The organism is Tardibacter chloracetimidivorans (assembly GCF_001890385.1).
In the GTDB taxonomy this organism is placed as follows: domain Bacteria; phylum Pseudomonadota; class Alphaproteobacteria; order Sphingomonadales; family Sphingomonadaceae; genus Tardibacter; species Tardibacter chloracetimidivorans.
Genome location: NZ_CP018221.1, coordinates 2616790 through 2731397, shown reverse-complemented (window position 1 = coordinate 2731397; position 114608 = coordinate 2616790). Strand labels below are relative to the sequence as shown.

104 protein-coding genes, 1 tRNA gene and 9 pseudogenes (2 of these 114 only partly in view) are annotated in these 114608 nt (G+C 63.1%); 71 read left to right on the top strand and 43 right to left on the bottom strand.

The features are described from left to right. Together BSL82_RS14115 and BSL82_RS14110 are read right to left on the bottom strand one after the other, a co-directional pair. Positions 1 to 313 carry the 5' end (the start) of an LON peptidase substrate-binding domain-containing protein gene (locus BSL82_RS14115; protein WP_072597974.1) on the bottom strand. 341 nt of this gene lie to the left of the window's left edge, so only the first 313 of its 654 coding nucleotides appear in the window; its start codon is at positions 311 to 313; its stop codon lies off the left edge, out of view. 16 nt (positions 314 to 329) lie between these two features. Beyond that, positions 330 to 1250, bottom strand: a complete 921-nt coding sequence (locus BSL82_RS14110; RefSeq protein WP_072597973.1) for a tetratricopeptide repeat protein — start codon at positions 1248 to 1250, stop codon at positions 330 to 332. Positions 1251 to 1393: 143 nt separating this feature from the next. Here BSL82_RS14110 and BSL82_RS14105 point away from each other — a divergent pair. The 3 genes from BSL82_RS14105 to BSL82_RS20590 all read left to right on the top strand — a co-directional run bounded on the left by BSL82_RS14105 (position 1394) and on the right by BSL82_RS20590 (position 4975). After that, positions 1394 to 1468 (top strand) — tRNA-Gly (locus tag BSL82_RS14105). 513 nt (positions 1469 to 1981) lie between these two features. Then, positions 1982 to 3991: a ParB/RepB/Spo0J family partition protein gene (locus BSL82_RS14100; protein ID WP_072597972.1), complete on the top strand. Its 2010-nt coding sequence runs from the start codon at positions 1982 to 1984 to the stop codon at positions 3989 to 3991. A gap of 267 nt (positions 3992 to 4258) precedes the next feature. Further along, positions 4259 to 4975: a hypothetical protein gene (locus tag BSL82_RS20590; protein ID WP_158010909.1), complete on the top strand. Its 717-nt coding sequence runs from the start codon at positions 4259 to 4261 to the stop codon at positions 4973 to 4975. Here the strand turns inward: BSL82_RS20590 and BSL82_RS20090 are convergent. The 3 genes from BSL82_RS20090 to BSL82_RS20585 form a co-directional block, all read right to left on the bottom strand. Next, positions 4906 to 5663 (bottom strand): IS5 family transposase gene (locus BSL82_RS20090; protein WP_193408578.1). Its coding sequence is split into 2 segments (ribosomal slippage): positions 4906 to 5330 and positions 5330 to 5663, totalling 759 coding nucleotides; the frame shifts between segments, so codons are not numbered across the junction. The two genes, BSL82_RS20590 and BSL82_RS20090, sit on opposite strands and share 70 nt — an antisense overlap. 79 nt (positions 5664 to 5742) lie before the next feature. Continuing rightward, on the bottom strand, positions 5743 to 6870 hold the full coding sequence (locus tag BSL82_RS14075) for an LLM class flavin-dependent oxidoreductase (protein WP_072597969.1): 1128 nt from the start codon (positions 6868 to 6870) through the stop codon (positions 5743 to 5745). A gap of 93 nt (positions 6871 to 6963) precedes the next feature. Beyond that, a complete protein-coding gene (locus BSL82_RS20585; RefSeq protein ID WP_158010907.1) occupies positions 6964 to 7113 on the bottom strand; it encodes a hypothetical protein in 150 nt (49 codons plus the stop codon). Positions 7114 to 7744: 631 nt separating this feature from the next. On the opposite strand from BSL82_RS20585, the gene BSL82_RS14070 reads away from it, so the two are divergent. Beyond that, positions 7745 to 7936 carry an SRPBCC family protein gene (locus BSL82_RS14070; RefSeq protein WP_072597968.1) on the top strand — a complete coding sequence of 64 codons (192 nt, stop codon included), beginning with the start codon at positions 7745 to 7747 and terminating at the stop codon, positions 7934 to 7936. Positions 7937 to 8155: 219 nt separating this feature from the next. Here the strand turns inward: BSL82_RS14070 and BSL82_RS14065 are convergent, their stop codons facing one another. Further along, a complete protein-coding gene (locus BSL82_RS14065) occupies positions 8156 to 9856 on the bottom strand; it encodes an FAD-dependent oxidoreductase (RefSeq protein ID WP_072597967.1) in 1701 nt (566 codons plus the stop codon). Between the two features lie 206 nt (positions 9857 to 10062). On the opposite strand from BSL82_RS14065, the gene BSL82_RS14060 reads away from it, so the two are divergent. After that, a complete protein-coding gene (locus tag BSL82_RS14060) occupies positions 10063 to 11016 on the top strand; it encodes a helix-turn-helix domain-containing protein (RefSeq protein ID WP_072597966.1) in 954 nt (317 codons plus the stop codon). A 204-nt stretch (positions 11017 to 11220) separates the two neighbouring features. Here the strand turns inward: BSL82_RS14060 and BSL82_RS21835 are convergent, their stop codons facing one another. Together BSL82_RS21835 and BSL82_RS14055 are read right to left on the bottom strand one after the other, a co-directional pair. Continuing rightward, on the bottom strand, positions 11221 to 11454 hold the full coding sequence (locus tag BSL82_RS21835; protein WP_418361282.1) for a VOC family protein: 234 nt from the start codon (positions 11452 to 11454) through the stop codon (positions 11221 to 11223). Positions 11455 to 11540: 86 nt separating this feature from the next. Further along, on the bottom strand, positions 11541 to 12095 hold the full coding sequence (locus tag BSL82_RS14055; RefSeq protein ID WP_072597965.1) for a TetR/AcrR family transcriptional regulator: 555 nt from the start codon (positions 12093 to 12095) through the stop codon (positions 11541 to 11543). Between the two features lie 191 nt (positions 12096 to 12286). Here BSL82_RS14055 and BSL82_RS14050 point away from each other — a divergent pair, with 191 nt between their 5' ends. Both BSL82_RS14050 and BSL82_RS14045 read left to right on the top strand, forming a co-directional pair. Beyond that, on the top strand, positions 12287 to 13111 hold the full coding sequence (locus BSL82_RS14050) for an SDR family NAD(P)-dependent oxidoreductase (RefSeq protein WP_418361281.1): 825 nt from the start codon (positions 12287 to 12289) through the stop codon (positions 13109 to 13111). Between the two features lie 68 nt (positions 13112 to 13179). Continuing rightward, positions 13180 to 14409, top strand: coding sequence for a dienelactone hydrolase family protein (locus BSL82_RS14045; RefSeq protein ID WP_226998475.1), 1230 nt, complete (start codon positions 13180 to 13182; stop codon positions 14407 to 14409). Between the two features lie 9 nt (positions 14410 to 14418). Here the strand turns inward: BSL82_RS14045 and BSL82_RS20580 are convergent. From BSL82_RS20580 to BSL82_RS14020, 6 genes and pseudogenes are all read right to left on the bottom strand, one after another. Next, positions 14419 to 14709 (bottom strand): annotated as a pseudogene (locus tag BSL82_RS20580) (integrase core domain-containing protein); the annotation flags it as partial. Between the two features lie 128 nt (positions 14710 to 14837). Then, positions 14838 to 15053 (bottom strand): annotated as a pseudogene (locus tag BSL82_RS14035) (transposase); the annotation flags it as partial. A gap of 418 nt (positions 15054 to 15471) precedes the next feature. Further along, positions 15472 to 15684: a hypothetical protein gene (locus BSL82_RS20575; RefSeq protein WP_158010906.1), complete on the bottom strand. Its 213-nt coding sequence runs from the start codon at positions 15682 to 15684 to the stop codon at positions 15472 to 15474. Between the two features lie 23 nt (positions 15685 to 15707). Beyond that, positions 15708 to 15947, bottom strand: coding sequence for a hypothetical protein (locus tag BSL82_RS14030; RefSeq protein WP_072597961.1), 240 nt, complete (start codon positions 15945 to 15947; stop codon positions 15708 to 15710). A 58-nt stretch (positions 15948 to 16005) separates the two neighbouring features. Then, complete coding sequence (locus BSL82_RS14025) at positions 16006 to 17463, bottom strand: aldehyde dehydrogenase family protein (protein ID WP_083579222.1); 1458 nt, start codon at positions 17461 to 17463, stop codon at positions 16006 to 16008. A 119-nt stretch (positions 17464 to 17582) separates the two neighbouring features. Further along, positions 17583 to 19040 (bottom strand): MFS transporter, encoded by a 1458-nt coding sequence (locus BSL82_RS14020; RefSeq protein WP_072597960.1) that lies wholly within the window; start codon positions 19038 to 19040, stop codon positions 17583 to 17585. A 230-nt stretch (positions 19041 to 19270) separates the two neighbouring features. On the opposite strand from BSL82_RS14020, the gene BSL82_RS14015 reads away from it, so the two are divergent. From BSL82_RS14015 to BSL82_RS13975, 9 genes are all read left to right on the top strand, one after another. Further along, positions 19271 to 20629, top strand: coding sequence for an aromatic ring-hydroxylating oxygenase subunit alpha (locus BSL82_RS14015; protein ID WP_072597959.1), 1359 nt, complete (start codon positions 19271 to 19273; stop codon positions 20627 to 20629). Then, complete coding sequence (locus BSL82_RS14010; protein WP_083579220.1) at positions 20622 to 21176, top strand: aromatic-ring-hydroxylating dioxygenase subunit beta; 555 nt, start codon at positions 20622 to 20624, stop codon at positions 21174 to 21176. The genes BSL82_RS14015 and BSL82_RS14010 overlap by 8 nt, the downstream gene beginning before the upstream one ends. 8 nt (positions 21177 to 21184) lie before the next feature. After that, on the top strand, positions 21185 to 22174 hold the full coding sequence (locus BSL82_RS14005; RefSeq protein ID WP_072597958.1) for an ABC transporter substrate-binding protein: 990 nt from the start codon (positions 21185 to 21187) through the stop codon (positions 22172 to 22174). Beyond that, a complete protein-coding gene (locus tag BSL82_RS14000; protein ID WP_083579219.1) occupies positions 22171 to 23376 on the top strand; it encodes a Gfo/Idh/MocA family protein in 1206 nt (401 codons plus the stop codon). Before BSL82_RS14005 ends, BSL82_RS14000 begins: the two co-directional genes overlap by 4 nt. A 14-nt stretch (positions 23377 to 23390) precedes the next feature. Beyond that, a complete protein-coding gene (locus BSL82_RS13995) occupies positions 23391 to 24386 on the top strand; it encodes a dihydrodipicolinate synthase family protein (RefSeq protein WP_072597957.1) in 996 nt (331 codons plus the stop codon). Then, the gene (locus tag BSL82_RS13990) at positions 24383 to 24829 is read left to right on the top strand and encodes a nuclear transport factor 2 family protein (RefSeq protein ID WP_072597956.1); all 447 of its coding nucleotides are present in this window, start codon (positions 24383 to 24385) and stop codon (positions 24827 to 24829) included. Before BSL82_RS13995 ends, BSL82_RS13990 begins: the two co-directional genes overlap by 4 nt. An 85-nt stretch (positions 24830 to 24914) precedes the next feature. After that, positions 24915 to 25553 (top strand): TetR/AcrR family transcriptional regulator, encoded by a 639-nt coding sequence (locus BSL82_RS13985; RefSeq protein WP_072597955.1) that lies wholly within the window; start codon positions 24915 to 24917, stop codon positions 25551 to 25553. Positions 25554 to 25846: 293 nt separating this feature from the next. Beyond that, entirely contained in the window at positions 25847 to 26725 is an 879-nt protein-coding gene (locus BSL82_RS13980) for a VOC family protein (RefSeq protein ID WP_072597954.1), read from the top strand. A gap of 334 nt (positions 26726 to 27059) precedes the next feature. Continuing rightward, a complete protein-coding gene (locus BSL82_RS13975) occupies positions 27060 to 27425 on the top strand; it encodes a TonB-dependent receptor plug domain-containing protein (RefSeq protein ID WP_072597953.1) in 366 nt (121 codons plus the stop codon). 61 nt (positions 27426 to 27486) lie between these two features. On the opposite strand, the gene BSL82_RS13970 is transcribed toward BSL82_RS13975, so the two are convergent. Further along, positions 27487 to 28416: a LysR substrate-binding domain-containing protein gene (locus BSL82_RS13970; protein ID WP_072597952.1), complete on the bottom strand. Its 930-nt coding sequence runs from the start codon at positions 28414 to 28416 to the stop codon at positions 27487 to 27489. 99 nt (positions 28417 to 28515) lie between these two features. Here BSL82_RS13970 and BSL82_RS13965 point away from each other — a divergent pair, with 99 nt between their 5' ends. The 7 genes from BSL82_RS13965 (at position 28516) to BSL82_RS13935 (ending at position 34781) form a co-directional block, all read left to right on the top strand. Next, positions 28516 to 29073, top strand: coding sequence for a carboxymuconolactone decarboxylase family protein (locus BSL82_RS13965; protein WP_072597951.1), 558 nt, complete (start codon positions 28516 to 28518; stop codon positions 29071 to 29073). Further along, positions 29070 to 30065 (top strand): ornithine cyclodeaminase family protein, encoded by a 996-nt coding sequence (locus tag BSL82_RS13960; protein WP_072597950.1) that lies wholly within the window; start codon positions 29070 to 29072, stop codon positions 30063 to 30065. Before BSL82_RS13965 ends, BSL82_RS13960 begins: the two co-directional genes overlap by 4 nt. Positions 30066 to 30079: 14 nt before the next feature. Continuing rightward, on the top strand, positions 30080 to 31180 hold the full coding sequence (locus BSL82_RS13955) for a cupin domain-containing protein (protein WP_072597949.1): 1101 nt from the start codon (positions 30080 to 30082) through the stop codon (positions 31178 to 31180). After that, positions 31180 to 32022 carry a 2-oxo-hept-4-ene-1,7-dioate hydratase gene (hpaH, locus tag BSL82_RS13950; protein WP_083579216.1) on the top strand — a complete coding sequence of 281 codons (843 nt, stop codon included), beginning with the start codon at positions 31180 to 31182 and terminating at the stop codon, positions 32020 to 32022. Before BSL82_RS13955 ends, hpaH begins: the two co-directional genes overlap by 1 nt. A 23-nt stretch (positions 32023 to 32045) precedes the next feature. Beyond that, positions 32046 to 32840 carry a 4-hydroxy-2-oxoheptanedioate aldolase gene (gene hpaI, locus BSL82_RS13945; RefSeq protein ID WP_072597948.1) on the top strand — a complete coding sequence of 265 codons (795 nt, stop codon included), beginning with the start codon at positions 32046 to 32048 and terminating at the stop codon, positions 32838 to 32840. A gap of 23 nt (positions 32841 to 32863) precedes the next feature. Continuing rightward, on the top strand, positions 32864 to 34240 hold the full coding sequence (locus BSL82_RS13940) for an NAD-dependent succinate-semialdehyde dehydrogenase (protein WP_072597947.1): 1377 nt from the start codon (positions 32864 to 32866) through the stop codon (positions 34238 to 34240). Between the two features lie 346 nt (positions 34241 to 34586). Beyond that, on the top strand, positions 34587 to 34781 hold the full coding sequence (locus BSL82_RS13935) for a response regulator (RefSeq protein WP_072597946.1): 195 nt from the start codon (positions 34587 to 34589) through the stop codon (positions 34779 to 34781). Between the two features lie 456 nt (positions 34782 to 35237). Here the strand turns inward: BSL82_RS13935 and BSL82_RS13930 are convergent, their stop codons facing one another. The 3 genes from BSL82_RS13930 to BSL82_RS13925 are packed head-to-tail and all read right to left on the bottom strand — an operon-like array spanning position 35238 to position 38604. Then, complete coding sequence (locus BSL82_RS13930) at positions 35238 to 35975, bottom strand: sugar phosphate isomerase/epimerase family protein (RefSeq protein WP_237267707.1); 738 nt, start codon at positions 35973 to 35975, stop codon at positions 35238 to 35240. Next, positions 35965 to 36144: a hypothetical protein gene (locus tag BSL82_RS21135; protein ID WP_226998722.1), complete on the bottom strand. Its 180-nt coding sequence runs from the start codon at positions 36142 to 36144 to the stop codon at positions 35965 to 35967. The genes BSL82_RS13930 and BSL82_RS21135 overlap by 11 nt, the downstream gene beginning before the upstream one ends. A 24-nt stretch (positions 36145 to 36168) precedes the next feature. Beyond that, complete coding sequence (locus tag BSL82_RS13925; RefSeq protein ID WP_083579215.1) at positions 36169 to 38604, bottom strand: TonB-dependent receptor; 2436 nt, start codon at positions 38602 to 38604, stop codon at positions 36169 to 36171. A 306-nt stretch (positions 38605 to 38910) separates the two neighbouring features. Here BSL82_RS13925 and BSL82_RS13920 point away from each other — a divergent pair, with 306 nt between their 5' ends. Beyond that, on the top strand, positions 38911 to 39429 hold the full coding sequence (locus BSL82_RS13920) for a VOC family protein (protein WP_072597943.1): 519 nt from the start codon (positions 38911 to 38913) through the stop codon (positions 39427 to 39429). Between the two features lie 117 nt (positions 39430 to 39546). Here BSL82_RS13920 and BSL82_RS20080 read toward each other — a convergent pair. Further along, a protein-coding gene (locus BSL82_RS20080; protein ID WP_193408578.1) for an IS5 family transposase occupies positions 39547 to 40304 on the bottom strand; the annotation gives its coding sequence in 2 pieces (ribosomal slippage) (positions 39547 to 39971 and positions 39971 to 40304; 759 coding nt in all). 35 nt (positions 40305 to 40339) lie between these two features. After that, on the bottom strand, positions 40340 to 40996 hold the full coding sequence (locus BSL82_RS13905) for a plasmid partitioning protein RepB C-terminal domain-containing protein (protein WP_083579214.1): 657 nt from the start codon (positions 40994 to 40996) through the stop codon (positions 40340 to 40342). Positions 40997 to 41052: 56 nt separating this feature from the next. Between BSL82_RS13905 and BSL82_RS13900 the strand changes: the two genes are divergently transcribed. Genes BSL82_RS13900 through BSL82_RS13890 form a run of 3 tightly spaced genes read left to right on the top strand, consistent with a single transcriptional unit; the run spans position 41053 to position 44382 of the window. Beyond that, positions 41053 to 41430, top strand: coding sequence for a helix-turn-helix domain-containing protein (locus BSL82_RS13900; RefSeq protein ID WP_072597942.1), 378 nt, complete (start codon positions 41053 to 41055; stop codon positions 41428 to 41430). Beyond that, positions 41430 to 42662 (top strand): type II toxin-antitoxin system HipA family toxin, encoded by a 1233-nt coding sequence (locus BSL82_RS13895; RefSeq protein WP_072597941.1) that lies wholly within the window; start codon positions 41430 to 41432, stop codon positions 42660 to 42662. The genes BSL82_RS13900 and BSL82_RS13895 overlap by 1 nt, the downstream gene beginning before the upstream one ends. Positions 42663 to 42714: 52 nt before the next feature. After that, positions 42715 to 44382 carry a VRR-NUC domain-containing protein gene (locus BSL82_RS13890; RefSeq protein WP_083579213.1) on the top strand — a complete coding sequence of 556 codons (1668 nt, stop codon included), beginning with the start codon at positions 42715 to 42717 and terminating at the stop codon, positions 44380 to 44382. A gap of 87 nt (positions 44383 to 44469) precedes the next feature. Here the strand turns inward: BSL82_RS13890 and BSL82_RS13885 are convergent, their stop codons facing one another. The 3 genes from BSL82_RS13885 to BSL82_RS13875 are packed head-to-tail and all read right to left on the bottom strand — an operon-like array spanning position 44470 to position 46266. Beyond that, positions 44470 to 44793 carry a helix-turn-helix domain-containing transcriptional regulator gene (locus tag BSL82_RS13885; protein ID WP_072597939.1) on the bottom strand — a complete coding sequence of 108 codons (324 nt, stop codon included), beginning with the start codon at positions 44791 to 44793 and terminating at the stop codon, positions 44470 to 44472. Then, the gene (locus tag BSL82_RS13880) at positions 44784 to 44942 is read right to left on the bottom strand and encodes a hypothetical protein (RefSeq protein WP_226998474.1); all 159 of its coding nucleotides are present in this window, start codon (positions 44940 to 44942) and stop codon (positions 44784 to 44786) included. The genes BSL82_RS13885 and BSL82_RS13880 overlap by 10 nt, the downstream gene beginning before the upstream one ends. Before the next feature lie 55 nt (positions 44943 to 44997). Further along, positions 44998 to 46266 carry a tyrosine-type recombinase/integrase gene (locus BSL82_RS13875; RefSeq protein ID WP_072598796.1) on the bottom strand — a complete coding sequence of 423 codons (1269 nt, stop codon included), beginning with the start codon at positions 46264 to 46266 and terminating at the stop codon, positions 44998 to 45000. Positions 46267 to 46640: 374 nt separating this feature from the next. On the opposite strand from BSL82_RS13875, the gene BSL82_RS13870 reads away from it, so the two are divergent. Next, positions 46641 to 47687, top strand: a complete 1047-nt coding sequence (locus BSL82_RS13870; RefSeq protein ID WP_226998473.1) for an MBL fold metallo-hydrolase — start codon at positions 46641 to 46643, stop codon at positions 47685 to 47687. Between the two features lie 19 nt (positions 47688 to 47706). On the opposite strand, the gene BSL82_RS13865 is transcribed toward BSL82_RS13870, so the two are convergent. Continuing rightward, positions 47707 to 48618, bottom strand: coding sequence for a LysR family transcriptional regulator (locus BSL82_RS13865; RefSeq protein ID WP_072597937.1), 912 nt, complete (start codon positions 48616 to 48618; stop codon positions 47707 to 47709). A gap of 87 nt (positions 48619 to 48705) precedes the next feature. Between BSL82_RS13865 and BSL82_RS13860 the strand changes: the two genes are divergently transcribed. After that, complete coding sequence (locus BSL82_RS13860; RefSeq protein ID WP_072597936.1) at positions 48706 to 49587, top strand: MBL fold metallo-hydrolase; 882 nt, start codon at positions 48706 to 48708, stop codon at positions 49585 to 49587. A 199-nt stretch (positions 49588 to 49786) separates the two neighbouring features. Beyond that, complete coding sequence (locus BSL82_RS13855) at positions 49787 to 51922, top strand: TonB-dependent receptor domain-containing protein (protein ID WP_226998472.1); 2136 nt, start codon at positions 49787 to 49789, stop codon at positions 51920 to 51922. Positions 51923 to 52047: 125 nt separating this feature from the next. Here the strand turns inward: BSL82_RS13855 and yczR are convergent, their stop codons facing one another. After that, positions 52048 to 53508 carry a MocR-like transcription factor YczR gene (gene yczR / locus BSL82_RS13850; protein ID WP_072597935.1) on the bottom strand — a complete coding sequence of 487 codons (1461 nt, stop codon included), beginning with the start codon at positions 53506 to 53508 and terminating at the stop codon, positions 52048 to 52050. 63 nt (positions 53509 to 53571) lie between these two features. Here yczR and yczE point away from each other — a divergent pair, with 63 nt between their 5' ends. After that, the gene (gene yczE, locus BSL82_RS13845) at positions 53572 to 54195 is read left to right on the top strand and encodes a membrane protein YczE (RefSeq protein ID WP_072597934.1); all 624 of its coding nucleotides are present in this window, start codon (positions 53572 to 53574) and stop codon (positions 54193 to 54195) included. 81 nt (positions 54196 to 54276) lie between these two features. On the opposite strand, the gene BSL82_RS13840 is transcribed toward yczE, so the two are convergent. The 11 genes and pseudogenes from BSL82_RS13840 to BSL82_RS13785 form a co-directional block, all read right to left on the bottom strand. Continuing rightward, entirely contained in the window at positions 54277 to 54705 is a 429-nt protein-coding gene (locus BSL82_RS13840) for a GlcG/HbpS family heme-binding protein (protein ID WP_072597933.1), read from the bottom strand. Continuing rightward, a complete protein-coding gene (gene glcF, locus BSL82_RS13835; RefSeq protein ID WP_072597932.1) occupies positions 54687 to 56015 on the bottom strand; it encodes a glycolate oxidase subunit GlcF in 1329 nt (442 codons plus the stop codon). The genes BSL82_RS13840 and glcF overlap by 19 nt, the downstream gene beginning before the upstream one ends. Then, positions 56012 to 57193 (bottom strand): FAD-binding protein, encoded by a 1182-nt coding sequence (locus BSL82_RS13830; RefSeq protein WP_072597931.1) that lies wholly within the window; start codon positions 57191 to 57193, stop codon positions 56012 to 56014. The genes glcF and BSL82_RS13830 overlap by 4 nt, the downstream gene beginning before the upstream one ends. Then, the gene (locus tag BSL82_RS13825; RefSeq protein WP_072597930.1) at positions 57193 to 58686 is read right to left on the bottom strand and encodes an FAD-linked oxidase C-terminal domain-containing protein; all 1494 of its coding nucleotides are present in this window, start codon (positions 58684 to 58686) and stop codon (positions 57193 to 57195) included. Before BSL82_RS13825 ends, BSL82_RS13830 begins: the two co-directional genes overlap by 1 nt. A gap of 76 nt (positions 58687 to 58762) precedes the next feature. Continuing rightward, positions 58763 to 59527, bottom strand: a complete 765-nt coding sequence (locus BSL82_RS13815) for an IS6-like element IS6100 family transposase (protein WP_013054031.1) — start codon at positions 59525 to 59527, stop codon at positions 58763 to 58765. Next, positions 59493 to 59912, bottom strand: coding sequence for a hypothetical protein (locus BSL82_RS21130; RefSeq protein ID WP_158010902.1), 420 nt, complete (start codon positions 59910 to 59912; stop codon positions 59493 to 59495). Before BSL82_RS21130 ends, BSL82_RS13815 begins: the two co-directional genes overlap by 35 nt. A 201-nt stretch (positions 59913 to 60113) precedes the next feature. Further along, a complete protein-coding gene (gene lipP1, locus BSL82_RS13805; protein WP_072597929.1) occupies positions 60114 to 61055 on the bottom strand; it encodes a LipP1 family hormone-sensitive lipase in 942 nt (313 codons plus the stop codon). Positions 61056 to 61269: 214 nt separating this feature from the next. Beyond that, positions 61270 to 61734, bottom strand: a pseudogene (locus BSL82_RS13800) (ATP-binding protein); the annotation flags it as partial. A gap of 56 nt (positions 61735 to 61790) precedes the next feature. After that, positions 61791 to 62555, bottom strand: coding sequence for an IS6-like element IS6100 family transposase (locus tag BSL82_RS13795; RefSeq protein ID WP_001389365.1), 765 nt, complete (start codon positions 62553 to 62555; stop codon positions 61791 to 61793). Between the two features lie 57 nt (positions 62556 to 62612). Then, a pseudogene (locus tag BSL82_RS13790) lies at positions 62613 to 62903 on the bottom strand (DUF4158 domain-containing protein); the annotation flags it as partial. A gap of 604 nt (positions 62904 to 63507) precedes the next feature. Continuing rightward, positions 63508 to 64347: pseudogene (locus tag BSL82_RS13785) on the bottom strand (transposase); the annotation flags it as partial. Positions 64348 to 64405: 58 nt separating this feature from the next. Here BSL82_RS13785 and BSL82_RS13775 point away from each other — a divergent pair. The 4 genes and pseudogenes from BSL82_RS13775 to BSL82_RS21120 all read left to right on the top strand — a co-directional run bounded on the left by BSL82_RS13775 (position 64406) and on the right by BSL82_RS21120 (position 67406). Next, positions 64406 to 65170 carry an IS6-like element IS6100 family transposase gene (locus BSL82_RS13775; protein WP_001389365.1) on the top strand — a complete coding sequence of 255 codons (765 nt, stop codon included), beginning with the start codon at positions 64406 to 64408 and terminating at the stop codon, positions 65168 to 65170. A 188-nt stretch (positions 65171 to 65358) separates the two neighbouring features. Then, a complete protein-coding gene (locus tag BSL82_RS13770; RefSeq protein WP_048575057.1) occupies positions 65359 to 66282 on the top strand; it encodes a TniB family NTP-binding protein in 924 nt (307 codons plus the stop codon). Next, a pseudogene (locus BSL82_RS21830) lies at positions 66279 to 66701 on the top strand (TniQ family protein); the annotation flags it as partial. The gene BSL82_RS13770 and the pseudogene BSL82_RS21830, both read left to right, overlap by 4 nt. Positions 66702 to 66872: 171 nt before the next feature. Next, positions 66873 to 67406 (top strand): hypothetical protein, encoded by a 534-nt coding sequence (locus BSL82_RS21120; protein ID WP_226998721.1) that lies wholly within the window; start codon positions 66873 to 66875, stop codon positions 67404 to 67406. A 24-nt stretch (positions 67407 to 67430) separates the two neighbouring features. Here BSL82_RS21120 and BSL82_RS13760 read toward each other — a convergent pair whose 3' ends face one another. Further along, entirely contained in the window at positions 67431 to 68321 is an 891-nt protein-coding gene (locus BSL82_RS13760; protein ID WP_048575059.1) for a recombinase family protein, read from the bottom strand. A 474-nt stretch (positions 68322 to 68795) separates the two neighbouring features. Here BSL82_RS13760 and BSL82_RS13755 point away from each other — a divergent pair, with 474 nt between their 5' ends. Next, the gene (locus BSL82_RS13755; protein WP_007406383.1) at positions 68796 to 69722 is read left to right on the top strand and encodes a hypothetical protein; all 927 of its coding nucleotides are present in this window, start codon (positions 68796 to 68798) and stop codon (positions 69720 to 69722) included. Positions 69723 to 69734: 12 nt separating this feature from the next. After that, entirely contained in the window at positions 69735 to 70619 is an 885-nt protein-coding gene (locus tag BSL82_RS13750; protein WP_066521739.1) for a DUF4238 domain-containing protein, read from the top strand. Positions 70620 to 70654: 35 nt separating this feature from the next. Here the strand turns inward: BSL82_RS13750 and BSL82_RS13745 are convergent, their stop codons facing one another. Further along, complete coding sequence (locus tag BSL82_RS13745) at positions 70655 to 71632, bottom strand: ParB/RepB/Spo0J family partition protein (protein WP_007406427.1); 978 nt, start codon at positions 71630 to 71632, stop codon at positions 70655 to 70657. A gap of 267 nt (positions 71633 to 71899) precedes the next feature. Continuing rightward, positions 71900 to 73102 (bottom strand): AAA family ATPase, encoded by a 1203-nt coding sequence (locus BSL82_RS13740; RefSeq protein ID WP_037456192.1) that lies wholly within the window; start codon positions 73100 to 73102, stop codon positions 71900 to 71902. 548 nt (positions 73103 to 73650) lie between these two features. Between BSL82_RS13740 and BSL82_RS13735 the strand changes: the two genes are divergently transcribed. From BSL82_RS13735 to BSL82_RS13705, 7 genes are all read left to right on the top strand, one after another. Next, positions 73651 to 74955, top strand: a complete 1305-nt coding sequence (locus BSL82_RS13735) for a replication protein RepA (RefSeq protein ID WP_037456189.1) — start codon at positions 73651 to 73653, stop codon at positions 74953 to 74955. A gap of 116 nt (positions 74956 to 75071) precedes the next feature. Then, positions 75072 to 75926, top strand: a complete 855-nt coding sequence (locus BSL82_RS13730) for a DUF7146 domain-containing protein (protein ID WP_066521740.1) — start codon at positions 75072 to 75074, stop codon at positions 75924 to 75926. A gap of 81 nt (positions 75927 to 76007) precedes the next feature. Continuing rightward, positions 76008 to 78191 carry a strawberry notch-like NTP hydrolase domain-containing protein gene (locus tag BSL82_RS13725; protein ID WP_083579211.1) on the top strand — a complete coding sequence of 728 codons (2184 nt, stop codon included), beginning with the start codon at positions 76008 to 76010 and terminating at the stop codon, positions 78189 to 78191. Between the two features lie 106 nt (positions 78192 to 78297). Then, positions 78298 to 79530 (top strand): site-specific integrase, encoded by a 1233-nt coding sequence (locus BSL82_RS13720; RefSeq protein WP_072597926.1) that lies wholly within the window; start codon positions 78298 to 78300, stop codon positions 79528 to 79530. Then, complete coding sequence (locus BSL82_RS13715) at positions 79527 to 80882, top strand: tyrosine-type recombinase/integrase (protein ID WP_072597925.1); 1356 nt, start codon at positions 79527 to 79529, stop codon at positions 80880 to 80882. Before BSL82_RS13720 ends, BSL82_RS13715 begins: the two co-directional genes overlap by 4 nt. Next, the gene (locus BSL82_RS13710; RefSeq protein ID WP_072597924.1) at positions 80879 to 81883 is read left to right on the top strand and encodes a tyrosine-type recombinase/integrase; all 1005 of its coding nucleotides are present in this window, start codon (positions 80879 to 80881) and stop codon (positions 81881 to 81883) included. The genes BSL82_RS13715 and BSL82_RS13710 overlap by 4 nt, the downstream gene beginning before the upstream one ends. A gap of 156 nt (positions 81884 to 82039) precedes the next feature. Further along, on the top strand, positions 82040 to 82294 hold the full coding sequence (locus BSL82_RS13705) for a methylase (RefSeq protein WP_418361280.1): 255 nt from the start codon (positions 82040 to 82042) through the stop codon (positions 82292 to 82294). Positions 82295 to 82432: 138 nt separating this feature from the next. Here BSL82_RS13705 and BSL82_RS13700 read toward each other — a convergent pair whose 3' ends face one another. From BSL82_RS13700 to BSL82_RS13690, 3 genes are read right to left on the bottom strand one after another with little or no spacing between them, the layout of a single operon-like run. Continuing rightward, positions 82433 to 83437 carry a tyrosine-type recombinase/integrase gene (locus BSL82_RS13700; protein WP_072597922.1) on the bottom strand — a complete coding sequence of 335 codons (1005 nt, stop codon included), beginning with the start codon at positions 83435 to 83437 and terminating at the stop codon, positions 82433 to 82435. Further along, positions 83434 to 84348 carry a tyrosine-type recombinase/integrase gene (locus BSL82_RS13695; RefSeq protein WP_072597921.1) on the bottom strand — a complete coding sequence of 305 codons (915 nt, stop codon included), beginning with the start codon at positions 84346 to 84348 and terminating at the stop codon, positions 83434 to 83436. The genes BSL82_RS13700 and BSL82_RS13695 overlap by 4 nt, the downstream gene beginning before the upstream one ends. After that, positions 84342 to 85871 carry a tyrosine-type recombinase/integrase gene (locus BSL82_RS13690; RefSeq protein ID WP_503660806.1) on the bottom strand — a complete coding sequence of 510 codons (1530 nt, stop codon included), beginning with the start codon at positions 85869 to 85871 and terminating at the stop codon, positions 84342 to 84344. The genes BSL82_RS13695 and BSL82_RS13690 overlap by 7 nt, the downstream gene beginning before the upstream one ends. Positions 85872 to 85945: 74 nt before the next feature. Here BSL82_RS13690 and BSL82_RS13685 point away from each other — a divergent pair, with 74 nt between their 5' ends. The 16 genes and pseudogenes from BSL82_RS13685 to BSL82_RS13610 all read left to right on the top strand — a co-directional run bounded on the left by BSL82_RS13685 (position 85946) and on the right by BSL82_RS13610 (position 105633). Continuing rightward, positions 85946 to 87790 (top strand): strawberry notch C-terminal domain-containing protein, encoded by a 1845-nt coding sequence (locus BSL82_RS13685; protein WP_072597919.1) that lies wholly within the window; start codon positions 85946 to 85948, stop codon positions 87788 to 87790. 141 nt (positions 87791 to 87931) lie between these two features. Next, the gene (locus BSL82_RS13680; RefSeq protein WP_066521745.1) at positions 87932 to 90031 is read left to right on the top strand and encodes a ParB/RepB/Spo0J family partition protein; all 2100 of its coding nucleotides are present in this window, start codon (positions 87932 to 87934) and stop codon (positions 90029 to 90031) included. Positions 90032 to 90117: 86 nt separating this feature from the next. Beyond that, positions 90118 to 90501: pseudogene (locus tag BSL82_RS13675) on the top strand (ArdC-like ssDNA-binding domain-containing protein); the annotation flags it as partial. 726 nt (positions 90502 to 91227) lie between these two features. Then, on the top strand, positions 91228 to 93057 hold the full coding sequence (locus BSL82_RS13670; RefSeq protein ID WP_072598793.1) for a reverse transcriptase/maturase family protein: 1830 nt from the start codon (positions 91228 to 91230) through the stop codon (positions 93055 to 93057). Positions 93058 to 93080: 23 nt separating this feature from the next. After that, positions 93081 to 93437 (top strand): annotated as a pseudogene (locus tag BSL82_RS13665) (zincin-like metallopeptidase domain-containing protein); the annotation flags it as partial. Between the two features lie 162 nt (positions 93438 to 93599). Then, positions 93600 to 94949: a tyrosine-type recombinase/integrase gene (locus BSL82_RS13660; protein WP_062061010.1), complete on the top strand. Its 1350-nt coding sequence runs from the start codon at positions 93600 to 93602 to the stop codon at positions 94947 to 94949. Beyond that, on the top strand, positions 94946 to 96733 hold the full coding sequence (locus tag BSL82_RS13655; RefSeq protein WP_072597918.1) for a hypothetical protein: 1788 nt from the start codon (positions 94946 to 94948) through the stop codon (positions 96731 to 96733). The genes BSL82_RS13660 and BSL82_RS13655 overlap by 4 nt, the downstream gene beginning before the upstream one ends. Next, positions 96730 to 98892, top strand: a complete 2163-nt coding sequence (locus tag BSL82_RS13650) for an integrase (protein WP_072597917.1) — start codon at positions 96730 to 96732, stop codon at positions 98890 to 98892. The genes BSL82_RS13655 and BSL82_RS13650 overlap by 4 nt, the downstream gene beginning before the upstream one ends. Positions 98893 to 99061: 169 nt before the next feature. Next, entirely contained in the window at positions 99062 to 99928 is an 867-nt protein-coding gene (locus BSL82_RS13645) for an ArdC family protein (protein WP_072595456.1), read from the top strand. A 329-nt stretch (positions 99929 to 100257) separates the two neighbouring features. Further along, the gene (locus BSL82_RS13640; RefSeq protein WP_418361257.1) at positions 100258 to 100524 is read left to right on the top strand and encodes a zincin-like metallopeptidase domain-containing protein; all 267 of its coding nucleotides are present in this window, start codon (positions 100258 to 100260) and stop codon (positions 100522 to 100524) included. A gap of 31 nt (positions 100525 to 100555) precedes the next feature. Further along, positions 100556 to 100822: pseudogene (locus tag BSL82_RS13635) on the top strand (DUF6927 domain-containing protein); the annotation flags it as partial. 329 nt (positions 100823 to 101151) lie between these two features. Then, positions 101152 to 102174: an IS1595 family transposase gene (locus tag BSL82_RS13630; protein ID WP_048575010.1), complete on the top strand. Its 1023-nt coding sequence runs from the start codon at positions 101152 to 101154 to the stop codon at positions 102172 to 102174. Positions 102175 to 102592: 418 nt separating this feature from the next. Continuing rightward, positions 102593 to 104515, top strand: a complete 1923-nt coding sequence (locus BSL82_RS13625; protein ID WP_024018999.1) for a reverse transcriptase domain-containing protein — start codon at positions 102593 to 102595, stop codon at positions 104513 to 104515. Then, positions 104512 to 104877, top strand: a complete 366-nt coding sequence (locus tag BSL82_RS13620; protein WP_407695341.1) for a DUF6927 domain-containing protein — start codon at positions 104512 to 104514, stop codon at positions 104875 to 104877. Before BSL82_RS13625 ends, BSL82_RS13620 begins: the two co-directional genes overlap by 4 nt. 40 nt (positions 104878 to 104917) lie before the next feature. Continuing rightward, entirely contained in the window at positions 104918 to 105118 is a 201-nt protein-coding gene (locus BSL82_RS13615; RefSeq protein ID WP_042469284.1) for a hypothetical protein, read from the top strand. Then, the gene (locus BSL82_RS13610; protein ID WP_053003299.1) at positions 105118 to 105633 is read left to right on the top strand and encodes a thermonuclease family protein; all 516 of its coding nucleotides are present in this window, start codon (positions 105118 to 105120) and stop codon (positions 105631 to 105633) included. Before BSL82_RS13615 ends, BSL82_RS13610 begins: the two co-directional genes overlap by 1 nt. Positions 105634 to 105636: 3 nt before the next feature. Here BSL82_RS13610 and BSL82_RS13605 read toward each other — a convergent pair whose 3' ends face one another. Further along, positions 105637 to 106125, bottom strand: a complete 489-nt coding sequence (locus BSL82_RS13605; protein ID WP_042469282.1) for a hypothetical protein — start codon at positions 106123 to 106125, stop codon at positions 105637 to 105639. Positions 106126 to 106211: 86 nt separating this feature from the next. On the opposite strand from BSL82_RS13605, the gene BSL82_RS13600 reads away from it, so the two are divergent. The 11 genes from BSL82_RS13600 to BSL82_RS13550 form a co-directional block, all read left to right on the top strand. Continuing rightward, a complete protein-coding gene (locus tag BSL82_RS13600) occupies positions 106212 to 107225 on the top strand; it encodes a deazapurine DNA modification protein DpdA family protein (RefSeq protein WP_042469281.1) in 1014 nt (337 codons plus the stop codon). A 150-nt stretch (positions 107226 to 107375) separates the two neighbouring features. Continuing rightward, the gene (locus BSL82_RS13595) at positions 107376 to 108965 is read left to right on the top strand and encodes a PRTRC system ParB family protein (RefSeq protein ID WP_174521970.1); all 1590 of its coding nucleotides are present in this window, start codon (positions 107376 to 107378) and stop codon (positions 108963 to 108965) included. 36 nt (positions 108966 to 109001) lie between these two features. Further along, positions 109002 to 109433 carry a PRTRC system protein E gene (locus BSL82_RS13590; RefSeq protein ID WP_042469277.1) on the top strand — a complete coding sequence of 144 codons (432 nt, stop codon included), beginning with the start codon at positions 109002 to 109004 and terminating at the stop codon, positions 109431 to 109433. Positions 109434 to 109473: 40 nt separating this feature from the next. Then, the gene (locus BSL82_RS13585) at positions 109474 to 109680 is read left to right on the top strand and encodes a PRTRC system protein C (protein ID WP_042469276.1); all 207 of its coding nucleotides are present in this window, start codon (positions 109474 to 109476) and stop codon (positions 109678 to 109680) included. A 132-nt stretch (positions 109681 to 109812) separates the two neighbouring features. Next, positions 109813 to 110844 carry a hypothetical protein gene (locus BSL82_RS13580; protein WP_226998470.1) on the top strand — a complete coding sequence of 344 codons (1032 nt, stop codon included), beginning with the start codon at positions 109813 to 109815 and terminating at the stop codon, positions 110842 to 110844. A gap of 7 nt (positions 110845 to 110851) precedes the next feature. Next, complete coding sequence (locus BSL82_RS13575) at positions 110852 to 111679, top strand: PRTRC system protein B (protein ID WP_042469275.1); 828 nt, start codon at positions 110852 to 110854, stop codon at positions 111677 to 111679. Further along, complete coding sequence (locus tag BSL82_RS13570) at positions 111676 to 112335, top strand: PRTRC system protein A (protein WP_066518908.1); 660 nt, start codon at positions 111676 to 111678, stop codon at positions 112333 to 112335. The genes BSL82_RS13575 and BSL82_RS13570 overlap by 4 nt, the downstream gene beginning before the upstream one ends. Next, positions 112325 to 113128, top strand: a complete 804-nt coding sequence (locus tag BSL82_RS13565; protein WP_066518906.1) for a PRTRC system ThiF family protein — start codon at positions 112325 to 112327, stop codon at positions 113126 to 113128. The genes BSL82_RS13570 and BSL82_RS13565 overlap by 11 nt, the downstream gene beginning before the upstream one ends. After that, complete coding sequence (locus BSL82_RS13560; RefSeq protein WP_226998469.1) at positions 113128 to 113445, top strand: hypothetical protein; 318 nt, start codon at positions 113128 to 113130, stop codon at positions 113443 to 113445. Before BSL82_RS13565 ends, BSL82_RS13560 begins: the two co-directional genes overlap by 1 nt. A 16-nt stretch (positions 113446 to 113461) precedes the next feature. Beyond that, on the top strand, positions 113462 to 114106 hold the full coding sequence (locus tag BSL82_RS13555) for a hypothetical protein (RefSeq protein WP_066518937.1): 645 nt from the start codon (positions 113462 to 113464) through the stop codon (positions 114104 to 114106). A 41-nt stretch (positions 114107 to 114147) separates the two neighbouring features. Next, on the top strand, positions 114148 to 114608 hold the 5' end (the start) of the coding sequence (locus BSL82_RS13550; RefSeq protein ID WP_042469268.1) for a phosphoadenosine phosphosulfate reductase domain-containing protein. The gene runs 700 nt beyond the window's last position; the window shows 461 of its 1161 coding nt (coding positions 1–461); it begins with the start codon at positions 114148 to 114150; the stop codon falls past the right edge of the window.

Below are 114608 nucleotides of genomic sequence, written 5' to 3'. Positions count from 1 at the left end.
CCAGCTCGCGGGCGATGCGGAAGCGCGAAACGCCTTCAAGCGAAATGAGAAAGCGCCCGTCGTTCGTCTCGGTGCACTGGCTGATCCGTCCCAGCCCGCCGATCTCGAACAATGGCGGCCCCTTCACCGGATGCGACTCGCCATGCTCGCGCGGCTGGACCATGCCGATCACCCGATCGCCCGCCATCGCATCGCGAATCATCGTCCGATAGCGCGGCTCGAATATGTGCAGCGGCAGGCGCCCGCGCGGATAGACCAGGGCTCCCGAGAGCGGGAACACGGGGATCCGGGAGGGAAGGTCCAGGCCCTTCATTGAAGCTGCTCCTTTGTCAGGAGAACAGGATAGCAGACAGCTTGCGCCTTTGTCCCAGCGTCCATGGATCATCGAGCCCGACCGCCTCGAACAGCTTCAGCAGCCGGTCGCGCGCCGCCCCCTCGTTCCATGCGCGGTCGCGCCGGATGATCTCGAGCAGCGCATCGGCCGCGGCGTCGCGGTCGCCGCGCGCCACATGTCCGGCGGCAAGGGCAAAACGCTTTTCATGGTCGTCCGGGCTGGCGGCGACTTCGGCCAGCAGCGCGTCGAAATCGTCGACGGGTGCTGCGTCCTTTGCAAGCGCGATCCCCGCTTTTGCCTTGGCGATCGCCGGGTCGCCGGCCTTGTCTTCGGGAAGGCCTGCAAGCGCCGCCTCGGCCTCGTCCGTCCGCCCAAGCGCGAGCAGCGCCTGGGCCAGCCCGGCAACGGCGGCGGGATTGTCGGGCGCGATTTCGACGATCTGCCTGAAAATGCCTTCGGCCCGCGCCGCGTCGCCCGAGCCGAGCACTTCATTGCCCATCTGGATCAGCGGCTCGATATCGGCCGCCTGATCGCCGGCAGCCTCGGGCACCGGAAGCTGCTTCAATAGCTGCTCCAGATAATGCCGCAGCTCGCGTTCGGTGCGCGCCGGGGTCAGGTCATAGACCGGCTGACCCTGAAAAATAGCATAGACGGTGGGGATGGACTGCACGCGAAACTGCGCAGCGATGGTGCGGTTTTCATCGACGTTGATCTTGGCGAGCTTCACCCTGGGCGCAAATTCGGCCGTCACCTTTTCAAGCACGGGGGCCAGGGCCTTGCACGGGCCGCACCATTCCGCCCAGAAATCGAGGATGACGAGCGCATCCATCGACGGATCGATCACGTCGCGCTTGAACGCCTCGATCGCCTCGCGTTCTCCGCCGCCCAATGCAGCGCCCGGCCCAAGTGATGCCACTGATCGTCCCCTTAGCTAGATGACGTGCCTTATGTGGTTTTCCGACGCCGCCTGCCAAGGGGTGATTGCCGCTTGCAACCGGGGCGGACCCATGATAGCTGCGCCCACCTTACCTGCCGGGGCAACCCCCGGCCAGCGCCAGAGCGGGCGTAGCTCAGGGGTAGAGCACAACCTTGCCAAGGTTGGGGTCGAGGGTTCGAATCCCTTCGCCCGCTCCAGTTTTCCTAGGAAAATCAGCGAATTAGCGCCACGGCGCACCCTCTTTCGCTGGGGACAAAGCCCGCTGCGAAGGCTGTTGTCTCCACATTGTCTCCAGAAAATCGGCAAAGATTGAGTGGTTCTGGCGTCGCGTGGCGAATATCGCGATGGACCTCGCCTTCCCTGACTGAGTCATCCGGTGCTTCCCTTCGGGACCGGCGCTCTATCTCCGCTGCGCTCCGACCGAACCCCTGACGGGTTTCGGCGCATCCGCGTGACGATCGCCTAGCGGACGGCGTGAACACGCCAAATAATGGCCGGTGCCTACCTGGTGGCGCCGTGAACGGCACGGTGCTTGGGGCGCTGCCCCCGGCGCCCTTCGGATCGGCTTCCGCCCAGCTTCCTCCGCGCTGCGCGCTCCGTGCAGCCGGTTCCCCGCGAAGCCGCCCCTCCGGTTGCACCCCCGGTCTCGCCGACGGGCAGGGTTTCAGCGCGGCGCTTCCCGCTGCGCGGAAACCCAAGGAGTAGGGATAATGACCGATACCATCGAAACCGGGATGACCGAACAGCCCGAACAGGACAGCCGCATCATCCATGTGCCGCTGAACAAGCTCAAGAAGTCGCCCAGCAACGCCCGCAAGGTGCCGCACAGCGAGGCCACAATCGAAGCGCTGGCTGCATCCATCACGCACAAGGGACTGATACAGAACCTCGTCGTGGAGCCCGAGGTGAAGGGCGACAAGCCCACCGGCGCCTATCTCGTCACCGCTGGCGAGGGCCGCAGGCTGGCCTATCTGCTGCGCGCCAAGCGCAAGGAGATCAGGAAGAACCATCTTATCCGCTGCTGGCTCGACACCGAGAACGACCCGTCCGAAGTCTCGCTGGACGAGAACGTCACCCGCGAGAACATGCACCCCGCCGACCAGTTCGAGCGGTTCCATGAGCTTTCCCGCGACAAGGGATGGGGCGCGGAGGAAATCGGCGCGCGGTTCGGCGTCTCCCCCGAAATCGTCAAGCGGCGGCTGCGGCTCGGTGCGGTCAGCCCGAAGCTGATGGATATCTACCGGCAGGACGGGATCACGCTCGACCAGTTGGCGGCGTTCGCCATCACCGACGATCATGCCCGGCAGGAGCAGGTGTTCGACAATCTGTCGTGGAACAAGGAGCCGTGGATCATCCGGCGTGACCTCACCGCCAGCAATGTTCCGGCCGACGACCGGCGGGCGGTGTTCATCGGCACAGACGCCTATGTCGAGGCGGGCGGCACGATCATCCGCGACCTGTTCACCGAGGATGACGGCGGTTTCTTCGAGGATGCGGGCTTGCTCGACATGCTCGTCACCGAGAAGCTGCGCGAGATCGCCAGTGGCATTCTGGCCGAGGGCTGGAAATGGGCCGAGGCGAGCATCGACTTTCCCCATGGCCATGGGATGCGGCGTCATTATCCGCGGCCCGTCGCCTTGACGGATGAGGACGAGGCGTGGTTTTCGGAAGCAGCAGAGGCGCATGACGCCCTCATCGAAGGCTATGACTCCTACGAAGACATGCCCGACGAGGTGGCCGCAAAGGCGCAGGCCTTGAGCGACGAGATCGACGCGATCAGCGCCAAGCGTTTGGCCTACGACCCTGCGATCATCGCGCGTGGCGGCGTGTTCGTCTCGCTCGGTTCCGATGGCAATGCGAAGATCGAGCGCGGTTATGTGCGGGCCGAGGATGAACCGCAGCCGGAAGCGGAGGATGAGAGCGACGGTATCGAGCCCGAAGACGGCGAAGCCGTTGGGAACGAGGATGCGGACGAGGAAGACGTGGAGGATGCCGATGCGGCCAAGCCCATTTCCGATACGCTCATTCGTGACCTCACCGCCCAACGGACAATGGCCCTGCGTCTGGCCCTTGGCGAGCAGCCCGGCGTGGCGATGATCGCGCTCACCCATGCGCTGGTGCTGGACCTGTTCTATCATGGGTTCGGCAAGTCCTGCCTCGAAATCACTGCCAAGAGCGAGGAACTTGGCAGCCACGCCGAGGGCATCGCGGACGGCAAGGCGGGCGAGGCGCTGGCCGCACGGCACGACCAATGGGGCGCGCAGCTTCCAAGCGAAGCGGCGGACCTGTGGCCCTTCCTCGCCGGACTGGACGCCGACAGCCGCACCGAGCTTCTGGCGCATTGCGTGTCGCTCACCGTCAACGCGGTGAAGGTGCCGTGGGAGCGCTCCACCGGACGCATTGAGGCGGCAGACAAGTTGGGGCGGGCCGTGAGCCTCGACATGACCGCTACTTGGGAGCCGACCGCCCGCAGCTATTTCGGGCGCGTGACCAAGGCGCACATCGCGCAGGCCGTGAGCGAGGCGGTGTCCCCGGAAGCCGCCGAGCGCATCGCAGCGATGAAGAAGGCGGACATGGCCGACGCGGCGGAGCAGCTTGTCGCTGGAACCGAATGGTTGCCTGCCGTGCTGCGGACCATTGAGCCGGAGCCGGAAGGTGATGAGGCGGAGCAGCCCGAAGTCGTGGAAGTGGAGGATGCCTATTCGATTGCAGCCGAATAGGTGATGGGCCGGGGCCGCATCAGCGGTCCCGGCCTTTTCATTCAGACCGAGCCGGATAATTCGCGGCCGCTTGCTTTACATGCTTTGAAGTAACGGGCGATATTGCATCATAGCAAAACCGCAAGACGATTGGATGATCCAGTGAACCACATGGAGAATGGAAAGGAAATCGCCTGCAATGGGGACGCAGACAACAGTCCCCGCACTGTCCGAACGACGAAGCTTGGCGCCCCAATCAACGGTGGTGTCAATTCGCAAACTGGCGACATGATCTTGCTGTTCGATGGCCAACCCGGCGAGAGACATCGACTCGAATTGCCGTTCGACCAAAGTGGGCCAGCTCTTGAAATTCTCGAACGCGCGGCAGGCGCCGCCGCCAAATGGGCGGCTGCACGCGAGGAAGGAGTCGAACAAGGCGGCATCGTGCCGATGGATTTGCGGCCGCGTGATACGGAATTTGTTATGCTCGGCGAGGATGCCGAATCCGGGCGCCCGCTTCTTGTCGTGCGCCTAGCGGGCGGGCATCAATTTTCCTTCTTGCTCGATCAGAAGATCGTTGAGCAGCTTCGCGTTAGAGAGCGGCCCGTCGCTGGCGCATCGGACCATGCCGATCCCTGGGCCACGGTTGCCGAAGACATCGAATGGCTCAGCAAAGAATGGTGCACGCTTTACCAACCTCCGTCGAACGCGGAACTTCGGCGCGGAAGCGCCGCGTTGCGCCGGTTGCTGGTTGAAAATGCGCTCGGCCATGCCTGGCGCAAATTTGGATTCGAAAAGCAGCCCCATGTCTCTGGCCCTGATGTCATGGCGCTATTATCGCACCACGGCACCGAACCTCGCCATGTCGTATCGCTGATAGCAGGTGGCGCCACCCTTGATGGCATCCAGACGTCGATGTTAGGGTTGAGACTCAATCAGAGCCAGAAAGCCACAGCGGCAGCGAGGCTTACGGCTGAGAGGAAGTTTCGTGCAAGCTTGTCGTAGCGAGTAGCGATCCGGCGGAAATCCTTGAGGCGGCAGAACATAGCCTCGACCCGCCAGCGATCTTTGTAGCGGCGTTTGTCATATTGGATCGGGCGCTTGCGGTTGCGGCGGCCGGGGATCACCGGGGTCGTGCCCTGTTCGCGCAGGATGGTCCTAATGCGATTGGCGTCGTAGCCGCGGTCGGCGATCACCCGCTTCATTCCCGCTGTTTCGTTGATGAGCAGGTCGGCGCCCTTCACGTCCGATGTGTTGCCGGGCGTCAGGACGAGACGAAGCGGCCGTCCGAGGACGTCGACAAGGGCGTGGATCTTTGTTGTCCGGCCGCCACGCGAGATCCCAATGGCATTGGCTCGCGCCCCCCCTTTGCCCCACCGGCGCTACGGTGAGCCTTGATGTAGCTGCTATCGATCTGCCCGGTCTCGGCGATCCAGCCTTCTTCGGTCAGTGCAGCCAGGATGCGTGTCCAGATGCCCCGCCGGCTCCACCTGTTCCATCGGTTGTAGACCGTCGTCGCCGGCCCGTATTCGGCGGGGCAATCTGCCCAGCGACCGCCGCACTTGAGCATGTGAACGATGCCGGAGATCACCCGCCGGTCATCAACACGTCGTGCTCCTGGCTGGTTCTTGGGCAAGTGGAGCTCGATTGCTGTCCACGCTTCATCCGATAGCCAGAACAACGAACGCGACATCCCCAAGGCCTCCTCTTCAGCGAAAACGCCTTGAATCAATGAGACCAACGATTTTCAAGAGGCTGATTGAGTTTGGACCCTAGGCCCGCAATCCTTTGGCTTGCAGGCGCGGCAATACCTCATCGCGAAAATAGGGTAGTTCGTCCAAATAGTTAACGAAAGATATGGTGGTGCCGGCATAGCCTGCCTGGCTGACCTTTTCCAGTTGATCGGCAACATGATCGGGATCGCCGACAATCGGATATGCGCCATGCCCGGCTGCAAACCGGGACCGATACATGGTATAAAATTCCGGCGGAAAAGATTTGCTGGTCATGCCCAGGCTGGCCATCAGTTGTTCTGCTGCTGGCCAGTCCGCCTGTTCCTCGACGTAATAATGATGATAATCCTGCGCTTGCGCCACTGTCGGCCGACAAACCACATAGCAATTGGTAAAGACCTCGACATCGCGATCATAATGCCCTTTGGCATGCGCCTTGATCGCGGCGACATCCTTCTGCCCTGTGTCCAGATCACTCATCACGACGAAGCAGACGTCGGCGTTGCGGGCACCGAAATCCCGCCCCAGCGAGGACGCACCAGCGTTAATCGTTGGCGGCAGCGTTCCACCATTAAGCTTGGGTTCGCTAATCACCTGCTTCAATTGGAAATACTTACCATCCCAGTCAAATGGCGTGTCACTGGACCATATACGCCGCAGGATATCGTACCATTCCTGGCCATAGGCGTAGCGATCGGCGGAATCCAAAGGCAAGTGGAGGCCAAGCATGCCATACTCAACGTCGTTCCAGCCACATACGATGTTCAGACCAGCCCGCCCGCCGCCAATCTGATCCATCGTTGCAATCTGTTTGGCGGCGACCAACGGGTGAAAAAATGCGGTGTGGACGGTCGCAAACACTGTGATTTTCCGGGTCGATGCCAGCAGGCCCGTCGCCCATGTGGCCGTTTCCAGAATTTTGTTCTGAAAGCCCGTATCACCGTCGTACCCGCGCCAGCGTGCAATCGGCAGCAGGAACTCGAGCCCCGCTTCATCGGCCATCCGTGCGAGCGCAAGATTGCTTTCCCAGCTTCCGTCCCATCGTTCCGGCACGTTCGTCGCGGCCATGCCGCCAGAGCAGTTGGCGCCGAACAGCCCCAGCTTCAGCCGGCTCTCACTAGACATGCTGTTAGCGGCGCTTCTTGCCGGTGCTGGCGCTTGTGACATGCGGCAATCTCCTCATCTTTGGTTAGGGGTTTACGAAGCCCGACGATCATGTCGTCTGTGCCAGTCCATCATCGACATGGATTGTCTGTCCGGTCACGAAAGCCGCGTCGTCTTTGGCCAGGAATGGAAGGCCTCGACCAGATCGAACGGCTCGGCGGTTCGCTTGATCGTCTGTACGGACCGTATCCCCGCTGCAGCGCCCGACACGACCGCCATCTTTCCTACCGAGCCACTGCCCGACATGAAAATCTCTCCTCTGCCGGCAAGGCACTCCGGTATTAACACTCACGAACAAAGCGGCTTCCGTCCGTCCCAGGCCAAGTCGCTTTCCAGCGCTAGAGCGCCCAATCAGGCGCTATCCGACCCAAGGGAGACGGTCAAGACAATAATGGACACGTTCATTTAAAAATGGTCACCGGACGACCTGAATGGCGGTGACAGCTTTCATTTAGGGTTCTGGTTCGGAACCGCGCCTAAGGCATGGAGAGGAATAGGAGCTATCCACTGAACGCGGGTGTCAGGCAGCTTGTCGCAATGAACTGACTGAAGCGGAGGCTTGCCAGAACCCTGCTCGATAAGGCGTTTTGTTGTTGCGGAATGATCACGACCAGGCGTCCGCCATTCTTGATCGGCGCTCGCATCGTTTCCTAGCGATGTCGCTTGGTCGAAGTCGGGCAAGTGCAGGTCTGGCCAGTTCGGCACCAAAGCCAGATCCATACCGGGTCCTATTTCTCGAGCAGGGAATAAATCGAAACCAGCGCATGTGGCGATTTCGGGCCGGGTGGATTGTGGACGCACTCTCCGGCGCCATCAAAGAGAGATAGCCGCAGATCAGCGTCATGCCGTCAACCGACCGCCCGACAGGGGCGCAGCCATGTCGCGATCCCATCATCATTTGCCGGTGGCGCCCAACTGGCCGCTTGTGATCGACAACCGGCTCGACCTCAGCCACGCCGACTATATCCACCCAGCGCTCGGCGGGTTCGTTACCGAGGCCAGGGGTAAGCTGGAGAACGACCAAAGGGCGTCAGTGTCCGCTGGATGGCGCAAAGCGCCGATCCGATAGAAATGCGTCGATGCAGATGTGGCTAACCGCGAACCGGCTGCTGGTGAATAGGGGGACTGCGACCGGAAAAACGCGGGCGGCATTGCATGGCGCGCCGACGCATATTTACGCGGGAATGCGGCAAATGCGTCACCCTCCGACAGAGGGCCGGCAGTGCATCGGACATGTGCGACAAGCCTGTATCCCTTGCCGAGCAATGCCTGGTCGGGACATCCCGCGCTACCCCACCGCCCCGGAACGCTGGCTGATCATATGGCCTGCCGCTATATAGCCGAACGTCATTGCCGGGCCGAGCGTGCAACCGCCCGCGATATAATCGCCGCCAGTAATGCTCGCCATGTCGTTTCCGACGACATAAAGTCCCGCGATGGCCTGTCCGGCGGCATCAATCACTTGGGCATGTGCGTTCGCTTTGATCCCTGCAAAGGTCCCGATGCACCCGGTGGTCACGCGAATGGCATAGAAAGGGCCGGTGTCGAGCGGACCGACGCACGGATTTGGCCGGTGTTCCGGATCGCCATTGACCATTTCATAGACGGTCGATCCGCGATGGAAAGCCGGGTCTTCGCCCCTGCGCGCAGGCTCGTTGAACGCCGTCACCGTCCGCTCCAGTGCGTCGGCATCGATCCCGGCGTTGTCCGCCAGTTCGCGCACTGTAGCCCCAGTCTTGAGGTACCCGCTCTTTATATAGCCGCGAAGCGGGAAGGGCGCAGGCTTGATTACACCCAGACCATAGCGGCGGATGGCGCGGTGATCGCATATCATCCAGGCCACCGCTTCCGGCTCGCCCGCTGTTGCGGCCAGCAGCCCTATGCCCCAGTCATGATAGGAACGCGCCTCGTTCACAAACCGTTTACCCCGGCGCGTGACGGAAATGACGCCCGGCGCGCCACGGAAGAAGAAGATCGGGCTGGTTTCCAGCACGCCCTCGCCCGCGTTCAGTCGCGTTACCGGTGTCAGCGCAACAGAACAGGCCATGTTCGCGTCGAATACGGCACCGACGTCCTCACCCATGCGGATACCATCCCCCGCATTCCCATCGGGATACGTGCTCCACGTCTCCGCGGCATCTGCTCTGGCAGGAAAGAATGCGGCGCGACGGCGGGAATCATGGGGAAATCCCCCGGTGGCCAGAATGACGCCAGCAGATGCTTCGACCCGTACCGGACCCTGTGGCCGGTCGATGATTGCCCCGATGACACGATCGCCATCACGGATCAGGCTGCGCGCCGGGGCCGATGTCCATAATTCAGTGCCATTGCGAAAGGCGGCCGCCGCCAACCCCGCAACCAGCGCATTTCCGCCGACGAGGCGCAACGTGCGGCCCGCGCGAACCTGGTCGCGGGCGCGTCTTATCAGGTTCTTGAGGACGTAGAGGATCGATCCAGGCTTGCGCGCGGCGGTCATGTATAGGCCGACCTCCAATATGCCGATCTGCATGCCCATGAAGCGGCCCCGGCGCAGCACCGGCCGCAGGCGTTCAATGTCTTTGCCGAGTTCTGCACCATCCCAAATTTCGGGAAATAACACTCGGCTGGTTTCTCCACCCGGAGCCTCACAATGATAGTCGCCATAGCCCATAGCGACCTGAAAGCGCAGGCTGCTGGTGTCCTCGATGAAGTTCAGCATTTCGGGACCATTGGCGATGAAAGCGCCGACGTTGGCCTCGTTGAAGCGATCGCCGGTCTGGTCGCGGAAATAGGTCATTGCCTTGTCCACGCTGTCCTGCCCGCCGTGCCGCGCGGCATGGTAGCTGTTGGGAATCCAGATGCCGCCACCCGACCGCGCCGATGCGCCGCCGAACATGTCTTCCTTTTCGACCATCAGCACTTTGAGACCCGCTTTCGACGCACGCAGTGCGGCGGTCATGGCGCCAGCGCCCGTGCCGACGATCAACAGGTCGCACCTTGTCACCTCCATGAATACCGGCTCCTCTCGTCGCGCTGTGCCGCGCATCGTTCCTGTAGTGGCTTGGCTATATGACGAGTCGCGGCCTTCTTCTTCCAGACAGGCGAACCGGACTTTCACGGACGCGAAATGGCGGGTCATTCTTGACCTTGGGCGAAATCGGAGCAGGGTGACGGCTGTAAAACCAAGGCGCCGTCCCGACGCGGCAGGAGAGGATGATGATCCCGACGATCTGGGAAGGCGATGCCGTTTCGATCAGCGCCAGGATAGGGCTCCTTGGCAGCCGATCGCAATCGCAAATATGTTCGGACTGGAGCGCGATCGCCGCCGGGCCGGCACAAGGCGGCGCACAACTGCGCTGGGCGCATGCGCAACATAGCGCCTTTATCACGTCACGCATGCCCGCGCTGGAACTATGCAATCATGGACGCGGCAGCCGGTCCGCACCATCGCGTTATTATATCTATTCCGGCTCGGAACCATCGCTGCTCCACACGCTGGGCAGCAAAGCCATACGACTGGCAGCCAACGATATGATTTTGCTGCGATCGACCGATCCGATGCGGATGCAGTTCGACCGTGATTATCAAACGCGTATCCTGTTGGTGGATGAAGAGCTGCTTGCTGTCGCCTGTCCTGACTACCCCGCCATCGTCGGTCGCAAACTGGCCTTCCCCTTCGATCTGGAGCAAAATCTGCGGCAGATGTTGCAGTCGGCGGAGCAGGCGTTCCAACAAGGCAAGTTCGACGACAGCGGCGACCTTCTGTCCGCATCGGCGCTGCATCTGCTGCGCTTTGCCAAGCCGACCGATTGCGATGGGCAGACCCGCAGCCCTCAAGGCGACCTGACTTCGCGAGTGCAACGTCTCATAGAGATGAACTACGATGACCCGGATCTCTCCACCGGGACGATTGCCAGGTATTTCGGCGTCAGCAGTCGCTATATCCAGCTTGCGCTAACCGCCGTCGACACAACCCCATCGGACTATATCCAAAAAGTCCGGTTGAAAGCCGCCGCCGGGATGCTGCGGAACGCGTCGCACCTCTCGGTTACCGACATCGCCTTTGCCTGCGGCTTCAACGCATCAGGCTATTTCGCGACCCAGTTTCGCAAAGCCTATGGCATGCCCCCCCGCGCTTACCGATCTGAATCCCGCAAGGGCAGTTATTGATATTGAGCGCGGCTGTCCCGGCATAGAATGGGCAATTGCCACCGGAATATCAGCGGCGGCACCATCCCCTACTTCGAATTTCAATTCCAAATGGATGTCTTTGGGGTCACGAACGAACATTTGGCACCGGGTGCTGTTGGGGACGAGGTTGACGGAGAAAGGCACGCGCTGTTCGCCCAAACGCCGTTTCATCGCCGCAAAGCCCTAGCTCGGAAAGGCGATATGATCTACCGCCCCTGCCCCGCGCCTTGCTCCATCGCAGTTCCAGCAATGCCGATGACATGGACGACGGGATGATCGCCGCGATACAGCAACGCTCCCGGCCGTCAAAGGGGGGCGCGGGCCGGATCGCATGCCCAACGCCCGTTCGTAGAAGCGCACGGTTTCATCGAGCTTGCGCGTCAAGATATTACAATGATCGAGCAGTCCGACATCCATTTCCATCGCTGAAACCTCGTCATACCCCTAACGCCGCATGGCGATGTCGTAGATTTTCTGCCCGTGGAACTAATCCGGCCTAGGCGCTACTGGAGTATCGCTCGCATCAGGTGGCGGAAAGCAAGCCTCAAGCGCGCCTTGTCACCTTCGGGATTGGCCACGGTTCGCATCATCAAGCCTTCGAGCACAAGAACGAGCATTTCGACCCTGCACTCCAGTTCTTCAGGCCGTTCGGGCGGGAAGTAAGGTTCCAGCAGGACACGGGCATTGTGCCGCAGACGATAGTCCTGATCGGCCACGATGCTGTTAATCCGTTCGCTACGCCCCGATTCGGCGAACACATCCATGACATATCGCGCCTGAACTGGATCGACCAGCCAATCGAAATCATCGAGCGCCGTATTGACGACCGCATCCGCATCCATCTTCGTATGAACAGCCAGGCCGGGCGTATGATTGATATAGTCTGCGAACTTACGCTCGCACAGGGTGAGGATGATGTCCTCCTTATTATCGAAATGACGATAGACATGCCCAACGCTCATGCCCGCCTCCGCGGCGATCCGATTAACGCTGGCAGCATGAAATCCCTCGCGCCGGAAACATTGCTCGGCAGCCGCTAGGACCTGCTCGCGTCGCATTTGCGCGCGTTCCTGCTGCCTGGCGAGAGCGTCTGGATTTTTAGTCATGCCTGATCTTCACTCTCCCGTCAGCTAGCGTCATCGCTGCTATCTTGACACGAATATAGCATGCAAACTAAACCAAAAAAATAAGGAGTGAGCGATCACTCCGTATTGTGACGAGGATCGGCATAAAGCCGGCCGCAAAAGTCATGCAAGGAGAGTGGAACATGAGCAGCAGCATAAATGGAAAGGTCTGCATCGTGACCGGCGCTGCCCAAGGCATTGGCCGCGGCTGTGCCATCGAACTGGCCAAGGTGGGTGGCCGAATCGTCGTTAGTGATCGCAACTCCGATGGTGGGCAGAAAACCGTTTCAGAAATTCGGGATATGGGCGGCGATGCCACTTTCATCGCCTGCGACGTGCGCAACAAGGCCGAGATCGAGGCATTGATGCAGCGTGCGGCAGATCATTTCGGTGGCATAGACGTGCTGCACAACAATGCCGGTACGCACGAAACCGATCTGGCCCAGAAAACCGCTGTGCATGAAATGGACGACGACATCTGGGACCTCGTCTACGAAGTCAATCTGCGGTCCATCTGGTATGCTGTGCGCGCCGCTCTGCCCTGGCTGCGCGATTCCAAGGGCGCGTCGATCATCAACACCGCATCAATGGCCTCTTTCACGGCCATGCCGGTATCGCCCGCCTATTGCGCGACCAAGGGCGGCGTATTGATGCTGACCAAGGCGATGGCGGTCGATCTGGCGCAGTTCGGCATCCGGGTCAATTGCATCAATCCCGGCACGATCAAGACGCCTCTGCTCGACAAATATTTCGACATCATCGAAGATCCGCAAGTCCGCGCCGCCGCGCTCAAGGGCTTTACCGGAGGTAACCTGATCCCGCGCATGGGAACGCCCGAAGAGATTGGCAAGCTCGTCTGCTACCTCGCGTCCGATGACTCCTCCTTCACCACCGGCGCATCACACATGATCGATGGGGGCATGACCATCTGGCGTGGCTCGGTCGACTGAACGGGCGGAGATGAGGGGCTGGGTGGCCTTTATGTTGATCCACCGCGAACGCCAAGGGAGTATGAGTGATGGGTAAGCTGGTTGAAATCACTGCGGCCGATGGCGGGCAATTCAACGCTTATGTCGCGATCCCGGAAAGCGGCTGCGGGCCCGGCCTTGTCCTGTTGCAGGAAGCTTTCGGCGTGACGCAGTTCATGCGCGACATCGCTGATCGTTTCGCAAGCGACGGCTATGTCGTCACTGTGCCAGATCTTTACTGGCGGATCGAAGCCGGGGTCGAACTGACCGACGCGGAGTTCGACCGTGCGATGGACATATACCGGCAGTTCGACCTGAATCTGGCCATCGACGATATAAAGGCGACGATCGGCGCTCTGCGCGCGATGCCGGAACAGCGTGGCGGCGTGGGCGTCGCGGGTTTTTGCCTGGGCGGTCGACTGGCCGCGATGGCGGCCGCCCGGACTGACATCGACTGCGCTGTGGCTTATTATGGGGTCGGCATCACCGATCACCTGGACGAACTGGAGCAGGTCAGAATCCCGCTGGGCTTCCACTTCGGCACGGACGACCAGCATTGCGCGGCCGACATCGCACCGATCGCGGCGCTGGTGGAACGGCATGAGCATATGTCACTGTGGATGTATAACGGAGCCGACCATGGCTTTGCCAACCCGCATCGCGGCTTCTTCTCCCCGACGGCGGCGGAACTGGCCTATATCCGCACCCTTGCGATCATCCGCGCCGCGATCGGCCCGAAATTCGATCTGGAAGGCATGTGGGAACAGCATATGTACCATGAGTTCGTGACCAAGGATGCACATGCCGTTTTGGATACGATGGTCGAGGAGCCCTATGTCAACATCACCTCGACGGTGATGGGCGGCGTGGGCCATGATATGCTGCTGCGGTTCTACAAATATCATTTCTGCGATGTGCACCCCGACGACACGCGGATCATTCCGATTTCGCGCACCGTCGGCGTCAACCGCGTGGTGGACGAAATGATCATGTGCTTCACCCACGACAAGGAAATATCCTGGTTGCTGCCGGACATCGAGCCGACCGGGCGCTATATCGAAGTGCCGATGATCGTCGTCGTATCGTTCCGGGGCGGCAAGATCTATAACGAACATATCTATTTCGATCAGGCGTCGGTCCTGGTGCAGGCAGGACTGCTCGACCCGGCGAACCTGCCTGTCGGAGGCGCGGACGTGTCCCGCAAATTGCAGGACAAGACCTTGATGCCCAACCGATTGATGAAAAAATGGTCCACCAGCGAAGGGCTTCCGCTCGATTAATATCCATCCGTATGACATCGCCGCAATGAAGAGCTGGAGGTGCTGTCGGGGCTCGTCGTGGCTGTCGTAATGATGGCGTTTGACGGTGGCGTCCTTAATGGCGCGGTTCATCCGCTCGACCTGACCGTTGGTCCAGGGATGATTGGGTTTTGTGAGCCTATGCTCGATGCCGTTTGCGAACCAGACACGATCGAACAGGTGGACGCGCTGCCTGGCGACAGGGGCCGTGGCGGTTTTTGGGCAGGTCGCAGAACTGGATGCCGTTGCGGTCAACACGGTGTGGATCTGGTAGGGCACGGCCTCGGTCATCTCGCCCGGGATTCTTGGGGCGTGACGATTCAGGGCGAGCCGAGGCGCCTGGACGAGATCGGCGCCGCTGTATCGGTCGAGCCATTGTCGGGAAATACAGCGTTGCTACGGTATGTAGATCACAGAGTTCTATGTTTCCGAATAGACGATAGACAGAATGCCAATGGGCTCATCGGACCGCAGGCCGATCCGTCGGAGGTGGTCCGTGAGTTTGGGAATGCCATCTCGATCGGGCTGAGGTCGGGGCTGGAGGCCGGCAGGAACAGGAGTTCCTTGGCGACGGCTTTGGCTTTTTCGCTTTTGTGAGCGGCGAGGTCGTCGAGGATCACGACATCGCCTCGTTGAAGCGTGGGGCGAGTTGGTCTCGACCCAAGTCTCTAAGATGCGGCCTTGATCTGCCGGTCGACGAGTCAAGGCATGGTCAGGCCTTGGTGCCACCGGTTAGGAATTGAATTCACGACCTCATCGACCATGTCGATCGGTAACAGGCAGCAGGCGTCCTAATTGCTTAGATTTAGCATCCCGCGGCTGCTCGGCGTCGCGGCAAGTGAAAAGTCGAATGACAGGTTCATGGCTGGCCGCATCAGTTTGCCGCAATCCGAGCTTCAAACCCGGACGTAAACCCGGACCGGCTAAGCTCCATTGTAAAAGACCGAGCAAATTCAATCAGAAATGGCGGAGACGGAGGGATTCGATCCCTCGGCTCCGAATACGCGATAAGGGCAGGACCAAGTTTGTAATCTCAGTGGACCTTCACGTTGAACGGATTCTCGTCTGTGAGACCTTCGGTTTCTCGGCTTCTCCGAAATGGGTGAGCGGGATCAGGTAGCGCCAGTCCGGATTCACTGCGAGCTCTTCCACGTTGGCTTGCTTAGGGTCGTCAATATTGTTGACCGGCTTCGGCTTGGCAGTGGGCAACATGCCATCCAGTCGGGGCCATCTGCTGCTGGTCCAGATGTACGTCACGCATGACGCCGCTGTGCGGGCGCTCAGTCAAATTGGATCGGCTGAGTGGATGCCGCAGGCTGCGGCAGGAACCGACTTCGGCGCGGCTGACCAGGTCGCGCCTCGAAGGTGAGGCCTTCCAGCCAGTCGATCACCGCCGGGAATCCGGCGTCGGCTTGATGAAAAACTGTCTCGAAATTCTGATCCCAGGGAGTCGGTTCACCGGGCTTGTTGCCCAGCTTCCCCCAGGTTCGCGGTGCCAGGCGAAGCCGCGTGTCGGACACGCGGAAACAAACTCACGCACGCGGATGAACGGGCTTTGCCGCTTCAATCCGCCGGTCCCTATTTCCGCATGGCAAGATTATAGGCCTTCTGCTCGGTGTAGCTCAGCATCTCCTCGATGCCTTCTTCACGCCCCGTGCCGCTGTTCTTCATTCCGCCATAGGGCATGGCGGGGTAATGCGGTCCGACGCTGTTGATCCACACATAGCCGGAGCGCACGCGGCGCGCGGCGGCGAAGGCGTCGTCGATGTTGTTGGCATAGATCGACGCGGTCAGGCCGAGGTCGGTCGCGTTGGCGATCGTGATCGCCTGGTCGAGCGTCGACCATTTCATTACCGAAAGAACCGGGCCGAACACCTCCTGCTGCGCGATACGCATCGATTGCTCGACGTCACCAAACAGCGTCGGCTGGACCCAAAAGCCCTTGCGGAACTCCTCTCCCTCGGGCCGGCCGCCGCCGGCGAGCAGCCGGGCGCCGTCCTCGCGCGCGTTGGCGATATGGCGCAGAACCTTGTCGTACTGACCCTTCGAATTGATCGCGCCCATCTGACTGGCCGGATCCATCGGATCGCCCACCCGGATCGCGCGGATGCGCTCGACCAGCCCAGCGACGACATCGTCATGGATCGATTCGTGCAGCAGGAGCCTGCTGGTCGATCCGCACGACTGGCCCTGCCACGAGAAGTTCATCCCGGCGATCGCGGCGTCGATCACGGTCGCCGGATCGACGTCGGGGAAGGCGATCAGTGGGTTCTTTCCGCCCAGCTCCAGCGTGACGTGCTTGACCGCGCTCTCCGCCGCCATCCGCTGAATCGCCATGCCGGTCTCGACTGAACCGATAAACGCGATCCGCTTGACACCGGGATGGCGCACCAGCGGCGCGCCCGCGCCCGCTCCGGTGCCGGTGACGATATTGAACACGCCCGGCGGCAGCGCATCGCGCGCGATCTCAGACAGGATCAGCGCGGAGAGCGAGCTCGTCTCGGGCGGCTTTACCACCACCGAATTGCCGGCCATCAGCGCGGCCGCGGTGCGGGCGGTGGCGAACATCACCGGATGGTTGAACGGCACGATCCGAGCGACCACGCCGTAAGGCTCGCGCGTGGTGAAGTGCAGGTTGCCGGGCGTCGCCGGGATCGTATCGCCCTTCAGTTCATAGGCGAGGCCAGCATAATAGTTCATCCCCTCCACACCGGTGCGCACGTCGCCGCGCATCGGCGCGATCGTATTGCCGGTGTCGCGGACCTCGACCTCCAGCAGCTCTTCGGCGCGTTCCAGCATCTTGCGGCCGAACGCGCGGAGTGCCTCGGCGCGGGCGGCGACGCCGATCCCGTTCCACGCCGCCCACGCACGATCCGCCGCCTCCACCGCTCGGGCCACGTCGCGCGCGTCGCCATTGGGAATGCGCCCGATCACCTCCTCCGTCGCGGGATCGACCGAATCTATCCATTCGCCGCTCTCGCTGGCCACCAGTTCGCCGCCGATCAACATGTGCAACGCGCTCGTCACCCGGCTCATCTTCCGTCTCTCCCGCTTTCCTGGGGTGTGCCAAGCGCCCGCAGATAATGGACGTGTTCATTTCTAGTGCGTTAGTCGGCCGCGTCAACCTGTCCGAATGACGCCTGCGGCTTCAGCCGTCAGCCGCCGCGGTTCGCGCAGCGGCGAAAGAGCGGGATTGCGCCACTCGACAGTCCGATCGCCACGGCCAGCGTCGCCAAGCCCGCCGCTACCGCGAACGTTGTTTTCAGCCCGTGTGCTGCGTCGAGCACGATCGGGAGTTCTCCATTCGTGCCGTGAGCGGTGGCCGAAAAGATCGACGCCATCACCGATGCGCCGGTGACCAGTCCGATATTGCGCGACAGGTTCATCAGTCCGGCGAAGGTGCCGCGCGTTGCAGAAGAGGATTTCGCCATCACCGCGGCGTTGTTGGAGATCTGAAACACGCCATAGCCGCCCATCACCACGATCAGCGAGCCGATGAAGCGCGGCAGGCCGACGATCCCCTCGCTGAAAGCCAGCCCCGCCGCTCCCGCCGCCATGATCGCCAGCCCGGCAAGGCTCATCGCGACGATGCCGAGCCGGTCGACCAGCCGCCCGATCGGCACGCCCCCGACAGCCGAGATGACCGGCCCGACCGAAAGCGCCAGCCCCGCTTGGGCGGGTGTCATCTGCAGCCCGTCGATCAGGTAGAAAGGGCCGACAACCAGCGTAGCCATGATGACTGTCGATCCGATCACGCTCATCCCCAGATTGCCGCATAGGGAAGGATCGCGGAACATCTCCAGCCGCAGCAACGGATTGGCAGCGCGCCGCTCGACCAGCACGAACACCGCCGCGCCCGCAACCGCAAGCGCCAGCGCGACCAGATTGCCGGCGGCGAAGCGGCCGCTTTCGGGCGTGGCTGCGTAGCAATAGGCACACAGCGCCCCGACGAGCAGGAAGGTGCCGGTCCAGTCCGGCCGCCACGGCCCCGCCGTGGCATGGCGGGTTCGCGGCACCGTTCGGTGGACCATCCAGGCAATCGCGATGCAGATCGGCACGTTGACGAAAAACAACGCGCGCCAGCCGAAGCCCGCGATCAGGAACCCGCCCAGCGAGGGACCCGCCGCTGTCCCCAAGCCCGACATCGCGGCCAGCAGGCCAAGCACGCTGCCGAGCCGCCGAGTCGGCACGATGTCGCAGACCAGCGCAGTGGCCAGCACCAACATGATCGCGCCTCCCACGCCCTGCAGCCCCCGCGCCACGATAAGCAACCAGAAGCTCCACGCCGCGCCCGCGCCGATCGAGCCCAGGCCGAACAGCAGCAGCCCGCCGAGCAGCAGCCGCTGGCGGCCCAGGCTGTCTGCGAGTCCGCCGGCATTGACGATCAGGCTGATGACCGCGAGGAAATAGGCAAGCACGATCCACTGCGCCTGGGAAAAACCGATCGCAAACGCGCGCGACAGCGTTGGCAGGCCGACGTTCGACACGCTGCCGCCCAGCGACGACAGGAAGATTGTGGCGGCCAGGCTGGCGACCGCGCAGCGCGAAGATTTCGCCAGCCCATCGCGGGTGCCGATGCAGTCACCGTTGTTCAAATCCGTTCCTCGTCCCATGCGGCCGTCCTCCTCTTTCGCGCCCCCGATTTCATGTCCGCGAGCGCCGCAGATGCCCCGGAAACGGTTCGAAAGCGGGGGAATGGCCCCGCATATCCGCCTTGACATCGGCTAATCTAATGGACATGTCCATTTAAGAGTGAGGCGGCTCGGTTGTCGGCTGAGGTCGGATCTGTGACGTGTTCGTTTATGACAAGCCGGCCCGCGGGTCGCCGATAGAGAGGACTAGTATGGCCGAGGAAGCCTTTGCCGTTCCCGCTTCGATCGAAGGCATGGTGGACGATCTGCGCCAAGGGCTGTTGCCGGCGGCGATCTTCCACGATCGCGAAATCTACGAACTCGAGTTGCGGCGCATCTTCGCGAAATGCTGGGTGTATGTCGGGCATGAAACCGAGATCCCGAACCGCGGCGATTTCGTCACCCGAAACATTGGCGAAGACCCATTCGTCCTGATTCGCGACGAGGAAGGCGAGTTGCGGGTCCTGCTCAATGCCTGTCGCCACCGTGGCGCGCAGATATGTCGGGTACAGGCCGGCAATGCCAAGGGGTTCGTCTGCCCGTTCCATGGCTGGGCGTATCGTAACAGCGGAGAACTGATCGGCGTGCCGGCGCGCAACCAGGGTTATGCGGCGCTGAACCTCGAGGACTGGAGCCTTTTCGCGGCGCCCCATGTGGTTAATTATATGGGGCTCATATTTGCCAATCTCGATCGGGAGGCGGTGTCGTTCGAAGAATATCTCGGCGACTATAAATGGTATTTCGATATCCAGTTCGCGCTGTCCGAGGGCGGGATGGAAGTGCTGGGCGAGCCGCACCGCTGGCTGGTCGCTGCCAACTGGAAGCAGGGCGCGGAGAATTTCTGCGGCGACAGCTCGCACACCCAGATGACGCACCGTTCCGTGCTGGACGCGGGCATCATCGAAACCGCCGCCGCCGGAGCACCGAAGGAGGGAACCGGTCTCCACATCCACGATTGCAGCGGCCACGCGATCAGCATCCGCCAGTTGCCAGGCGAGGCGCCGTTCATCTCCTATCCGGAAGAAGTGACCCGCCATTTGCATCCCGGGGTGCTCAACCAGGATCAATTCGACCTGGCCAAGCGCTCGCTGCTCCAGAACGGCACTCTGTTCCCCAACTTCTCGTTCCTTCACATTGGCCTGAGCGACAGCCCGCAAAAGCCGCAGGCGGGCTTTCTGACGCTGCGCGTCTGGCAGCCCAAGGGTCCGGGCCAAATGGAGATCTGGAACTGGGTGCTGGCGCCGAAGGAAGCGTCTCTGGAGTATAAGCAACGCGCCTATCAGGTCGGGATGAGCAGCTTCAGCCCCTCGGGCAGCTTCGAGCAGGACGACGTGGCGGTGTGGCCCGGCGTCACCCGCTCGGCCGGCACCGTTTTCGCCGAGTTGAACAAGGTGCGCTTTAATTATCAGATGGGAATGGGGGACATGAGCAGCAGCAAACCGCTGGCCGACTGGGTCGGACCCGGCGTCGTTAACTCCACCAACGCGGGTGAAGGTGGCCTGAGGACGTTCCACAAGACCTGGTACGAGCGCATGACCAACACCAAGGTAGAGATTTGCGATCATGACTGATGCGGCAACGCTTCACGCCGGTGCCGCGCCGGCTGGCCGGCTGATCGATATGGACATGCAGCGCGCCTGCGAGGAATTTCTGAAGCAGGAAGCGGAGTATCTCGACGATCGCCTCTTCGCCGAATGGTTCGAACTGCTCGATCCGGCAATCATTTATGAGGCGCCGGTGCGCACCGCGCGCGAAAATTGGGATGGCACCGGTATTAGCACGACCGCCTTCTATCTGAAGGAAGATTATGCCTCGATCGAGATGCGTGTGAAGCGGCTCCGCTCGCGCTATGCCTGGTCCGAAAGCCCGGCGACCCGGACGCGGCGAATAGTCTCCAACGTCCGCGTGACGCTCCATGATGGGGACCCGTCGCTGGTGGCGGCGCGCAGCAACCTGGCGGTATTCTGCCATCGTGGTGACGGAGCCCATCCCCAGATCCTCACGGCCGAGCGGTTCGACGCGATCCGCATCGGCACGGGCGTATCCCGGCTCGTCAAGCGCACCGCCATTCTCGATGCCACGGTGCTCGGCCTCGAATCGCTCTCGATCTTTATCTGAGACGGGACGTGGGAAGACTCTCGCTCAGCTATGCGGGCCACCTCTCGGATCGGGTCCGCGATCTCTATCATGGCACGGTCGTGCCCGAGGGAATCGACCTGCACTTTCTCCCGATGTCGCCGGTGCAGGCATTCAACCGGGTATTGCGCGGCGAGTTCGCGTGCGGCGAGATGTCGTTCTCGACCTATATATTGCGCGTCGCGCAGGGCAACGCCCCGTTCGTCGCAATCCCGGTGTTTCCGTCACGCACGTTCCGCCATGGCGCGATCTACGTCAACACCGCCGCCGGCATCGCCGCGCCCACCGATCTGAAAGGGCGCCGCGTGGGTGTCCCCGAATATTCGATGACCGCCGCCGTCTGGGCGCGCGGCGTGCTGATGCACGAATATGGCGTCCAGCCGGACGACATCCATTGGGTGACCGGCGGCCTCACGGCCGCGGGCCGCCGCCCGCTGACTGACGTACGGATCGACGGCGTGACGATCGAGCATGAGGAGCAGCGCGCGCTGAACGACATGCTCGCGGACGGCGCCATCGACGCCCTGATCGCGCCGCAGACGCCGCCGGCGCTTCTCGCTGGCGATGCGCGGATCGGCTATCTCTTTCCCGACGTGCCGAGCGTCGAGCGTGCCTATTTCGCGAAGACCCGCATTTTTCCGATCATGCATACCGTCGTTATCCGCCGCGACGTGTGGGAACGCGATCCCTGGATTGCGATTAGTCTCCAGCAGGCGTTCGAACGGAGCAAGGCGAACTGCTTGGCCGAACTGGCTATCGACGAGCCGCTTCCCATATCGCTGCCTTGGATCGGGCAATATGTTCGCTCGATCCGCGATACGTTCGGCGACGACTTCTGGCCCTATGGCATCGAGCCCAACCGGCCTACCATCGAGGCGCTGTGCGGTTTCCTTCACGAGCAAGGGCTGGCTCCGCGCCGCGTCGAAGTGAACGAGCTGTTCGCGCCCAACGTCCAGGCCAGCGCCGGAATCCGCCTGTGACCGATCGGGTGATGCCGGCGATGCGGCTGGGGATCATCGGCCTGGGGGGCGCGGCCAAGCAGATGATGCCGAGCTTTCTCAGCCACCCGCACGTCAGGATCAGCGCGGCCGCCGATCCCCGCGAGGAGGCGCGCCTTGCCTTCGGGACCGAATTCGGCGCGCGCACCCATGCCACGGCTGAAGCGCTGTGCGCCGACACGACGGTGGACGTGGTTTATATCGCCACGCCCCACCAGATGCATCGCGACCATGCCGCGCTGGCTGCCCGCGCGGGAAAGCACATCATCATCGAAAAGCCGATGGCGCTGACGCTGGAGGAATGCAGCGACATCATCGCGACAGCCGAGGCGAACGGCGTCCACCTGCTGGTCGGCCATACGCACAGCTTCGACACGCCGATCCTCAAGATGCGCGCGCTGATCCGCGAGGGCGCGATCGGGCCGGTTTCGATGATTAATTCGTGGAATTACGGCAATTTCCTCTACCGGCCCCGTCGGGCCGAGGAACTGCGCACCGATATGGGCGGCGGCATCATCTACAACCAGGTGCCGCATCAGATCGACGTCGTGCGCCTGCTCGGCGGCGGCATGGTGCGCAGCGTGCGCTCGATGGCCTGGACGCTCGATCCCACCCGGCCGACCGAGGGGGCGCACGTTACGTTCCTGCAGTTCGAAAACGGCAGCGCAGCATCGCTGGTCTATAGTGGATACGACTATTTCGACACCGACGAGTTCCACTATTGGATCGGCGAACTGGGGGAGCCCAAGCAGCCCGATTGTCATGCAGCTTCGCGCAGAGCGCTGGAGGCGATCGCAGGCACCGGCTCGGAAGTCGCGGCCAAGGCGGCGGGCGGCTTCGGCGGCAGCCGCCGGCTGACGATTCCGCCCCAGAACGAATGGAACCACCCGCATTTCGGCGTGACGATCGTCAGCGGGCCGGATGGCGATCTGCGCCAGTCGGCACGCGGCGTCACCCATTATGGCAGGAAAGGCGCGGTGGAGCTCCCGCTCGAGCCGCCGCGCGTATTTCCCGACAAGAGCGGTGTCATCGACGAGATGTACGACGCCTTCTCCGGCCTGCGCCCCATCCTGCACGACGGTGCCTGGGGTCGCGCGACCATGGAAGTCAGCGAAGCGATTCTGCGATCGGCGCGGGAAGGCCGCGAGATCGGCTTGTCGCATCAGGTACCAGTTAGGGATTGAGGAGAGCAGCCTTGATGCAGGCACAGGATTTCAAGGGACTTTACGCGATCATTCCGACGCCGTCGCGTGCAGGCGCGCAGGCGATCGACGCCACCGACACCGTGGCGCTCGACGAGACCGAGCGACTTATTCACGCGCTGATCGACGATGGGGCCAACGGCCTGATTGTCCTGGGTACCACCGGCGAATGTGCGACCATCTCGAACGAGGATTATCGCAGCTTCGTCGCGACGGTCGCCGAGACCGTAGGCAAGCGCATTCCGCTTTTCGTCGGCGCGACCGCGATGGGCGGCCACGAAGCCTACAAGCGGCTCGCCTTCGCGCGCGACCGGGGCGCCGACGGAACGCTGCTCGGCCTGCCGATGTGGCAACCCTGCACCGTCGATATGGCCGTGCGCTTCTATGCCGAGGTCGGACAGGCATTCCCCGATCTGGCAGTGATGGTCTACGCAAATGCGCGCGCCTTCCGCTTCTCCTTTCCCACCGATTTCTGGGCGCGGATCGCGAAGGAGGCGCCGACGGTGACGTCGGCCAAATCATCCCAGCCCACTAATCTCGCGGAGAATATCGCCGCGACCGGGGGGCGGATTCATTTCATGCCGAGCGACATGGTCGTGGCCAAGTTCCATGCGATCTCGCCGGCAACAACCACGTCCTGCTGGGCGACCGCGGCAGGTATGGGGCCGGAGCCGTCGCGCGCACTGATCGACGCGATAATGGCCGGCGATACCGATCGGGCCAGGCATATCGACGAACGAATCGCATGGAGCATCGCCCCACTCGCCCCAATGCTCGGCAATCCCGAGCTGTTCGCCAGCTACAATACCCAGATGGAAAAGACGCGCATGGCTGAAGCCAACTATTGCGATCCGGGTCCTGTCCGCCCGCCTTACGATGTGTTCCCCGGCGACTATGCCGAGGCCGCGCGCGAGGCCGGGCGGCGCTGGCGCCTGCTTCGGGAAGAATTCGCCGGAGAACGGGCCGCGGCGGCGACGAAGGCCGTGTCGTGACGATCGGCGTTCCCATCAAGGATGCGGCGCTGCGGGCTGAGCTTGAAGCGCTGATCGCCGAGCATGCCTATCGGCTTGACATGAACTGCTCGGAGAATTTGGCCGAACTCTACACCGAGGACGGCAGCTTAATCGCTCCCAATTTCGCGTGCGAAGGCCCCGAGGCAATCAATGGCTACGGCCGCGACCGCGCTGCGGCGAAGACTCGCCGTGTCCGCCATGTCTGCACCAACTTCCGCTTCTGGGAAGACGGGCCGGAGCAGGCGCGCGGGCTCTGCTTCATCCTGCTGTTCCGCTCGAACGGATCGGACCTCTCGCCCGCCGAGCCGATCGCGCTGGCTGACGCGCACGACATCTATCGGCGGTGCCCGGATGGGGTGTGGCGGATAAAGGAGCGCCGCGTAGTGCTCTCTTTCGAGTCTGCCGCCCATAAGGCCCGCTGACAGGAAAGCAGCAAACCAAATTATCAATGGTCAAAACGGCAAAAAAGGTGTGATACTCGTGCTTTCCCGGGATAAGGAGTGAGGCTTGCAGGTTCGGGAGCGCAACAAGGCAGAGAAGCGCGAGCGTATCAGGCGTGCGGCCCTCAAGCTCTTCTCCGGGCAGGGGTACGATGCGACCACGCTTCGCGACGTGGCGCGCGAGGCGCGTGTCGCCTTGGGCACTCTGTCACTCTACGCAGCGGACAAGCGCGATCTCACGCTGCTCGTATTTAACGAGATCACAGTCAACACGATGGAGACTGCGATCGATCTGACGCGATCGCGCGATGTGCCGCTCGAGGAGCGGATGCTGGCCTTCTTCGCCCCATTCTTCCAGGATTGGGCCAGCAACCCGCGGCTTGCCCGCATCTTCCTCCAGATAAACTATTATAGCGGCGGGATGCATGGCGAGGAATATACGCGCAGCCGCCGCGCCATCGCCCGACAGCTCGAATTCATCGTCGAAGATGCAATCAATCGCGGGGAAATCCGGCCTCCGGAGACCACCGATATCGTCGCCCAGCATTTTTTTCTGATCTTCTCTGCGACAGCGCGCTGGTGGATCGGCGGCGACGATCCCGTCGCCGAAGAGGGCATCGAATATCTGCGCCGCTTGATCCGGCTCCAGATCACCGGCCTCTCGCCGCGCACCGCGCGCGCCGCCGGGACTCGCAGCGCGCGATGAAGCGTACAGAAGCGAGGGCCGGCCCGGCACTATCGCCGCGAAAGCGCACGCCGGTGGGCGCGCGGCAAAACGAACGCCGTTCAGCACCGGCGTCATCGGAGAAATATGCCCCTCAAAGGATGAACATATCCGTTTTTGGGCAGAAAAAAACTGGACACGTACTTGTAATCTGATTAAGGCGAAGCACGCGCCGGGCTGTCGGAAAGCACAGCATGATCGCGGCGCGGCCTGTCTCGTCGCGTGCCGGTCCGCCGAAATGCGGCGGGTATCGAGAGCATCCGGGGAGAGGCAGCATGGCGGCGCAGGGACGTGAATGGCGCGTTCAGGGAATCCACCGGTTGGCGCTCCGGGTGCCGGATTTGTCCGCCGCGCAACGCTTCTATCGCGACGTTTGGCTGCTGAGCGATCAAGGGCGCGACGGCGACTTCGAGGCCTTTCGCAGTCCGGCGGAAGACCATGACGAACTGCTGCTCTGCGAGGGCGCTACGCAGATCGCCCACCTCGCTTTTACCGTGGGATCGCGCGAGGATCTTGGCGCGATCACCGCGCGGCTCGAAGCGGAGGGATTTCCGACTAGGCGAATCGCGGACGAATTGCTGTTCCGTGCCGACGCAGCGGCGGCGGCTGTCGAAGATCCGGACGGTCGCGAGATCTGGCTTGTTGTGCCGCAGCCAGGAACTGCCGCCACCGACGGTGCCCACCCGCTCGCTCCGCGTCGCATTGGCCACGTCGTGCTGTGGACGCCTGCGCAGGAAGCGGCTGAGCGTTTTTATGGGCTGCTCGGCTTCGACATCACCGATCGCACCAATGCCGGAATGTCGTTCTTGCGCTGCAACGCCGATCACCATTCACTCGCGCTGATGAAGAGCGTAAGAGGAAAAACCGGGCTTCAGCACATCGCCTTCGACGTCGGGTCGCTCGACAACGTCATGCGCAATTTCGCCCGCCTGCGCGGGCTGGAGGTCGAATGCGCATGGGGCGTGGGACGCCATGGCCCCGGGAACAATGTGTTCAGTTATTATACCGATCCCGCCGGCAACTATATAGAATATTACGGCGAGATGGAGCTGTTCGCCGCCGACGCACCGGTCGAAACACGAATCTGGGGGCCGGAGCACAAGGGCGACGTTTGGGGGCTCGCCGGCGTTCCGCCGCTCGGCTTCCGGGAATAAGCGCGGCCCGGTTCGCAAACCCCGCCCGCTGATAGCCTTTCAATAACGGTTCAGCGTCGGTTGGCTGGCACGACCGGTGTAGGGGCACGTCTGTCGCATCTGGTCAGGGCATCACGAACAAGGTCCAGCTCCGCTCCTCCGGGGCGACGAGCGGCCCCCGGTACAGGGCCAGATCCAGCGGCATCCCAAGAAGTCATCTCCTTATATGGACGCGCCCGCTTTCCATAAATCTGGGCATGTTCATAATAGTGCGAATATTTGAAGGCGTTAATGTCCGTCGCGGTGCGGTGCGGGTCGATCAGCATGCCCGCGATGGCGCAAACCGTGCCGCGCGTTGCCGATCCATCGGCAAGCCACCTCCCCGACCGCCGAAACCGGGGATGCGCCGGCGCCCGCCACTTCCGCTCAGGCGAGTGAGAGCGGCATCGCCGACATCGTGGTAACTGCGACGCGCTGCGAAGAACGTCTCCAAAAGATTCCGGTCACGGTCACCGCCGTTTCGGGCGAGGGGCTCCAGGCGAGGGGCGTGCTCGATACCCACCAGCTGACCCAGGTCGTCCCAAGCCTGGTCGGAAGCCGCAACGCCGGCGTGAACCAACCGGTCATTCGCCGAGTGGGCAGCGGCGGCGTGGTCGGTGATGAATCGAGTATCGCGACCTATATCGACGGCGTGAAGGGAACGATCCGCCTCAACTTCTGACGGAGGCCCAGTCACATCGTCGGGCAGCGCCGTGCCGTTCCGAAGGTACTCGGAGAGCCTCTCAGGCACCTCGACCGCCGCGCTCCTCGGTCACGGGAAGCGCGGCGGTAACCGTTTCGACGAACTGCATCGTCGTCGCGTTCGCCTGGTTCCGCCGCCACGCAAGGCCGAAACGAACGTCGGCGAGGTCCGGCGCCTGCGGCGGCGGCTGCAGCGAACGAAAGGCCACGCCCCGCATCCGCAGCCGCTCGGCCGAGGCCGGGACTATCGCGACGCCCTCGCCGCACGCGACGATGCCGATCACGGCCTCGGTTGTGGGAGCCTCGTGCGCGATCATCGGGTCGAATCCCGCCAGCCGGCAAAGTGCGTGCAGGTCCGCATGGACGTTAAAGCCGCGCGTCGGCTGATAGGCGACGAACGGGCTCGCACGCAGAGCATCGATTCCGATGGCGCCACTATCCGAAAGCAGGGGATGGCCGACCGGCAGTGCCACGATCAGGGGCTCGCTGTGCACGAAGCGCGTCTCGATCAATTCGTCAAAAATCGGCAGCCGTACGATGCCGACATCGATCTCACCCAAGCGCAGCGCCTCGATCTGATGAAGCACTGACATGGCGTGGAAAACGATCTCGACTTCCGGAGTTGTTTCGCGGAAGCGTCGCACCAGCGCGGGGACCAGCGCATAGACCGTCGATCCGCCGAAGCCGATATCGAGCGTCCCGCTCAGCCCCTCGGCGAAGCGGTGCGCGCGTGCCGATCCGTCGTCCAATATCTCCAGCGCCTTGCGCGCGTCGGCGATGAACACCTTGCCCGCAGGCGTGAGCGCAACGTGGTGCTTGTCGCGATCAAACAGACGCGCGCCGATCTCGTTCTCCAGCTCGCGAATCGCCCGACTGAGAGGCGGCTGGGAGATGTTGCACCGGCGCGCGGCACGCGTGAAGTTTAGTTCCTCCGCGACCGCGATGACGTACCGCATCTGCCGAAGGTCCATCGCTATATCTCCTTGGTATCACCATCGGTCGTATAATGTATTTCAGTCGAATCGCCATCCGTCCGACAGTCAGTTCAACGACAAGGAGCCTTCGGCGATATGAGCGACCGCATTGCACGGTTGGAATTCGATGCGTTGGCGCCGCGCGTCCAGGATGTGCTTCGTGCTCGCGTCGAGCGGCTCGGCTATCTGGGTGAGTTCTTCAAATGCGCTGGCGCACAGCCCGATGTGCTGGCTCCCTTCATGGAGATGACCGAGGCGCTGAAGAAGGCGCTGCCAGACCGCCTGACCGAAACCGGCGCGCTGACCATCGCGACACTGCTCGACAACCGCTACGAGCTTCATCAGCATGAGCGACTGGCGAAGAAGCTGGGCTTCGGCGAGGAATGGGTGGCGGCGGTCGAGCAGCTCTCGCCGCAGAGCGCCCCTCATCTTTCAGATGCGGAGCGTGCCGTTCAGCGTCTCGTCGTTGCGATGGTCGAGCGCGGCGGCAGGGGCGTTTCGGAGGAGCGGGAAGCGTTGATAGATGCGATCGGCCCTGAACAGACGATCGCCGTCATGTTCCTGGTCGGCCGCTACATTACCCATGCGATGATCGTGAACGGGCTGGAACTGGCGCCGCCAGTGCCGTCGATTTTCGAGGTGGCTGGCGCTTGACCCAGGGGATCTGGATTTCCGAGGCCGAGGTCGTCTCGCTAATGGCGTTGCCCGAGGCGATCGACGCCTTGCGCGCCGGGCTTCGCGAGGAGGCCGCAAGCCGCGCGACCAATATGGTGAAGACGCATGCGACCTGGGCGAATGGCTCGACCCTGCACGCAATCGGCGCAGTATTCCAGGGCTGGAACATCGTCGGCACGAAAACCTGGGCACACACGGCAGGCGGTGCGATGCCGCTCTTGGTGTTGCTGGACGCCGGCACCGGTGCGATCGTCGCATTGATCGAGGCGTTCGCGCTCGGCCAGATGCGCACCGGCGGAATCAGCGGCGTCGGCACCGACGTGATGGCCCGCTCCGATGCGTCGCGCCTCGCGATGGTCGGCGCGGGCAAGCAGAGCATCACCCAGATTGCTGCGGTGGCGGCGGTTCGGCGGCTCGATCGCGTCACCATTTGGAGTCCGACCGCGGCCCACCGGGAGGCGCTTGCCGCCAAGGTCGAGCAGAAGCTGGGCATCGAGGCGATCGCCACCCAAACGCTCGACGAGGCGCTGGACGCCGCAGACGTCGTCACTCTGGTCACGCGGGCGCGCGAGCCGGTCATCACGCGCGACATGCTTGCACGCGGCGTGCACTTGAACGCTGTCGGTGCGATCACGCCCGAGCGTGTGGAGTTCGAGCCCTCCCTGCTCGAACGCGCCACCGTCACCGGCGCGGACTCCGTTCCCCAAGTGCGCAAGCTCAGCCAGGAATTCATCACAGCGTTCGGTGACGACGCAGCGCAATGGGCGCGGCTCCGGCCGCTGTCCGCGCTGGTCGCTAGCAACAGCGTAAGGCCGGCCGATGCCGATCTGACCGTCTTCAAGGCGATGGGAATGGGCATTTCCGATCTGTCGCTCGGCATCGAGATTTTCCGGCGGGCCCGCGAGGCCGGGCTCGGCCGCCCCATTCCCCCGATCATTCGCCACGCGCCGCGCCTGACGCTGGACCAATAGAAGGACCTTTCGCTATGAGCAGCAGCGTATTCGTCGATGCCACCGGCCCGATCCCGGAAAAGGAAGCTCCCTGGGAGCCTATCGTCATCTCCAAGGAGGTGATCGATGCCGAGATTTCGCGCCTCGCCGCGCTTCCGCAGCCGGCCAATGGCCGGCGCCGCTCCTATTTCCGCCATCCGATGAACCGCCGCTCAAATGGCCTCGCCCCCGGCATCGAAGTCGCGCTCGACGTCCTGCTGCCGGGCGAGGAGACGGCGACCTTCCGGCAGAATTCGACGCAGGTGAATTTCGTCATCCGCGGTGAGGGCGAGACCGAGATCAGCGGTCAGCGCCGTGTTACCGCGCTCCACGACGTATGGAACACGCCGTCGATGCGGATCTATCGTCACAAGAATAACAGCGAACAAGTTTATGCGCGGCTCACTTATTCCAACGGCGCGCTGCTCGACATGCTCAACATTCATGTCGTCGAGGAAAACCCCCTGCCGATGTTGAAGTCCATCGACCGCGAGGAAGGTGGCGAGGGCGAGGCCGAGGACAATCGCCGCACCAGCCCATATGGCACTTTCCAGCTCACCGAGGAAGGCGCCTGGCTGATGCCCTATGAGCGGTTGATCAATCCGCCCTCGGTCACGAGCCCGGCGCTCTATTGGCCTTGGGAACAGGTGAAGGAGCACCTCGACAAGCTCGAGGCGCTGGGGAAGGACTATATCGGCCGCCGCCTGTACCTACTCTACAACCCGATGACCGGCCGCACCAACGGCACGACGCCGAACTTCTTCGCGACGATGACGGTGCGCCCTCCCAAGATCGTCGATCGCCCGCACCGCCATTCGTCCGCGGCGGTGAACTATTATTTTTCGGGCTCAGGCCGCTCTACCGTCGAAGGGAAGACCTATGAATGGAAGGCCGGAGACCTGATGCTGTCGGCACCCGGCTGGGCCATCCACAACCATGCCAGCTACGACGAGCCGGTATATGAGCTGACCATTCAGGATCAGCCGCTCAACATCGCGATGGAATCGCTGCTGTGGCAGGAAAGTCTGAAGGAGCCGCCGGCGCTGCTGGGGGCTGAGGAGGGCTTTGCCACCAATCGCGCCACGGTGGCGGGCTGATGGCGCAGACGCGCCGCATCGACGACTTCGGCGGCGTCACGCTCGACGATGCGGCGATCGCCGATGCGGCCAACGCTCTGGCGGCGGCCGAGCGCGACCGCAGCCAGATCCGCCTGCTCAGCGAGACCTATCCGGGCATGACGATGGACGACGCCTATGCCGTCCAGGCGGCATGGGTGCGGATGAAGCGGGCGGCCGGCGATCCGGCGATCGGCTGGAAGATTGGCCTCACCTCAAAGGCGATGCAGGCCGCGCTTTCGATCGACATTCCCGATTCGGGCGTGCTGCTGGGCAGCATGGCTTTCGCGAACGGCGCCGACATTCCGGCCGGGCGTTTCATCCAACCGCGGGTCGAGGCCGAGATCGCCTTTGTCATGAAGGAGACGATCGACCCAGCCCGCGCGTCGGCCGAGGCGATCCTCGCCGCGACCGATTATGTCGCACCCGCGCTGGAGATCCTGGATACGCGCATTACGCGACTGGATCCGCACAATGGCCGGCCGCGCACCGTATGCGACACGATCGCAGACAACGCGGCCAACGGCGGCATCGTCATGGGTGAGCCGGTGCGCGACCTCGCCGGGCTCGATCTGCGCTTCGTTGGCGCAGTGGTGTCGCGTAACAACGAGGTGGAGGAAACCGGCCTTGGCGCCGGCGTGCTCGGCGATCCGCTGCAATCGCTCGTCTGGCTCGTAGAACGGCTGGCGGCCTATGGCGATCGCATTGAGGCAGGCCAGATCGTCCTGTCCGGTTCGTTCATCCGCCCCGTCGAGGCTCCCCCGGGGAGCCGCTTCATAGGGGATTTCGGCGGCTTCGGCCGCGTTTCCTGCTGCTTCCTTTGAGACCGGGCTAGGATCGGGACGTCATGCACAATCCCTTCAAACAGGCGATCGGCGAAGGTCGCGCGCAAATCGGCCTCTGGCAGGCTCTGGCTTCCCCTTATTGCTGTGAGATCTGCGCCGGCGCCGGCTTCGACTGGTTGCTGATCGACGGCGAGCACGCACCGAACGACCTCCGATCGGTACTGGCGCAGTTGCAGGCTGCCGCTGCCTATTCAGTCGAGCCGATCGTGCGGCTGCCGGTCGGCGACCCCGTCTTGGTGAAGCAATATCTCGACCTGGGCGCGCGGACGCTGCTGGTACCGATGATCGAGAATGCTGAAGCCGCGGCGACAATGGTTCGCGCCACCCGCTACCCGCCTGATGGCGTGCGCGGCGTGGGCTCCGCGATCGGCCGGGCCAGCCGCTGGAATCGGACCTCCGGCTATCTGCAACGCGCGGCCGATGAAATCTGCTTGCTCGTCCAGGTCGAAAGCCGCGCGGCGCTCACCGCCATCGATGTGATCGCGCGCGTCGACGGTGTCGATGGGGTGTTCATCGGGCCGTCCGACCTCGCCGCCGATCTGGGCCATCTTGGCGATCCAATGCACCCCGAGGTGCAGGCGATGATAGAAAACGGTATCGCCGTCGTGCGTGGCGCCGGGAAGCCAGTGGGCATGCTGATCGCTCACCAACAGGCGGCGCGTCGCTATCTCGCGCTCGGCGCCAGCTTCGTCGCGGTCGGCACTGATGTGACCCTGCTCGCGCGTGGGGCAGAGGCGCTGGCCGCGAGCTTCCGCGACGCGCCCGCCAGCACCGCCGCCGCCCCCAGCGTCTATTGAGCAAGGTTGGAAGGCCGATCACCATGCGGACCGAGGCCATCTCGATCAATCCCGCCACCGGCGAGGAAATCGCGCGCCACCCCGCGCTCGACGGGGCCTCGCTCGAGCGGGTCCTGGCGGCGGCCAGCACCGCATTCGCCGATTGGCGGACGAGCAGCGTCGGGCGGCGCGCAGAGGCCTTTCTCCGCCTGGCTGATACGCTCGAGGCGCGCCGCGAAACGCTCGCCCGGCTCATCACACTCGAAATGGGCAAGCCGATCACCGCAGCAGGCGCGGAGGTCGACAAATGCGCGCGACTGGCGCGCTGGTATGCCGAGAATCTTCCCGATCTGCTGGCCGACGAGACGCCCGATGTCGGCGGCGACGGCACGGCGGTGATCAGTTACCTCCCGCTAGGCGTGGTGCTGGGCGTGATGCCGTGGAACTTCCCGCTCTGGCAGGTGCTGCGCGCAGCCGTGCCGATCATTTGCGCGGGCAACGGCTTCCTGCTTAAGCATGCCGAAAATGTTCAGGGCAGCGCCTTGGCGCTCGGCGAATGTTTCCGGGCGGCGGCTTTTCCCGAGGGTCTGTTCGGCGTCGTCCACGCCGATCGCGCGCTGGTCACTGGCCTGCTCGCCGACCGGCGCATCGTCGGCGTCAGCGTCACCGCGGGCGTCGCCGCGGGTGCCTCGCTGGCCGCGGAGGCCGGGCGCCATATCAAGAAGTCGCTACTCGAGCTGGGCGGGTCCGATCCCTTCATCGTGCTCGCCGATGCTGATCTCGATCTTGCCGTCGCCGCTGCCGTCGAGGCGCGGTTCCAGAATTGCGGACAGGTGTGCATCGCGGCGAAGCGGATCATCGTCGAGGCCCCGATCATGGATGTGTTCGTCACGCGGTTCGTCGAGGCGGCGCGCGGCATCCTCACGGGCGATCCGCTCGATCCGGCGACACGTATCGGTCCGATGGCGCGGGTGCGCGCGCGATCCGATGTGCATGACCAGGTCTGCCGCAGCGTGGCGATGGGCGCTCGGGTGTTGCTCGGCGGTGAGATCCCGGATGGGCCGGGAGCCTATTACCCGCCCACGGTCCTTATCGACGTTACCCCCGACATGCCCATCTGCGCCGAAGAAACGTTTGGACCTGTCGCCGCGATCATGGCCGCCAAGGACGCCGAGGACGCGGTACACATCGCCAATAACAGCGACTTCGGCCTGTCGGCGGCCTTGTGGACCGCTGATGTCGAAGCCGCCGATCGACTGGCGCGGCGGATCGAGGCCGGCGCGGTCTTCGTCAACGGCATGTCAGTTTCCGACCCGCGCGTTCCGATCGGCGGCGTGAAGCGCAGCGGCTATGGCCGCGAACTCTCGCATTTCGGCTTGCGCGAGTTCTGCAACGCGCAGCTGCGCTGGGTTCGGCGATGAATGACAAGCCGAACATATCGATGGGGCGGTTACTGCCGTCGAACGTCAGGCAGCCGGCATAAGTGCCTGGGAGTTCCGCCGCGCCGATGGCGGTCCGCTGCCGCCGTTCACCGCTGGGGCGCATATCGACCGGCAGCTCGCCAATAGTGTGTCGCGCAGCTACTCGCGGTGCAATCACGCAGGACGATCGCCGGGTTATGATCGTCATAGATGTCGGCGTGGCAAAGCGGCCTGGCTCGCGCCTCGTCTGCGTGAACGATGTCAGGAGCGAGATTCCAGTTGATCGCAGACGGGCGGACAGCCCCAAGCCCATGGTGATGGGCATCGCTCCCCCAAAGTTTCTGTCGTGGAAGCGCTTATTCTGCGCTATCTGCAAGACGAGCTGGAGGACGCCGGCTACTCCGTGGTCGTTGCGGAGACCAGTGATGAGGCGATCGTGGCGCTGGACAATCACGCGGATACGCTTGCGACCCTAGTAACCGACATTCGCCTGCCGGGCCATTGCGAAGGCTGGCAAGTCGCCGCCAGGCAAGGGGCCTGAATCCCGATCTCCCCATCCTCTACGTGACCGGTCATGCTGCCGACGAATGGAGTGCTCACGGCGTTTCGAACAGCATGCTCCTGGAAAGGCGTTCGTCCCAAGGGACATTCTGTCCGCGCTGCAGAATCTCATCGATTTCCCCGGGAGTGCATCACATATGTGAAGATCGTCAGCGCCCACACTGAGCGTCGACCATGATCATTGATAAACGTCTATTGACTGCTCGATCTACGGCGCCACCCTGAATGTTGATTCGCTCCGCCGGAGATCAACTTGACGTAAATTGAATGATCGGGTCCGGATCACGTTGGGAAGTTTGCCCGCAGCTCGCCCAAGCAGGCCAGTCCAAGAAAGGAGAGATCGGCATCTTGACCTAGCAATGACATCCGAAACATAAAATCAGGCGGGTCATTTTTCGGTGGGAATCCCGTGTCAACCCGCAGTGGCAATCAACAATCAAACATCTAAATCAGCAAGGGAATTTCTGCACGCTTCGCCGAGAGCCTGCGCATCGAGACTGTCCATCGCCGAGGAAAATACTTCGAAGCCCACGATATTGTCGAGCGCCCCGATAGCGCCAAGTTGCCCCAGGACCGCCCGAATCGGCAAGGCGCCTTTCCCCGGAAGAGCGCGGTGCATCAGACAGTCGACAAGCAGATCGTTCCCAAACGGCTGGGCAAGTCCATCAGTTAATTGCACGGAGGCGATCTTGTTACCGGGTATGGACGAAAGCAACTCGGGATCGGGATTGCCACGCAAATAATGCCACAGATCAAAGGTCAACCCGCTATTCGCTCGGTCGGCATTGTCGAGCACGTACCAGGCCGACTCGAGATCGGGCAGTGCCCACATCGGAACGAATTCAAGGTCACAGCGCAGCCCCATGCGCCCGGCCCGGTCACATAGCGCAGCAAAATCCTCGGTCATCCGATCCAGGTCACTACGGCCAGCTTCGCCCGTCACCATCGCACTGATCGTGTCCACTTCCAGCGCGTCGGCGATCCGAAAGAAATCATCCACATCATAGCCGATAACGCCAAGCGGGCACAGTTGCGGGTCCATATTATCCGGCAGCCAGTTGTCATGCCACCGGGTGATCGGGTCCAGATGAGTGACCCTGACGCCTTCATCCGCAGCCATAGCCAGCATGTCTCGAGTCGAAATGCCCGCCGCCCGCCAGAGATCATAGCTCATTGGCGAGATCGATAGCGCCGTACATCCAGCGACGCGCGCCGCCTTTACTTGTTCGCGAAAGGGCAGCGCGCGCACCGTCCCGGACCACATCATCCTCGTCATCTGCCGTTTCTTTCAGCGTCCCGAGAAAAATGGGGCTTGCGACCGGATCAATGGCGAGGCCCCGCATGTGTACAACCGAATCAGCCTACCATCAAAAACTGTATCTCATCCGCAGACTAAAGGTGCGTGGCAGTTCATAGCTGTCCACCGTGCAACCGCAAATCGAAGTCACGTCGAAGATCGTCGTCTTGATCCGCTCGTTCGTCAGATTTTCGATGTTAAAGCCGATGGTCCACTTCTCCGTCGGGTCCAACCAATCGAGACCCACGCCGAATTTCGAACGGCTCTTGTCCTTTATCGCCGAAAAATTGCGGATCGAGAAGAACATGGCATCGCGATAGGTCATGGTCGCAGTTTCGGACAGCGTGCCACCCAGGAACCTGTGGGTGTAGCGCGCCGACAGGCTCGTGCGCCAAGGTGGCGTATACGATGGCTGGACCGAACTACGGATCACGGAATAGGTCACATCGGTTGGAACGTCATAGACCCGCGCATGGGTGTAGGACGCACCGGCAACGATATTCAACCCGCGCATCGGCCGAGCCTCGACCGTCAGTTCCCCGCCGGTAATCTTGGCATCGTTGTTGATGACAATGCCGCCAACGCCTGCAAACAGGAACGCCTGATAATTCTTGTAGTCATAATGAAAAACGGAAGCATTCACGCGCAACCGGTTGTTGAGCCAGGATGATTTGAAACCGCCTTCATAATTTACGAGCACTTCCGCCTTGTAGGGCGTCAAGGCCACCGGGGTCCGGATGCCGCCGGGCAACTGGGCGTTGAACCCGCCCGCCTTTACGCCGCGGTTGACACCGGCATAGATCAGTATGTCACTGGTCGGTGCATATTCCAGCTGCAGCTTGCCGGTCCACAAAGGCTCGCTGGTCCTGTCAATATAGGCCGATCCATCAAGGTTTGGCCCGATATTGGCAATGAAGCCTGGATCGCCGACACGAAGGGGAAAGTACAGTTCATTTGTCTGTGCGTACAAGGCTTGCTGGAACACGACGCTCTTTTTCTCACGCGTGTACCGCGCACCGGCAATAATTTTCCAGTTGTGGGCAAAAGTCCAGTCGGCCTGACCAAAGCCCGAAAAGGAATTGGTGATCTGGCGCGAGAGCGAGTTGACCGACTGCGCAGCAAGCCCGATGCCCAGTGCGCCCGACGAAATGTTATGTACGTGCAAATAATAAAGGCCAGCCTGCCAGTTGAAGGTGCCCGATTGGCCGTTCAGCCTCGCTTCTTGGGAGAATGCCCAGGAATCGGTCGCGGAGCTTTGATAGGTCAGTCCCACCGGACCGCCGGTAGCATTGGTGTGATCGCGCTTCTGGATCGCCTTATAGTCTGATACCGACGTCAGCGTCACATCACTCGAAATCTCCAGGACATTTTTCATGTCGATCCCCGAAAGGCGGACATAGCCGGGATCGGAAAAGGCATGGGCGCTGGAAATGACGAAATTTTTGCTGGGTTCCTTGTAACCGAAATAGTCGCCGCCCGGCAGAGGGCGCGGCGGGCCGGGCGTGAATATCCCAGTATTTTGCGGGTCCCAGCCGGCATCGACACCGCCCGGGCCGATCGACAGGCGGGTTTCATCAGCCCCGGCCTTTAACGTGTCAATCCATGTGCCATTGCCATCGAGCACCGCAATTGTTTGCCCCTGCTCAAAGGGCGCCGTCGACATCCGCCGGCGCGAGATGAAGCCGGTCAACTGGCTGCTGAAATTCTCCGACGGGCGAAAGGCCAGAATGGCGCGCAACGAATAGGTGCGGTCGTTACCCAGATCTGCGCCATCGCCGCTGACCGGACCCAGCGTCTGACCGAGAGGATATTTATTGATGAGATAGGGGTCCTGTTTTTCGAACTTACCGGCGACGCGAAAAGCCATCTTGTCTGACAGGGGACCACCGACCGCGGCTTCAACCGTATAGCGCAACGGGTTGGTAGGGCTGTCGAGAACACCGGCCTGCACATCGACAAAACCGGAGAAATCATCGAAACTGGGTTTGCGGGAAATATACTGGACGAGGCCGCCCGTCGCATTGCGACCAAACAGCGTCCCTTGCGGTCCCTTCTGCACTTCGATCCGTTCGATATCGAGCAGGGCGAAATTCTGTGCGCCCTGAAAGGGCAGATAGCCGTCATCGAAATACACCGCATTGGGTGATTCCACGACATCACTATAGTCATTCTGGGTTACACCGCGGATGGATACATTTTGGTTCTGACCGCCGACGCTCCCGGAAATCGAGACGCCTGGCGTAAACTCGCCGATCGCGGTGCTGCTTCGGATGCCCAACTGCTCCAGTCTGTCGGACGTAAACGCCTGAATCGCGATCCCGACCCTCTGAATATTTTCCGAACGCTTTTGCGCGGTCACGACGATATCGGCGATACCCCCGCTATCTTCACTATTTTCACTGCCCGAAGTCGCCTGAGGAGCCGCGACATCCTGCGCATATGCAGAGTCAGCGACTATTGTTGCGCCCACACACGCGCCGAGCACAGCTATACTGCTATATTTCACTTCAGATCCTCCCTGCTTTGCTTATCCTGACATTTCGTTCGTTTCATTGCGCGGACAGGACCGCCCCCAACAGCAGCGTCGTTTGACGTCCGGAAGACGGTCGGACCGGGCGCTCATCTGCCATCCCAAGATGGCGAAAATTCTGATACCTGTCCATATAAAATGAACATAATCATTAAAAATATGGACATATCCATTTATATTTGGCATTTTGGGCGCGCTCTAGGAGATATCTGTATAGAAATTTGGGCGTCGCTCTTGGCATCACACGCGGAGCCATGCCCCAACAGTCGAGAGGAGTGACCGATGAACGACACCGTCACCGTCGAGCGCGTTCGCGAGCAGCAAGCTAGTATCTCGGGCGTGAATCATGTGGCTCTGCCGGTCCGCGATCGGGCCGAAGGCTTTCGCTTCTGGAACCGGATTTTCGGCGCGGAACTGATCGTATCAGCCGATGCCGACAACTTCACCTTCATGCAGATGCCTGGCGGGTTTCAGCTTGGGCTTGCCGAAATGCCCCAGGACTGGGAGCCATTACGCCCCGAGGAGTATCCCCATCTGGCCTTCGACGTGCCCCCAGGCATGATGGACGTGCTCAAGGATCGCCTCGACTACTATGGCATCCCAACTCATGATATCTGGACGCGCTTTCGCACCGAGGCGCTTATGTATTTTCGCGATCCTTCGGGCAATTTGTTCGAACTATATTGCCACGAAGGCTATGAAAAGGCAGGCAGCATTCCGGTCGGCTCATCGTATGGTGGGGATTTCTTTCCGGATTTGCAGGCGCTGAATTACACGGTCTGGAACGATCCGGGCGAATGACCGTACAGCGCCCCGACTTCGACGCGGCGCGCCTCTTCCCTGATGATTTGGCCTGGGCGAACCCCCCGAACGAGGGGTTCGCCTTTTCTTTTGCGGTGGCCTAGGGTTGAGACTCAATCAGAGCCAGAAAGCCACAGCGGCAGCGAGGCTTACGGCTGAGAGGAAGTTTCGTGCAAGCTTGTCGTAGCGAGTAGCGATCCGGCGGAAATCCTTGAGGCGGCAGAACATAGCCTCGACCCGCCAGCGATCTTTGTAGCGGCGTTTGTCATATTGGATCGGGCGCTTGCGGTTGCGGCGGCCGGGGATCACCGGGGTCGTGCCCTGTTCGCGCAGGATGGTCCTAATGCGATTGGCGTCGTAGCCGCGGTCGGCGATCACCCGCTTCATTCCCGCTGTTTCGTTGATGAGCAGGTCGGCGCCCTTCACGTCCGATGTGTTGCCGGGCGTCAGGACGAGACGAAGCGGCCGTCCGAGGACGTCGACAAGGGCGTGGATCTTTGTTGTCCGGCCGCCACGCGAGATCCCAATGGCATTGGCTCGCGCCCCCCCTTTGCCCCACCGGCGCTACGGTGAGCCTTGATGTAGCTGCTATCGATCTGCCCGGTCTCGGCGATCCAGCCTTCTTCGGTCAGTGCAGCCAGGATGCGTGTCCAGATGCCCCGCCGGCTCCACCTGTTCCATCGGTTGTAGACCGTCGTCGCCGGCCCGTATTCGGCGGGGCAATCTGCCCAGCGACCGCCGCACTTGAGCATGTGAACGATGCCGGAGATCACCCGCCGGTCATCAACACGTCGTGCTCCTGGCTGGTTCTTGGGCAAGTGGAGCTCGATTGCTGTCCACGCTTCATCCGATAGCCAGAACAACGAACGCGACATCCCCAAGGCCTCCTCTTCAGCGAAAACGCCTTGAATCAATGAGACCAACGATTTTCAAGAGGCTGATTGAGTTTGGACCCTAGGAAACGTTCGATCTCGGGTTTGGACAGCATGCGCTCCAGAAATCCTGAAGCGACAACCAGAACAAGCATGTCGTCGCCATATGACGTTTCCAGTTCCTTGTAGTCGGTGTTGAGTTCCGCCATTTCGCGTTCGAGTCGTTCCATCTGCTCGGGAGACAGGCCAGTCGCCATTGCGTGCCGTTCCGGCTTGTGAAGGTCGTCCGATTTCGTGGTCGCGAGAAGCGCTCTGGCGTAAGATGATGTGAAGTTGTTCGCCGAGATCATGAGTTCGGCGACTTCGAGCTGACGGATCGCCTTCATCTTGCGCAGCTTCTGAAACGCCACATGCCCGACCGGCTTGTCCTTGAGCAGTTCGGCCACGTCCCAGCTGATTCCATTGAGTAGGTGCCGACGCTGCCTGATGACTTTGGTGTCGACATCGAGAGCACGAGCGAGTTTTTCCTCCGAAACGCCACGCTCCAGAGCGCGGACGATCATGTAGTGCTCCTGGATCACCGCCAGCCGATTGACGCGCTTGTTGTAGGTGAAGGCCACCCAGAACGTGTTTGAAATTCGTGCATGTTGTTCGGACGCGATGAGTTGAAGGCCGCCCTGCTTGATTGGATCCATAATTCATCATATATGAACGATTGAGAGTTATTTATCGTCATATATGGATGATTGTTATGAGCTCGCCCAAATCAGGTAACGCCCTTAAGCGGCTTGGCAGAGATCTGCGCAGCGCGCGCTTGCGCAGAGGCATCTCTGTGGCCGATCTGGCCGTGCGCGCGGGCACTTCGCCAAGTACCATAGCCCGCCTGGAGAAAGGAGATCCTGGCGTCGGCATAGGCACGCTCAGTGACGTTCTGGTGGTGTTTGGTCTTACCGACCGGCTGGCCGATCTGGTCGAAGTCCGCAAAGACGAGCTTGGAATGGCGCTCGATGCCCAACGGTTGCCCCACCGGGGCAAGTCGTCAGCTGGCACCCGGCGTGCCGGCTCGCGGAAAAACCAGTCTCTCGAGAACGAGAGTAACGACACCGATCAGAACGGCGTGGCATTCTGATGGCCGATTTTTCCGCACAGGTCGCGCTTGGCGAGAGCCTGACGCCGGTCGGACAATTGCGCTTCACGCAAACTGGGCCGCGTCAGTTTTCGACCTTTACCTACGATCAGGAATGGAGCGGCAATCCGCAAGCCTTCGCGATCGAGCCAGCACTGCCGCTCGAAGGAGGTCCGTTTCACACGTCCGGCAGACCGGGCCACATGCGCGACGCGCTGCCGGGTGTGTTCTCGGATGCCGCGCCGGATGACTGGGGGCGTCGCCTCCTCGAACGCGCTTATGGCAATGGCCTCTCCGAGTTCGAATATCTCACGCTAAGCGACGACATGTGCCGGCAGGGCGCCTTGCGCTTTCTCGATGCCGATGGAGAAATCATCAGGGGCAACGCGCCCGATGCCGTGCCGCGTTTGGTCGAACTCGAAAGCATCACGGCGATCGCCCGGGCCTATGAACAGGGCAAGGAAATCTCGGCGGAAGAGATGCAGGCGCTGGCCGGTGCAGGCGGATCAGGCGGTGCCCGGCCCAAGGCCAATGTTCGTGACGGGGACGCTCTCTGGATGGCCAAGTTCACTTCGGTTCACGACCAGCGGCCGATCGAGCGTGTCGAAGTTGCCACGCTCCGGCTCGCGCATGACTGCGGCATCCGGACGCCAAATGTCAGGCTGGAGCTCGAAGATTCGCCCTTTCCAGTGGCGCTGATCGAACGTTTTGATCGGCGCGGAAGCGCGCGTATTCCTTATATCTCGGCGCGAACAGCGCTCGGCAAGACCGGAACCGATTACGGCTCGTATACTGAGATCATCGATTTCATGCGTGGCCATTCAGCAAATCCACAAGCGGATTTCGAGGAACTCTATCGGCGTCTCATTTTCACGATCCTGGTCTCGAACAAGGATGACCATCTCAAGAACCACGGTTTTCTCTATGTGGGGAACGGACAATGGCGGCTATCGCCGGTCTTCGACGTTAATCCGGCTCCCGACCGCAATCCGCATCTGGAAACGGCGATCATGGAAGGTGGAGTGCATGACCGATCGATCGACCTTGCGCTCGAAGCCGCCCCGTTCTTCGAGATAGCAGAAGAGGATGCGCGCCAGACGATCCGGGAAATGGCGTACAAGATTGCCGACGGCTGGCGCGACGCACTGCGCGAGGTGGGTGTATCCGGCGCTCTGGCTAAGGATTATGAACCAGCCTTTGTACATGATCAATCCGATGCGGCGCTGACACTTTGATGCAGGACCGGCGGCGTGAATTCGGTGAACGCCCGTCAGGAAGGCAAGCTCCATGAAGAGGTTCCTACAACGATTGCTAGGAGACGACGCCGACAACGACAAGACGCGAAGACCAGAAGGGATGCGCCGTCTCGAAATCGAACCCTTCAGTCATGGCCTCGTGCGTATTCCGGCGCTCGACTTCTTTGGCCCCCATGCCGCGTCCTCGAATGGACAATATCATCTGATCTGGCAGGACCGAAATCCCGAAGGGACCATTGGCGGCCATCGCTATGAGGGACATGGAACGTGGTCATTACTGACAGACAGCGGTGCGCTGCTGGCTAAAGGGCGGCTCGAACGTCCGCAGGACGGTCATGTCGCGGACGATGGCACATTCATTCTGAGCGACTGGATGTTCGGCGACGGACTGAAAGCGCGACTTCTGGCGTTCGGGGTGGACGGACGGAAACTCCTGGAACGGGAATTTTCTGCCAACATGGCAAGTTCCGGCCTGTCTGATGATGGTCGGTTCGCGATCTGTCAGACTGCCAATGCTCCGGGCAGCCCGGACAGTTGCCGCTACTTTCTGCTCGACCTCGAAAAGGGTGAGGAGATTACGAGCTGGGAACAGGAGACCGGCTGGGCCGATGGCTATGAATTCGATAGCGTCAACGAGCGGATCTATCTGAGCAAAGAGGGAAAGGACCGCGTCGCTTATGGTTTCGACGGTAAGATGGTGGACCGCGAAGGCTGGCAAAGGACACGCATCGCCGCCGGCGACCTCGGTGTTATTCGCTCGGTCCTTGAAGGAGTAGGGCACAGCCTGACGCACGATTTACGAACAGCGATTTTCGCGGGATTGGATGTGGTGGCCGAGAGCGATGACATCTGGTCTCAGGCGAAGGCCCTGCGATTGCGCGGAGAAATGCACGAACAGGCCGGTGAAGTTGATGAGGCAATCGCTTCATACGAACAGGCGCTCGCAATCGATCCGCAGGTCGGCGTGTCGAGACGCTTGGGCAAGTTGCAGCGGTCTACATCGCCAGTCAGTAAGAAGGCTCGAACTGCCAAGGTCAGCCGCTTCGAAAAACAGGCCGAAAGACTGGGTATAGAGCATGAAGTGGTCATGCTGGAGCAGGGCTTGAACAAGGAATGGCGAATGCAGCCTTCCGGCGCCATGACTGCGGTCGAAGTTGCTGCCCTCGAACATTATCGTGCCGAAGGCTGGGAAGGTGTAGCAGCGGAAGACGGGCTTATTCTGACTCTCATCAAGGCCGCGTCCTTCAAACCCTTGGCAGACCGCAACGCCGACACGTTCGTCGAAGCGCTGTATGCGCAGAACGTTGCGTTCGTCGAAGACCGTTTCGATCCGGCTAGGATGATCGACTGCATTTCAAAGTCGACCCGAAGTCAGATCGAAGCCAACTGGAGGGTCATCGCGGCGACGGCCGGCGATACGCCGGCATTCTATCCTGCGGTCCGCAGAGAGCATGTGCTCGGTCTCTATGAAAGTCTGGGCACCAGGCGGCTGGCACAAATTGCCGAAATTTTTGCCACCGCGCCCTATGATTTACGCGCGGGCTGGCCCGACCTGACACTTTGGAAAGAGACGACAGTCAGGTTCATCGAGGTAAAGGCTCCGGGGGATTCCATGCATGCAAAGCAGGCACGGCTGATCTCCACTCTCTTGCTGCCGCTCGGATTTGATGTCGCGCTGGCTGAAATCAGACCGCTGTAAGGTTGGCGATCGCGCAAAGGGTGCTTGACGTGCTCAGCCGAGATGCAGGCTACGGATCGCGGAATTGGCGCAGTTGTGATGCGCGGGTCAGGCGGACTCCACTGCATGCGCCTCGATCGCCACGCCAAGGCGCTTGCGCACCGCTCCAAAAATGGCCGCGAGATTGTCCATGCTCGGATTGCCTTTTTCCGACAGCATACGGTGGAGGCTCTTGCTTGGCCGGTTGGTCTCGGCCGCCAAAGCTTCAAAACCAACCGATGCGTTCACCAGGTCACGTAGGATCAGCCGCGCGACATGCGGCTCGCCATTGAGGAAGGCCGTCGCAGCCTCGTCAAGCATGGCCTTGGCGAAAGCGGGATCGCGCGCGGCGCGCTCCTTTACCGTTTCCTTGAAATCCCGTGTCAGCACCATGTCGCTATTCTTGGCATGTTCGACAGATTGCCCAGTTCCAGCCTGACAATCGCTGTCGCAACCTTGGCCCCGGCCTGAGAATCGAGATCATCGAACCAGGATCGGAACGGGCAGGCCCCATCCTCGCGGATATACTCCTGTACGATCAACTCACAGCCTTTCAGGTAACGTATATGTTACCATTTGTCCAGCTCCCATTGTCGCTCAGGCCACGAGCCGCAGCCGGTCGAGCTTGGCGGCGCCCTGGGCGAGCAACTTGGCAATCTCGTCGGACGTGCGTCGCACGGCCAGTTTCAGCGCTTCATCGACGTGGATGTAATCCTGCGTCACGTTCTGCGAGGCGTGTCCCAGCATCGCGCGGATCGTCAGTTCCGAGAAACCGAGTTCGGCGGCAATGCTGGCAAAGGTGTGCCGCAGGACGTGGGGCGTGACGCCCGTGATTCCGGCAAAACCGCAAACGCGCTGCAGGCAGGCGCTTACAGCCGTGAAGGGGCCATCGCCCGTCGTTGCCGCAAACACATAGGGATTGCCGGCGATCCGGGGCTGCGCCACGATCACCTTGATCGCTTCCGGCCCGATCGCCCGGACCTGCTCGCCGGTCTTGGTGTCGGGAAAGGCGACGAACCCTCCCATCGGATTGACCCATTCCCGCTGCATGGCTTGGCCTTCTTCGCGGCGATAGCCGGTTAGAAGCAGCAGACGGATCACGGCAATCCCGGTCGGACTGACGCCCTGTTGTTCTGCGTAGACCATCGCTTTACCCAGCGTTTCGATCTCGGCGACGCTGAGGCGCCGTGTTCGCTTGTTTCCGGCGAGCTTCTTGGCCCCCTTTGTCGGGTGCTCGGCGAGCAAGCCCTTATGCTTTGCATGCCCCAGGATCGCCTGGATCGTGGTTAGGCAGCGCGCAGCGACCCCGCGGCCGCCGGTTGCCTTGCCGCCGCGACCGCCGGTGCGAGGCTTTCCGGTCTTTCCCTTCGCTACATCGTCCTGCATCGCTTCGACATCGGCAATCGTCAGATGGCGGGCAATGCGCTTGCCGATCAGTGGGTTGATGTGGGTCCGAATCCGGCTCTCATCCATCGCAAGCGATGACTCCTTGATCGGCCGGTTGCGGCGACCGAGAATCCTGCCTGCGCGCGCTTCGGTCAAATACCATTCGCATAGCTCAGAGACGTTCATCTCGTTGCGCGCGCGACGCGCGTCTTCGGCCGGATCTTCCCCGGATGCCACCGCTCCGAGTTTGATTTTCGCGAGATCGCGCGCCTGGTCCACCGTCAGCACGCCGAAGCGGCCAAGATTAACGCGGCGCTTGATGCCTTCGGCGTTCCGATACTGGATAATGAACGTCTTGAGCCCCGATGGCAGCACCCGAATACCGAACCCGCGTATTTCATTATCCCACAGGACGAACTGCTTTTCAGCAGGGGGCTTGAGCGCATCGATCGTGCGCTTGTTCAGCTTGGCTGTCGGCATTGCCGCCTCCATTTGGAGACAAAGCGCCAGAGAGCCGCTTTTGTCTCCATATTGTCTCCAGAATACGCCGTTTCGTGGCGAATTGCAGGATATGGCGGCGAAGAAGAAAATCAATATCTATTTGAAATAGCGTAGAAAATGGTATAACAGAAAACTGTGGCGTAAGGTTAGAATCGGATTGCCAAGGTTGGGGTCGAGGGTTCGAATCCCTTCGCCCGCTCCAGTTTTTCCAGGGCTTAAAAGCCTTCCGACTACCTCTCCAAAAAACATCCCGCCATCATCGGTCAGACCGTCGTGACGCGCATCATCGCCGTCCGATTTATACAAAAGCGCAGCAGGATCGGCCGGCTTTTGCCAGGCGATCGAACCGGCTGATGGCGGCCATCGTTGGTTTCGATTTCAAACTTCAAGCGGATGTCCCCAGTTGTTGTTCTCAACAATTGAAGAGTTTCCAGATGACCCGAACCGCCGCGGCTTTCACCGCCGTCCTTCTCCTGTCGCTCTCATCCACGCCCGCTACCGCTCAACAGGTCGACCGCACTTCTGCGACTGCGGCTCAGGCGGGCGACATCCAGCGATTCCGGCTGGGAGACCTGCGCATCACGGCACTGTCCGACGGTACCGTCCCGCAAGATCTCCACGAGTTGCTGCTGGGGATCACGCCCAAGGAAGTCGACAATCTGCTTGATCGCGCATTCCTGAAAAACCCCGTCGAAGCGTCCATCAACGCGTTTCTGCTCGAAACGAGTGAAGGCCTGGTGCTGATCGATGCGGGGGCAGGCGAAGTGTTCGGTCCGGGTTATGGCGGTCGGCTCGTCGACAGCCTGGCCGTAGCCGGGGTCGAACCATCGCAGATCCGCCATGTCCTGATCACCCATGTACACTCCGACCATTCCGGCGGGCTTGTCGTCAAGGGGCGTCCCTTATTCCCCAACGCCGTCATTCACGTCGGCAAGCCGGACGTGGATTTCTTTCTCGGCGCGCGTGGCGCGGAACGGCTAGGCTACGCGGAGCGCTACTTCAGCGAAGCAGAGACGGCGCTTCGGCCCTATCTGAATCGGGGGCGGCTGAAGACCTTCGAGGACGGCGAGGAAATCCTGCCGGGCGTTACCGCGGCGATACATCCCGGCCATACGCCCGGGGCCGCCTTCTTCACTGTGCGCAGCGGCCCGGCTGCCATGGTCTTCATCGGCGACACCGTACACGTGAGCGCCGTCCAGCTTCCGCGCCCCGGGGTGACCATCGTCTATGACTTCGTCCCGGATCAGGCGAGCGCCGTGCGCCGGCAAGCGCTCGACCTTTTCGCACAGGAGCGCACCCTTGTCGCCGCGCCACATCTGCCTTTTCCCGGGATCGGTCACCTGCGACGCGATGGCGAGGGCTACGCCTGGGTTCCCGCCGAATATGTCGATCGCGACTGAAGGCAGCATGGGGCGGCGATCAGCTTCGCCCCTGCTCCTGGGCGGCGGCGAAGATTTGCCCTCGCAACCAGCCATGGCCCTCGTCGTCCTGATGCCGGGGGTGCCAGAAGGCCGTGAGGCCCATGGCGTCGAGCGCGAACGGCGGCTCCATGATTTCTATGGCGGCTGCGTATTTGGCCAGGAAGCGGCGCGGTAGGGTGCACAGGCAGTCGCTGTTGGCGACGACCAGCGGCGCCAGCGCATAGGTTTGCACAGACACCGTGACCCGCCGGCGCCGGTTCATCATGGCCAGAGTGTCATCAACGAGACCGGAGAAGCCGCCGCCTTCAGCGGAGATGAGGACGTGATCCAACGCACAAAATTCGTCGAGACTAAGTGGTCCTCGGCCTCGCGGATGGCCGGCGCGCTGGGCCACGACGAAATGCTCTTCGAAAAGTGTCCTGCTGAGCCACAGGCTGGACGCCCTTCCCGACCCCACGAACATATCGATCGAGCCATCCTCCATGCCCTCGGACATTCGCTCGGGGTCCGGAGCGACCACCGCGATCCGGATGTTCGGACCTGTCGACTGAAGTCTGCGAACCAGATCCGGGATCAGCATGACAGCGGGATTTTCGTAGAGCGCCAGTCTGAAGGTGCGCTCGCTGGTCGTCGGGTCGAACGCCACGGGCTCGCCAAGGCGGTGCAGTCGCGTGATCAGGTCGCGGACGAGCGGATCGAGCTGATCCGCCCGCGCAGTCGGGACGACGCCTCGGCCAGTGCTCGACGGCGTGAACAGCATTTCGCCGAACAGGGTGCGCAACCGCGTCAGCCGCGCGGACAAGGCGGGTTGGCCGATGCCCAGCTGTTCGGCCGCCCGCGTCACGTTCCGCTGGGCATACAAGGCCGCGAACGCCCGCAGGAGTCCGATGTCCAGGTCCGGCTCACTCATCGATCATCGGCCTGACCGGTCTTTCCAGGGCGCCCCGCGCCTCCGTCGCTACCGCCTGATACAACTTCACCAAAGGATATTTTCCTGATGTTTCGCCTTCTCACCCTAAGCCTCGCCGCCGCGCTTGTCAGCTTGTCGTCGCCGGCTCACGCGCAGGTCCGCACCGCTTTTCCCGCGGAGCGAGGCCTGAGCATCGCCGACTTTCCCCGGCTCGTGCCGGTGGGCGAAGGCGTCTACGCCTATGAGGCGCTCAGGAAGCCGGGCTTCACGACCGTGTCCATGATCGTCGTCGGCTCGGACGGGGTGCTGATCGCCGACGGCCAGGAATCGAATGACGCGACCCGCGCGATGCTGGCGGCCGTCGCCACGGTGACCGACAAGCCGGTCCGGTGGATGGTGGTCGGTTCGGTGCACGAGGATCATACGGGTGGGACCGGAGCGCTTCCCGCGGACACCGTCCTTGTGGTCCATCCCGACGGCCTGTCCCAGATCAAGAGCGGCGGCCGAAAAGTGAAGATCGGACCGAGCGCGATCGGCGAGGTCAAGTCGATCGATCTGGGCGATCGGGTCGTGGATATACTGTTTCTCGGCAGGGCCCACACCGCGTCGGATCTGGTTGTCCGCGTTCCGGATCAGAACCTGGTCTTCATGAGCGAGGTCTTCATGAACCGGGTGTTCCCTCCGATGAGATCGGCCTTTCCAAAGGAGTGGGAAGACGCCCTGCAGCGCGCGCTCGACCTCAAGGCCCACCGCTATATCCCGGGACACGGGTTTGTGGACGGCCCCGAGCGGTCGCGTGAAGAGATGCAGGCCTTTCGGGCTGCGATAACGCACATCCGCTCCGAAGCCCGTCGTCTCCACGGTCCGTCGCCCGACGACCGCCCGGATTGGGGTGAGTACGCATCATGGATGCTCGCGGACAGTCAGGGACCCATCGCCCTCCAACGCCTCTCGACGCTACGCGAGTGAGGTCCGCGTCCGGCCGGGCCGAGTACGCCGTCCCGAGTTCGAAACTTGACGTAACGATATGATATCTCATATCCAGCACCCTTAACGTCAAGGGGAATGCGTTGTGAGTGCGTCTAACGATCGAGCGAGTTTAAGAATCAACCTTCTCCCCACCTTCGGCGCCCTCGTCATGCTCCCTGCGGTCGCGTCGGCGCAGCAAGTGTCCGCGGAAGGTGGCGAGTTCGATCGGACGGCAGGGAATGATGTCATCGTTGTTACGGGACGCTCGCTCAGCACTCCGGACCTCATGCCACCCTTGCCCGTCCAGGTTCTTTCCGGGGATGACCTCGCGCATCGCCGCCAAGGCGGCCTCGGAGAAACGCTTGCTGGATTGCCCGGCGTGCATCTCGATAATTTCGGCGGAGGCGCGTCGCGTCCGGTCATCCGGGGGCAAACCGTCCCGCGCATCGAAATCCTGAGCGATGGCGCCAATCTGTTCGATGTCTCGTCCGTTTCACCGGACCACGCGATCACCACCGATCCGCTCCTGCTCGACGAGATCGAGATACTGCGGGGGCCTGTGGCTACCCGCTTTGGTGGCAGCGCCGGAAACGGCGCGATCAATCTGATCGACAGCAAGGTTCCCAAGGCCCTGCCGGTAGGTGGGCTGTCCGGGGCGACCGAGGTTCGCTTTGGAACTGGGGACGAAGAGAAGACTCTTGTCGGCCGCGTCACCGCTGGCATCGGTCCTTTCGCGGTTCACGCCGAGGGGTCGCGACGCAGGAGCGATGACTATGATGTGCCCGGCGCCTTTGGCAGCGACACGCTGCGGGATTCGTTCGCCGACAGCGCGAGTTATAGTTTCGGCGCTTCATGGATCACGTCGAAGGGGTATCTCGGCGCAGCATACACGCGGCAAGACAGCGAATATGGGCTTCCCGGCCATTCTCACGAAGGCGGCGTCTGCCATTTGCACGGCCTGGCGCTGCATTGCGAGTCTCACGACATCTGGGAAGATCCGTTCCTGGGGGCTGATGATGGCCATACGGCCTTCATCAAGCTGCGCAGCGAACGCGTCGATATCCGCGGCGACTATGACGACCTGCTGCCGGGGGTCGCCCACACGCGACTTCGCCTCTCCTATACTGACTATGTTCATGACGAGGTCGATGGCGACGTCCTCTTCTCCCGCTATTCGAATAAGGTCTACGATGGCCGCCTCGAACTCACTCACGTCCCGTTCCTGGGATTTTCCGGCACGCTTGGCGTTCAATATACCCATGGGACATTTTCCGGCCTCGATTACAACGATGCTCATGAAGGTCGCGTGCCACGCGAGTTCGTCACGGAAGGCGCTGCGCTCTTTCTGACGGAGCGTCGCTCTTTTGGCCGGCTCGACGTGGAGATCTCCGCGCGGAAAGACTGGCGGGAAATTACGATCCCGTTCAAGCTTGAAAACTACATCCTTCCAAGCTTGCTCGCGAACCTGCCGCCCGCCACATTGGATCTGGCCACCAGGACTTACCAGAACGTCCATCTCAGGAACTGGCCCCGATCAAAGGCGGAGCCTTTCTCCGCCTCGCTCGCCGGTACGTTGAATCTCGATGACGGCTATTCGATCTCTGTGTCTCTGAGCCGGTCAGAACGCATGCCGAGCGTCAGAGAGATTTATGCGTCGAGCAACAGCCTTGCCACGAACAGCTTCGAGACCGGGCTCATCAAGGGTTCCGGAAGCCTTCAAAAATATCCTGATACCATCGAGACCGCAAAGGCGGTGAATCTCACCTTGCGAAAAGCAACGGGGCGCACTCGGTTTGAGCTTGGCATATTCTATCAAGATATCGACGACTATGTCTTTGCCCGGTTCGTGGATGAAGAGAGCCTCCAGTCCGGCCTCCTCTACCGCTATCTCGTCTACACGCCGGCCGATGCGACCTTCACGGGCATCGACGGACAAATCAGCCACCAGTTCAGTACTGAATCCCGCCTCACCGTCTTTGGCGACTATGTGCGCGCGACGCTGAAGGAACAGGATGACCATCTGCCGCGCATCCCGCCGGGACGGCTCGGGGCGCGTTACCAATGGACGCGCGGCCCGGCCTCTGCCGACCTTGAGTATTATCGTACATTTGCCCAAGATCGCGTCGCATCCTACGAGACGCGGACCGAAGGCTATGACATGCTCAACGCAACCCTGTCGTACCGGCTTGACGTTGGGCCGGGGAAATCGGTTGAGTTCTATGCCCGCGCCACCAATCTCACGAACGAACTGGCTTTTGCGCATACGTCATTCGTGAAGGACCAGTCGCCTTTGCGTGGACGCAACATCACCTTGGGAATGCGGCACCAGTTCTGACGCATCAGCCGCTGTCACGTGCGACAGGACATCCGATGCACCGGCAACGGCAGCTTGGGACATCGGGAGCCGGGCGGTTTAACGACCGGTGTCGCCACCGCTCATGCGCTTAATGGGTCGTGACCCTAGATTACGCGATCGGCCTCGACGGTCCAAACCGGGCTGTCGAGGCCATGCGCCGCGCGGCGATGCAAGCTCCGGTCGGCTTGCGCAAGCCGCTCAACCGCGCGCTGCAGATCAGGCTCGGACAGGGTGAAAGGCAAGCGCACGAAGCGCTCGAACGCACCATCGATCGCGAAGCGCGGTCCTGGCGCGATACGCAGGCCCAGGCTTTGGGCCATTGCCGCGAGCGCAGAAGCGTCCGGGCGCGGAAGCTCCGCCCAAAGCGCGAGCCCGCCCTCGGGTACGGGCGCGCGCCAATGCGGCAATGCGTCGGCAAGCAGTGCGATCAACCTGTCGCAACGCGCCCGCATGAGGGCGCGTCGTTCGTCCGTCCGCCGATCCCTTTCCAGCATCACCGTGACGGCCAGTTGCTCCAGCACCGGCGTCGCCATGTCCAGGATTGCACGCAGACGACCAAATTCGGCAATGCGCTGTTCGCTCGCGCGAATCCATCCGATGCGCAGACCGCCCCAGTAACGCTTGCTGGCCGAGCCAAGGCTGATGATCATGTGGCCGTCGGGATCGTGCGCCGCGACCGGCGCGGGCGCGGTAGCTGCCAATCCCGTTTCGACCATGGTCTCGTCGATCAGCAGCGGTGTCCGCGTGCGAGCAGCGAGCGTCACCAACTCTCGCCGCGTCGGTTCGTCCATCAGCCGCCCTGTGGGGTTATGAAAGTCCGGCAAGAGATAGGCAAAGCGCGGCCCGGCCTGACGGAAAGCTGCGTCCATTGCGTCAAGATCCCAACCCGCCTCGGGAAGACTGATTGGCACCGGCTGGCAACTGTTGCGCACGATCGCGCCCAGGGCATTGTGATAGGTCGGGTGATCGACCGCGACGCGGTCGCCCGGCCCCGTCAGCGCACGCAAGACGAGCGTGAGGCCATTTTGCGCGCCGCTCGTCACGATGATCTGCTCCGGGCGGGTCGGGCAACCGCGTCTTGCATAGTCGCGTGCGATTGCCTCCCGCAGGCAGGTCAGACCCATTGCCTCGTAGCCGATACCCGAGAGCCAGGCGGGAAGGCGGCGCAGGGCCTCTTCATAAGCTTCCCAAAGACCCGCCGGCGCAGGAAGGGCAGCGGCAGTCCAATCGATGAGCGGGTCTCCCTCTTTCCCATCATCCGCCTCCACGGCGGAATCGCGACCTCCAGGGAGATGCGTGACGCTCCCCGATCCCCGTCGGCTCAGGAGATAGCCATTTTCCCGCAACTGCCCGTAAGCGGCCGTCAAAGTAGTCCGACTTACGCCAAGCGCTTGTGCGAGTTCGCGCTCGCCCGGCAGACGCACGCCCAATCCCACGCGGCCGTCCATGATCAGCAGTTGCAGCGCTCGAGCCAGAAGGCGGTAGGCCGCCTCGCTTTTGCCGTCTCCTCGCCAATGCCCGAGGAGACGTGAAAGGGAGCCGGCTTTGAGAGACGCAGGAAACATGGGAAGGCCAATATCACGAAAGTGGATATTTCATATAGGGCCACTTTGGCTCATCTGGAGTCCATGTTCGGCCACGATCGCTTTCCCGCTCGCATCGTCCAACTTCTTGCAGGGTTGTGCCTGTACGGCATTTCGATGGCCATGATGGTTCGCGCCGATTTGGGCCTCGACCCATGGAACGTACTGCACCAGGGGCTTTCTCCACGGATCGGTCTCAGCTTCGGACAGACGGTCAACCTCGTCGGGCTCGCTGTTCTTGTGCTCTGGTGGCCGTTGCGACAGAAGCCGGGACTAGGCACGGTGCTCAACATCCTGGTGATCGGGACGGTTACCGACATAGCGTTGGTGTTGCTTCCAACGCCCGAAGCCTATGTCGCGCGAATCGCGTTGCTCGGCTTCGGCGTCATCCTCAACGGCATAGCGGGCGCTGCTTATATCGGCGCAGGACTGGGTCCAGGCCCCCGCGACGGTTTGATGACCGGCTTTTGCCAACGCCTGGAGCTACCGATCAAGGTCGTGCGCACGGCGATAGAACTGGCGGCGCTCGGCGTCGGCTGGATGCTGGGTGGGACGGTCGGTTTCGGCACGGTGCTGTACGCGATCGCTATCGGCTGGGTGGTCCACCACGCCTTGCCAATTTTCACGATCGACAAGCCTCGCGGCAGCTCTTCGGCAGTGCCAAGCTAGTTGTTGAGGCATCGACCACACGGCAGCCTCAAATCCACAACCAGCTCGAAATCGCCGACGCCGGCGTATCGGACCCGCCGTTCAGTTCTGCGGCGTCAAGCCCGCCGCGGCGATGCCCGCAAGCGCGCAAAGTTCATCATTGTCAGATGTGTCGCCGGTGATGCCCACTGCGCCGATCGGGGCGCCGTCGTCACCGGCCACGATCACGCCACCCGCTGCCGGCACGATGCCGTGTGGCGAAATCGGTCCAAGCGAAGCGATGAAGCTGGGCCTTTCCGCCGCCATCTCCCCGATCCTGCGGCTGGAGATGCCCAGAGCGAGCGCACCCGCCGCCTTGCCGGTCGCGATGGCCGCACGCAATGTCGACGCGCCGTCCTGGCGCTGAAAGGCAAGCAGGTGCCCACCGGCGTCGAGGACGGCGACGCTTAGCGGCTTGAGGTTCAGTTCCGCGCCTTTCGCGAAGGCGGCGACGATGATCTGGTTTGCCTGGTCTAGGGTGATACGGCGCACGAGATTCTCCCATTATTGGTGCGTGATGCAAAAGCTGCCGGAGCGGGACCGCCGGTCGCCCAGTCGATCAGTTCGACGACATGAACCACGGTCAGTTCGGTACGCGCGCCGATCTGGGACGCACAGCCGATGTTGCCGGTTGCGATGACGTCGGCCGAAAGCCGCTCGATATTGGCGACTTTCCGGTCGCCAAGCTGGCCCGCGATTTCGGGCTGCAGGATGTTATAGGTGCCCGCCGATCCGCAGCATAGATGCGCTTCGGCCGGTTTGCGGACATTGTAGCCGGCGCGAACGAGGAGACGCGCGGGCGCGTCCACCACCTTCTGTCCATGCTGCAGTGAACAGGCGGCATGATAGGCGACGGTGAGCCCGCGCCCGTCGCCCACTGGAAGATCGATGTCGTTCAGGAATTCGCTGATGTCCTTCGTCATTGCCGAAAGCCGCGCCGCCTTTTCGGCATGGAGGGGATCGTTGCGCAGCATGAAGCCATACTCCTTGATCATGCTGCCGCAGCCCGACGCGGTCACCAAAATCGCGTCCAGCCCGCCCTCGTCGATCAGGCGCTGCCAGGCGTCGACATTGCGCCGCGCATTGTCGCGGCCTTCGCCTTCGCGGCCCATGTGGTGGACCAGCGCGCCGCAGCAAACCTCCCCCGGGGCGAACAGCACGTCATAGCCCGCGCGATTGAGCAGCCGAACCGCCGCCTGCCGATACTCGGGACGAAGGACCGGCTCGGCGCACCCCTGCAGCAAGGCGACGCGCCCTTTTGATCCGGGGACCGGCGCATCGGCGATGGCGGCCTGCGACGGCACGCGGGCCGGCGCCAGCGTGAGCATAGCGGCGAAAGGGCGAAGCGCCTTGATCCGCCAGAGCAAAGGCGCGCCGGGCCGCGCCAGGCGTGCGAGCGACAGCGCGGCGCGAAACCGCCTGGGATGAGGCAAGACCCATGCGAGCAGCGCCCGTATCAGTCGCTCGCGCAACGGCCGACGATAGCGTTCGTGGATATAGGCGCGCGCATGATCGACGAGATGCATGTAGTTCACGCCGGAAGGGCAGGTCGTCATGCATGAGAGGCACGAAAGGCACCGATCGATGTGCTTGACGACCTCGGCGGTCGGCGCGCGCTCCTTCTCCAGCATGTCCTTGATCAGGTAAATGCGGCCGCGCGGGCTATCGAGTTCGTCGCCGAGAAGGACATAGGTCGGGCAGGTCGCGGTGCAAAAGCCGCAATGCACGCATTTGCGGATCACCGCTTCCGAACTGGCTACCGCTGGATCGGCAAGCGCCGCCTGGGTGAATTCAGTCTTCATGGCCGATATCCCCCGAAGCGCCCGGTCTCGAAAATGCCGTCCGGATCGAATGCGCGCCGGACGCGCGCCTCAAGCGCCGCCACACCGGGCGCGGGCGGATGAAAGGTCGGCACGGCCGCCCGCAGCGAAGCGGGGCCACGCACCAGCAGGGCGTGCCCGCCCGCATCGGCCGCCGCCGTGCGTACCAGCGCCGGATCACCGTCGAAAGCGACCCAGACGAGACCGCCCGCCCAATCGAACATCCACCGCGCGCCCGATGGCCGAAGCGCGGCGACAACGGCGCTCCCTTTGCTGGGCGGTACGTTCACGCGCCAGAGCGGATCGTCGCCACCCAGCGGCTCGACCGTGCGCATGCTCTCCCAAAAGCTGTCGCTCTCGGCGTCGTCCAGCGCCTCCACCCGGCCATGGTCCGCCAACAGCCGGTCGAGCAGAGCCCCTCTCGCCTGGACCGACGGACCGAACCCCTGGATGCGCAGCCCCGTCAACGCAGTGCCGCCGCGCAGATGCGCCGGGATGTGCGCTGCGGCTGCAACCTCGGCCTGCGATCCCAGCGCCGCCGCCATCGCCCTCACCGCCCGGTCGGGGTTCAGGCCCGCAATGACGCGCGTCGACCGGCACAAGGGACGCGGCAGCACCTTTAGCGTCACCTCGGCCATCGCAAAAAGCCGGCCCCAACTCCCCGCAGCCAGCTTCGGCAGATCATAGCCCGTGACGTTCTTCACGACGCGCGCACCGGCGCGCAGCGCCTCTCCACGGCCGGAGACCGCCTGGAACCCGAGCAGGTGATCCCGGGCCGATCCGCAAGACAGGCGCTGCGACCCGGCGACGCCCGCAGCCACGATGCCGCCGATCGTCGCATGCCCCTCGGGCCGCCCGAAGATCGGTCCGTGATCGAAGGGATCGAAGGCGAGCATCTGCCGCTCGGCGGCGACCAGCGCGTCGATTTCCGCAAGCGGCGTACCCGTGCCGACGGTCAGCACCAGTTCTGCGGGGTCATAGTCGATCACGCCTGCAAAGCCGGTCATGTCGATGGGAACAGCGTCCTCTCGATGCGCGCCGATATCGGCCTTGCTCCGGCCCCCGGCGGGCGCGAGCGTTCGCCTGTCGCGCCGCGCCTCCAGCACGATCTCGACGAGGTCCTCGACGCAGGTCGGACGAAGGGCAATGGCGCTCGCCATCAGAAGCGCGGGATGTCCGGAAACGGCACCGCGCCATGATGGACATGCATCCGGCCCAGTTCGGCGCAACGATGCAGGGTGGGAAACACCTTGCCCGGATTGAGCAGCAGTTCGGGATCGAACGCGCATTTCAGACGCTGCTGCTGCTGGAGATCGGCCTCGGAGAACATCACGGGCATCAGGTCGCGCTTTTCGACGCCGACGCCATGTTCGCCGGTAAGGACGCCGCCGACCTCGACGCACAGCTTCAATATGTCGCTGCCGAACGCCTCTGCACGGTCGAGTTGCCCCGGGATGTTGGCGTCATAGAGGATCAGCGGGTGAAGATTGCCGTCTCCCGCATGGAACACGTTGGCGACCTCGAGATCATATTGCCGGGAGAATTTCTGTATTTTCTCAAGAACTTCCGGCAGCCGCCGCCGGGGGATCGTCCCGTCCATGCAATAAAAGTCGGGCGCGATCCGTCCGACCGCGGGAAACGCCGCCTTGCGCCCCGCCCAGAAGCCCATGCGTTCCTGCTCGTCGCTCGAAAGGCGTAACGTCGTCGACCCGTTCGCGCGGGCAATGTCGGCCACCTTGTGGATAAGGTGGTCGCATTCGGCGGCGACGCCGTCCAGCTCGACGATGAGCAACGCCTCGACGTCGAGCGGATAGCCGATATTGACGAACGCTTCGGCGGCATGGATCGCGGGTCGATCCATCATCTCCATGCCCGCCGGTATGATCCCCGCCGCGATGACGTCGGCAACGCAATTGCCTGCGCCCTCCACGCTCGGAAATCCGATCAGCAGGGCGCGCGCGCCCTCGGGCTTGGGCAGGATACGCACCGTAACCTCGGTCACGATCCCCAGCATACCCTCGGAGCCGACCACCACGCCCAGCAGGTCCAGACCGGCCGGGTCGAGCTGGCGGCCGCCAAGCCGGATGATCTCGCCGTCCATCATCACCATCTCGACGCCGAGCACATTGTTCGTCGTCAGTCCGTATTTGAGACAGTGGACGCCGCCGGAATTCTCCGCGACGTTTCCACCGATCGAGCAGGCGATCTGGCTTGACGGGTCCGGCGCATAATAGAACCCCCGGTCCTCGACCGCCTGGGTGACCGCGAGATTCGTCACGCCCGGCTGGACGACGGCCAGCCGATCATCATAATCAATGTCGAGGACGCGATTGAACTTGGCCATTCCGACAAGCACGGCGTCGGCCAGCGGCAGCGCCCCACCCGATAGCGAAGTACCCGATCCGCGCGGCACCACCTTGACGCCCTCGGCATGGCACCACGCCAATATCCTGGAGACCTGTTCGGTCGTTTCGGGAAGGACGGCCACCATCGGAGGCTGGCGGTATGCCGTCAGCCCATCTGACTCATAGGGGCGCAAGGCGTCCACGTCGTCGATGACACCCTCGCCGGGAACAATCGACCGGAGCGCGCGCACGATATCCGCCCTTCGGGCAAGGACGCCGGCGTCAGGCGGCGGCATGACAATCGACATTGTTCGCACCTCTCCGGACGCTGGCTCTGTTGCAAAGATTGGCGGCAGTCACAGGTAGGCTGTCGCTCTGCGCCGATCAGGCGGCTGCTGCGAAATGGTGGTTGAGCATGTCCATGGCCTCCGTCAGTGCCGAGGGCCCAATGCCGAAAGCTCTCTCCACAAGGCGCACCTCTCCCCTGATGCCGGGCTGCAGGCACCAGGGACGAGCCTGTCCTTTGCGCAGGGCTCGCATGACTTCGAATCCCTTGATCGTGGCATAGGCCGTGGGGATCGATTTGAAACCGCGCACCGGCTTGATCAGCATCTTGAGCTTTCCGTGATCGGCCTCGATCACGTTATTGAGATACTTCACCTGCCGGTGGGCCGTCTCCTGGTCCAGCTTTCCTTCGCGCTTCAATTCGGTGATCGCTGCACCATAGCTCGGCGCTTTGTCAGTATTGAGCGTGGCCGGCTTTTCCCAGTGCTTCAGGCCTCGCAGGGCCTTGCCCAGGAACCGCTTCGCTGCCTTGGCGCTGCGGGTCGGCGACAGGTAGAAATCGATCGTGTCGCCCCGCTTGTCGACTGCCCGGTACAGGTAGGTCCACTTGCCCCGCACCTTGACGTAGGTTTCATCCAGGCGCCAGCTCGGATCAAAGCCACGCCGCCAGAACCAGCGCAGCCGCTTCTCCATCTCCGGGGCGTAGCGCTGGACCCAGCGATAGATCGTCGTATGGTCGACCGAAATGCCGCGTTCCGCCAGCATTTCCTCAAGGTCGCGATAGCTGATCGGATAGCGACAATACCAGCGCACCGCCCACAGGATCACATCACCCTGGAAATGGCGCCACTTGAAATCCGTCATCGCTCCATCCGTTCAATCTCCGCCAAGCATGCTCAAGCTTCACGATTTTTGCAACAGAGCCGCCGAAAGCTCTCGACATTTCCTCCAGCACACGCCCCTCCTCGCTTGAAACGCCTGGTACGTCTGGCACGTGGCCACGCCGGAATGCAAGCTGTGTAGCTTGAAGCCGCGAAAGCAGTCCATTGACAGTATTTCGGTCGAATCCGAGGAGCCCCAGAGCTTGAGACAACATATCAGCCCCGCCAGACATCCAAAAGGTCATCATGGCCGTGTATGCGGATATGTCATCCCTGTCCCAGAGCGATGAGCCCTGTCTGTGATATGGCAGGCCGTATTCCTTGCAAGCAGCCTCGGCGGCATCGAGATTAATGTTGGTACGGGACAAAATCGCACATGAGTATGGGGGCTTGAGATTCTCGGAAATATGCCCACATACCCAATCAGCCTGACTTGGCAAAGAGGGGAAACTTGACACCCTGACCTCACCCCCCTCCCCTTTTATCGCAACCTGGTTCTTTTCGATGCGATCCGGGTTATTGAATCTGATCAGCTGGGTTGCATGGTAAACGTTTCGCCGCCGTCGGGCTCAGGCATGGAACGCCTTGCGCAGCGCCGCGGCGGCCTGGTCGAGAAACTGGCGACCCTCATCGATGGCCCCCGCCATCGACACAAAGCCGTGGATCTGATTCCGGTAGCAGATGTATTCCACCGGCACGCCGGCGGCGGTGAGCCTGTCGGCGTATTCGGCGCCTTCATCGCGCAGGGGATCGAAGCCCGCGGTCATCACCAGGGCCGGCGCCAGGCCCGCGAAATCGCTGGCGAGCAGCGGAGAGGCGAGGGTGTTGTCCCAGTCCTCGGGCTTGCGCAGATATTGATTGAAAACCCAGGTCATGGCGGTTGCGGTGAGGAAATAGCCCTCGCCGCAGTCGCGATAGGACGCCGTGTTCGCGCCCATTCGGGTCGCGGGATAGATCAGCAGTTGCAGGGCGATGGGCGGTCCCTTGCGGTCCCGGGTCATCTGGCTCACCACCGCGGCGAGATTGCCGCCGGCGCTGTCGCCGCCCACCGCGATGCGGCTGCCATCCGCACCGATCTGGCCGGCATTGGCCGCCGCCCACTCCAGCACCGCGTAGCAGTCGAGCGGCGCGGCGGGAAAGGGGTGCTCGGGGGCGAGCCGGTAGTCCGGCACCAGCACGATGCAGTCGGCCTTTGCCGCGTAATAGCAGGCTTCGGCTCGATAGGTCTCGGGGCTGCCGATCACCCAGCCGCCGCCGTGGTAGTAGATCAGGATGGGTCGGGGTCCGGTCGTTGGGGTGTCGGGGGTGATGACTAGGGTGCGGATCGCGCCGCCCGGTCCGGGAATCTGTACTTCGCGGATGGACCTGGGTGCGGGCGCCTCGATGCCCACCATCTCGGTGAGGGCGGCGAAGCCGGCCCGGCTTTCGGCAACGGTCCCGGCGATCAGCGCGGGTGCATTGCTGTTTGCCGTCATTTCGAGAAGTTTCGCGGCCTGGGCGTCGAGGGACATGGCAGTCTCCGGTGATGATCGTGGGTAAGGGACCGCCCGGATTATACGGCCAGCATTTTTGTCTGTCAACGGCGGTCGGATTTTAGGCCAGCGTGGCGGAGTAAAAGTAGGCCACTGATTGTGGCGCGGATGATATGCAAAGGGCCCCGATCGGGGCCCTTTGCATATTTGGCGTTTTCGGCGGGGGGCTGGAGGCGGCGTGGGCGGCCTGGTTTTACTCCGCCCCGGCAGCGCGGCGGCGGCGCGCAGACTGCTGGAGGCGATAGCTGTCACCGTTCATGGTGAGGATGCTGACGTGATGGGTGAGCCGATCGAGCAGCGCGCCGGTGAGGCGCTCCGAGCCCAGAACCTGTGTCCAGTCCTCGAACGGGAGGTTGGACGTGACGATCGTCGATCCCCGCTCGTAGCGCTGCGAGAAGGTCTCGAACAACAGTTCTGCGCCGGTTGGCGAGAGGGGGACGTAGCCCAGCTCATCGACGATGAGCAGCTTCACCGCCGCCAGCTCGCGCTGCATCCTTAGCAGCCGCTTTTCGTCCCTGGCCTCCATCAACTGGTTCACCAGCGCCGCAGCGGTCGTGAACGCGACCGTGAAGCCTTTCTGGCAGGCCGCCAGCCCCAGGGCGAGCGCCACGTGGGTCTTGCCCGTCCCGCTGTTGCCCAGCGCGATGATGTTCTCCCGCCGGCTCTGTTGCAAAGATTGGCGGCAGTCAGAGGTAGGCTGTCGCTCTGCGCCGATCAGGCGGCTGCTGCGAAATGGTGGTTGAGCATGCCCATGGCCTCCGTCAGCGCCGAGGGCCCAATGCCAAAAGCTCTCTCCACAAGGCGCACCTCGCCCCTGATGCCGGGCTGCAGGCACCAGGGGCGAGCCTGTCCTTTGCGCAGGGCTCGCATGACTTCGAATCCCTTGATCGTGGCATAGGCCGTGGGGATCGATTTGAAACCGCGCACCGGCTTGATCAGTATCTTGAGCTTTCCGTGATCGGCCTCGATCACGTTATTGAGATACTTCACCTGCCGGTGGGCCGTCTCCCGGTCCAGCTTTCCTTCGCGCTTCAATTCGGTGATCGCTGCACCATAGCTCGGCGCTTTGTCGGTATTGAGCGTGGCAGGCTTTTCCCAGTGCTTCAGGCCTCGCAGGGCCTTGCCCAGGAACCGCTTCGCTGCCTTGGCGCTGCGGGTCGGCGACAGGTAGAAATCGATCGTGTCGCCCCGCTTGTCGACTGCCCGGTACAGGTAGGTCCACTTGCCCCGCACCTTGACGTAGGTTTCATCCAGGCGCCAGCTCGGATCAAAGCCACGCCGCCAGAACCAGCGCAGCCGCTTCTCCATCTCCGGGGCGTAGCACTGGACCCAGCGATAGATCGTCGTATGGTCGACCGAAATGCCGCGTTCCGCCAGCATTTCCTCAAGGTCGCGATAGCTGATCGGATAGCGACAATACCAGCGCACCGCCCACAGGATCACATCACCCTGGAAATGGCGCCACTTGAAATCCGTCATCGTTCCGTCCGTCCAATCTCCGCCAAGCATGCTCAAGCTTCACGATTTTTGCAACAGAGCCAGGTCGGCTACGTGCAGACCAAGTTGCTCCGCGACGAAAGCGGCGAGATCATGGGGTATTGCTCCCCTGTCCTGTATCAACTGCGCAAGCGTGACGCCCGGGTGCCGCAGGAGCGCGAGTTGCAGCGCCACGCCCAACTGATTCCGTCGCTCCCGTCGCGCGCCAATGATCTCGATGTCCGCAGGCTCGAAGGTATAGAGCCGGGCCAAACGGTCGCGATCGGTCGGGATGGCGAGGATCTGATCGCGTTCGCTCTCGGTCAGGAGTTGATGCTTGCGCTTCGCCATGCCGATTCCCGTCCACAAAAGGTCATTTGTGCCTATGGACAGTGGGGAGTAAAGAGACATAGTATGTGGACGGATATGGATGGGGCGAAGCTGTAAATGTCAGCGCTAATTGGCACGTCCTGTCAGCGGTAAGTGGCACACCGGAACGGCCGGGTTTTGGGTGGTTAGCTGTCGTTCCGCTCTCGCCGGATGTTCGACAATCCCCGCGAGATCTTCAAAATGGCTCCGGCTGTCAGTATCGCCATCAAGCAAGAGGCCATAGATGAAGGCAAACCCTGGACGGCGGGTGGCACGTTCGACACGTAAACGTACATCGAGACTGCGATAAGCCCGCAGAAAATTGCCAGTTCACGCCCCTGAATTGATCGCAAAAAACTGAACATGAGCAAGGTCTCCTACTCTCCGGAGCGCTCTTTTCGGCTCGGCGCGTCCGCTAGCTCGCCGCAGATACCACAGGTGCTAACGGGCATGTAATACCCCAACAGCGCGGGCGTTTGGGATGCACCATCCCAATGTCCGCTAGTGGGGCGATTGTGTTGAAGAAGTCGGTGTTTGGGTTCGGAGGCAGGCTGGCACTGAGTTGCGCTGGACAGTGCTGATTGGCTCAGGCGGGTAGCGGCCGTGTCGGCATCGGGATGAGCTTGGCCATCTTGCGAAGGTTCTGGGCGGTGGCCGCCATGTGGAACTCGTCCCTGGCACCATTTGGACCTCGCAGGCGCAATCGGTCGAGCTTTAGGATGCGCTTGAGGTGCGCGAACAGCATCTCGACCTTCTTTCGCTGGCGGCGGGACGTGACGTAGGCGTCGGTGGTGGCGATGTCGCGGGCGAGATCGCGAGCACCCTCGTGGACTGAGCGGGTGACCTTGCGAGCCGGCACGTTGGGCGTGCAGCGTTGCCGCATGGCACAGCCGCTGCAGTCCTGCTGTTGGGCGCGGTAGCGGATGAAGCCGTCCTGGCCGACATCGCCGCGGGCCATCGCGAAGTTGCGGTTCCTAGGGCGCAGGCGCTTGCCGCCGGGGCAGACGTAGCTGTCGTCCTCATGGTCGTAGGTGAAGGCATCGCGTTCGAACGTGCCGTCGCGCCGGGCGGATTTGTCGAATACCGGGATGTGCGGGTGGATGCCGCGTTCGTGGACCAGCCAGGCAAGCATCTCGGCCGAGCCGTAAGCTGTATCGGCCGCAAGCCGCTCGGGCCATACACCGAACCGGTCCTGCACCCGGGAGATCATGCGCTTGCACGCGGTCACCTCAGCCTGGCGCACTGCGGTGCTCGCTTCCACGTCCATGATGACGGCGTGGTCGAGATCGATGAGGTAGTTGGTCGAGTAGGCGTAGAACGCCGGCCCGCGATGCGCACTGGTCCAGCGAGACGCCGGGTCGGCCGGTGCCAGATACTTCGGTACCACCGGCGTCGCTGCGCCGAACGCGGCATCGTCAAGAACGGCTCTGTTGCAAAAATCGTGAAGCTTGAGCATGCTTGGCGGAGATTGGACGGACGGAACGATGACGGATTTCAAGTGGCGCCATTTCCAGGGTGATGTGATCCTGTGGGCGGTGCGCTGGTATTGTCGCTATCCGATCAGCTATCGCGACCTTGAGGAAATGCTGGCGGAACGCGGCATTTCGGTCGACCATACGACGATCTATCGCTGGGTCCAGTGCTACGCCCCGGAGATGGAGAAGCGGCTGCGCTGGTTCTGGCGGCGTGGCTTTGATCCGAGCTGGCGCCTGGATGAAACCTACGTCAAGGTGCGGGGCAAGTGGACCTACCTGTACCGGGCAGTCGACAAGCGGGGCGACACGATCGATTTCTACCTGTCGCCGACCCGCAGCGCCAAGGCAGCGAAGCGGTTCCTGGGCAAGGCCCTGCGAGGCCTGAAGCACTGGGAAAAGCCTGCCACGCTCAATACCGACAAAGCGCCGAGCTATGGTGCAGCGATCACCGAATTGAAGCGCGAAGGAAAGCTGGACCGGGAGACGGCCCACCGGCAGGTGAAGTATCTCAATAACGTGATCGAGGCCGATCACGGAAAGCTCAAGATACTGATCAAGCCGGTGCGCGGTTTCAAATCGATCCCCACGGCCTATGCCACGATCAAGGGATTCGAAGTCATGCGAGCCCTGCGCAAAGGACAGGCTCGCCCCTGGTGCCTGCAGCCCGGCATCAGGGGCGAGGTGCGCCTTGTGGAGAGAGCTTTTGGCATTGGGCCCTCGGCGCTGACGGAGGCCATGGGCATGCTCAACCACCATTTCGCAGCAGCCGCCTGATCGGCGCAGAGCGACAGCCTACCTCTGACTGCCGCCAATCTTTGCAACAGAGCCGCGCAGCGCATAGCCTATGCCCTTGATGCGGGTGCCCCAGCCACTACCGCGCTTGCCTCCCTTCCGGCGGTGCCGTCGTCGAGCGAACCTGAAGAGGTACCGCCTATCGTGCCTTTCTCGATTGAGGAGCGATCATGACCGATTTCAACGATCACCTCTTCCCTGCGTACCGCGAACAGGCCGACTTGCCCGCAGAAACGCGCATAGACTGGCTGCGACGCGATCGCTGGGTGTCCCTGCCCCAATCCGTGGCGGCGTTGGGCCGGCTCGAGGATCTGCTGACATACCCGCAGCGCGGTAGGATGCCTTGCCTGTTGCTGTTTGGATCGACCGGGATGGGCAAAAGCGAAATCCTGAACCGGTTCGCCGAGCTCCATACGCCCAAATATGATGAGTGTGCCGGGCTCACGGCGATGCCGGTGGTCGTGGTGCAAATGCCCCCGCAGCCGACGGAGGAAGAATTCTACACCGAACTGATGCTCGCCATGAACTATGCCGAGCTCAGCCACGTATCGTTGCGCACGCTGCGCGCGCTGGCGCGGCGAACTCTGGCCGAATTCGGCACCAAGGTCCTGGTCCTCGATGAAATCGACAAGATGCTGGCAGGCTCGCCGCGTCAGCAGCGCATCTTCCTCAACACCGTTCGTTTCCTGACCAACGATCTTAAGATCCCGATCGTCTGCGCCGGTACCGAGGACGCCCGTATCGCCGTTCTCACCGATCCCAACCTTGCCGACCGCTTCGGAGCGTTCGAGCTCGTTGCCTGGCGCAATGACCACGCTTTGCAACAATTGATGGCGAGTTTCGCTGGCCTGCTCCCCCTCCGTCGCCCTTCTCGTCTCGACACCAACGAAGTGCGGCAACATGTTATTGCGCTCACTGCGGGCGTGACCGGTCGAATCTTTCGTTTGATGGAGGCCGTCGCAATAGCTGCTATCCGCGATGGCCGCGAGATGATCGACGCCGGCAGCTTCGACGATGACCAACTCTTGCTGCCGCTGGTCTCGATGCAGGTCATCGCCAGCACCAAACGGGCCTTGCGCCGACGCGCGGCATGAACGCGCACCTTGCGCCCTTCCCCGACGAACTCCTGACCTCCTGGTATGCGCGCCGAATCTACCAACGTAGGGGACGCACACTTGCCGATCCGACAGCTGTCCGCGACCGCACAGGGCAATGGTGCCACCCGGACATCCGCCCGACCACGCGGTGGCTCAATGGTGCTGCCCAAACGTTCAACGTCGCATCATCCCAACTGGCGACAAACGCCTTGGCGCAGCGATATCCTGCACTGCCACTCGACTTTATCGCTTGGGATCGGCCGCCATTCGCAACCGAGCAAGAGTGCTTCCGATCAGCGCCACGACTGAGATTATCCTGGTGCAACCGATGCCTTGCGGAAGATTTTGCCGCACATCGACCAGCTCATATCCGGCACCATTGGGTATTGGCCGCCTCATGCTTCTGTCATCGGCACCGCTGGCCGCTGGAAGAGCGGTGCAGCGTGTGCAACGCTTTCAACTGGCAAATCGTCGGGTCAGCACGCGGGCCGTTGCGCATGCTCTGCGCCGAGTGCTGGAGACCTCTTGAGCGCTCTTTGCCCGCAGTGCTCTCCGCTGGCGCCGACTTGCAGGAATGCTGGGATCGGGTGATCGCATTCGAAACCGAGGTTTTCACAGCCCTTCAAGGCAAGACCCCGGACCAGTTCCGCTTCAACTTCACCTCCGCAAGCCAGCTCCTCGGTGAAGTGCGCGATATTTCTCGGCTCCTGGCGCGCAACTATTGGGGTTACACACGATCGAACATCCCGCTCAATGCGTTCATATCGCCAGCGATGACCCCCGGCCGGTTGCGGCCGGATTTCTTCGAGAGTGAAGCTCCGTTCCCGCTGGCTGTCGCGAGCATGGCCAAACGTCGCTGCCTCCTCGCCGCAGTCTGCGCGATCCTGGACCCTACCCACGCAACCGGAGTCACGCTATTCGGCTCAAACCAACCCTCAGCCATCGAAACCTTCGTGTCGACGGTGGACCCCTGTGAAATCGAACGCTGCCTGGCGCCGGATGGCCGATGGTCCCAGACGTTTGTTCGACAAGTCCGTGCCGCTCAGCAGCGCAAAGCACGAAAATCTCGACGCGCAGCTACAGCGGCGGGCTCAGGCTTACCTCGGATGTCTGTCGGATAGAGATCAACGCTGCTTTGTGCTGGTTCAATCCTTCAATAAGTGGAGGCTCCGGGCCTGTGAAATCACCCGTTTGACCCCTTGCGGCGACCACACCAACCCTCCCCGCGCCGTCGGCTCTCGCAGATCCTTGCTCAACCAGGATGCGATGTCGCGCAACGTTGCCCCCGGATGGGTTTTCATACGGTCCGCCACAAGCAGGGCTACCCGAGCGTCTGGGGGCAACCGCGGCGCCGGATTAAGGATTTCCGGGGCTGCGTAGCCGGCGTTGACCAAAGTTCGGCACGCCTTCACCAACGTACGCTCGGTGAACGACCGCGTCGGCGGGGTGATAGCCCGGATGTGCCTGAGCACGAGGCCCCACGGCAAGTGCGGCCTCAGTCTCTGGACGATCGGCAGCCAACGATGGCGCCCATCGAGCAGCTCGTTGAGATGGCGCTCTTTGAGGCTATAGCGAATGTCCTCAATTGCTGCAGCATCACGGGCGCGCATCTTCGGGTTTCCCGGTTTTGCGCCGCGCGCCCCGGCAGCCTTCAGACCCGCCCGCGTACGCTCCCTGATCAGTGCGCGCTCGAATTCAGCGAACGCGCCGAGCATCTGCGTCATCAGCATGCCTTGCGCGCTCGACGTATCGATCGGGTCGTTGATCGAACGGAAGTAGCCGCCTTTGGCGCGCAGTGTCTCGACGATCTCGAGCAAATGCGACAGCGAGCGCGCCAGGCGATCGATCCGGACGACCAGCAATGTGTCCCCGGGCCCTACCCGTGCGAGCGCTCGTCCGAGGTTCGGCCGACTTCGGCTTCCTCCGCTCGCCTTGTCTTCCAGGATCTCAGAACAGCCAGCGGCACGCAGCGCGTCGAGCTGTGCCGCCGTGTCCTGCTCGTCCGTCGAGACGCGCGCATAGCCAATCAAAGCCATCTGTCACAATCCATAGAATGGGAGCAACCGAACGGTTGCCCCCGTGTGATAGAAAATCAGCCTGTCGAACGACAGCACAAATCGCGGGAACGGCGTCTGATCCTTTCTCCTGGACGTGATGGTTCGATCGCCGCGATGGTCCATGGATGGCGAGGCTTTTCGAAATCGCGACTGAAAGCGAAAAGGCAGGAAATTGGCGCATATTTGCGCGATGCGGCCCTCATTGAGCAGCCAGTCCGGTCGTTTAGGGCTCAGAATCCGGCGGTTTGGGAACCCTCAGGCAGCCTAAATCACGCTAACCTCGAGAGTCCGGTCGTATAGGGAAACCGACAGCGATGCTTACGGCACCTTATATAGACTCGTCAAATATGCTTATGTGATAACTGCAATTATCGAATGTCCACTTTCGGGAGGTCACGGATGTAGAAACGAACTGCTGACTTTGGTTTCCCGCCATGGCATTGTCGCCATCCTATGACGCGGACAGACAACCTGCGCGCCGACGACAGCCTGCTCCTGCTCGGGCGCCTCGATGGCCGATTGCACGGTAGTCCATGCGCCGACATCTTTCTCGCGCGCTCGCGCCTGGAAGGCGCCACCGTCCTGGCCGGCCTCGCCGGCGTGCCGATCGCGGTGCGCGACCTGCAGGACTGGATCGCCGGCCGCACACCCCCTCCCCGCGCTTCCGAAGGCCTCAACGATCCGATCTCGGTTGCCGCCGTCTTCCACCTTGCGCTCAGCCGCGACGAGGATCTCAAGGATTCGCTCGGCCGCGCCACGCTCAACGTGCTCCGTACGGTACTCGATGACCGCACCGAGGCGAAGGTTTATGCGGCCGAAGACTTGGCGCACTTCGGGCCGATGTGGCGACAGCTGCGAACCGTGGCGGACGCCCCCTTCCCTTCCGGTGACCTCCTCTCTGTCGCCAACCGCATTTTCCAGCTGTTCGCGCTGACCGAACCAGCGGCACCAGGCAGCTGGGATGTCGTCAGCGTCGATGGTCGCGCTCTCGAGCTGCCTCCCCGTGGACGCGATCGAAACTGGCTGATCGCCGCCGCCGTACCGCGGATGCTGTGCCGCGCTGGCTTCACGACCCGCGTGATCCCCTCGTTCATCCTGATGTCCAAGTTTCTGCCCCCCTCCCCCGCCGATCTGGCAGAGACCTTGGCCCAGGCGATCGGTCGGACGGCGCATGCTGGCTTGCGCGACCTCGACGCGATCGAGCGTGCGGCGTCGCGCATCCAGACCGATCTGGCCGTCACGAAGCGGAGCAAGGCCCCTCTCCTTGCCCGCCTGCAGCTTGCCTATCCGGGCCTTCAGCCGGCCGCTGTCGCGCGCCTGTTGAAGGTCACCCCGCAAGGCGCGCGCAAGCTACTCGCCTCACTTGCTCATCCCTCTTGAACCACAGACACCGTGCAATCCAAGCCACAGAACCCTCCGTCCCGGCATCACTTCATCCCGCAGTTCCTCCTCGACCAGTGGAAGGATGGCGACACCCTGCTGCGCTATCGGCGCAATCGGATCGGGGAGATCGAGAGCAGTCCTGCATCACCCAAGAGCGTCTGCTTCGAGCGGGACCTGTACAAGACGATCGGGTTCCCGCCCGAGCATGCCCAGCAGATGGAAACCCTGTTCATGCAGGTGATCGATGACGCTGCGGCCAAGGTTCACGCGCTGCTCCTCGACGGCAAGGTCAACTCGCTCAGCGACGCGCAATGCTCGGATTGGGGCCGGTTCGTCATGTCGCTGTGGTTCCGGACACCGCTGGATATGCGCGGCATGAAGGACGCCGTCGGCGCTCTCGCAAGCGCAGAGGCCGCGAAGTCCGTGCTGCGCGGCGAAGATGGGGCGCTGCCGCCCGAGGCCGTGAGCGCGCTTCAGATGGAAGTCCTGCGCTTGGTCATCGACGACGCGGATCGCGGACGAGCGTTCATCAACATGGACTGGCGCATAATCAAGACGAACAATCGCCGGGAATTGTTCGTCTCCGATTGGCCGCTCGACGTGCCGGTCAGCTTCGCCTGGCTTGGTAGTGCCTCATCCTATGTCACTCTTCCGATCGGACCGGAGACCCTCTTCGTTGCTGCCGGGTCCACTACGCTGGCAAATCGGATCGTGAGCCTACCCGAGCGAGAACTGATCACGCGGCAGAACCGGTCGACCGTGGGACATGCCCAGGCGTTCGTAGGCGCGAGGACGCGTCAAGCCGGCGACTTCATCCGCGCGAACTTCGGCCTGCGAAGCCGCCACTCCGTGACGCAGAGCATCGCCGACAAATATAAGCGGGACGCCATATAAGGCGGCGACCTCGCCAGACGCCGCGCTCCATCACCCTACGACAGCAGCCCCTCGATCGCCTTCAAAAGCTCGGCGGGCGACGCCTCAGCCTTCGGCGGCACCTTGATCGTCAGCCCCCCTCCCCGCGCTTTCGTGTAGCGCAGGATGACCTTGCCCCCCTTGCCGGTGATCTCCTTCTCGGCGGCAGCCTTCACGGCTGGCGCGACAGTCGCCTTCACGAGCCGCTTCGCGACTTCCGGCCCGCTCAGCTTCAAGCCTTTCTGGCTGCGCTCTTCCTCGATGCGTTCAGCCTCTTCGCGCATCTTCGCCAGCGCCTTCGGATCTCCGGTAAGCGGCTTGATGTCACGCGCGACGCGTACCGTGATGTCGTGCGTATCGGAGAACGCCGCGACAACTGGTTCGGGCAAGCGCGCAACGTCGAGAAGCCGGCTCAGCCACGACTTGGAAAGGTTTAAATGCTCGGCCATCTGCGACTGCGAGCCCTCGTAGAACTCCGCGAGCGCCACCGTATATTCCTTGGCCCGCTCCCAATCCGAGATGTCCTTACGCGAGCGGTTCTCGACATCTGAAACCCGGAACGCCTCCTCGTCCGTGACACTCTGGATCGTCACCAGATACTCGAACTCCGGGTGGTGATGCGCTCGCAGCCATTTCACCGTCCACCAACGGCGGACGCCGGCGATGATCTCGAAGTCGAAGTTCGGGTCATCTTTCAGACGCCGAACGATAGCGGGGATCCGTTGCTTCTTGGCGGAGAGGAAGGAGTCGATGAGATCGCGGCAGCTATCTTCGTTCAAATGATCCAGATCGCGATTGTGCATCCGCCATGGGCGGCACCGCTCCGGATCGACCCACTCCGTCCGGTCGGCGACCGTTTTCCCCGTCGCGATGCGCGCGAGCGTCTGGCTGCGACTTGCCATGATGCCGTCCGCAGGGGTCGCCTTATCGAGGTTCTCCTCGTCGTCGAGCCCCTCTGTGAACATCGAGCCGAAGCCCTTGTTGCCCTTGCTCATCGGCCCGTTTCTCCTTCTCTCTTGCCCTCGCCGACGGGTGCCAACAGGCCAGAGTTGCCACGTGGCAACTGCGCCGCCCCCAGGCGCTTGCACTGACGTTCCTGCCGTGTGCGATCTGACATGGTATTCCTACCTAACATATTGCTTCTATTGGGTTCTTCCACTTTGTTGTCACGTGGCAACTCGGTGATCCGGCTTCGTCTCACTCCCCGATTGCCCGTGCTCGCCGACGTGAGAAATATCGGAGTTGCCACGTGGCAACTCTCCCTAAATTCGGCCCCCTGCCCTGCTCGCCCAGGTGCGCAGAACGTCCTGCTCAATATCCTGGCAAACGTCGCTGAGATGCTTCATGCAGCGGTTGTAGACCTCGTGCGACGTGACGGGCTTGTCGAGTTCGAAAACGGTTTTCATCCTGGAGCTGGCATTGTCGATTTCGGCGCTGGTGACCATCACCGACTGCGTCATTGAGCCACCGAAGACCTGCCGCATCATCGACAGTATCTCCCGGTGCATCGACTTGCTCTCGTCCACGCGGCTGCCGACCAGCCGGATGAAGTTGTAGGCCGGCCTTCCCCGCCCCGCGAGTTGCTCGAGCTGCTTCATCGTCGTTCGCGTCATGTCGATGAAAGATACCGTCGAGGCGAAGTCGACAAGGCTCGGCGGCACCGGAATGACCATGCAGTTAGCGGCCTGGAGCACAGCCATCGACACCATGCCCAATGCCGGCGGCGGGTCCATGATCACGACGTCATAGTCATCGACCACCTCATCAATGGCCTGCGCGATCAGGTCGATGATCTCCATGTTCTGATTTCGCGCCATGTGCCCGGCGATCTCATACTCGAGATTATAAAGTCGCAGGTTCGACGGGATCAGGTGGAGGTTGTGAAAGTGCGTCTTGCGGATAATCTTGCGAACGCCAAGCAGCTCCGGATTGTGAAAATGCCCGTAAAGCGTGTCTTCCTCGTCGAGGTCCACGTCGGGGCGATAGCCGAACATCATGGTTGAAGACGCCTGGCTGTCGCAGTCGATGAACAGGACCCGGTAGCCCTTGATGGCAAAATGCTGGGCGAGATGCAGCGCGATCGTCGACTTGCCGACGCCCCCCTTGAAGTTGCAGACCGAGATGATCGCCGGGGTATCGGTTGGCTCGCGCCAGGGACGCGTTCCAAACACCTCGCGCATATGATCAAGCTCTTCGAGCGTATACTGCAGCCTATGCCCGGAGCCCGTCCGCCCTCGAGCGGGGAGGCGGCCGTCGCGCTCCGCTTCCCGGACAGCAGATGCCGTCCGCCCGACCAGTGCAGCAGCTTTCGAAATCGGGAAGGTCGGACCCTTCTTCTGACCGGTTTCGGGATCAACCGCGCTGTCACGAATGCGCTTGAGGATCGTCAACGACTTTCTGTGGAGCACGTCCAGACCACCTTCGATGAGGTCGTCCGGCTGTGCTAGGGAGGGGTCGGTAGCCATCTCAGTCCGCTTCTGTGGGTTTGATGCGCCATGATAGCCACGTTGGCGGTTTCGAGCAAGAAAATGGCCACCAGACTTACAAGTTGACCGATGATCTCCGAGCCCCTTGCGCATGTGCGCGCTTTCTGGCCAATCGGCGGCGGCTGCGACCGATGATCTCCGTGCCTTTGCGTGTTGCTGCAAAGTCTGGCGCTGGGATTGTGGCGACAAACGGCTACCTGTGGATAACCACCGATGATCTCGGTACTTTGCGATGATCTCGGTGCGTATCAGCGATGATCTCGGTGCGAGTCGACCGATGATCTCAGAGCTCATACCTATTACTAGAATCACCCTATAAAAAACCGATTCGCGAATCGTTTTGATTTTTCGATTTTGGGTGAAGGAGGGCAGGGGGAGGGCGCAGAACGGCACCGACATCATCGGTGTTTCTGCAACTCTCGCGGCCTTTTCCCCTCCCAAACTGCCAACGGGGTTGATTTCACGCCTCAAACCTGTTGAGACATGCCCATCACAGCCCCCGGTAGATTCGGGGGGAAGGGCAGACCATGAATGGGGATCAGCATAGGCCGCTGGGGCATCAGTACGCACTAGCCATGCTCAACGGCGGCGAGGAGAGCGTCCGCAAGCTCGCCACCACCGCCGGCACCCAGCTCACCTTGGACGCATTCCTGCGCGTCCAGGACGAAGAACCGGTTCCTGCCTTCCTCCACTCCGCGCTTTGTGCGATGTCGCTGCCAACCAAGCGGCCCAAGGACGACACTCAGCCCATCGTCCGTGAGGACGGCAAATATGCGCTGGCCATCAATCCCAGGCCAGTGCTTCAGAATGTCGACGGCAAGTCCGTCATGCGAAGCCTTGGTGTGCCTTATGGCGCCTATCCACGCGTTGCCCTGATCTACCTCCTCTCTCAGGCGGTCATGAAGCAATCGCGGGACGTTTATCTTGGCCGCAATTTCACCGAGTGGATGCGCCGCCTTGGCTACCAGACCGTGTCTTATGGACCACGCGGGACGGCGAACCTGATGCGAGAGCAGGTGGATCGGCTGCTGGCGTGCGAGTGGCAGATCCGCTGGGACGGCACCGACACGGAAGACAACGCCTTCGCTGTCCGGGACGTCAAGATTTCCAACGAATATGCCGGTTCGCTCGACAAGAACGGCTCATTCGCGCGCGAAATCCGTATGTCCGAGGCGTTCTACTCGCACCTCATCGACCATGCCGTGCCACTCAATGAGATCGCCATCCGCGAGCTCAAGGGTACGCCAACGGCGCTCGATCTCTACACTTACCTTGCCTACCGGCTCCCGCGGATTGGATCCGACAAGGGCCAGGTTATCTCATGGGACCAGCTCGCCAAGCACCTTGGCAACGAGGCCGACAGCAAGCGCTTCCGACAGACCGTCCGCGAAACCATGCAGATCGTGTCGGCGGTCTATCCCAACGCAAATGTCGATCTCTCCGGGCGGAAGGTCATTCTTCATCCGTCACCGGCACCGCTGGAGCGCAAGCTCGTGGGGCCGCACCTTCGACTCGTCGGGGGCGAGGCTCCGAAAACGGCACCGAGATCATCGGTCAAACCGGCCCATGCAGCGAAGTCCGCGCCCGCGAAGGACGATGCGCCGACTCTTCCGTTCCCCGCCGGGTCTCTCTCATACGGCACGCGTGAGGCCGTCTTCCGCCAGATCGCGCTGACCAAGGGCCATCCGTGGTCAGTGGATGACATGGCGGCTGCATTCCGCAAGGGATGCCCCGATTTTAGCCGGCCGCGCACCGATTCAGAGTGGCTGCGGATCTGGGAGAAGTTCGTCGTCGCCTATGCTGAACGCCGCGCGAATCGAAGCGACGACTAACCGATGATCTCCGAGCCGTTCGCGTTGAGGCGAGCGCAGGCTGAATCTGTCTCCAAGTCTCAGACCGACCGAAAAGAGGAAAGGAGGGGCCGAGCGTGTAAGCAGGAGGTAGAATTATGCCGCTTACAGCCAGACGGCCATCGCAGGAGATAGTCGACATTGTCGGGGCCCTGGGCGGCACGTGGAGCGGCAATGTCGCGATGTGCCGCTGTCCCGCACACAGCGATCGCGATCCAAGCTTGTCGATTCGGCAAGGGGATCGCTGCATTCTCGTCACCTGTTTCGCAGGATGCTCGCGCGAAGACGTCCTGCGTGAACTGCGCCTTGTTCGCCCGGGTCGCCATTATCCGCCACCCGCCTTGGCGGACTCGCCGCGGCCGATGAACGTCGAAAGAATCTGGAATGAGGCGGTCGACGTTCCGGGCACCCTTGCCGAGCGCTACCTCCAGTGCCGGAACCTCCTCCCACCACCACGCGATCTTCGCTTCCATCCGCGTTGCCCTTACCTGCCCAAGCCGAAGACGATCTTCGAACCCGCTCTCCTGGTAGCGGTGCGCGAGGGAAACCGTCTGGTCGCAATTCAACGCATATTCCTGAACCCCGACACCGCCCATTACACGCGCAAGGTCATGCTTGGCGCCCCGGGGCACGGCGCTTGGCGGGGCGGGGCAGGGGGCAACACCCTTGCCATCGCCGAGGGCTTTGAGACGGCCGACGCTTTCGCGCGCCTGAGCAACCTCCCGTGCTGGGCTTCACTCGGCGCACGTCGGCTCAACCAGCTCGTCATTCCGCCCACGGTCACAACGCTCCTGGTCGCCGAGGACAACGATTCCGAAGGGCGCAGGGCAGCCGAAAGTGCCCAAGCGCATTACGCCCGGTCGGGCCTCATCATCGAACGCGCGCCCCCGCCGCCAATCTACAAGGATTGGGCAAAGGCGCTCGATGCCCGAGCGCAGCAGAGCCGCGTCTAGGCGCGAAGCGCCGGAGGAGAGGGGAGGGGGATCGAAAGGGTGTCGCTGCCGAGGGTGCAGCCCACTCTGGAGACCACACCCATGTCCGATCTCTTCGAAGCGGCCGCCCAGGCTGAGCGCGAGGCCGTGCGCCTCCTTCTACCCCGTCTGCGCTCCGACGAGGCCATTCAGCGTCGTCACCTCAACGACGCGATGACCAAGGCCTTCGGCGGTTCTGATGCCGACGGTCGCTGGACACAACGCGCCAGCTTTGAACTCCTCGAGCATGCCCTTGCCATCCATCTTCAGTCGAGCGCCCAAAAAATTGCGGCGTTCGGCGACGTCCGCGCGCTGATCGACTTGTCCGATCGCCTGCCCACTCAGACGGTTCGCAGCGAGGATCAGATCGAATGGCAGCAATTCTCGACACCTGTCGACATCGCTGCGGTTATGACGCTTCTCGCCAACGTCCAGCCCGACGACATCGTGCTCGAGCCGAGCGCGGGTAACGGCCTATTGGTCGCGCAGCTCCGTCACGTCGAATCGCTCCATCTGAACGAGCTCGATCCGCTCCGCCGTGGCCGATTGAAGGCGGCTTTCCCCTCAGCATCGATCACCGGGCACGATGGTGCGACCATCAATTCCACCCTCGCAAGCGTCGATCGACCAACCCTCATCCTGATGAACCCGCCCTTTTCGAGGTCGGTCGGCCGCGGCGCCGACGACTATGCCGCAGTCCGTCATCTGCAAGCGGCGCTGCGCCGTCTTCAACCGGGCGGCCGGCTCGTTGCCATCATGCCCGATTGGTTTGGCCCGAGCGCACGCATGCGTGAGCAATATGAGACGATCCTGCGCGACGTGAGCGTCCTGGCGGCCGTCCGTCTCGAGAAGTGCTACCTGAAGCATGGGACTTCGATCGCCGTGCGGTTGTTTGTCATCGACAAGGTCCCCGGCCGGTCGCCCCCCGCGCTCATCCAGCGTTCGTCCGTTGCCGAGCTGCTCGATATCCTGATCATCCCCGAACGATCGTCGGCGAAGCCCGATCGCGGAGCGTCGGCGCCGAAGCGCTCAGGTGGAGTTTCGCTCTTCCGGGCCGTCAAAAGCAGCCGTCCGGCGCCCCGCGCCTACCATGCCCCGGCACGCAACCACGTGCTCCCCGTCGAATATGCGAAACTTGAGACGCCGGCGCCGCTGCTCGAGCAGAGCGGCGTCTATCTTCCATATCGACCGAGCCGTATCAGCTTCGCGAGCGCTGGCGAGCATCCAACGCCGCTCGTCGAATCTGTCGCCATGGGCTCGATCCCGGCGCCGGTCCCAGAGTATGTGCCGGCGCTGCCCGAGCGCACCGTCGCCGAGCGGCTGCTCTCCGCCTCCCAACTCGAGACGGTCGTCTACGCGGGGCATGCCTGGACCCAGTGGATCCCAGGCACTTTCAGACCCGACAAGGAGGGTGTCGGCCTCGTGCTGGCCGAAGACGGCCATTCCTATCGTAAGGGCTTCTTCCTGGGCGACGGCACGGGGGCGGGGAAGGGTCGTCAAATCGCGGCCTGCATCCTCGACAACTGGCTCCAGGGCCGCCGCCGCAACATCTGGGTCTCGAAGAATGCGCCGCTCCTCGAAGACGCGCGACGCGACTGGACGGCCCTTGGCGGCCTTAACGGCGACATTCAGCCCATCTCCAACTGGAAGATCGATGAGCCGATCAGCCTCGACCAGGGCGTGCTGTTCGTCAGCTATCCGACGCTGCGTTCGATGCGTGGTGACTACGGTCGCCTGAAGCAGCTGGTTGACTGGGCCGGGGCCGATTTTGACGGTGTCATCGCCTTCGACGAGGCCCACGAGATGGGCGGCGTTGCGGGTGGGGAGGGCGCTCTCGGCACCAAGGATGGATCCCAGCAGGGAATCTGCGGCGTGCTCCTCCAGAACCAATTGCCCGCGGCCCGCGTCCTCTATGCTTCAGCCACCGGCGCCTCTGTCGTCAACAACCTCGCTTATGCGGTCCGACTGGGGCTCTGGGGCCCAGGGACCGCCTTCCCCGACCGGGAGCAGTTCATCAGCAGCATCAGCAAAGGCGGGATCGCCGCGATGGAGCTGGTCGCGCGCGATCTCAAGGCCACCGGCCTCTACATGGCCCGCGCACTGAGCTTCGCAGGTGTCGAATATGACATTCTGCGCCATGAGCTGACCGCCGCGCAGATCGAGATCTACGACACCTATGCGGACGCGTGGCAGGTCTTATGCGCAGCTGCGCATAAGATCGATTATCGCGAGGTCGCGATAATGTGAAGGAACGCGGCCTAAGCGCCGAATTCCTGTGTTGTTCGTGCGATGTTGCTGCGCATTATTTTGGTTGCGAACCTCGGCGGTCTCTGAACCAGCTGAGGATAAAAGCATGTTGAAATTGCACGACGAGTTGATCGCCGAACTCTCGAATTTGCTCACGACGCAGAATTACAACCCGGTGGTCGTAGCGAACCATCGCCTCTACGCCCGCGCGTTTCTCGATTATCTGGCCGAGTGCGACATGCAGGTAGAAACTGTGACGCCCGCGCAGGTCGATCAGTATTTTGCCTATGCAATTCGGGATTTCGAAGCCCAGTACGGCCGGCCTCCCTGTGCGCGCTGGCAGATGTTGCCCCGCACGTCGATCAACAAGCTGCTCCGGCTTGCCCAAGGCAAATGGCCGCCCGAGCCGGAGATGACCGAACCGGAAACCGCGTATCGGCAGGCGATCTGCTGCGAATACGAGGCATGGCTGCGCGACGAGCGCGGTCTGGCAAGCGCTACCATCGCGGCGCTTATGTGGGAGGCACGGAACTTCCTGCGATGGCGGTTCGAACGGGGCGGTGCTGCCAGCCTCGGCACGTTGAGCATCGTGGAGGTCGATCTCTACATGGACATGCGCGCGCCTGGATTACGGCGCAAATCATTGGCCGACGTCGCTGAGCGGCTCCGGTCGGTGGTGCGCTATCTGCATCGGACGGGACGTATCCCGACTGATCTCACGCCGCACATCATCGGCCCCATGCTCTACGCCTATGAAGACGTGCCCTCGACGTTGGACAAGAGCCAAATCGCCGCGGTGTTGGCGACGACGAAGAAGGACGGATCGCCGCGAGGAATGCGCGATTTTGCGGTACTTCAACTGCTTGCCACATATGGGTTGCGCGAAGGTGAGATCTGCCGCCTTCGGCTTGAAGACGTGAACTGGCGCGGAGAATCCCTGCGTATCCGTCACACCAAGACCAATGCGTACTCCTACATGCCGCTATTGGCGCCGGTTGGTGAGGCGCTGCTCGACTATCTGCGTCATGGGCGCCCCCAGGTCGAGGGGCGGGAAATCTTCATCCGATCCTGCGCGCCCTACATCGCAATGACAAACCTGTACGGCATGATCCGCGGGCGGTTAGCAGCCGCAGGCGTCGAGCCGCCGGGAAAGCGAGGAGCGCATGTCTTCCGCCACGCGCGAGCGGTCGAACTACTGCGGGCGTCGGTCCCGCAAAAGATCATCGGCGACGTGCTCGGGCATCGATCAATCGAATCCACCAATGCCTATCTCAAGCTGGCGACAGATGATCTCCGAGCCGTGGCGCTCGATGTACCCGGCTCGGAGATGCTGTCATGAGCGCCTGGCACGATCCCGATTGCACCGTTGTTGACGCCTTCTTGGAAAAATCGCAGTTCCGGCCGGGAAGCAGACCGACTTATCGCTGGTTCCTTCGCAGCTTCGAGGATGTAGCCCGACGTCATCCGGCGGTTGACCGGCAGATGCTCGACGTCTGGCTGAAGGAAATGGAAAAACGTTGGCGAATGCCGACGCTGCTCAACCAGGTCTGCATTGTCGATCGCTTCCTCGAACACCTCGTCGAAATCGGGCTGATCGCCGAGAATCCCGTTGCCGTGCTTCGTCGTCAGTACAACGCCAAACAAAACAAGCCGATCTGGCGGGCTCTCGCTTCCCCCAATCCCGACGAAGCCCTGGCCGCATTGCGACGGCCTGCGCCCTACGGCAGCGTGCTGGGGGACTTCATGCGCGAGCATGTCGCGTTGATGCGCAGCCGGGGCTATCAGTATGAGACCCAGGCTCACTGGCTATTGCGGTTCGATCGGTTCCTCCAGGCGAACCCCGAACTTGCCGGGGCATCGCTTGAGACAATGCTGGCGCGCTGGGCAACTGCCAAGCCGACCCGCAACCACGCGGCTGAATGTCAGAAGCTGGGGCGCATCCTGACCAAGGCGCGGTATCGCCTTGATCCCAGAATCCCGCCAAAACGCTTCAACGCCCGGTCGGAGCGGGAAGTGGCGCGCGAGCATCGACGGCCGCATATCTTCAGTCCGGCCGACGTCCGGCGGTTGCTCGATGTTGCCCGCTCGTATCCGTCGCCGGATGCTCCGCTGCGGCCTATGGCCCTCTACACGATGGTGGTTCTGGCCTATTGTGCCGGACTGCGCCGTAGTGAACTCGCCGGGCTTGATCTGGGTGACGTGGACCTTCAATCGGACACGATCACGATCCGGGAAACGAAGTTCTACAAGACCAGGATCTTGCCGCTAACCGGCAGCGTCATGGCCGAATTACGGGCCTATATCGATGCAAGGCGGCGCGCCGGCGCCCCGCAGGATCCGCGGTCCGGGCTCTTCTGGCATGACCACTTCAATGATCGCTATGCCCCGGTGGTGGTCTCAACGATGATCACCAACGTCATGCGTCGAGCCGGGTTCAAACCGCCCTTCGGGCGGACGGGGCCGCGTGTTCATGACCTGCGTCACTCAATGGTCGTGAACCGGATCCTCCAATGGTACCGATCCGGCATCAACCCGCAGGACAGGCTACGCTACCTCTCCACCTATATGGGCCACCGGGACATCAACTCCACGTTGGTCTACATCACCGTCACGCAGGATCTGTTGCAGGAAGCAAGCGAGCGGTTCCGCGCTGTCGGCGCCCCATGCCTCAACATGGAGGCGCTGTCATGAAAAAGAGCAATCCGTTCCCCGCGTTGTTGCGGGCGTTCTTCCAGGAATGGTTGGCCGAGCAACGCAGTGCTTCTGTCCATACGATCCGGTCCTACCGCGACACCTGGCGGTTGTTGCTTCGGTTTATCGCGGAGCGAAAAGGCGGCGGGGTCGCGCGGATCATGCTGGCCGACGTCTCGGCCGGCGAGGTGCGCGCGTTCCTCCACCATACCGAGCATGGGCGCAGGGGCACGATCGGTACACGCAACTGCCGGCTCGCCGCGATCCGCAGCTTCTTCAGCTTCGTGGCTGACAAGGATCCCGAATACATCGCGCAATGCGCCGAGGTCCTGACTGTCCCGCTCAAGCGGGAGCCCACTTCTGCGCCCTGCTACCTCGAGCCAGGGGAGGTTGAGGCAATCCTCGCACAGCCCGACCGGTCGACAATCGAAGGCGCGCGCGACCATGTGCTGCTCTCGTTCCTCTATAACAGTGGCGCGCGCATCCAGGAGGCGCTCGACCTCTGTGCTGAGGCGATCCGGTTCGAAGCGCCGACCTGCGTGCGTCTTTACGGCAAGGGGCGCAAGGAACGCATCTGTCCGCTCTGGCCGGAAACCGTGACGTTGCTCAAGAAGTTGTTGGAGCGACAGCCACGCGCAACAGGTGAGCGCATCTTCGTAAACCGATACGGTGAACCGCTGGGCGCCTCGGGAGTGCGGTTCAAGCTTGCCACTTATGTGGAGGAAGCGGCAAAATCCGTGTCGACGCTTCGGTCAAAACATGTGACCCCGCACAGCTTCCGGCACGCGACAGCCGTCCACCTCGTCGCTGCCGGGGTCGATATCACCGTCATCCGCAGTTGGCTGGGGCACGTCAGCCTCGACACGACCAACCACTACGCCCAGGCTAATCTGGAGACCAAGCGAAAGGCGCTGGAACAGGTGGGCGCGCCGGCGGCGAGCAACGTTCCTCCTTCGTGGAAGCGGGATGCAAGTCTGATGGAGTGGCTCGACACCCTGTGAAATAATGCGAAGGACGTGGCGGGGTGTTCCGCGGCTTTGCGGGCCTGCGCCGCGTTCCTTCACATTATCGCGACCTCGCGATAATCGATCATTCACCAGAACTTGGAGAAGGCGCTCGAACTGACCGGCATCGTCGATGCGCTTGAGAACGCGACTTTGAACAGCGGCGCCAAGGCATCCGCGCGCTCGCGGTTCGAGTCCACGAAGCAGCGCTTTTTCGGACAGGTTCTGCTCTCCATGAAGCTCCCCACCGTCATCGCCGCGGTCCACGAGCATCTCGCCGCGGGGCAGTCAGTCGTGATGCAGCTCGTCACGACGGCCGAGTCCATTCTTGACCGGAGACTAGGCGCGCTCAGCCCCGACGACCGCGCGGACCTCGAGATCGACCTCTCGCCCCGGGAATATATGTAATGCTGAGCTCAACATTACACATATTCTTTGCAGTCGCAGTTTATGTCGAGTGTGGCGGCGGGAGGCGCAGGTTTCCTTCGGTTTTCCATGATTTCACTCCAGATAATATGAGTGCGAGGGGGGATGTCCGGAGACTGGCTAGGCCCGCCTTCGAACGTCGGTGAGCATTGTGATCAGGGCATCGGATGGCGGCTTGAAGCGCCCGGGCTTGATGGCAGGGGCACCGTGGGCTGCGAGAATCTGCAGCTTCTCCTCCGGATCGGCGCGCAAATAGGTCTCGGTGCTCTGGATGCTGGCGTGGCCGAGCCACAGCGCGACTTTGCGAATGTCCCCGGTGGCCGCGAGCGTATGCATTGCGCAGGAATGGCGCAGGACGTGCGGTGTGACGCGCTTGCCCAGGATCGACGGTTGCTTCGTTGCCGCAGTCTGGACATGCTCGGCCAATCGGAATGCGAACCCGTCCCGGGTCATGGGCTGCCCGTTGGCATTGAGGAATATCTCGGCGACCTCGGCTTCAGGGCGGATCGCAAGCCATGCGCACAATACGAACTGGGTCTCTTTCCAGAGCGGCAGGACCCGTTCACGCCGACCCTTGCCCATGATGTGCACGGTGGACAGGGAGCGGTCCGGGAAATCGCGCAGCTGCAGCGTTACGAGTTCCGACACCCTCAGCCCGCCAGCATAGGCCAGATGCAGCATCGCACGATCGCGGGTGCCAAGGCGGGTGCGGGGATCCGGGGCATCGAGCAAAGCCTTGATCTCGGCCCGGTCGAGATAGTCGATCAGCGCCTTGTCGGTCTTCTTGGTCGGGATCGATCTGACGCGGAGGGCCTGATCCAGGCAGGCCGGAATCCGATACTCAATGTACCGGAAGAAGGACCGGATCGCGGCGAGCCTGCCGTTGCGGGTCCGCACACAGCTGCCGCGCCCGGTCTCGACATGGTCAAGGAAGGCCATGATCATGTCGGCGCCGAGATCCTCGATCTCAAGATCGGTCGGCCGACGCTTCAGCCGATCGGCCGCGAACTGGACCAGCAAGACGAAGCAGTTGGCATAGGTCTTCACCGTGTGCGGACTGACAGCGCGTTCGCGTGGTAGATGTTCACGCAGGTATGCCGAGAGATGCGGAGCGAGCGCCGTCATGCCGCTTCTCCCCGGTAAAGTTGCTCGCTGGCGGCAGCGATGTCGCGCAGCAGCACCGGAGTGGCTTCGAGATACCAATATGTATTGGCGACCGATGCATGCCCCAGATAGACGCTGAGTCCGGCCATGTGGTGCGCGATGGCTTCCCTGTCGGGCGGGCAGGACTCCAGCGAGCGGATAGCGAAGGTGTGCCGCAGATCGTGGAGTCTCATGCCTGACGTGCCGGTTGGTCCACGATATCCGAGAAGCCTGGCCAATCTGACGAACACGATGTGGGCGCGCACCTTGTGCGGTGCCCGTCCCCGGATAGTGACGAACAGGTCGTTGCCCCTGGCCGCGTGCTTCTCGCGGATGGCAATGTAGGCTTCGAGTGCTTGGCGCGTCGATGGCTGCAGGGCAATCAGCCGCTGCTTGCCGAACTTGCCGTTGCGGACGATCAGGCCATCCTCGACCAGATCGTCGCATTGTAGAGCGAGGGCCTCGGAAATCCGGAGACCTGTCGCCGCCAGCAGGCCGAACAGGTAATGGTACGTGTATGGGCTGATCGTGCCTTGGGGTGGAACCTCCAATGCCGCCGTCATGATCGCCCGCACCTGGTCCGGTTCAATGATGGTGGGCGTCGGGCGTGGCCGCTTGCCCCGGCCGAAGACGCCGTTAGGCGGAACCTCGTGGCCTGAATCTTCGGCGTGAGCGAAAAGGCTGAAGTTACGTGCGGTGTCGAACCTCCGACGGGCCACATATTGCGAGCTCGACGTGTGGCACCAGTCGTAGATGCGCTGGACTTGGGTGTGCCGGTCACCGGAGCGTTCGGCGAAATCCGCGTATTGGCGCAGCAATCGTTCCTGTTCTGAGAACTTCCGCCCCAGGCTGCGATGCAGCGCGACGTATCTGGAAATGTGCATGTTCAGCATGGCAGGTCTCCTGGCCAGGGCTGCGCGATCTTCATGAGCATCGGCAGATCGACCTTGGCGTAGATGGCAGTGGTCTCGGGCGAGCTGTGACGCAGGATGGTCCCAACGGACTCCAGGCCTGCGCCCGCGCGCAGCATGTTGGTGGCAAGCGAATGCCGGAATATGTGCGACCCGGTCGGCACCCCTTCGATCCCACCGCGCTCGCGTGTGCGAGCGACGATGCCGGCGATCTCGGCGGACGAGCGGAATGGCCGGAACGGGGCTTGTGCGCGCAGGAACAGATGCTCCTCGCCGAACTTGGGACGAGCTGTCGCCAGGTAGGCGAGGATCGCGTCGCCGACATCCTGGGGCAACGGCAGACGGTCGGGCCGACGCGTCTTGCCCTTGACCGTCAGGTGGCCGGAGCGCCAGTCGATATCGTCGAGGCGCATGTCACGAATATCACCGGCCCGCAGGCCAAGCCTGGCGAGCAGGAGAATGATGGCCTTGTCCCGGACCTCCACCGGACGACCTGCTGGACAGGCTGCGATGATCTTCTCGATCGTCGCCGGGTCGACGTGGCCGGGCAGCGTCGAAAGGCGGTAGCGCTGCACTGATGGAATCGCGTGCAACAATGCCGGACGGCAATCACCCTGGACGATCAGGAACCGTATGTAGCTCCTCAATATCGTGACGAGCAGCGATGCCGAACCCGGCGTCTCCTTGCTTCGTCGTTGGAACGCGCGCCTGAGAGCGGCTGCATCCCATTGTGAAGGCTCGCCGAGCATGGGCATGAGCCGCGTGATGTCGGTCCGGTAACGCCGGATCGTCTCGTCGGTCGCGCCGCGATGTTGCTTGAGCCATGTCAGATATGCCGCCATGTGCGGGTCATCGTCCGCCATCGGTTCGACCGATGGGATGACGCCCCGACCTCGCAGAAACTCGACGAAGTGCCGAGCGCAGCGCCGCCGCCGCTTCATGCCCGAGGCGACCAGCTCTCCTCGCTTACGCCAGACCGGACAGCGACAATCATGCGCGGCGTACTGGTCGATGATCGTGTCGTCGATATCGACCCACCGTCGTCGTGCAATGCGAAGCCAGGCCACGACATGCTCGGCCTCGGATCGATAGGACTGCGCCGGTCCCTGCGCGAGTTGGAGGTGATCGATCGCATCGGAATAGTCGGCGAGGTGCCGTGGCAGATCGTCGATCCCGTCGTCGACCTGGACATAGCCTTGATCTTCAAGGAAGCGGACGAAGCGCCTGACCCGCGCTGCAATGTCCGCCTTATACACTGGCTGCTGCGCCGAATACCGGTGGCACCGGCACCGGTGCTTCTCGAACCGCCAAACAGCCCGATCGTCGATCGTGCGGATCGCGATCCCATGCAGTTCCAGCCAATGCAGGAAATGGCGGACAGCCGCGCCATACAGAACCGCACAGGCCGACCTCTCGTCGAGCGACAGAGAGGAGAGGAATGCGGTGAGTAGGGCGTCAGGGTTGGGCGGATCTTCGACCCTGCTCGGCGCAGGCCCAAACGACACGAATGATCTTCTTGGCATGGTCGTTCCTTCGACTTGTTGAGGTCGACGGAACGATAATTATCTGGAGTGAAATCATGGAAAACCGAAGGAAACCTGCGCCTCCCGCCGCCACACTCGACATAAACTGCGACTGCAAAGAATATATGATCGACTATCTGGAGCGCGCTTTCCCGACCCGTCAGATGCGGATCTTCACCGACGAGACCGGCGCGCAGCGCTCGGTTCCGATGGAAGACGAGGCGGGCAACCCCGTCTACAATCCCGAGGCCGAAGCGGCGCGGGCCCAGCTCATCGAGAATCTCTGCGCCCTTCCGCCGATCATGTCGGCGCTGGAGGGCATCCTCGAGCATTTCGGTCACGATAATGTTGCGGAGGTGACCGGGCGCACGAAGCGCCTCGTCTCGACCGGCGATGGACGGCAGAAGCTCGAAAGTCGCTCGACCAGGACCAGTCAGGCCGAGGCCGCCGCGTTCATGCAGGGTCGCAAGCGGATCCTCGTCTTCTCCGATGCGGGCGGCACTGGGCGCTCCTATCACGCCTCTCGAGACGTCCCCAATCAGCAGCAGCGCGTTCATCTCCTGCTCGAACCCGGCTGGCGGGCCGATCGCGCGATTCAGGGCCTTGGCCGGACCCATCGCACCCATCAGGCGAGCACACCCCTGTTCAGGCCGGTGACGACCGACTGCAAGGGCGAGCTCCGTTTCACGAGCACGATCGCCCGCCGGCTCGACAGCCTGGGCGCGCTCACCCGCGGTCAACGCCAGACGGGTGGTCAGAACCTGTTCGATCCCGCCGACAATCTCGAAAGTGAATATGCCTGCGCGGCCCTGGTGAGCTGGTTTCATCTGCTCGTCGGAGGGAAGCTGACCAGCGTCTCCCATGCCGAGTTCGAGAAGCGCACCGGTCTCGAGCTCTGCGACAAGGACGGCGTCATGAAGGACGACCTCCCGCCGATCCAGCGGTGGCTCAACCGCATCCTGGCGCTGCCGATCGCGCTGCAGAACAAGATCTTCGACGAGTTCCTCGCACTCGTCGAGACGCGCGTATCGGCCGCGCGCGAGGCCGGACGGCTCGATGTCGGCGTTGAAACCATCCTGGTCGATACGGCGACCCTCATAGACGACACCGTGCTGCGCACCGACCCGGTCAGTGGCGCGACCTCTCATCTGCTCACGATCGAGATCGCTCGGCGGCGGACGCCGGTCTCCCTTGAGCGGGTCCTGCGCATCGCCGACAATGACGGCACCGCCGATTATCTGATGAACGCCAAGTCCGGGATGGTTGCGCTGCAGACCCGCGCCCGCGCCCTCATGGAGGAGAAGGAGGGCACACCGATCCCGCGGTTCGAACTCATCCGTCCCACGCGGCGCGAATATATGCGCGAGCAAGAGCTGTTCGAAAGCGCCTGGAGCCCCATCGATCGCCAGCTCTTCTCCGAGAAGTGGCTGGAAGAAGCACAGGAGGCGGCCAACAAAGTCGATACGGAAACGATCCGCCTTGCGACGGGCCTCCTTCTCCCGATCTGGTCCGCGCTTCCCAACGACCACCTCGTCGTCAATCGCATCGCGGACAAGGAGGGCAACAGTTGGCTCGGCCGCCTGGTGTTTGACGATCACGTCGTGCAGCTCTTCACGAAGCTCGGCCTGGACCGGACCGACAATCTCCCGCCCACCGACCTCGTGAAATCCGCGCTGACCGGCCGGAGCGTCGATCTGGCACGGCCGTTCCCGATGTGCATCAAGCGCTCCCTCGTGAACGGATCACCCCGGATCGAGCTGGTGGGTGCGCCGCCGGCGCAGCTCGCCTGGCTCAAGTCGATCGGATGCTTCACCGAGGTGATCCAGTACCGGACCAGGGTCTTCGTGCCGGTACCGACGGCAGCCGAGATCGTCGGGCGGATCGTCTCGGGCTCGCCCTGACCGGTCTTCCGGCGATGAGGACGGTCCGATCGGCACGCGCGCACGGCGTACTTCTAAGCGACCTCAGGCACGCCTGAGAGAGAGGGAGGGGGAGCTGGGGTGGTGTTCGGAAATACCCGAACGCCAGAAGGAGTTACCCCTGTGATCCAGACCATCAAGCTCAACAAGCTGCGCCTGTCTCCGATCAACGTGCGCACCGCCCCGGACGAGCAGCTCCAGATCGAACCCATGGCCGCGAGCATCGAGGCCAAGGGCGTGCTGCAGAACCTTCTCGTCACGCCCGCCAAGAAGCCGCGCGGCACCTTCGAAGTGTTCGACGGCGGCCGTCGCTGGCGTGCGTTGCGCCTCCTCGCCGAGCGTGGCACCATCTCCGAGACCGATTTCGATGTTCCGGTCATGGTGCTGACCGGCGACGATGCCGAGCTGTCCGAGACGTCGACCGCGACCAACTTCCACCAGCTCAAGATGACGCCGGCCGAGGAATGCCGCGCGTTCCAGCACTTCATCGGCACCACGGGCGATATCGACGCGGTCGCCAAACGCTTTGGCGTGACCCGCCGCTTCGTCGAGGGGCGGCTGCGCCTGGCCTCGCTTGCGGAGCCGATCTTCGAGGCGCTCAGCAAGGGTGCGATCACGCTCGACATCGCCAAGGCCTATGCGTCGACCGAGAACCAGGAGAAGCAGCTTCTGGTTTGGAACAGCTATCAGTCGAGCCACGTCACGGCCGACACCATCCGCCGCGTGATCGCCAACGAGACGCTGAAGGCGAGCGACCCGATCGCGGTGCTGGTCGGCGAGGCGCGGTATCGCGACGCCGGCGGCAAGATCGATGGGGATCTTTTCACCGACGGCAATGACCGCTGGGTCGATCCCGAAATCGCTCACCGCCTCGCCGGCGAGATCATGGAAGCCGAGGCCGCACGCATCGGCCAAGAGACCGGTCTTGCCTGGATCCGCCCGATCGCGAGCAACTACGCGCACAACGCGGCGCACGGACTCTATCGCGCGATCCTGCAGCAGCCTCCGCTCACCGACGAACAAGCCGCGCGCCTCGCGGAGATCGAGGAGCGCCGGTCCGTCATCGAGGCCGAGATGCAGGACGAGGAGCTCGACGACGAGGCGTTTAAGCTGCTCGACCAGGAGGACGATCGTCTGATCGCCGAGGCCGAGGCCATCGAGAACCGCGCGCCGGTCCTGCCGGAGGAAATGAAGGCTCATGTCGGCGCCTTCCTTCTCCTCACCCCGCAGGGCGAGATGCGGCTCGACAGCCAATATTACAGCGAGCAGGAGCTCGTCATCGACGAGCCCGGCGACGAGGACCACGACGACGGCGAGGACGGAGAGTCGACGCGCGGTGGCGCCCGCATCGGCGGCAATGCCTCGTCCGAGCCGAAGTACCGGCCCGAGGCCGTGGCGCCCGGCGGCAAGCCGCTCAGCGCCCGGCTCTACGACGAACTGGCGGTCCAGCGGCGCGACATTCTGGCGTCCTGCATCCTGGCGCAGCCGGCGCTCGCGCTCGACTATGCGCTGTTCGTCATGGTCGACGCCCGGACCAACTCGGCGTCCCGCTACCTCAGCTCCGTGAAGTACGGCACGACCATCCGGGCCAGCGCGCCGCAGGATCCCGCCTCTGGCGACATTCCGGGCTCGCGCGCGCGCGATTATCTGGCCGAGGCGAAGGACGGTCTCGACGCCGCCTGGACGGAGCACGAGTGCGAGGTTGCGCGGTTCGAGGCCTTTCGCGCGCTCGACGACGACACCAAGGCCAACTGGCTCGCCTACATCGTCGCGATGTCGCTCGAGGCGAAGCCGGGTTGGTCGAACGAGCAGATCAAGCTTCACAATCGGCTTGCATCGATCCTCGAGATCGACGTCGCGAGCTGGTGGCGGCCGACCTCGGAGAACTTCTTCGACCGCGTGAACAAGGGCAGCATCCTCACGCTGCTCACCGAAATCGGCGGGCCGGCGCTGACCGTCCGTCATACCTCGCTCAAGAAGACCGAAATATCGGAAAGCTGCCAGAAGCTCTTTGCGGGCGAGGCGATCGTCGAGCCGGAGGTCAAGGAGGCGGCACTCGCCTGGGTGCCTAACGCGATGCGCTTCCTCGACGCCGCCACCGAAGCGCCGGCTGACCCGACCGAGGCCGATGACGGCGAAGGCGAGGCCAATGAGGTCGAGCCTTCGGACGGGGAGGGCGAACCCAGCGCCGATCACGAGACGCTCGAACCCGCGGACGCCTGAAGCGCGCTCCATCTCCTGAGCGACAGACCGCCGGTGCTCCTTCGCGCCGGCGGTCTTCCCTTGCCCAAACCACGGGACCAACGGTCATGCGCAGCAAACAGAAGCCGAGCCGCGACGCCGCGGCCGAGATCACCGACCTCATCATCCGCAAGCTCGAAGAGGGCGTCGCACCCTGGAGCCGCCCCTGGCGGGTCACCGGCGCCGGCGGGCGACCGCTTCGGCATTGCGGCACGCCCTATACGGGGATCAATGTCCTCTACCTTTGGGCAATTGCCGATGTGCGCGGCTATCGGTCGCGCTACTGGATGACATACCGCCAGGCCGAGGCGCTGGGCGCCAACGTCCGCCGGGGCGAGCAAGGCTCGCTCTCGGTCTATTATTCGAGCTTCAAGAAAACGGAGTCCGACCCCGTCACCGGCGCGGAGACCGAGCGCAGCATCCGCTTCCTACGCCACTACATCGTCTTCAACGGTGCGCCGTAACGGCGGAAGTACAAAGGAGCTCTACCATGAGTAGATGATCTTGCTGGCTATAGATCATGCCCACTGGACTAACCTCGGCTAGCAATAGCTGAAATCCTGAAAGGGACGGGGAAAAGTAGCATGTTCAGAAAAGGTCCGGAAGCGCCAAAGCCATCTGCGGCGTCATGGATCAGGGCAAGACGTGTATGGTGAAAGCTATACTGCCTGAACCCCAGTTTGCAGCGGCTAACAACGTGAGCGGTGTCGCAGGATGGTTGACGCGGCACATCGGAGAAATGGAGGAAAGGGCGTTGAGTTCCTCCCGAGCAAGCGGTCATGCCGCGAGCCTGCCAGCTTCTCCGGCGCACCCTCTGTAGGGAGGGGCAAGTGAACGAACGGGGCACCTAACCACGTCGGAACTCCGACTTCCGTAATTGCGGGATCGCCTAAACAGGACGGCTTGCCGGACCTGCATGGCGACGGAGCCGCCATAGTACTCAAATGCCCGGCGTAATGGCCGGGACAGTCTCCACTCTGATGGGGAACGAGCGCGGCCATAAGTGCGGGGCAACCCATGCGAAAAGCCTCAACGCTCGGGGGAAGGGCGGCAGCGACTGCGATCAGACAACCTCACGAGGAGGTGTGCTAATGCTGCCAGATACCATCGAGAGGGCCGTCAGATCACTCCCGACCATCATCAGGTCGGGTCGGCGGGTCAATGGACTCTTCCGCCTCATGAAAAGCCCGCTCCTTTGGGAGCATGCCTATCAGCAGATCGCGCCCAACAAGGGTGCGATGACGCCGGGCGTTGACGGCAAGACACTCGACGGCTTTTCGCCCGAGATGGTCAGGTCGATCATCGACCGGTTGGCGGACGGAAGCTATCGGCCCAAGCCGGTACGTCGGGTGTATATCCCGAAAGCCAACGGCAAGAAACGGCCGCTTGGCGTGCCGACCACGGAGGACAAGCTCGTCCAGGAAGTGGTGCGGACGCTCCTTGAGCAAATCTATGAACCGCTGTTCTCGCAGCACTCGCATGGGTTTAGGAAAGGGCGCTCGTGCCATACGGCGTTGGAATCCATCCGCGCCAAATGGACGGGGGTGAAGTGGCTGATCGACGTCGACGTTGTTGGATTCTTCGACAATATCGACCATGATGTTCTGATCGGCCTGCTGGAAAAGCGGATCGCGGATCGTCGCTTCATGCGTCTGATCCGAGGCTTGCTCAAGGCGGGCTATATCGAGGACTGGGTCTATCATCGGACCTACAGCGGCACACCTCAGGGCGGTGTCGTCTCGCCGATGCTGGCGAATATCTACCTCCATGAGCTTGATATGTTCATTGAGGCCCGGATAGTCAGCTTCACCAAGGGCGACAAACGCGGATACACGAATGATTATCGTCGTATCCGCAACCGCATCTCTTACCTTCGTCGGAATGTGGATGCGCTGCGAGCCCAAGGGTTTGCGGACTTCCCGAAGATCACCTCCATGCTGGAGGAGATCGGTCGGCTCAAGGCAGAACGGGCAACCGTTCCGGCCAGCGACGCCCTCGATCCCAACTATAGGAGACTGCGATACTGCCGCTATGCCGATGACTTCCTCATCGGTGTGACCGGCAGCAAAGCGGAGGCACGCCAGTTGATGGATGAGGTCAGGGTCTTCCTGACCGACACCCTGAAGCTGGAAATGTCCGCCGAGAAAAGCGGAATCCGAAAAGCCACGGACGGGGCGCGGTTCTTAGGATACGAGGTCTGCACCAGCACCAACCGTAATCCGCACAAGGCGATCTTCGATGGTCGTCCGACCTTGCGGCGCGGCTTGGCTGACCGGCTGCGGCTTCGCGTTCCGAGGGATCGGGTTGTCCGGTTCGTCAACGACAAGGGCTGGGGCGACTATGAAGCCTTCCGCCCGCGTGGTCGGCCCGCGCTGCGCTTCGCAAGCGACGTGGAGATCGTCCTTGCCTACAATGCCGAATGGCGCGGCTTTGCGAACTATTATGCCCTAGCTGACGACGTGAAGCGCAAGCTGAACAAAGGGGGTTACTTCGCCCTGTTCTCCTGCGTCAAAACCATCGCCGCCAAGCATAGGACATCGGCTCGCAGCGTCTTCGCCAGACTGCGGCGTGGGATGGAATTCTTCATCCGCTTCGAAGTGGGAAATGAACCCCGCGCGATCAAGTTGTGGCAGCTGAAGGATCTGCGACGACATGTACGAACGTGGGGCGGGATCGATAATCCCCGCTCAGCTCAGTTCGTGTTTAGCAGGACAGAGTTGGTCGAACGGCTCAATGCTCGCCAGTGCGAGCGGTGTGGTCGGGAAGACCTTCCCTGTGAAATCCATCACGTCCGCCGGGTCGCGGAGATGCAATATGCCGGACTGTCTCGCCACATGCGAGCAGCCCGGCAGCGCAAGCGCGTAGTCCTATGCGTCGCTTGCCATCATAGCATCCACGCCGGTCAACCAACCGACCGCCAACGGCGGATAGCACGCAGTCGTGGAGAGCCGGATGCGCTGAAAGGTGCACGTCCGGTTCGGAGGGGGGCCGAGCAATGTTCTCTCTGAGACTTTGCCGGCCTACCCTACCCGACCAGATCGATGGCCTGCCGGCCTATTTCTATCCGGCTGACGAAGATCCTACGCCGGTCGATCCTTCGGCGCGCCAATCCGCGATCGACGCCTTCTTCGAGCCGATTCCTGCCGAGGTGCGGCACGGCGGCGACCGCGCCTATTTTCACCCCACGTTCGATTATATCCAGATGCCGCATCAGCGCTCGTTCAAGTCGATGGACCACTATGCCTCGACCCGAGCCCATGAAACCGTTCATTGGTCCGGAGGCACGGCGCGGCTCGCCCGGACATTCGGCAAGCGGTTCGGTGACCAAGCTTATAGTTTCGAGGAACTCGTGGCCTTATCTGGACAGTCTGCGCCGTCCGCAACATTGCAGTAAGGTCGGCGATGGACGCCCACGGTAGGCAGTAATCAGGCTGGCCGTAGCGCTGACCCAAGAGCTGGCGGAGGCCAGCCTGATTACTGCCGGGCCATAGAGCGCATCGGTGTGAGGTCAGCTTCCGGGTGGGGGGTCCGGGGGGAGGGTTTCGGGCCGGTGTCGATCATTACTGTTTGCGAGCGCCGCGAGGCCAAGGGTCTCGATGCGCATGTGCCGCTGATCCTGCGCGGTGACGCGCTCTATGATCCCGATCTGGATCGCTTCTTTCTCGACCTGCCGCTGTCGGGGGTCCGCTCGCGGCACTCGCTTCGCGCCTACGCCTATGATGTTGCGGTCTGGCTCCGCTTTCTCGATGCCTGCGGCAAGACCGTGTGGGCTGCGACCCGCGACGATGTCGATGCCTATCATCGTGAGCGACGCCGCGACGAGGCCGATCACCGGATCACGGCGGCAAGCTGGAACCGGGCTGTCGCCAGCCTCGATCGCCTCTACCGCTGGGGCGAGCAGCAAGGGCTGATCGCCGACGCGCCGTTTAGCCGCCGCGCCGTGTGGCGACCGGCGCAAGGTGGCCGTCGTGGCATGATCGCGGCGCGCAACGACGCCTATGAACGTGTTGCCAGGCGGTCGGATGTGCGGTTCGTCACGATGGACGACTACCACATTTTCCGCGAGGTCGGCCTGCGCGGCCTCACCCCGGACGGCACCGAGCGCCCCGGCGCTCGCGATCGCAACGGGCTGCGCAACGCTCTGTTCGCCGACCTTCTCGTCACCACTGGCCTGCGTCTTGAAGAGGCGTCGGGCCTGCTCGCCGATGAGCTTGCGGCCATCGATCACGACCACGATCAGGCTCAGCAGCTTTGGCTGCGCCTGCCGCCGCCGCTCACCAAGGGCGACCGGGGACGCAGTGTGCTGGTCCCGCGTCGGCTGCTGCGTCAGATCGCCGCCTATGTCGCCGTCGAACGCGCCGCAGGCGTGACCAAGTTCGCCGCGCGGGACGGCGCGGCCAAGCTCGAACGACCGATCCCTGTCACCCGCGCCGGTCTCGACCGCATGCGCGATGTCTGCACCCCAGAGGAACGATGCCGCCTGATCCTGTGCGACGAGGATGGACCACCCCACGAGCCGGCGGCGCTATGGCTGACCGAGGTAGGGCAGCCTGTTCGCCCCAACTCGTGGGAGGTGATCTTCACCCGTGCCTGCAAGCGGTGCGAGGAGAACGGTTTCCCGCTGTCGATCAGTCCCCACCAGCTTCGTCACACCTTCGCAGTCCATATGCTCGCCTTGCTGATCCAGCAGCGGCGGCGCGAAGCGGCATTGCCGGCGGGGCCGGTGGAGAGCTACCGGCTGATCCTGGGCGACCCGCTGCAACAGGTGCAACGTCTGCTCGGCCACGCGAGCCTCACCACCACCTATATCTACCTCGATCATATCGCGACGCGCGCCGATACAGTGGACGCGGCCGTCGAGGAGCTGCTCGCGCTGCTGCCGGGACCGCAGGGCGCATGAGCGGGCATCCCCGCAAGGGCCGGCCTGTCGCTTTCGCGCCGATCACGCCGGAGTCCGTGCAGCCCGATCCTGTGCTCGGCCTCAAGTTCACGATCGAGGCACGGCATGGCGGAACGGTCCTGATCGATATGACTGGGCTCGTTCCTCGCCCACTCGCCATCGCCTTCGCGGGCGCGCTACGTCGGTCAGCGGCGCTCGGCGGCCCCATCGGTGCGGCCAGCGTCATCAAGCAGTATGTAAATGCCTACCGCCTGTTCTTCGCCTGGCTTGGCGATGACGCGCTGAACGTGGCTGGCGTCAGCGACCTGCGCGCAGTCCATATCGATGGGTTCGCCTCCGCGCTCGAACAGCGCGGGATGGGCGCGATCCACCGGCACATAACGGTCGGCAAGATCATCAACACATTGCGCGCGATCGAGGCAGACCGGCCCGATCGGATCGCGTCCGACCTGCATGAGCGGCTGCGCTACACGCTGGCCACATCGGCGGGCCGCTCGACCCCGCGCGATGCTTATAGCCCCTTCGTCGCCCGCGCGTTGCGCGACGCCGCGAGGACCGATGTCGAAGCGATGTTCCGCCGTCTCGGCGCCGACGACCGGACCGATGAGGGCGACCCGGTCATCGCCAGCGCGCGCGCCGATGTCGAAGCGATCATCGCGCGGCAGGGCTTTATCGTCGCAGACCAGCCCGCGCTGAAGAGCCTCTATTTCATGCGCATGCGGCGCGCATTGCCGATCAGCACGCTCATCGACGACCTGCATGGCCGCCATCACCTGCTTGCGCGCGATCTGCCGGCGCTGCTCGTGTTGCTCACGCTCGATACCGGCCTCGAGCCCGAGTGCCTGAAGACGCTGACCGTGGATTGTCTCACCAACCCCCATGCCGGCACGGTGGAACTGCGCTATCTCAAGCGCCGCGCTCGCGGCGCCGAGCATAAGAGCATGCACGTCCGCGACGGCGGTGGTGGCACGCCTGGCGGTCTTATTCGTCGCCTGATCGAGGTCACGGCGACTGCCCGCACGCATCTAAACGACGATCGTATTTGGGTTTATCACAACGCTGGCGGCCTGCGGGCAGGTATCCGCCACCCGACGGAACGGATCGATGCCTGGGTGGCGCAGAACGATATTGTCGATGACGACGGCAAGCCGCTCCACCTGCTGCTCTCCCGGCTCCGCAAGACCCACAAGGCGTTATGGTACACCAAGACCGAGGGGCATATAGCCCGCTTCGCGGTCGGCCACTCGCGCGAGGTAGCGGCGCGCCACTATGCTGATCTGCCGTCGCTCCGGCCCCTGCACGAGACGGCCGTCGCCGACGCCTTCCGCGCAGCGGTCGCCGCCGCGATGCCGACCGTGCTTCCGCCCACCGCCGAGCAGGCGTTGCGCAAAGCGCCCGATCAGGCCGAGCCGCTGATGCCGCTGGCTACCGTGGGTCCGTTGCTCGACGGCGAACAGGATGTCTGGCTCGCCGCCTGCGCGGGCTTCCATAACAGTCCCTTCGCCGAGGCCGGTTCGCCCTGTGCGCAGCCCTTCTGGGGCTGCCTTGATTGCCCTAACGCCGTCATCACCGCGCGCAAGCTCCCCGCGATCCTGGCTTTCCTCGTCTTCGTCGAAGAACAGCGGCTGAGCCTGCCCGCGACCGACTGGGCGGCCAAGTTCGGCCGCGTCCATGCCCGCATCACCGCCCAGGTCGTGCCGGCCTTCTCCGATGCCGTCATCGCCGATGCGCGCCGGCAGATGGAGAGCGAGCGGCTTTATCTGCCGCCGGAGGCACGCGCATGACCATACCCGCCCATGCCCAAGAGCCTGCCTTCGACGATCGCCCCGTGCTGGCGAGCGCGCCGCTCAAGGAGGGCCACGCCCGCGAGGAGCTGTCTCGCGTCGGCGACCCGAGCTGGGATCTCGGTCTCGCCGTATTCCGCGAGAACGCCCGGCGCTGCCACGTCACCGTGCATTTCGACGTGCTCGAACATGCCGATGTGCAGGCGGCGATGCGCGCCTATCTCTACGCCCGTCTCAACGTCGATCTTCCCGGCTACCGCCCGAAGCTGCCGCCGGCGAGCATTCGCCAGGCATTCAACCGTGCCCGCCGGTTCTTCGCTTTCGCCCGTGAGCGGCTCGGACGGCTCGACGTTTCCCGTATCGATCAGGCGTTGGTCGATGCCTATGCCCGGCACCTTCGTGCCGATCCGGCCCGGCGACCCGTCATCGTCGGCCACCTCCTCGAAGTGATCTCCGATCTCTATCACTATCGTGACCACCTCGCTGGCGGAGGCCTTGCATTCGAGCCCTGGGCCGGACAGGCGCCCGCCCGCGTCGCGGGCTACCGGCATGTCCGGGAGAACCGCACGCCGCGGTTCCCGGAAGAGGTCATCGCCGCGCTGCTCGCATGGTCGTTGCGCTACGTCACCGTCTTCGCTGACGACATTCTCGCAGCCCGTCGCGAGCTTGATCGGCTCGAAGCGCGCCGGGATCGTCTCGTCGCCGCCGACTCCGGCCTCCCGGACGCTGATCGCCGGCAACGTCGCCGCACCCGCCTGAAGGCCTATTTCGGTCGCCGACGCCGCGAGGGGCGCGGCGCACCGATCTGGGGCACCGCTCATAACGGCAAGCTGCGCGTCGACCCCAACACCGGCGCCGTGACCCCACCGATCAACGCCCATCTCCTGCATCTCCATGCCGGGATCGACGTGCAGGCCGAGCCAGGCGCGCATCTCCTGCTGACCGGCGGTGAAGCGAGGTTGATCGACGCAGTGGCGGCCGAACTGGGGGTAGAGGTCGGCGGCATGGACACGCCGATCTCGATCGATCCCGAGAGCGGTCGGCCATGGCGCGAGCACTTCGACGCGAAGACTCTCGCACACGAGGAACGGATGCTCCAGGCCGCCGCCTATATCGTGTGCGCCTACCTGACCGGCATGCGCGACTGCGAGGTGCAGGCGATGCGGCGCGGGTGTCTCTCTATCGCGCGCAGTGAGGACGGCCTGATCGAGCGGCATCGCATCCGATCGACCATCTACAAGCGCCGGGCGGCCGTGGGCGAGGCGGCGAGCTGGGTGACGATAGAGCCGGTCGCCGATGCGATCACGGTGCTCGAACGCCTGTCGGCAGGACCGGCGCGCGCCAGCGGCAGCGATACGCTCTGGCCGGTGCTGCGCGCGAGCGCCGTCTCCAAGACGCATCTGTCGAGCGAGGTGGTCCGTCAGCTCAACACCTTCCGCGATCACCTCAACACCGCCTTCGGCAGCCCCGATATGCCGGTCATCCCGCCCGGTCCCGATGGCAAGCCGTGGCGCATCACGACGCGGCAGTTCCGGCGCACGATCGCGTGGCACATCGCCAACCGTCCGTTCGGCACCATCGCCGGCATGATCCAGTACAAGCACGCCTCGGTCGCCGCGTTCGAAGGCTATGCCGGGACCAGCGCATCGGGGTTTCGCGCTGAGGTCGAGGCGCAGTGCCGGCTCGGTCAGACTGATGACCTGCTGGACTATTTCGACCGGCGTCAGGGCGGCGCATCGCTTGGCGGGCCGGCGGGACCGCGTATCGGGCGGACGCTCGACGATGCCGCCGTTCAGCTCGGGCCATTGCCCGCCATGATCGCCGATCGCGCCCGCCTGCGCGTCATGCTCGCCAGCGTCGCGCGCACCTTCCATGTCGGCCCGCTCGCGGATTGCTTCTTCGATCCCGCGACCGCGCTCTGCCTCAAGCGCGTGACGACCCCCGATCCCGCGCAGCCACTCACCGCCCTGTGCGAGCCGACCCGCTGTCCCAACGCCTGCATCACCGCCCGCCACAGGCCGGCCTGGGAACGCGCGGCGGCCGATGTCAGGGCGCATCTACGCGAACGGCGCATCTCCGATCTCCAGCGTCAAGCTCTCCAGCGCGAGCTCGATCGCCTGACCGCGGTGATTGCCGGGATCGATCCTCCCGCGCCGTAGACCACCCCGGCTGTTGGCGGAGTCCTGCGCCGGTCGGCGCGCCCGCGCAACGGCTTCGCCGTCCTTCGCTTCGCTGCGGCCCTGACGGGTGCGCGAGCCCCCCTGTGCCCGGCGCGAACGGGCCTCCGCCGCCGGGGATGGTCCCCGCCGCGAGAACGGAGAACAGATCATGTCAGCCTCACCACGTGTCGACGTCTACGCGCGCATCACGCAAGCGATCGTCAACGCCATCGAAGCCGGCACCGGCACCTGGCGCATGCCGTGGCATCATTCCGGCGCCGACGTCACCCGCCCGACCAACGTCGCCAGCGGCAAGCCCTATCGCGGCATAAATACGGTCTCGCTCTGGGCGGCCGCCTATGGCAGCGGCTATGCGAGCGGGGTCTGGGGCACCTATCGCCAGTGGCAGGCGCTCGGCGCGCAGGTCCGCAAGGGCGAGCACGCCAGCCTCGGCGTCCTCTGGAAGGAGTTTCGCGCGAAGGGTGACGAAGCCAGCGACGATGATGGCGACCACCGACGGCTTTTCGCCAAGGCGTTCAGCCTGTTCAACGCCGATCAGATCGATGGCTATGCGCCCGAACCGGGGCCGGTCCTGCCCGAGAGCGAACGCCTCGCCGCCGCCGAAGCCTTCATCGCCGCGCTCGGCATCGATACCGTCTACGGCTCGGCCAGCGCCTATTATCACATCGCCGAAGACCGCATCCACATGCCGGATTTCAGCGCCTTCCACGACGCCCACGGCTTCTACGCCACCCATATTCACGAGGCAGCTCATGCCAGTGGCGCAGCCCATCGGCTCGACCGGGATTTCAGCACCAAGTGGACCAAGCACGCGCTCGCCATGGAGGAAGCGACCGCCGAGCTGACCGCATCGTTCCTGCTCGCCGATCTCGGGATCGCGCACGAACCGCGACCCGATCACGCGGCCTACATCGCCTCCTGGCTGCAACTGCTCAAGGACGAGCCCCGGGCGATCTTCACCGCGGCGAGCAAGGCGCAGGCGGCGGCCGACTGGATGCACACCCGGCAGCCATGATCCAGCAGCAACCAACGCTGAGCGGCCGATCCCTCGCGGGCTCGGCCGCTTCGTCGCGCATGGCGATGCGCGGGCTTCGCCCGCTCACCAACGGACGCCGCTGGCGCGGCGGCGCTGATTTTTCGGGCCTCCCTCGATGCGGGTCTGGTCGGCGCTCCCTGCTAGGCCCGCCACGGCGCGCCGCAAGCCCGGCTTCGCCGAGCCGGGTGCGGCCCGCCGCTTGCGCGGGCCTCTCCGGTCGTTCTCGCCGCCCGCCCCCGCATCGGGGGAGCCATGGGGTTCTGGGCAGTGCTGGAGGCACCGATGGTTTTTATTTCCAACCGCCATTTTTGGCTGGACTGTCAGGATATGTCGCGGAGATCGGGAGTGGCCTCGTCTGCGCGCACCTCGGCCTGCCCAATGAACTCCACGACAATCATGCAAGCTATGTGGGCCATTGGCTCGGCATCCTGCGCGCCGACAAGACCGCGATCATTCACGCGGCATCCAAGGCCGAGCAGGCCTTCAATTATCTGTGCGGGTTTGCGGACGACCAGATCAGTCCGGCCGAGTCCGCGCCCCTCGAGGCCGTCGAGCCGCTGGCCGAAGCCGCCTGACCCCACTTCCTCTTCGCCAAGGAGACCAGCCATGGGATGGCTGACCATGCCGTTCGCCTCGATGGGCGGACATCCGACTGCCAAGGCCTATCTCGACGCGCAATTCACCTACACGCGCGATGTCGAGGGCGGGACGAAGGGACTGAGGATCCTCGCCTCGTCCTGCCCCAAGAACCGCACCTATTACGCCGCTGCCCAAGTCCTGACGAATGGCATCGGGGGCGAGATCTTCGCGATCGTCTGCAAGGTCCTCTGGAGCCCCAACAGCAAGACCGGCGAAAATTTCGGCTACAAAGACAGTGCGCCGTTGCGGCGCTGAAATGGAGTATCAGTGATGATGAGGTAAGTTGAGAATGCCTCTGCTCGCCGGACTAACCTCGGGCCTCACAAGGTCTGAAATCCCGAAAGGGACGGGGAACAATAGCATGTTCGGAAAAGGCCAGATGCGTCTTAGTCGCAAATGGAGGCGATGACGGTCAGGGCAAGGTGCGTATGGTGAAGGCTACACTGCTTCGTGCCTATCCGCTTGACGCATACACCCACTACATCTAGTGGCTGCCTTGTGGCGCGCGCCTGACTTTTCCTGCGGCTTGGTGCCACCCAAAGCGGTTGTAAAGGGTGGGGATTGTGGACGTTCTTGACCGCGACAAGCTGCCGTTCCCGAAATCCCTCCCCGAGTTCCAGCGGCTTTTCCCGGATGATGGCGCTTGCGCGTCCTGGCTTGAAAAAGCTCGCTGGCCTGATGGATTTGCGTGCCCACGCTGTGGCGTCGTCGGCGATCCGTTTCGTTTCACCACTCGGCCTGTCATCCTGATGTGCCGCTCGTGTCGCCGTCAGACCGGCCTGATGGTCGGCACGGCCATGGAACGAAGCCACATCCCGCTCAGCGTGTGGTTCTGGGCCGCTTACCTGGTTGCGAGTCAGACGACCGGCATATCTGCCGTCCAGTTGCAGCGCCAGCTTGGCCTGACCCGGTACGAGACGGCCTTTGGCCTGCTCCATAAACTGCGCGCCGCGATGGTGCGCCCCGATCAGGATCGGATCGGCGGGCAGAGCGGTCAGCATGTCGAGGTCGATGAGACCTGGATCGGCGGGCGAACGCGCGGCGAAGGCCGGGGAACCCACCACAAAACGCTGGTGGTCGCCGCCGTCGAAGTTCGTCACCGGGAGCCTGGCACTGGCCAGGACCGCCGCCGGAACGGACGCTATGCCGGAAGGGTTCGATTGGCCATCGGTGCAGACCGCAGTGCCGGTGCCCTTGGTGGCTTTGTACAGAGCGCGGTCGAGCCGGGAACGCTGGTCATCACCGATGATTGGAGCGGCTATAGCGGGTTGCAGGGCGGCGGTTACGACCATCACGCCATCGCCCAGTGTGGCGACCCGGAGGTGTCCGAAGAGTTCCTGCCCATCGTCCATCTGGTGTTCTCAAACCTCAAAGCGTGGCTCAACGGCATCCACCACGGCGTCAGCACCAAGCATCTGCAAGCCTACCTCAACGAGTTCACTTTCCGCTTCAATCGCCGCTTCTACCCGTTCAACGCCTTCCGATCCCTCCTCGGGATCGCCAGTGATATCGAGGCGCCGACCTTTGCCGAACTCTACTCAGGCCAATGGACCCACCATACCATATCTAGTGGGTGTATGCCTTAAGCGGATAGGCACGCACTGCTTAAATCCCAGTCTGCAGCAATCTATATAGCGATACTGGCGAAAGCGACTGTCACGCCAGGTCCGGATGATGACAGCGGTCTCATGTCTTGGCCGCCTGTTTCTCAGCCCATCCGGTGCGCCTCTCGTCGAGGGGTTTAGTGGACGAACGGGACACCTAACCGCGCCGCATCTCCATTCAGCGTAACTACGGGATGCCCTAAACAGGCGGCTTCTGCCGGCCTGCATGGGTACGGAGCCGCCATATTACTCAAATGCCCGGGGTAATGCCCGGGACATCGACCTCTTCGGAGGCGGCGGTGCAACTGTATAAGGTCTCGAGCGATCGGGCCGAAAGCGGGGAAGACCGGGGGAAGGGCGGCAGCTGTGATTCTTCAACCACCGATCATGGGGTGTGCTGATGCTGCCAGAAACTGTGAAAGGCCGGTTGGAGGCCATTCCGGCGCTCGTTGCGTCGGGCAAAAGGGTGAATGGACTCTATCGTCTGATGGGGTCTCGCCTCCTTTGGGAGGAGGGGCTCCAGAAGATCGGATCCAACAAGGGTGCGATGACGCCGGGTATTGACGGCGAGACCTTCGCGGACTTCGGACCGGAAGACCTCGACCCGATTATCGCCAGCGTGACGGCAGGGACCTATGATCCCAAACCAGTGCGTCGGGTGTTTATCCCGAAAGGCAAGGGCAAACGGCGTCCGCTGGGCATTCCCACGCGCGACGACCGCCTCGTTCAGGAAGTGGCGCGGCAACTGCTCGAACGGATCTATGAACCGGTGTTCTCGAACGCCTCCCATGGATTCCGGCCGGGCCGGTCGTGTCATACGGCGCTTGAACACGTCAAAGCCGTATGGACGGGGGTGAAATGGCTCGTAGATGTGGATGTCGCGGGGTTCTTCGAGAACATCGACCACGACATCCTCCTGCGGCTGTTGCGGAAAAGGATCGATGACGAGAAATTCATCGGCTTGATCGGCAGCATGCTTAAGGCGGGTGTTATGGAAGACCGGGTTCACACCCGGACCTACAGCGGCACTCCGCAGGGCGGTATCGTCTCTCCAATCTTGGCCAACATCTACCTCCATGAACTCGATATGTTCATGGCGGAACGGATCGCGGCTTTCGAGAGGGGGAAGGTCCGTGCCACGAACCCGGAATATGGGCGACTGGCTGGGCGCATCCAGAAACAACGGAAGCGCGTCACCATGCTGCGGGCCAAAGACAATGTCGACGAGGTGAAGGTTGCGGCCTCCTTGGCCAAAATCCAAACCTTACTGCCGCAAAAGCGGTCCATCCCGTCGAGAGACGCGATGGACCCCGGTTATCGCCGACTTCGTTACTGTCGCTACGCGGACGACTTCATGATTGGGGTTATCGGTAGCAAGGAGGATGCACGAAGCGTGTTCGCCGAAGTCAGGGCATTCCTGACCGAGGCGCTGGCGCTCACGGTGTCCGAGGAGAAAAGCGGTATCCGCAAGGCGAGCGATGGAGCCGCCTTCCTTGGATATGAGGTCCGCACATATACGACACGCCAACGGGTTGTCCGGAGCCGACAAGGTTCCGTCAGCTTCCTTCGTAGGCCGCCGTCGGAAGTGATGCAGCTGCATGTCCCTTGGGAGAAGGTCCACGCGTTCGCTTCTGCAAAAGGTTATGGTGATCTGTCGGTGTTGAAGCCGCGTCATCGTAGCCTGCTGCTCAGCTGCAGCGACGTTGAGATCGTCCTAGCTTACAACGCCGAATTGCGGGGTTTTGCGAACTACTATGCTCTCGCCAAGGATGTGAGCTTCAAGCTGAACAGGCTTGAGTTTCTCCAGCGGTGGAGCTTGTTCAAGACCTTGGCCAGCAAGCACAAAACCAATGTGCGAGCGGTCGTGGCCCGCATGAGGACGGGGCAGGAATTCACCATCGGCTACGACGTCGATGGCCAGCCCCGATCGGTCAAAGTCTGGAAACTGGCTCATCTGAAACGTGATCCGGCCACCTCGTCCAGGATTGATATCCAGCCTTGGACGCAGGTGTTCACCCACTCACGTACGGACTGGGTTGATCGTCAGAATGCCAAGCAATGCGAGGCTTGCGGTCGATCCGATGTTCCGTGTCAGGTGCACCATATCCGGGGGATGGCCGATGTTTCGCACCGCGGTTTTGTCGTGAGAATGAAGGTGGCACGCGCCCGCAGGACGGTGGTCCTGTGCGAGCAATGCCACTGGGATACTCACAGAGGCCGCCTGCCCGATCTACGGCAAAGTGATGGTTCGTCACAGTGGAGAGCCGCATGCGGTGAAAGCTGCACGTGCGGTTCGGCGGGGGGATCAGGGCTGACTCCATGAGCAGCACCAATCCTACCCGACTGACCGAAGCAATGGGACCATGCGAGGACCACTGCCCGCGGCACATACTCGATCTTCTCACCCCCACCGACCGGGAGCATGCCATCGACTGGCGACGGCGCTGCGCCGAGAATCTGAAGCGGCGGGCCCGCAAGCTCGAGGATGGCGATCGGATCAGGCTGGAGACGCCGCTCACCTTCAACGATGGTCACGTCGGCCAGGAGTTTGTTGTCGAGAAGCGCGGCCGCAAGCTGTGCTTCCGGAATCCTGAGACCGGGTGTCGTTACCGAATCAGCCGCTTCATGGATCGGCAGTGGCAAATTGTGCCGACCACCAAGGTCCACAAGACGATCTTTGCCTGAGCCGGTGAGCCGGTATCATGTCTTCCGAAGAGGAACCCCCATGTTTGCTCCCGACCCCGGCCTTTCGCCGAAGCGTCTGCTCCTGTGCAGTCGCGAGAATGCCCAGCGCGTCGCTACGCGCCTTTTTGACCTGCAGCCCGGCCGCGTCAGCATCGTGCGAACCGGCAATCCGCTGCAGCCTTTCCGCGTCTGCACCATGCCCTGCCGCGGCGAGCGTGTTGAAGTCGAGATGGTGTCCTGATGCGCCTCCTCGCACCCTCCCTTCTCGCGATGGTGATGCTCGGTCCGGCCGCGCCGAGCGGCGCACAGACGTTTGAAGCGCAGGCGCGCGCGCTCGACGGCGACACCGTTGCCGTCGACTTCCGATTGCTCGGCGTCGATTCCTTCGAGCGCCGACAGCTCTGCCAGCGCGCTTCCGGATGCTGGCCTTGCGGCAAGGCCGCCCAGGATCTCGCAGCGAACGCCCTGCGCTCGAGGACCGCGGTGATCCGCCTCACCGCTGCCAACTCTTACGGGCGACGTATCGCGACGGTGACGATGGCCGGCAAGGACCTCGGGGAACGCCTCATCCGCGCCGGTCTTGCCGTGCCCGAAATCCAGTATCTGAAGAACGACCCCGGTCGCGCTACCCGGTACCGGGCAGCGTTCGCGCAAGCGAAGGCGAGCAGGGCAGGGGCCTTCGCCGGCACATGGATCGAACCATCACGCTGGCGCCACGGGGAGCGTCTTCGCTGCGAGCGACGACCGGCCCCCTGACAATCAGGCCGACGGCATCGTCTCCGCCCACCAGGACGGACCCTGCTCGAATTCGCCATCGAGCTTCACCATCGGCCCATCAGGCGTATCGGCGACATAGGGATTGATGAGCGGCATCAGCGTGGTCTTCATCCGCTTCTGCTCTCCCGCGACGCGGCCCCTTCGTTCCAGAAGGTCCTCGAGCCACTCAAGATCGTCGAGCATGGCGACGACGCCGCGGCCCGCAAGGCAGAAGTAGATGCAGCGCTGGAAGTCGTCAGCACCATCGTTCGCGAGGATCGCTGCCAGCTTCAGCTTGCCACCGGGCACGCCTTCATGGACCCAGCTGACCGCCTCGCGCAGCTCACGGACGGAATAATAGGCGTCCTCGACGTCGATGCCGATCGCGGCGTTCGCGATCATCCTTCGCGTCGGTCGGTTGTCGGCATCCAGCGCCGCGTCCCGCAGCGTGATGTCGAGGTCGAACCGTTCTCTGAATCTGGCGGCCGCCATGGCAAATCTCCTGCGACCGGGAACGTAACGTGAACAATAGTTCCCGTCAACCGCGTCGTCTCCCCACCATTCAGAAGGCGCAATCGATGGATATCGAGATCATCGTCGGGCTTCCGCACCTTGGCGCCGGTCCGATCCTCAGGCGAGCCTGCACGCTGCGGCAGCCCACGCTGATCTCCGCGAACTGTCTGTCGCGCTGGTCAGACCGGCGCGGCTGGCGCGAATGGACGGGCTGGCGGCTCGATCAGCTTCGAAACGCACGAGGCCTGGCGTCGCTCTGCCTCGATTCCGGTGGGTTCGTCGCAGCGGCCCGCTATGGCGGCTTCCCATGGTCGCTGGCGGACTATGTCTCGCTTGCAGCTGCCTATCCCTTCAGATGGTGGGCGAGCGCCGACTATTGCGTCGAGGCCGAGATCGCCGCCGACCGAGAGGAGGTCATCGACCGGCTCGCCCGGACGATCCGCGCCAACCGCGATTGCCGCAGGCTCGCCGAGGACCAAGGCAACGCCGATACCTTGATCCCGGTGATCCAGGGCCGGCGGCCGACCGACTATGAGCGGTGCGTCGACGCCCTCTGGGGCTCGCTCCGGCCTGGGGCGCTTATTGGCGTCGGAAGCATGTGCCGGCGCGACATCCATGGACCGGAAGGTCTCATCGCTGTCGTCGATCACCTCGACCAGATCCTGCCGATTGGTGTCCGGCTCCATGCCTTCGGCGTGAAGGGGACAGCGCTGCCATTCTTGCTTCCGTTCCGCCACAGGATCGCTTCGATCGACAGCCAGGCCTATGGGATCAGCGCGCGACGGGCGGCCCACACTGCCCGCACCCCCAAGACGGACGAGTTCGTCGCCGATCACCTGGAGCGTTGGGTGGCGGGCCAGCAGCGCAGGCTGAGCTTGCCGCCACAGCGGCTGCCCCAGCAGCTCCACGCCGAGCGGGAGAACCCTCCGTCCGATCCTTGGGAAGCGGCGATTGCGCGAGCCCGTTCGGAAATCCGTGACCTCATCGAGTCCGGCGATCTCGACCATGACGAGATTACCGCAGCCTGGGTCGAGCAATGGGCCGCTGACATCCACCGAAGGCAAGCCGCCGAGCAATGAAGAGGGGAGGGGGAAGGGCAGGGTTGAGCATCAGGCTCGACGGAAAGAAGGCGCGCACCCGCGAAGGAGGCGCGACGCCAATCCCGAAGGAGACCCGCCTTGACCCCATCGCATCCGAATGCAGCCACGACGCTGTCGCTCTCCAAGATCATGCTTGGATACAATCCACGTCGCTATTTCGACCGAAAGAAGCACGAGGACCTGGTCGCGTCGTTCCGGCTGCGCGGCATGCTTCAGCCGATGCTTCTCCGCCCGGCAGCCGACGTCGACGACACCTACGTCGTTGTCGCGGGAGGCCGCAGGTATCGGGCCGCCCTCGAGGCTTTCGGTCCAGAAGGGGAGGTGCCCGTCGTCATCCGCGAGATGACCGACCAGGAAGCGCTGGAAGCGGCGATCGACGAGAACGACAATCGCGACGATGCGTCGGAGACGGAGCAGGCGGACGCCGCCGTTCGGGTTCTCGCCGCCTGCCAGAATGATCGTGCAGAGGCGGCGCGGCGGCTCGGCTGGTCCCAATCCAAATTCGACCGCCGCCTCGCCCTCGCGAATCTCTCCGACGCCGTGAAGCTCGCGCTCGATGAGCGCCGCATCAAGGTCGGGCATGCCGAGCTGCTCGCTGCCATTCCAGCGGACAAGCAGGACAAGGCTCTCGACACGATCACCGCTTCCGGTCTCGACGTCGGAAAAACGCGCGACCTCCTGATGCGCGTCACGCAGGATCTCGCCAACGCCTGCTTCGACAAGACCGAATGCATGGCCTGCCCGTTCAACTCCGGAACGCAACGAGCCCTCTTCGAAACCCATGTCGATGAAGGCCATTGCACCAATCCCGGCTGCTTCCAGCTCAAGACCGAAGCAATCGAAAAGGCCCGGATCGAGGCCCAGGAGCGCGCTGCGGCTGCCGCACAGGCCGAGGCCGCCGATCGGCAAGCGGACGGTGACGATGGGGAAGCTGCTCCCGACGCGGACGAGCTGGCAAATACCGACGACGATGGCGACGGTGCAGCCTCGCGTCCAGGGGTTCGAGCGACCGCGGTCGCAGCCAATCGGTCGTCGTCCGGCGCGATCGTCAAGCCGGCCGCCCGGGCTGACGGTGCGACCGTCTCCGTCAAATCGATCGCCGGCCGCACCGCCGACCTTCGGGAGGCGACCTGGCGAACGGCGCTTGCCCGGGGCCTCGCCGATAATCCCTCCCATGCGCATGCTGCGATCCTCGTCGCCGGCCTGACGGGTACGCTCGCGCAGATCAAGCCGGCCACCTTGACGTCCCGCGCCGGGCTGCTGGTCAGCCCTTCGTTTCCCGACCTGAGCTTCGGAGAGAAGATCGAGGGGATCCGCGCGCTTTCGGACGCGCAGGCAGCGACCGCCCTTGCCGCGATCGCAGCGGCCTATGCGCGCGACGTGCAGTCGTTCGCGCATGTCGCCGACCTTGCCCGGGCGTTCGCAATCGACATCCGGCACGGCTGGCGTGTCGATCGATCCTTCCTGGAGCGGTACACAAAGGACGAGCTCAAATTCATCGCTCAGGAGTGCGGCCTCATCGCGCACTTGGGCGAGAAGGCGTTCGCGAAGCTGCTCGCTTCCAAGAAGGCCGACCTCGTCGCCGGGATGCTCAACGCGGTCGGCTTCGATTGGACCGGCCGCCTGCCGAGCGGCATGACCCTCGACGGCAAATACGGGCCTCCTCCGGCTCCTCTTCGCGCCGAAGCCGACCGCGGTGTTTCCGCGATCGCGGCCTGACGGCCCTCACTCCCTCCGAAATAAGGACTGACAATCATGCTGATCGCAAGTCTCTTGCCGTTGCTCGGCCGCTACTCGCTTGGATTCGACCTCGTCGCGGGTCCGGGCGAGACCGTTACGTTGACCGTCATCCCTCGCGCAACGGAGGGCAAAGCCCAGCGCCTCGAGACGGGAGAGCTGCGGCCGATCTCGATCACGGCGACGGCAGCGGAGATCGACATCGAACTCGCCAAGGGGGCAGACGGCGCGCTCGGCCAGCTCATCGCTTCGCGCAAAACGCTCGCCGAGCAGATTTCCGAGCAGCGCGAGGCGGCCGAGGCCGCACGCGCGGCATCGGCGGAAGCGGCCAAGGCGAAAGCCGCCTCCACGGCGCCGCGACCGTCCCCGACGAGCAGCTCGCCGGCCACGCCGCCTCCGGGCTCGCCTCCGGCCGATGCCAAGTCGGACGAACCCGCCAGCCTCTGGTGAGCACCTCGAGCCCCTGTCCAACGCCAAGGAGTACGCCCCAATGCAGATCAACCAGCTTGACCGCGCCTATCGATATGACGGCATCGATCTCCCGGTTCCGCCGCATCTCGCCCACGACCCGCAGGCTCTGCGAGCCTATCACGCAACGCTCTACCCGGCGATCCTCAACGCCGAGACGGTCGACGTTGGCGTGACCGGCGGCGTCCACGTCACCGAGTACCGCCGCGCCGTCGGCACCAAGGGTTGATCGTGCCCCGCCGCCACGGCGGAGCCATCCCCGCCGCACCGCGCAAGACGCTTCTCGAATGGATCGAGTTCGATGATGGCAACGCAACCGGCATCTCCCAGCCTTCCTGCAGCATCCAGGCCCGGGCCCTCCATGCGCAGCTCGCGCTCGAGCCCACTCACCGAAGCCACTCCCCCGAGCCGCTTCAGCCACCAGCAAGCCTCCGACTTCCGCCGCTCGGCTGATCTCGCGGGCCGATCGGTTGAGATCTCGCCGGACATACCACGAACCTTCGACCAGCCTCTTGCACGACACCATAAGCTGATCGGGCGTTGGGTGGCGTCGCGCGAGAAGGCGACGAGACGATATTCCCGCTGCGAGGCGCGACGGCGCATCGAGCATGTTTTCATCTCTGCCGCTGGCGAGGCGCTGCGTCCGATCGATCTCGCCGAGCTTCGCGTGGTCGTGCTCAACGGCGAGTCCGAGGGAGCGCCGGCGATCGTGATCATCTGCGAGAGCATCGGCCAACTGGATCTCGGATGGATCGAGACCAGCGAGGCGCCGATCGCCTGGCGCGCGGCTGCCTACGTGGCGCTCGAGCAGACCCTGGGGGCTGCCCTGCCGATCTTCGGCTACCAGGATCTCTTCGACGAAATATCCAATTACTATTGGGACGGCGAGACCGACGATGACGCCGCCCGCCAGTGCCTCATCAACTATCACGGCGCAGATCCCGGCGACCTCGACGAAGTCGCCCTGCCGTCGACCATGGAGGCCAAGAAGCCCGCATGGATGATCGCGGCGAATGCAGCGCCGCTGGCGAAGCTGCCTCTCGACCTTCGCAAGGCACTACGCGAACTCCGCAGCGCTCACGACGCGCTTCGGCTCCTGCCGGGAGATTGCAACGCCTGGCACTTCGACGGGCAAATTCTCTACGAATATGTTCCCGGCCTTGAGGAATGTTCGACGCTGCCCCCGTTGACGCTCGTGCCGGTCGAGTTCTTCGCGGCCGAGGTGGACGATGTCGGACGCCACGGCATGGAATACGGCTTCATGGATGTCGCGGGGATCTGTCCGCTCTCCGAGGCCGCGCACGTCGAGCGATGGTTCGCGTCGCTGCGGACCGGCGCTCACTTCCTGCTCGCTGCGCAGCAGCTGATCCAGCTCGATCCCGACAAATTGTGAGGCCCCCATGCCGGACCATAGCGCCCATTTCGAAGCCACCGCCGGAGGCATGGTGCTCACCAACGCCATCCTCCTGTACCGCACCGAGACCCCCCGCGGACTCGATCCCCACCGCGCCCCCAGGCAGGATGGACATGCCTTCGCCAGCATCCATCATGTCGAGCATGGCGGCGAAGGCGGGCCGACGATCGCCGCCGGCACGCCGCTGACCCGCGCCCACCTTCGCCAATGGACCGAGGCGCTCGGGCGCGCAGCGCCGCCTCAGATCCTTCCCCACAATGTGCTGGTTGCCCATCGCGACATGCTCGCCTGGTGGACGCCCGAGCAGGTCCGCCCGGCTTATTTCGATCTGTCCACACCGCCGGCCGGCCTGCGCGTTCTCGCGCAACGGACGATCCGGCCCGTTCCGTATCCCGCCCAGCTGTTCGTGGCGACGCCGCGCCGGCTCGGGGTCTATGCACTCGCCGAAAATGAGCGCCCCTCGGCGACCACGCGGGTGCTCCACTCGCCGGTCCTCAACGTCTTCGTCGATGGCTCTCTCTGCTGGGGGAACATCCCGAGGCCGCGCACGCTGGACGTCGCGGCCATCCCCGACTTCGAGCGGGCGCTGTTCGATTCCTGGTCGACGCACCCCAATCCCGGGCAGGAGCTGACCGTCACCGGCAAGGGTGGCCTGCTGAAGCTCTGGGACGACCTTGCGGCGCGCCAGGCGACGCGCTTCCCGGTGAGGCGCCTCCGGCCGTTCACCGGCACGAGCCAGCGACCTCCATCGAGAAAGGCCAACGCCGAACCGATGACGCTCGAGCGGCTGATCGCTGAAGGCGCGGCGTCATGACCGTCCTCGCCGACGATCCGACCGCGGCCGCCATTCTCGCAGCGGCGTCCTGTTATCCGGTTCCGCCGGTCGGTCGGTCCCCCGCGATCGACGCGGTACGCGCCTCCCGCACAAGCCAATGTCTCGCGGTCGGGAGGGACGGAGTCATGCTCATCGTGCGACGGCCATGGCTCGAGCTCGACATTCCCGTCACGCCGCCGTTTCCCGCCTACCTGCCTTATGGGAGCGTCGGCGAGCGCCGGGCGGAACTACGCTGCGGGCTAATGCCCCGCGAACTGCTCGGCCGGATTCTCGATCACTTCCGAGCGGCCTTGCCCAACGAAGCTGCCGCCTTCGTCCTGTGGAACGAGAATGAGCGAAGCTTCTCGATCCACTACCCCCAGATCGACGATGCCACTCCGTCCCGCGTGACCTATCGGTCCCCGATTCTGGCGCCCGACCAACATCTCATCTGCGACATCCACAGTCATGCGCATGGCGCGGCATTCTTCAGCGCGACGGACGATGCCGACGACGCGCACTCCACCAAGATCGCGCTGGTGCTCGGCCGTCTTGGTCAACCGGAAGGACCCGCCATCGCTTCGCGATTGTGCGCCGGCGGGATGTTCCTGCCGCTGCCGCGCAGCCCGTTTTCAGGAGACGACGATGCAGCCTGACATCCCCAATCGCCACTATCTTCCTGCCGGCTTCGACAATCGCGCGATCAAGGTCCTTCTAGTCGGCTGCGGCGGAAATGGCGCGCAGATGCTGATGGGACTGGCTTCGCTCGAGACAGCGCTACGCGCGATCTCCACCCGGTCGCTCCAGGTCACCGTCGTCGATGACGACGTCGTCAGCGAAGCCAATCTCGGCCGGCAACCCTTCTACCGATGCGACCTCGGCGCTTCCAAGGCCCGCACGCTCGTCGAGCGGATCAATCTCGCGCACGGCCTTTGCTGGCGAGCCGTCCATGGCCGCGCTCCCGAAGCGGTCAAGATCGCCGACGTGGATATCCTCATCAGCTGCGTCGACACCGCTTCCGCGCGCCGCGCCCTCGGCGCCGATCTGGCGAATGGGAAGCCCGTGCCCGCCTACTGGATGGACCTCGGCAACCGCGCCGGAGACGGGCAGTTCCTGATCGGGTCGCCTCGCCGCTCCACCGCCCACGACCGGCGGCGCCTCCCGACCGTCGTCGAATATTTCCCCGAGATCGCCGACGAAACGGAGCCCGACGACGATGCGCCGTCCTGCTCGGTGGCCGAGGCGCTCGAACGGCAGTCGCTTTTCGTCAACCGCGTCCTGGCAAGCCACGCTCTGGCGCTGCTGTTCGACCTCGTCGGGCGCGGGTCGATCGGCCACGCTGGTGGCTTCATCAACCTCGTTCGCGGGCAATGCGTCCCGATCCCGCTTCCCGCGGTCGAGGAGGCGCAGGATCAGCGCGTATCGGCCGCGCTGCCCGGACCCGCGTGATGGGCGCTCGATCCTCCAGGGCCGAGGTGCGCAACCCCGTTCTTGCCCTGCCGGCGGTCGCCCGGCTCCGGGCGCTCAGTCCGGAGGCGCGCCTCGCGCTGCTGTCCGTGCTGCTCGACATCCAAAGCGAAGCCCGGCTGCGCGCCGAACGGAGCTGGCAGAGCCGCAAGCCGCCGGTTGCCGCATACTGGGCCGCCTGCGGTGTCTATGCCGGTCACATCGCGCGCGCGATCGGCCCCGGGGCCAGGGCGTCGGCGCGGCTGACCGCCAGGAAAAGAAGAGGGGGAAGGGGAGGGGCGAGCGGACGTGCGCTTTAGCCCGGAGAACCTCCCCATGCACTACGATGTCGCGATGCGCCACCAGCAGGCGCTCGATCCCAGCGCGCTGACCACGATGGCAGCCACCCTCCACGCGATCGGTGCCGCCATCACCGACTGCCGCAACGCGGGCAAGGACCCCGAGATCGACGCGGCGGTCATCCTTCTCGCCCGCCACCTCGGGACTGTCTGCGAACGCCGCCCGGACGACATGGCGCTGCGCCGCAACTGCTTGGACCAGATCGCCGAGATCCGGCGCCACCCTGTCCTGCGGACCCTCGCTTGTCGTGGTGTCGCCTACGACGAGGCTGCCAAACGCACCTTTCACAGCGAGGGGCGCATTGCCATGCGCCGGCTCGCCGAGGCCCTTGGGCTGGAGGCCGATAGCTACGAGGTCCGCTCCAACAAGGGTGGTCCGGCTGTCTCGGGCGAGATCACCCTCCACGGCGAGGAGGTGTACGTCCACCTCAGCCTGGGCGCGATGGGGGCCGGCCGCGAAATCCTGTTCCGGCGCTGCAGGGGGCGCAAGGACTATACCGGCGGGCGCAACCACTTTGCCTCGATCGCCGAATTGCTGGCCCCGGACCGCTTCGCCGACCGGCTCCGCCGCGAACTCGCGCTCTCGCCGCCGGTCCGGCAGTCCGAGCGCCTCTTCGCCTGACGCCGCCAGTTACCAGGCCGCCGCCCTTTTCCGGAGCCGTCATGCCACCCATCGCCCAGCTCGCAGCCGCGGCAGCGGCCACTCGGTCCTATCCGGCCGTCCCCGGCCTGCCGGACATCGCCATCACTTCCGAGATTGTCGCCGCGATCCGCGCCGGCGCCTGGATCGTCTTCAACCTCTCAGGCGGCAAGGACTCGAGCGCGGCCCTGTTCGCGGTCAACCTTCAACTCGATTCACTCGGCCATCCGCGGGCGCGGCGGATGGCGATCCATGCCGATCTTGGCCGCGCCGAATGGGATTCGACCCCCGATACCGTCGCGCGCATAGCCGCTAGCGCCGACGTGCCGCTGACAGTCGTGCGCCGGGCGGCCGGCGACCTGGTCGACCGCTGGATCCAGCGGTTCGAAAGCGGCAAGCGCCGCTACGAGGCGCTCGAGACCTACAACCTGATTGGTCCCTGGTCGTCGGCATCGCTCCGCTTCTGCCAATCCGAGATGAAGGC

Excerpts from the sequence above, each read along its gene's own strand:
- BSL82_RS13610 (WP_053003299.1), top strand. The coding sequence starts at position 105,118 with ATGCGCCTCCTCGCACCCTCCCTTCTCGCGATGGTGATGCTCGGTCCG.
- BSL82_RS13995 (WP_072597957.1), top strand. The coding sequence starts at position 23,391 with ATGCAGGCACAGGATTTCAAGGGACTTTACGCGATCATTCCGACGCCG.
- BSL82_RS13700 (WP_072597922.1), bottom strand. The coding sequence starts at position 83,437 with ATGACGGCGCTCGCTCCGCATCTCTCGGCATACCTGCGTGAACATCTA.
- BSL82_RS14015 (WP_072597959.1), top strand. The coding sequence starts at position 19,271 with ATGGCCGAGGAAGCCTTTGCCGTTCCCGCTTCGATCGAAGGCATGGTG.
- BSL82_RS14070 (WP_072597968.1), top strand. The coding sequence starts at position 7,745 with ATGTCGCGATCCCATCATCATTTGCCGGTGGCGCCCAACTGGCCGCTT.
- BSL82_RS13895 (WP_072597941.1), top strand. The coding sequence starts at position 41,430 with ATGGCCGATTTTTCCGCACAGGTCGCGCTTGGCGAGAGCCTGACGCCG.
- BSL82_RS13775 (WP_001389365.1), top strand. The coding sequence starts at position 64,406 with ATGACGGATTTCAAGTGGCGCCATTTCCAGGGTGATGTGATCCTGTGG.
- yczE (WP_072597934.1), top strand. The coding sequence starts at position 53,572 with ATGTTCGGCCACGATCGCTTTCCCGCTCGCATCGTCCAACTTCTTGCA.
- BSL82_RS20585 (WP_158010907.1), bottom strand. The coding sequence starts at position 7,113 with ATGTCGGGCAGTGGCTCGGTAGGAAAGATGGCGGTCGTGTCGGGCGCT.
- BSL82_RS13650 (WP_072597917.1), top strand. The coding sequence starts at position 96,730 with ATGACCATACCCGCCCATGCCCAAGAGCCTGCCTTCGACGATCGCCCC.
- BSL82_RS13715 (WP_072597925.1), top strand. The coding sequence starts at position 79,527 with ATGAGCGCCTGGCACGATCCCGATTGCACCGTTGTTGACGCCTTCTTG.
- BSL82_RS14055 (WP_072597965.1), bottom strand. The coding sequence starts at position 12,095 with ATGCGACGCGAGCAGGTCCTAGCGGCTGCCGAGCAATGTTTCCGGCGC.
- BSL82_RS13645 (WP_072595456.1), top strand. The coding sequence starts at position 99,062 with ATGTCAGCCTCACCACGTGTCGACGTCTACGCGCGCATCACGCAAGCG.
- BSL82_RS13590 (WP_042469277.1), top strand. The coding sequence starts at position 109,002 with ATGCTGATCGCAAGTCTCTTGCCGTTGCTCGGCCGCTACTCGCTTGGA.
- BSL82_RS13620 (WP_407695341.1), top strand. The coding sequence starts at position 104,512 with ATGAGCAGCACCAATCCTACCCGACTGACCGAAGCAATGGGACCATGC.
- BSL82_RS13875 (WP_072598796.1), bottom strand. The coding sequence starts at position 46,266 with ATGCCGACAGCCAAGCTGAACAAGCGCACGATCGATGCGCTCAAGCCC.
- BSL82_RS14100 (WP_072597972.1), top strand. The coding sequence starts at position 1,982 with ATGACCGATACCATCGAAACCGGGATGACCGAACAGCCCGAACAGGAC.
- glcF (WP_072597932.1), bottom strand. The coding sequence starts at position 56,015 with ATGAAGACTGAATTCACCCAGGCGGCGCTTGCCGATCCAGCGGTAGCC.
- BSL82_RS13955 (WP_072597949.1), top strand. The coding sequence starts at position 30,080 with ATGAGCAGCAGCGTATTCGTCGATGCCACCGGCCCGATCCCGGAAAAG.
- BSL82_RS14065 (WP_072597967.1), bottom strand. The coding sequence starts at position 9,856 with ATGGAGGTGACAAGGTGCGACCTGTTGATCGTCGGCACGGGCGCTGGC.
- BSL82_RS13670 (WP_072598793.1), top strand. The coding sequence starts at position 91,228 with ATGAAAAGCCCGCTCCTTTGGGAGCATGCCTATCAGCAGATCGCGCCC.
- BSL82_RS14010 (WP_083579220.1), top strand. The coding sequence starts at position 20,622 with ATGACTGATGCGGCAACGCTTCACGCCGGTGCCGCGCCGGCTGGCCGG.
- BSL82_RS13695 (WP_072597921.1), bottom strand. The coding sequence starts at position 84,348 with ATGCTGAACATGCACATTTCCAGATACGTCGCGCTGCATCGCAGCCTG.
- BSL82_RS13725 (WP_083579211.1), top strand. The coding sequence starts at position 76,008 with ATGTCCGATCTCTTCGAAGCGGCCGCCCAGGCTGAGCGCGAGGCCGTG.
- BSL82_RS13825 (WP_072597930.1), bottom strand. The coding sequence starts at position 58,686 with ATGTCGATTGTCATGCCGCCGCCTGACGCCGGCGTCCTTGCCCGAAGG.
- lipP1 (WP_072597929.1), bottom strand. The coding sequence starts at position 61,055 with ATGTCCCTCGACGCCCAGGCCGCGAAACTTCTCGAAATGACGGCAAAC.
- hpaI (WP_072597948.1), top strand. The coding sequence starts at position 32,046 with ATGCACAATCCCTTCAAACAGGCGATCGGCGAAGGTCGCGCGCAAATC.
- BSL82_RS13965 (WP_072597951.1), top strand. The coding sequence starts at position 28,516 with ATGAGCGACCGCATTGCACGGTTGGAATTCGATGCGTTGGCGCCGCGC.
- BSL82_RS13685 (WP_072597919.1), top strand. The coding sequence starts at position 85,946 with ATGGAAAACCGAAGGAAACCTGCGCCTCCCGCCGCCACACTCGACATA.
- BSL82_RS13760 (WP_048575059.1), bottom strand. The coding sequence starts at position 68,321 with ATGGCTTTGATTGGCTATGCGCGCGTCTCGACGGACGAGCAGGACACG.
- BSL82_RS13710 (WP_072597924.1), top strand. The coding sequence starts at position 80,879 with ATGAAAAAGAGCAATCCGTTCCCCGCGTTGTTGCGGGCGTTCTTCCAG.
- BSL82_RS13570 (WP_066518908.1), top strand. The coding sequence starts at position 111,676 with ATGACCGTCCTCGCCGACGATCCGACCGCGGCCGCCATTCTCGCAGCG.
- BSL82_RS14025 (WP_083579222.1), bottom strand. The coding sequence starts at position 17,463 with ATGAGCCGGGTGACGAGCGCGTTGCACATGTTGATCGGCGGCGAACTG.
- BSL82_RS13595 (WP_174521970.1), top strand. The coding sequence starts at position 107,376 with ATGCTTGGATACAATCCACGTCGCTATTTCGACCGAAAGAAGCACGAG.
- BSL82_RS13745 (WP_007406427.1), bottom strand. The coding sequence starts at position 71,632 with ATGAGCAAGGGCAACAAGGGCTTCGGCTCGATGTTCACAGAGGGGCTC.
- BSL82_RS21135 (WP_226998722.1), bottom strand. The coding sequence starts at position 36,144 with ATGCGGGGCCTCGCCATTGATCCGGTCGCAAGCCCCATTTTTCTCGGG.
- BSL82_RS13860 (WP_072597936.1), top strand. The coding sequence starts at position 48,706 with ATGTTTCGCCTTCTCACCCTAAGCCTCGCCGCCGCGCTTGTCAGCTTG.
- BSL82_RS13900 (WP_072597942.1), top strand. The coding sequence starts at position 41,053 with ATGAGCTCGCCCAAATCAGGTAACGCCCTTAAGCGGCTTGGCAGAGAT.
- BSL82_RS13905 (WP_083579214.1), bottom strand. The coding sequence starts at position 40,996 with ATGGATCCAATCAAGCAGGGCGGCCTTCAACTCATCGCGTCCGAACAA.
- BSL82_RS13580 (WP_226998470.1), top strand. The coding sequence starts at position 109,813 with ATGCGCAGCTCGCGCTCGAGCCCACTCACCGAAGCCACTCCCCCGAGC.
- BSL82_RS13755 (WP_007406383.1), top strand. The coding sequence starts at position 68,796 with ATGACGCGGACAGACAACCTGCGCGCCGACGACAGCCTGCTCCTGCTC.
- BSL82_RS13870 (WP_226998473.1), top strand. The coding sequence starts at position 46,641 with ATGGCGGCCATCGTTGGTTTCGATTTCAAACTTCAAGCGGATGTCCCC.
- BSL82_RS13565 (WP_066518906.1), top strand. The coding sequence starts at position 112,325 with ATGCAGCCTGACATCCCCAATCGCCACTATCTTCCTGCCGGCTTCGAC.
- BSL82_RS13770 (WP_048575057.1), top strand. The coding sequence starts at position 65,359 with ATGACCGATTTCAACGATCACCTCTTCCCTGCGTACCGCGAACAGGCC.
- BSL82_RS20590 (WP_158010909.1), top strand. The coding sequence starts at position 4,259 with ATGATCTTGCTGTTCGATGGCCAACCCGGCGAGAGACATCGACTCGAA.
- BSL82_RS13730 (WP_066521740.1), top strand. The coding sequence starts at position 75,072 with ATGCCGCTTACAGCCAGACGGCCATCGCAGGAGATAGTCGACATTGTC.
- BSL82_RS14020 (WP_072597960.1), bottom strand. The coding sequence starts at position 19,040 with ATGGGACGAGGAACGGATTTGAACAACGGTGACTGCATCGGCACCCGC.
- BSL82_RS13575 (WP_042469275.1), top strand. The coding sequence starts at position 110,852 with ATGCCGGACCATAGCGCCCATTTCGAAGCCACCGCCGGAGGCATGGTG.
- BSL82_RS21835 (WP_418361282.1), bottom strand. The coding sequence starts at position 11,454 with ATGGATGTCGGACTGCTCGATCATTGTAATATCTTGACGCGCAAGCTC.
- BSL82_RS14050 (WP_418361281.1), top strand. The coding sequence starts at position 12,287 with ATGCAAGGAGAGTGGAACATGAGCAGCAGCATAAATGGAAAGGTCTGC.
- BSL82_RS13720 (WP_072597926.1), top strand. The coding sequence starts at position 78,298 with ATGTTGAAATTGCACGACGAGTTGATCGCCGAACTCTCGAATTTGCTC.
- BSL82_RS13615 (WP_042469284.1), top strand. The coding sequence starts at position 104,918 with ATGTTTGCTCCCGACCCCGGCCTTTCGCCGAAGCGTCTGCTCCTGTGC.
- BSL82_RS13970 (WP_072597952.1), bottom strand. The coding sequence starts at position 28,416 with ATGGACCTTCGGCAGATGCGGTACGTCATCGCGGTCGCGGAGGAACTA.
- BSL82_RS13865 (WP_072597937.1), bottom strand. The coding sequence starts at position 48,618 with ATGAGTGAGCCGGACCTGGACATCGGACTCCTGCGGGCGTTCGCGGCC.
- BSL82_RS13795 (WP_001389365.1), bottom strand. The coding sequence starts at position 62,555 with ATGACGGATTTCAAGTGGCGCCATTTCCAGGGTGATGTGATCCTGTGG.
- BSL82_RS13600 (WP_042469281.1), top strand. The coding sequence starts at position 106,212 with ATGGATATCGAGATCATCGTCGGGCTTCCGCACCTTGGCGCCGGTCCG.
- BSL82_RS13605 (WP_042469282.1), bottom strand. The coding sequence starts at position 106,125 with ATGGCGGCCGCCAGATTCAGAGAACGGTTCGACCTCGACATCACGCTG.
- BSL82_RS13980 (WP_072597954.1), top strand. The coding sequence starts at position 25,847 with ATGGCGGCGCAGGGACGTGAATGGCGCGTTCAGGGAATCCACCGGTTG.
- BSL82_RS13940 (WP_072597947.1), top strand. The coding sequence starts at position 32,864 with ATGCGGACCGAGGCCATCTCGATCAATCCCGCCACCGGCGAGGAAATC.
- BSL82_RS13655 (WP_072597918.1), top strand. The coding sequence starts at position 94,946 with ATGAGCGGGCATCCCCGCAAGGGCCGGCCTGTCGCTTTCGCGCCGATC.
- BSL82_RS13555 (WP_066518937.1), top strand. The coding sequence starts at position 113,462 with ATGCACTACGATGTCGCGATGCGCCACCAGCAGGCGCTCGATCCCAGC.
- yczR (WP_072597935.1), bottom strand. The coding sequence starts at position 53,508 with ATGTTTCCTGCGTCTCTCAAAGCCGGCTCCCTTTCACGTCTCCTCGGG.
- BSL82_RS13885 (WP_072597939.1), bottom strand. The coding sequence starts at position 44,793 with ATGGTGCTGACACGGGATTTCAAGGAAACGGTAAAGGAGCGCGCCGCG.
- BSL82_RS13920 (WP_072597943.1), top strand. The coding sequence starts at position 38,911 with ATGAACGACACCGTCACCGTCGAGCGCGTTCGCGAGCAGCAAGCTAGT.
- BSL82_RS13625 (WP_024018999.1), top strand. The coding sequence starts at position 102,593 with ATGCTGCCAGAAACTGTGAAAGGCCGGTTGGAGGCCATTCCGGCGCTC.
- BSL82_RS13815 (WP_013054031.1), bottom strand. The coding sequence starts at position 59,527 with ATGACGGATTTCAAGTGGCGCCATTTCCAGGGTGATGTGATCCTGTGG.
- BSL82_RS14075 (WP_072597969.1), bottom strand. The coding sequence starts at position 6,870 with ATGTCACAAGCGCCAGCACCGGCAAGAAGCGCCGCTAACAGCATGTCT.
- BSL82_RS13735 (WP_037456189.1), top strand. The coding sequence starts at position 73,651 with ATGAATGGGGATCAGCATAGGCCGCTGGGGCATCAGTACGCACTAGCC.
- BSL82_RS14060 (WP_072597966.1), top strand. The coding sequence starts at position 10,063 with ATGATCCCGACGATCTGGGAAGGCGATGCCGTTTCGATCAGCGCCAGG.
- BSL82_RS13930 (WP_237267707.1), bottom strand. The coding sequence starts at position 35,975 with ATGAGCTATGATCTCTGGCGGGCGGCGGGCATTTCGACTCGAGACATG.
- BSL82_RS13740 (WP_037456192.1), bottom strand. The coding sequence starts at position 73,102 with ATGGCTACCGACCCCTCCCTAGCACAGCCGGACGACCTCATCGAAGGT.
- BSL82_RS13890 (WP_083579213.1), top strand. The coding sequence starts at position 42,715 with ATGAAGAGGTTCCTACAACGATTGCTAGGAGACGACGCCGACAACGAC.
- BSL82_RS13830 (WP_072597931.1), bottom strand. The coding sequence starts at position 57,193 with ATGGCGAGCGCCATTGCCCTTCGTCCGACCTGCGTCGAGGACCTCGTC.
- BSL82_RS13585 (WP_042469276.1), top strand. The coding sequence starts at position 109,474 with ATGCAGATCAACCAGCTTGACCGCGCCTATCGATATGACGGCATCGAT.
- hpaH (WP_083579216.1), top strand. The coding sequence starts at position 31,180 with ATGGCGCAGACGCGCCGCATCGACGACTTCGGCGGCGTCACGCTCGAC.
- BSL82_RS14045 (WP_226998475.1), top strand. The coding sequence starts at position 13,180 with ATGGGTAAGCTGGTTGAAATCACTGCGGCCGATGGCGGGCAATTCAAC.
- BSL82_RS13560 (WP_226998469.1), top strand. The coding sequence starts at position 113,128 with ATGGGCGCTCGATCCTCCAGGGCCGAGGTGCGCAACCCCGTTCTTGCC.